The organism is Paenibacillus sp. NPDC057967, assembly GCF_042887015.1.
Classification (GTDB): Bacteria; Bacillota; Bacilli; order Paenibacillales; family Paenibacillaceae; genus Pristimantibacillus.
This window is the reverse complement of record NZ_JBHVQB010000008.1, coordinates 1-113,528: the sequence shown is the minus strand read 5'-3', so window position 1 is coordinate 113,528 and position 113,528 is coordinate 1. Positions and strand designations below refer to the sequence as shown.

Genomic DNA, 113,528 nt, shown 5'->3' with positions numbered 1-113,528 from the left:
CGTGCTGGTACGGGTAGCAGCGGATGCTGCAACGGGGACGCCGGCGGGCGCAGCCAAGACGCTGACATTCACTACGAATCCGCCAGCGCCGGCAGCACCGAATGTAACCGCCGACGATGCGGCTAACGTCATCGTGGGTCTAGACACGACGATGGAGTTTCAGGTTGATGGCGGCAGCTATGTACAGTATGACGGTACCAATGCTCCGAATTTGTCTGGTGACCACACCGTGCTGGTACGGGTTGCAGCAGATGCCGCAACGGGGACGCCGGCAGGCACTGCCAAGACGCTGACGTTTACGATCAATCCGCCAGCGCCGGCAGCACCGAATGTAACCGCCGACGATGCGGCTAACGTCATCATGGGTCTGACCACGACGATGGAGTTTCAGATCGACGGCGGCAGCTATGTGAAGTATGACGGTACCAATGCGCCGAGCTTGTCAGGTAACCACACCGTGCTGGTACGGGTAGCAGCAGATGCTGCGACGGGTACGCCGGCGGGCGCAGCCAAGACGCTGACGTTCACCACGAATCCTCCAGCGCCGACAGCGCCGAATGTAACCGCAGATGATGCGGCTAACGTCATCGTGGGTCTGACCATTACGATGGAGTTTCAGATCGATGGCGGCAGCTATGTGAAGTATGACGGTACCAATGCTCCGAATTTGTCTGGTAACCACACCGTGCTGGTACGGGTAGCAACAGATGCTGCGACGGGGACGCCAGCAGGCGCAGCCAAGACACTGACGTTCACCACGAATCCTCCAGCGCCGGCAGCACCGAATGTAACCGCCGACGATGCGGCTAACGTCATCATGGGTCTGACCACGACGATGGAGTTTCAGATCGACGGCGGCAGCTATGTGAAGTATGACGGTACCAATGCGCCGAACTTGTCCGGTGACCACACCGTGCTGGTACGGGTAGCAGCAGATGCTGCGACGGGGACGCCGGCGGGCGCAGCCAAGACGCTGACGTTCACCACGAATCCTCCAGCGCCGAATGTAACCGCAGATGATGCGGCTAACGTCATCGTGGGTCTGACTACAACGATGGAGTTTCAAATCGACGGCGGCAGCTATGTGAAGTACGACGGTACGAATGCACCGAACTTGTCCGGTGACCACACCGTGCTGGTACGGGTAGCAGCAGATACCGCGACGGGGACGCCCGCAGGCGCAGCCAAGACACTGACGTTTACGACGAATCCGTCAGCACCGGCAGCACCAAACGTAACCGCCAACGATGCAGCTAACGTCATCGTGGGTCTAGACACGACGATGGAGTTTCAGGTTGATGGCGGCAGCTATGTGAAGTATGACGGTACCAATGCGCCAGACTTGTCTGGTAACCACACCGTGCTGGTACGGGTAGCAGCAGATGCTGCGACGGGTACGCCGGCAGGCACTGCCAAGACGCTGACGTTTACGACGAATCCGCCAGTGCCGGCAGCGCCAAACGTAACCGCCAATGATGCGGCTAACATCATCGTAGGTCTAGATACCACGATGGAGTTTCAGGTCGATGGCGGCAGCTACGTAAAGTATGACGGTACGAATGCGCCGAATTTGGCTGGTAACCACACCGTGCTGGTACGGGTAGCAGCAGATACCGCGACGGGGACGCCGGCTGGCGCAGCCACGACGCTGACGTTTACGACGAATCCGCCAGCGCCGGCTGAGCCGAGTGTAACAACAAGCTCAGGGGTAATCGTGCTTATAAATGGCAAGGCGGAAGAAATAGGCTTTGCAACAACAACCACGGTGGATAATAGGCAAGTCACGACCATTACGATTGATCAGAAGAAACTGGAAGCAAGGATCGCAGCGGAAGGCCAAGGAGCCGTGGTGACCCTTACAGTAACCACGAAGGTAGACGTTTTGGTAATCGAGTTAAACGGGCAAATGATCAAAAATATGAAGCATCATCAAGCCGTTCTAGAGATCAAAACAGGAACGACAACCTACACACTCCCTGCCCACCAAATCAACATCGACGCCTTATCTGATCAGGTCGGTAAATCAGTCGCCTTGCAAGATATTAAGGTTAAGATTGAAATTGCAGCCCCAACTGCAGCTATGGTGAACGTGGTCGAGAATGCAGCGCAGAAGGGAAACTTCACTATTGTAGCCCCACCAGTCAGCTTTACAATCAAGGGTACGTACGGAGATCGGACGATTACGATTGAGAATTTCGATGCTTACGTGGAGCGGACGATTGCGATTCCCGACGGGGTGGACCCAAACAGAATAACAACAGGCGTTGTCGTGGACCCGGATGGAACTGTCCGTCATGTACCGACCAAGGTGATAAAGAAAGACGGCAAAAACGTTGCGATTATTAACAGCTTGACGAACAGTACCTATGCGTTAGTGGGGCATCCAATTGAATTTGACGATGTGGTAAACCATTGGTCGAAGACGGCCGTCAATGACATGGGATCGCGAATGGTGATCGACGGTACAGGGAAAGGACAGTTCAGTCCAGACCGTAACATCACTCGTGCCGAGTTTGCAGCAATCCTTGTACGTGGGCTGGGGTTAAAGCTGGAGAGTAGAGATTCAGTATTCACGGATGTGAATTCTTCGGATTGGTTCAACAGCTACATTAACACCGCATATGCCTATAATCTGATTAATGGATATGCCGATGGTTCCTTTGGTCCGAATGACAACATCACGCGTGAACAAGCGATGACGATGATCGCCAAAGCGATGACCATTACAAATCTGAAAGCAGGGCTTCCTGTTCAATCCGTCGAGATAACTCTTCATCCATATGCGGATGTAGCGAAAGATTCGGAATGGGCAATAAGCAGTATGGCCGACAGTGTACTGTCCGGCATTGTGACAGGTAGAACGAGAACGGAACTTGCACCGAAGTCATTTATGACAAGAGCTGAAGTAGCGATGATTATCCAACGTCTGCTTGAGAAATCCAACTTGATTTAATTTCATACTGACAAGGAACTGTTATCCCGCTTTGGCTTGCAAGAGCTAAGCGGGATAACCGTTCTCTAGTGGATGACTAGATCAGAACGAACGTGAACTGAGAGACGGTAACTGATAACCGTCAGATCCGAGATATCGAATTGACCTTCAATGAAGAGACCTAAAAGCATTAACTCTTCTGCCGAACCCATGGTGGAAGGGGTTATTCCTATTCCAATGAAGGCTCAGCAAGGGATATCTGATATCATCACTTTGAGTGTTTCACAATCTCTTTCCCATCTATGAATTAAATAATTTCTGTTTTCCATTAGTGTCGTTCTAATGATCTCTTTTTCCTTAACAGCTAGGTCAAACTGTTCTACTGATATCACTTTGTCATTGTTTGCTGCCAATAGCTCGTCCTCATCTAAAATATAAATTTCATTATTGGGCAGCAGTATTACATCTATATACAGATCATCAAAGTATGGTATTCCTTCATCGGTCAATGAGCTCTCTGCGATGACATCAAAATAATGTTGAATGACTTCACCCTTACTGTTTATTACGGTTGTCAAAATATGATGTCCTTCATCCGGAATATGTTCAAGCCATGTATATTGATCATCGATAATGATGAGCTCATCATTTTGTCCTATCCGAAAGGTTATTGGACTATTTACGTTTTCAAATTGCATCAAGCAAATATGTCCTTTAAAGTCTGATTCCTCTACATATAATTGTGTATATTTATTCGCGGGTTTAATGGACCAATGAGTTAGATCAGCATACTTACGTTTTATTCCTCACTCCGCCCCTTATAACTTCTGCCGAATCGAAGGGCGAATGCCCCAATCGGTAAATATGATCTAATGTGATATCAGCGTCTTCTTATTGTTTCCCAGATTCTTTAACAATGATCTTGTATGGCTTCTTTAAATATCTTAATAGGTTGTTGATAATCAATTGGTTTGTAGATTATAGTATTTAACCACTGCATTTTTTCAATATTGTCCCTAGGACCATCAGAAGAAAAAAGGGCTGCTTCTTTCATTGTTCCTAATACGCTTCTACTGTTAGTTCTTGAAATCAATAATTCAGATCCATCCTTTAAATATAGGTCAATATGGCTCTGTTTGATCCCTTCGCTTTCAAGGTAACTCTTAAGGGTCGATAGAAATTTCTCTTTCAATAACGTTAATTGTGAAGTTCTAATTCCATCGATTAATAGAGATATACGGGTCAAATCATTCATAAATAAAATGTATTTTCGATTGTTTATTTTGCATATATTTACATGCCAACTGAAGAATGAAGGTACGTCATCAATTTCAGTAGGAGTAATCTACATGTCTTTTAACAAGGACTGTGTAAATCTTAAAACGATCAAAATTTGTTCATTCCCTTCTAAGCGCCGAAAATTCATTTATTGACAACCCCATTCACCTTTCCCGTGCATTCCACTATACCACAGCACATAGTTGCTTTTCCCTTTTTAGATGAAGAGCTTTTCTCATACACTAAGTTAAAGAGCCCCGCTTGCTGCAACCTTCTTATTTTGAATGCTAATACCCCTTCTATGTGTCATGAATAATACGAAGTATCCCAGCGTGACAAGGATACAAATTATGATGTCAACAAGGATCAAATTCTGATAACTTCGGAAATAATCAAAGGAAAAACCTCCGATTAATGCACCCGCAATGCCACCGCCCTGGTGAAAGAACAGTAATATCCCGGCATGTTTTCCTTTTCCGTTGGCAAATTCATTGATGACAAGGATTCCCCCCGGCACTGCGCTTAAGTAGGTAATGCCGAACGCTATCGCAAAAACAATAGGTGAACTTCCCAGGTGCATAAAGAGGAAAGCAAAGCCCAGTATACGTATGCCATACAAAATAGACATCATTACTAATTTATTGTATCGGTCCAGAAAATAACCGCAAAGGAGTGAACCCGTAATTTCCATAATGCCAAGTATGCTCATGGATAACGCGATCATGCTTGGAGACACTTCTGCCAGTTGATGTATGGCTACTAAATTCATTTCGACGGAGCCCATATTGACTCCACAGGTGAAAAGCGCAAATGCGACCACAACAAAGATAGGAAGATGAATGAACGTCTTGGAGGATGGAGTTACTGTAAGAGGCATATCAGGCTCTTCAACTTCTATTGCATGATCCGATTGGGGATTCTCCATATCTTTCTGTTGCTGGCTCTTGATTCCCACCCAAATGACAGGCAATGTCACAACAATGCCTAAGGCAAAAGAAGCTATAAAGGCATCCTTCCATGTTAGCCAACCAACGGATACGAAAATTGGCGTAATAATCGCCAACCCTACAGAAGATGCGCTCGCCAACAACGACATTGCTTTAGCCCGGTGATGCCTAAACCATTCTAACATCAATACATAACTCGTCGTTGCCCCAATGCCAGCTAATCCAGAGATAACGCCATATCCAATAAAAAAGACGATAGGATCGTCCCCTAACAAGACAACGCCAGTACCCATAGTACTCAAGATTGCACTTAAAAAAAGCACCTTCTTTGTGCCGTAACGATCGACAAGCCAGCCTCCCAGAAGCGCGCATATAGCTGTTATTAATAAGTTGGTTGACCATGCCATTGAAATAAATCCCCTACTAATAAGTAAATCCTCCGATATTTGCACCTGAAAAAAAGCCATGCTAAATCGGGTCAGGGCGCCAATAAATCCGACAATCCAGAGAGCCCCCAATCCAATCCAAGCATGCCTGGATTCCTTAAACCATGTCGCGCCCACTCTTATCCCCCTGTCACTCAAAAAAAGATACCGATCGGTATCTTTAATATTAACACAGATGCATTCTTTTGCAAGAGTGGAAATTCATTTGTTATACTACGTGTACAAATACAATTAACGTGAGGGGATGACGATGGAGAAAGGCGAAAAAACTCGTGAGTTTATTATCACTAAAGCCGCTGAGCTTTTTAACCAAAAAGGATATTCGGGTTCATCCTTATCCGATATAACAGAGTTGACAGGCATCAAAAAAGGCGGCATCTACCGCCATTTTTCCAGTAAAGACGAAATTGCGTATGAAGCCTTTAGCTATGCCGGCCATGTTGTAGGGGCCCAGCTTGCCCATGCAATCAGTCAACAAGAATCGGCCTCCGGCAAGCTGCTGGCATACCTGCGCGTATACGAGAAAGTAGTGGAAGCGCCGCCCTTCATTGGAGGTTGCCCGCTCCTCAACACAGCTATTGATAGCGACGACAGTCATCCCGGCTTACGTGAAAGAGCCAAGCAAGCGCTAATAGACACGCTGGAATCTCTAAAGAAAATCATTTCCCAAGGCTTGCAAAGCGGCGAATTTAAAGCAGACCTCGATATAGAAGCACTGGCTACCTTCTCCCTTTCCATCATGGAGGGCGGAATTATGATGAGCAAACTCGAAGGCAATAATCGGCATATGCGGATGAATATCAAGAGCTTTGCTGCTTATCTAGAAAATGTGTGCCTCCGTGAGCCTCGTTAGTTCCTTCCTTGATAAGTCCTGCCCTACGCTATGACGGCTGCATTTATTATTAACAATTCGTCCTTGTCCACTCGCCGCTAAATGTACGTTACCAATAACAAAAGCCCTCAGAGTAATGAAGGGCTTTTGAGCAAGCTTCTATTTTGAGAGCAGCATTCTTGTCACAACAAAAATTTTCGACTGCTTATGATACGGTTCAGCTACTTCTCTTGCTCCTTTATCACCTGCTCAATCCCCGACAGAATCAGCTTGAGGCCAAACTCAAACGCCCCATCGGTCCCCATCAGCTCGAACAAGCCATTATTGAACATCCTCCGGAACAAGCCCGCTTCCGCCTCGCTCATGGAGTCCAGAAGGCGGATCATCTCGTCACCCGGAAGCACGCCCTGTTCCTTAAGGATAGTGGACACATTGCGCTGATGCTGATAATCGTCCAGTACAAAGTAGAAGACATAATTCAAAAGCGTAAGAACGGCTTGAAATTTCTGATCCTGCTCAAGAGGCGTCGATTCCACACAGAGCAGCGTACGGTTGGTGAACCGGATATAATCCGGCTCGTGAGGCAGCGTCATCATCATAAGCTGCGTGGAGCAGGGGTATCGGCAAAGCACGCTCCGTACCGTCTCCGCAAGCCCTGCCAGCTGCTCTTTCCAGTCCCCATCAGAGTGGAACTCCTCCAGAATGATTTTCGACACCTGGTTGGCCAGACGCTGGTAGAGATCTTGCTTGCTCTTGAAGTACCAATACAGAGAAGGAGCCTGAATCCCCAGCCGGTCGGCCAATCGTCTCATACTGAATTTCTCTATGCCTTCCTCCCCTAGAAGCTCCCAAGAGGCTTCCAGAATCATGTCCTCCGAAATTTGAGGCTGCTGTTTCTTCATTGATATCCGCCCTTTATCTAACAGTGTAAGATTGTTCTTTACAGGTTCATAACTTCATGATATCATCTAACACTGTAAGGTTCAATCTAACACTGTTAGATAAACAAAATGAAGAAAGAAGTGACCCGCATGGATGCAGAAAACCTTCATTACTTTGAAAAAGCACCGGTCGCAAAAGCCGTAGCTCACTTCGCTGTACCGATGATGTTAGGCACGTCAATGAGTGTCATCTACTCCATCTTGAATGCCTATTTTCTCGGAACGCTCCACAATACTGCCATGTTAACCGCGCTCGCACTAACTTTGCCGTTATTCGCGATTATTATGGCGCTTGGCAACTTGATTGGCATTGGTAGCGGTACATTCATCTCTCGTTTGCTAGGGGAGAAAAAATATGACGATGTCAAACATGTGTCTTCATTCGCATTCTACAGCAGCTTAGTTCTCGGTCTTATCGTGATCGCCGTCGGCCTCCCGTTGATCGATTCAATCGTTCACGGCTTAGGTGCAACGTCTGAATCCTTCGGATTCACGAAGGACTATGTCACGGTTATGCTGTTGGGCTCGCCATTCGTCGTATTATTCTTCACGCTGGAGAATATCGTTCGCTCGGAGGGTGCAGCAATGACGTCGATGATCGGTATGCTTCTCAGCGTTGTCGTGAATATTATACTCGATGCGCTTGTCATCTTCGTCTTCCATTGGAGCGTAATCGGCGTTGCGTCCGCTACGGTCATTTCTAACCTGGTTGCGAGTGTTTTCTACGCCTTCCATATGAGACATAAAAGCCAATTCTTAACCGTCTCCTTCAAATGGTTCAAGGCAACCAAGGACATTCTGGTCAATGTATTCAAAATCGGAGTTCCTGTCTTTGTCATGAGTGTCTTCTTGGGTGCCATGTCGCTCATCCTCAACCATTTCCTTATTGAATATGGGGATCAGGCCGTAGCGGCTTACGGAATTTCATCACGGTTACTGCAATTTCCAGAGTTTATTCTGATGGGCTTATGCGAGGGAGTCGTGCCGTTGATTGCTTTCACTTTTACAGCGAATAAATTACGCATGAAGAATACCATTGGATTTACGATCAAAGCGATTTTGGCATTAGCAGTCGTGTTTGGCATTATCGTCTATTTGGTTTCCGACCACTTGATTGGTTTATTTACAACGGACCCGCAATTAATTGAAATGGGCAGCTACATTCTACATGTGACATTCTTATCCTTGTTCATTACAGGATTGACTACCTTGTTTATCGGGATCTTCCAAGCAACAGGGCAAGGCACTGCCGCATTTGTGATGTCAATTATTCAAGGAATGACCCTGATTCCTGTGTTGTTTATCGCCAATCAGACGAACGGCTTCCACGGGGTGGTCTGGTCGCTCGTCATTGCGGATGCCGTCGCATTCCTTGTTGGCGCCATCATGCTGTATATTTTGCGGAACAAATTGCAGCCTGCAGAATTACTGGCCTAAACTTACTTCAAATAACAAAGAAACGAAGCGAACGTTCAATTCCTTCGAATTCAGATAAACTAAAAACGAAAACCACCAATATCCTTCTGAAAAGGTGCTGGTGGCTTTTCGTTTCACAGAAAATCTTGATGATATACACATACGTTATTTTTACCTGAATTTTTAGCTTTGAATAGTTCTTTATCCGCATAATTGATCATTTGCTCTACGGTATGCTTCTTTGTATTAAGGTTGGCTCCCCCTATACTTACGGTAATAGGAATGGGTATCCCTGGAGCTGAGATTATAGCTGCCTTCTCCACGTTTAATCGAATACTCTCTGCTTTTTGAATACATGGCTCTAATGTTTCATCGGGGATTGCCACCATAAACTCTTCCCCGCCATATCTGCCTACCTTATCCTTTTCACCTATACTAGCTTGAATCAGATCCGCCACACGCTCCAGCACCCGATCTCCTTCCTGGTGCCCGTACACATCATTGATTCTCTTAAAATTATCCACATCAATCATCAGGATACATAGTGCTTTTTCTGCGTTATTGCTTTCTTTAAGTTGCTCGTACATTTGGATTGTTTCTTCGAACAACTCTTTTCGATTAAAGACTTTGGTTAATGCATCATACTTGGATGCATATTCAACCTCCATATACAGCCGGGCATTCTCTAACCCAATCCCCAGATAATTAGACAGAGTCTTTAACGTACTCAAGTCCTTTAAGTTAAAAGAATCTTTCTTATAAGCTTGAGTACTTATCACCCCTATTACCTTATCTTTCATAATAATAGGTACAAATATAAGCGAATAAGGCATTGTCTCTACTACATACTCCTTCTTCTTCCTTACCTTCTCTAAGTATTCCTTGAAATCTTCAAAATAACGGCTATATTCCTTTTCCGTATCCTTAATAAAGATATCCAGCTTATGTTTGACACTATATGCCCAGAAGCTATCCTCTAATATCGACTTAGGCCCTACGACCAAACGTTGTCCCTTTTCGATAGACAACTCATTGTGAAGAATCCCTTCCTCTTCGTTATAAATGCCAATTTGAATAATATCCGCTTGGATCAAATCCTGTATTTCCTTAGCAACAATATTAAAGATACTTTTCTTGTCCAAGTTAGACAGGATATTCTGACCCACACCATTCAAAGCTTCCGTCTGATTATAGAGAAACTTGTAGATCTTCCCCTCTTCCTCTTCTCTTTTTCGATTCAGCATATCCATACTCTCAGCACTGCGAATAGCCTGCATTTGTTTTTCTAATGCCATATGTTTTTCTAAATACGCATAGGCTTGTTCATAATTTCCCAGCCCTTTGAAGCCTTTGCTCATACTCCAATACACTTTATTTAAATTCCTTGTAGATTTAGCCTTTTCTATCCCTTCTTCGACTTGTTGCAGCTTAGCAACAGACTCCTTATATCGGCCTTGTACCAAATCCAGCTCTGCCCAGTACAATAGTGCATCTTGAAGATACAGCTGCGCTCCTCCCGCTTTCGCCATTTCGACACTCTTGACGAAATATTGTTCTGCTGTACCGTAGCACCCTTTGGTCGCATAAATATGAGCCATTTCTTTTAACACATTGGGCACCATTTTGGGAATGTATTCTTCTGCTAGCTCAAGCGCCTTCGTGATGTATACGATTGCCTGATCTGGATCGCCTAAATGGTTGCAACATTCCGCTTGATTCGTGTAACAAGCCACTTTAAACGCATTACTATACACACGAGGTATGTTGACGATCTGGTCTAATAGCTCTTTGGCCTTTTCATACTCATCTATTTCCATATACAGCGCTGCAAGGTTCCCTTTGATTTGCGTGAGTCGCTCATAGTTACCCACTTTTTCGGCAAGCTCTATCCCTTCCATACCATGCTCAATGGCTTGGGAAAGCTTTTGTTGTACCGAATATCCGCTTACAAAAGCACTGCAAGTCGCCAATTGGCCATCGATATTGTTATTTTCTTTGAAAATATAGTACGCCTCTTCATAAAGAGTTGTCGCCGATTTAAAGTCTGTGGAATCAAAGGATAACCAGCCTTTATTATAAAGAATCCATGGGTAAGCACAGGTTAACATATTATGTTCTCTTACAAATTGAGTAGCTGCTTCATAGGCTTCTATTGCGGCTTTAGAATCAGCTCCTCTTAATTTTTCACATATTTTGATGATGTAATTTTCATCATCCTTCAACTTGCCCAGTTCTTTGTTTAACTCCTCCAGCAGCATTTTCATTATTCACCTAGTTTCTCAATTGTAATTCATCTTGAAATCTTAATAGGCAGCTTTACTCATTGGGAGCAGCGAGGAGTTATGAATAATAAGATGGCATTAAATATCATTCATTCACTTAATTCCCTCTATTATAATGAATAATTGGGAAGTGTTGTAGTGTTTTCCTATAGGAGTGAAAGACATTTTTGCCGGGCATCATTGGGGGCTTACAACACAAATAGCGAAAAACATGGGCGAGGACGAACACCACTTTTTACAATGCGGAATATACAAATGAATAGGCATTTATCCCAATCATGCTTATTCTGCTGGGAATCGGAATAGGCACAAAGGAGTGTTTCAAGTTGGCAGTAAAACCATCTCACTATTTCGCCCAGGGCAACACTGCGCGCGGAGCTCATTTCTTGTATACATCCGCATTTAATGGTCTGAACCAGATATTCGTCCTTACTGGGCCTCAAGGTACGGGAAAATCGACGGTCATTCAAAGCTTGGCGGATAACCTGCTGGATAAAGACTTGCATGTGCAATGCTTCCACTCCCCTATCCGTCCCGACGAACTGGATGGCATTGTTGTAACGGAATTGAAGGTTGGTATTGTCGACGGGCGAGTCTGTAAGGGGATTTCGGAAAGCGGGGCCGGGGAAATCGTATCTGTCCAGTTCGAGGAAGCGGTTAATAACAGCATTATTTCACCAGAACACAACATAACGATAGAAGCTCTTAGAGTCAAGCTTGAAAGAGCCTATTCAGAAGCGTATGAAACGTTCGCAGCGGCATTGCGGATTCATGACGAGTGGGAAACGTTTTATATCGATAATATGGATTTCTCAAAGGCTGACCAGATAGCGCAGAATTTGACTCAACAATTATACGACGGTCATGAAAGCGATACGCCCACCGCTTCGCGTCACTTGTTTTTTGGAGCTGCGACTCCAAGGGGGGCGTTCGATTTTATTCAAAGCTTGACCGCTGGGCTGGAAAGACGGATTTTCATCAAAGGAAGGGCGGGTTCTGGCAAATCGACTTTGCTGAAAAAGCTTGCCTCCGCTGCCGAGACGAAAGGAATCGAAGTTCAAGTATTTCATTGCGGCTTTGATCCGAACAGTCTGGATATGCTGATATTCCCGCAGCTTGGAACAGCTATCTTCGACAGTACAGCTCCGCATGAATACTTTCCAGATCGGGACGGGGATGAGATTCTGGATATGTATACCCTGGCTATAGCTCCTGGGACAGACGAAGCTCATGCTGCAGCAATCGCCGATATCAAAGCACGCTATTCGGCAAAAATGAAAGAGGCCACCTCTTATCTGGCGGAAGCCGAAGCCCTCGATTCTCAAATCAAGGCCTACTATGTTGCGGCCACAGATTTTTCGATCGTAGAGAAGCTCCATCTGCAATTACAGTCCGAATTAAATGAACGGATCGGCTCCATTCAGCTTTCAAAATAAAGATACAACCAAAAAGCGTCGGGGCTCAGCCGTCTAAAGCAAGCTGAGCCCCGTATGGGATTGAATCAACAAACGGCGTAAACGATGGCTTTCATCGTCCGAACTATCCATCTTTGTTTGGATTGATATGAATGGAATTGAACCCCCTGAAGATCAAATATACAGCAAGGATCAGCTCACAAAAAGCGATGGGTGCGTTTAAAATAAAGTAGACCGGACTCACTAATTTTATGATATTCAACATCAATAATAATGTAGCCACGAGAGTAAAGGCAGAGCCTATCATCCCCCCTATCGATAACCAGCGTGGAACCAGCCTGATTTGATATAGGCAATAGTAGAGAATCAAGCCGCCAATACTCCAGGGCAATATCATTCCAATATGATTCAGAATGTCTCTGCCTTGTCTGAGCAATTCAGCTATGAGTTCAACATACGATGAGTCGGCTTGGCCTGCAGCTGCAAAATGGTGACTTAACCATAATAAAAGAAGCAGGGACCCTATACCAACAAAAAGAAATCCCGCTCCGATCAACCTGAAACCGAAATAACCCGCCGCCAAACCTTTACTGTATGTCTTAACGATTGGATATAATACAACTGCGATACTGGCATATACTACGGCCATTGCCGCTTGAAAAAAAGTTGCAACTAAAACCTGCGCTTCAATCTCTGACAATTTTTCTAGATAATCCGGTTGTTCCAACGCAGGAACAGAACTAAGGATTCCAAAGACAAAGCTGGATATGAACAGCAGCCCCAGCAAGACCGCCGTTTTTCTGTTTGATTTTATGATGATCACTCCTTTCCTCCAGAATCTTCTCAAAAGAGTGCCTTTGATGATGAGTTTAGTATATTTGCCGCAAAGGATGGCCGTGTAGATACTTAAGTATGTTTTAGGCATTGCTTGAGACCGGAACAGACTGCAGATCAAATCAGCCCGAGCTCTCTGGCACGGGCGATCGCTTCGGTCCGCCTTTTCACCTGCAATTTATCAAAAATGTTGCGATTGTATCCCTTCACTGTACTTAAAGCAAGGAAAAGCCGAAATAGCGGGCACTCCGGCTAATAGCCGAGGGGCTCATTTATCACAAGAGTCCATAAATTCGGATTTCAGTTTTGCAGGGTAAAGTCTCCTTTTGTCGAATAATAGTGAGGATAATGATTAGAAAAGCTTATAATTTCCGAAAAATAGTTTTGCTAATATAAAAAGCAATTGGGGGGTGATTATTTAATGATACAACCGACCGATGAACAGGACTATATTACTCAGTCTAAGCGAAAATGTGTCGAAGCAGGAATGGATCCAAATGAAATTAGAAAACCGAAACGCTCTATGTCAGAGCAAGAATTGCTGGAAAAAAGAAACACGTACAGTGAGATTTTATCCGTTGTTGATTTTTTCTCAAAAAAGATTTTAAACTCGTTAAGCGGAACGCCTGTACTTATTGTCATATCTGATGCAAATGGATATTTGCTGCATATGGTTGGCGATGAAACCATTAAAAATACAATTCAACAATTAGGTATAGAAGTTGGCGCACAATTTACTCAAGAAGATATGGGCACGAATGTGATCAGCTTATCTCTTCAACAAAGTCATCCTGTTCAGCTTGTAGGTTCAAATCATTACCATAAGGTTCTTCATGACACAGCATGCTATGGAGTGGCCTTTCATTATACAGATAACAACGATTTGCTCGGAAGTATATGTATTATGACAGCAACGGAGTTGCATAACCCCTTTTTCTTAACCATGTTGTCTACAGTAGTTGACTCTATTGAGAGAGAGCTATTACTTAGGAAACAGAATAGAAAGCTAAATATGTTAAATCAGATTATGGTTAATAAAAATAGAAATGGCATTATCATTACCAATGCCGATGGTATCATTACTTCAGTAAACGATTTTGTGGTCAACGCCTTCGGCATTCTCAAAGACGCCAACATCATGGATAGAAGTCTGCAGAACCCGGAATGTCTAATAAGTAACCATATGAAACAAGTTATACAAAACAAATCTTGTTTTGATAATGTGCAAATGATTTTAATAACCGTAGATCATCAAAAAGTAGTTTGTTTATTCGACGCTCAACCCATCTATGATGAAACCAGCAGCTTTATTGGTGCATACTCTCAGCTTAGAGATATTACGGAACGTTATTTAAATGAAGAACGGCACAATTATTTGGCCTATCATGATGAATTGACATCCTTGCCAAATAGACGCTCTCTTCATGAAACATTAAATAATCTTATTTCATCCTCTCTAACCTCTGGAGAAAATATTGATCTGGTACTCATGTTCTTGGACTTAGACCACTTTAAAACCATTAATGATGCTTTTGGACATTCCAATGGCGATATTCTGTTAAAGCAAGTTTCCGCTAGGCTGGCACAATTTTTGGGGGACACAGGGAAAGTATTCAGAATGGGCGGAGATGAATTTATTTTCCTATTCCATGGCCTAAGTGAGCGCACAGAGGTCATTCAAACAGGCAAGAAAATTAATGACTTATTCAACACCCCCTTTACCATTAACGGTTCCAAGTTCCATGTAACTTCGAGTATCGGTATAGCCATCTATCCCAATGACGGGACTGACGCTGAAACATTCATGGTATATGCTGATAATGCAATGTATAAGTCGAAATCATTGGGAAGAAATAATTATACCTTATTCGATTCAAATATGAAGTCCCCTTCAAATGAAAAAAATAAATTGTCATTGGAGCTTGCATTAAGAGAGGCTTTGGAAAATAAAGAATTTATGGTGTACTATCAACCGCAGGTTGACTTAATTCATAAGAACATTATTGGCTTGGAAGCCCTTCTAAGATGGAATAGTCCGGAATATGGCATTGTAGCGCCTGATACATTTATACCCATCCTAGAAGAAAACGGATTAATCTCTCAAGTTGGTGAATGGGTATTAAGTGAGGTTTGTGTTCAAAGGAAACGTTGGATTGAAATGGGGTTTCCTAAACTTAGAGTAGCCATTAATCTTTCTTCTCAGCAATTTTTAAAGGATAACTTGGTTGAAGTCATTTCCAAAACTTTAATGGAAACAGGAATGGATCCGAATTATTTGGAGCTGGAAATTACAGAGACGATGACCATGGATGTTGAGCGTGCGATAAACGTTTTAGGTCAATTAAACGCTTTGGGAGTAAGGATTAGCATTGATGATTTCGGGACTGGATACAGCTCCTTGAATTATTTAAAAAAATTCCCTATCCATACTTTAAAAATTGACAAATCCTTTGTCAGAGATATCATGTTAGATCAAAATGATTTAAATATTGTCAGTACCATTATTTCGATGGCACATAATTTAAATTTGGATGTTGTAGCAGAAGGAGTAGAAACAAAAGATCAACTCATGTTTTTACAAACGAAAAAATGCGATGTTGTTCAAGGCTATTATTTTAGCAAGCCTCTTTCTGTCGATGAATTTGAAAAATCGTTTTATCAACTAAACGACGAAATAGAAATCAAATCGTCAAACGGAATAGGTGGTTAACATGAAAAAGATTTCCGAGATATTAGCAGTCCATTTTAAAAAATGGGGGATCAACCACGTATTTGGCATACCAGGAAAGCCAGTCACTCCACTCATTCTTGATCTGCATCATAATGGTATCGAGTTCGTGTTGTCCAAGCATGAGACCGGGGCTGGATTCGAGGCAGCCGGCTATGCATTAATGAATAATAAATTGGCCGTTGCGATTGGAACATCTGGCCCCGGCGGTACGAATCTGTTAACGTCTGCCGGTCAGGCCAAAGCCTCTCATCTTCCTGTTTTATTTATTACCGGACATCCCTCTATCCAAGATTCAGGTAAAGCTTTGGGTCAAGACTCATCGATATTCGGTACAGATCTTGTGAAGATGTTTGAACCTGTGACAAAGTTTAGCGCCAGAGTGGAGAGAGCGGATACGTTTCAGTCTTATTTTCAGCATGCCATAGAAAAAGCCTGCTCAGGAGTGAAAGGCCCGGTTCATCTATCTATAGCTGCAGACGTTTTGGCTGAACCTATAACTGAGTTTGAAATGAACTTGCCGGAGGTTATCCATCCTGTTGCTCCAAACTTGGATAAGTGTGCAGATTTGATAAACCGTCCTGGCAAAAAAGTTATATTTTTAGGCAAAGGCGTGCATTCGAGCAGGGCATATCGAGAAGTGAAAATGTTAGCCGAGATTTTCGATATTCCAGTCATGACCACACCAGGAGGCAAGGGTGTATTTGAGAGTCATCACCATTTATCATTAGGGGCTTTTGGTCTTGGCGGGACTAATGAATCGAGCGCTTACGTCGAATGCGGTATAGATTTGATGATCGTCATTGGAACGAAGCTTTCCGATATGTCCCTTGCCGGTCTGAACGCTTCCAATTTCCCGAAAAACGTCATTCAATTTGATTACGATCAAACGTTTATAGGTAAGTCTATCCCGGCCGAAACCTTGCCCATTGTTGGCGATATTAAAACAAATCTAAATGCATTATTTGATATCCTTCGTTACAAAGAAATAACGAAAATGCCCTTTAATATTCATGATTATAAAGTGACAGAATCCTCTAAGGAAAGCAAATCTCCAATGTCTGCGGTCGAGGCGGTTAAAGTGATGAACGCAGCTTTAGATGAAGATACGATCATTTTTGGCGATGATGGGAGTCATACTTTTTATGCAATAAAATATTATGACATTAAGATGCCCGGCACTTTTTATTTTGATGATGTGTTCGGTACAATGGGACATGCTATCGGATATTCTATTGGAGCTAAGCTTTCCAATCCCAAAGCTAAAATTGTTTGCTTAACCGGGGACGGATGCACGTTTATGCATGGTACGGAGATTTCTACTGCGGTTAACTACGGAGCTCATGTCATATTTGTCGTATTCAATAATGGGAAGATCGATATGGTTGATACGGGAATGACTCTAAACTTGGGAAAAGCTGTGGGAACCGTTTATAAAACGATGTTAGATGTTCATAAGTTTGCAGAATCCATGGGAGCTCTTTCATTCAAATGCTTCGATGCTGAGGAGCTGGAAGATGCGATAGAGAAAGCAAAACTTGCAAATACAGCGGTTGTTATTGAAGCTATGCTTGATCCAACCGAAATTCCACCGACAACGAAGAGGGGATAAATATGAGCAGAAATACAGAGCATTATAACAAGGGAATTGAAGTTCTGAATGAGATGGTTGGAGAACAAGGTTTAAAACCGATAGAAGCATTCCAAAAGTTTTATCCCGATTTCGCAGACTTCCTAGTTTCATTCGGTTATGGAGAAATCTATTCCAGAGAAGCATTGGATTTCAAACAAAGAGAAACCATCACTCTGACAGCGTTAATTTCACAGGGCGCTTTTGAGCAATTGGGCTTTCATATTCATGCAGCGCTCAATGTAGGGATGAGTCCAAAAGAAATCGTTGAACTCGTCATTCATTGTGCCGCTTATGTTGGTTTCCCAAAAGCATGCAGTGCTATGGTACAAGTCATGAATGTATTTGAGCAGAGAGGTATTAAGGAAATTTAATGCCTTGTTTGCATACACGAATTGATCGGGGCAGATTGAGACTGTACGCGACCTAGTACTGTAACCCATTAAACGACGAAGATGGCACTCGCGAATGAGTGCCTTACTTCATTTTGGAGTCGTTGATCGTATTAATTGCCAACATGAACGCATTCAGACGACTCAAGAAGAACAAATAGCCTCTTTCGTGGGGTTCCAATTTACTTGGTACGGAAGACAACTTAAACGAAATCAATTCAAGCGGGCCATCGAGCCTACCTTCAAGTGATCCTCACTCAGGGAAACAAAGAAAAGACGCCGATCCGCTCAGCGTCTTCCTAGGGCATTTCCCTATTTCACTTAATTCTTACCTCCATAGCCCTTATAAGTTGCGTAAACTGAATCTGCATATTGATTGGCCAGAATAGGACGGCCATAAGAATCGGTTGCTCCCGGATACCAATTATCTCCTCCGTTATAGCGTAATAAGCCGTTATAGATGTTGCCGAATCTATTAATTTTCTCGTTTAAAATCAGTGCACCCAAGTACACCTGATCTTGTTCACTGCTGTGATTATAAGCACGGCCAAATGTTGAGCTGAATTGAGATAAATATGCATTACGTGTGTTTGGTTCTACCTGCATCAATCCGTCGCCGGCTGATGGACTACCTGGTAAGCCTGCACCAAAGCTGCTTTCTTTTTTGATAACAGCACTCAACAATAAAGCAAAATCTCCGCCTTTACCAAATTTATTATCTGCATTCATTGTATAAGTCCAAATGTGGCTTGGAACTTCGGACGGCTTTGTTACTGATGGGTTTGGTGAACCCGTATAGATCTTAACTGATGACATTTTGTCATTAACAGTATTGCCAACCCAGGAGGAGCTTGAAGTATAGGTCCATTTTGTTCCGCCAAAATTATCATTTTCATATACTTCAACAGTCCAGCCGCTTGGTACCTTGAGAGAGGACATCCAGTCATTCGGAATTCCTCTTGCGTTCAACTGAGACAGTGTATAATTGCCTACTCCAAGTGTTATTGCTGTTCCACCATAGTTTATATCTGCATAGAAAGTCACTCCGTTTGTGGTTGGTGGTGGTGTAGTTCCGCCGCTGCCACCTTTCTGCCATAAAGCAGGAACATTGGATGGTTCCCAACCTACGAGGGAAGTATGTGCCTGAAGACAGGTATAAGTACTTCCGCTATATGTAACTGTATCATTTACTGCATATGCTGTATTTGGAGCCCATGCTCCTCTAGCGGCTGCATTTACTGGTGAGACCACGTAAAATGTGGATATGATAAATGCAAAAACTAACATAAGGGATAGGGCTTTAAAAGAAAACTTTTTAATAGTCATTTTAAAACCTCCATATTTTATTTAGCTTACCCCGAGACGAGCCATACTTAAAGTGAAGGTTGAACAGAATCGTGCAGTGATATCTTCATTTCTGCAATCAGATTTACTATTAAGCATTCATGGTATATCCCCCCTTTATTTTAGTTTGTTCAAAGAGAAAAGGTTAGTTGTCTGTTATATCTGGAATATAAAATTAGTACTAACTTATTCAACAGATTATTTTTTATTCCCCTTTAAATATCTGCTATTTTTCTATTTGAAACAGCATAGATCCGTTATAATCTTGTTATGCCAGAACTAGAGATGGTATAAAAGAAAATGTCTCTGGGGATGAGCGAGGCGGGTCTATGGAAGCTTGCCGTCTGTAACGGCAGCTTGTGGGCCGCCATCCTTTGTGAATTACGAGTAAGAAGTATTAAGACTGGGATTATAAGGAGTCTGATGAGCATGAGTGATTTAGTTAAATTACCGAAGTCTGCTGTATTTGGAGCTGCAAATGGCGTAATGTTCATGACGTTTTTTGGAGCGCTTTGGGCTTCCATTGGAATTGTAGGTTCACATGAGCTTGGAGCCCCATGGCTGCTTGTTCTTTCGGGTATTGTAACATTAGTCTTACTGATTGGAGCCATTACGCTGTTTGGTAAAGCTCGTAACATGAACCATGCTGTTACACCGGAAGGGAAGGAACATTGGCAAAAAATAAATAAAAAATTTGGTTTGATCTTTGGTCTTGAAGGTGTTGCGATCCTTATAGCAAGTATAATTTGTAACCTGATCAATCATTTTGAACTCTTTTTTCCTATCATGGCTATCATTGTTGGTATTCATTTTTTCCCTTTAGCTCAATTATTCCGCGAAAATTTTTATTATGGTACAGGTGTAGTTCTCTGTATTTTAGGCACTATCACTTTCTTTTTACCCATGAACGCCACGATTGGCAGTGTATCTCTGATTGCGACTTCTACTTTTATCGGTTTTGGGTCAGCCTTGACTCTATGGGCGACGGGTTTGAGAATTTGGGTAACTATACTCAAACAATTGAAATAATTAAAACTTCGCCCTACCTATGGTATGGTTCAGCTTAACGGAGCTATCGGCAAAAACAAAAGGCGGCCTAATGGCCGCCATGCGTTGTGTTTAGCTGAAGTTTGCTGCAATGTAATTCTTTGTCCAGAGGGCTTGATTGTTTCAATACTCCCCTTTAATGACGAAGAACGAACCTCGAATCGTCCCGGCCAGCTTGGACTTCTGTCTTGCGAATTTGAACCCTTTCTCTTCCAGCTCTCGAGGTACTTCCATCCCCTCGGACAGCTTAAACCCTACGGCTCGCTTCTTAGGATCATCCACCGTATACATGACGTTAACCGCCAGACCGTCTTCATAGAAGACGAAGGCCCATTGGATATTTTCGACTTGAAAACGCGCCGTTTCCAGCGGTTTGGCCGCAAACGTAATACCACGTTCTTCTTTTAACACTCGTTCCACATAATCTAGTGTCTTCTGGCTTTCGCCGGCAGGCACGACCGTGAATTCATGCTTGTATTTGTTCATGAAATAGCGGGCTTCATTCGCACGCAAACCAGCTAGCGCTTCTGCTACCGGCGAAGAATCCAGACCGGACGTAGACACGTTTTTAAAATCAACGATAGCGGACATTCTCATTCCTCCTACTGATCTCGTTTACTTCTACTTCTCTACAACCGGAATCCACATTTCGCCATAAACGATGCCGTCCCGCTGCCCCATCTCAACCGTTGCATTGGGCCCGCCGACATAGGCGTAATTATCGGTTGCCGGCAAGGCTTGACCAAACGCAATGCCGGTGAGCATGCTGCTGAGCTCATTGGCCGACTTCCCTTCGCCTTTAACGACGAGGTATTGTCCCTTAGGGAATTGGATCACTCTGTGCTCTTCCGGTACCGATGAATCCGTCATGACGCCGGCGTAATACATCATCTTCTGATTAACCGCTTCATTTATGGCAAAGATGTAGGCGTTCGCAGCGACCGCCTTTAACGTGTCGAGCCTTCCATCCTGCTCCACAGTCTGCCAAAAGTTCTCCTTCTCCTCGTTTATGCCGGCATAGTCCGTGTAATCGCTCTTCAGCTCCGTTCCGATACCAAGCACGATAAAGCTGTCTTTTTCCTCAAAGTTATACGTTGCCATGATTCCAGCTCCTTTTTTGAATGAATATATTGTTTTGTTTAATTACTTGATAGGTCTATCATAACCATAAATCGTGTCAATATCTGCTACCGTTTAGCGTCACAGCCTTTTAAAGTTTGCGGCTTTTCGGACGCAGCCCCCAAGAGACAATGCCAAGCGCGGCATAGAAAAGCGGAAGAATCACATGGAATCCGCCATCGCCGTAATCATGTGCGAACACATGAGATAAGGACGCGCCCGTCATTAGAAAGAAGATACCGCTGTAAGCCCATTCCTTAAGCCTGGGGAAGCCTGGGATTAGGATCGCAATGACTCCAAGCAATTTCCAAGTCCCGAGAAGGTACGTGATATATAACGGGAAACCTATATCCGTGACCAAATCCACATTACCGCCATATCGCATCAATTGCCCGATCCCGCTTAAGGCAATGGAGAATGCGAGAATGATGGTGACGATCCAATAAGCGGCCATCCTTCCGATAGGACGAGCTTCAACCTTTGCGATCTTCTCATTACCAGTAATCGTGCTCATTCCAATTCCTCCTTTGCTCTCGTTTACTTCGGCACAACCGGAATCCACATTTCCCCATTTACAACGCCGTCTCGCCGCCCCATCTCGACTATTGCATTGGGGCCGCCGACATAGGCGAATTTATCGGCTGTCGGCAGCACTTGACCAAAGGCGATGCCGGTAAGCGAGCTGCTGAGCTCATCAGCCGTCTTCCCTTCGCCTTGAATGACGAGGTATTGTCCTTTAGGGAATTGGATCACGCTGTGTTCTTCCGGTACCGATGCCTCTGTCATGACGCCGGCATAATACATCCGCTTGCCGTTTACCAATTCGTTTACAGCAAAGGTGCAGCCGTTCGCAGCGACAGCCTTTAAGGCGTCAAGCCGCCCATCCTGCTCCACAGTCCGCCAGAAGTCTTCCTTCTCCTTGTTCATGCCTGTATAGTCCGTGTACTCGCTCTTCAATTCCGTTCCGATACCTACAACGTTAAAGCCGCCTTTTTCCTCAAGGATATACGTTGCCATCATCCCAGCTCCTTTTTCGATTTGATTATTTGTTTTTCCTCTTGATGGGTTTATAATAACAATTAATCATGTCAAAATATGATACTGTTTAGAGGGCTCCATGAAAAAAGTTGAACGGATTAACATCATCATGCGGTACATTAACAACCGCGCCCATTTTACCATCTCGGAAATTATGCATGAGTTCAACATCTCCCGTTCGACGGCGATTCGAGACATCAGGGAGATTGAAGCGATGGGAATGCCGCTAGTCGCCGAAGTCGGGAGGGACGGGGGCTACTTTGTGATGAGCAATTCCGTCCTGCCTACAGTCCGCTTTACCGATAATGAGATTAAGGCCCTTTTTATCGCCTTCATGGCCACGCGCAATCTGCAGCTCCCTTATCTCAAGAGCCGCCACTCTTTGGCGGAGAAATTGCTCGGTCTCATCTCTCAAAACCAGCAAGATGATCTTGTTCTGTTAAATCAGATTTTGCTCTTCGAAGGTACCAACCCCCACAATCCTGACCTGCTTGATCTATCAGACCTGCCCCATCCGATGTTAGAACAACTCATCCAGATCCTTCTTGAAGATCGCTACTTAGCGGTTTCCGTCGAAGAAGCAAGGGAAATCAAGTCTTATCCCATCTATCTCATGCGCCTGTATCGCGAAAAAAGCGCATGGCAAATTGAAGGTTTCGACCTTCTGGAGGGGAAGAGGCGGATTATACCCGTCGACAATCTCACCGAGGTCAAACCATACCCCGAGAAAAAAAGAATGAGCAAGAAAAAGATTGCAGAACAGCTAGGCAGACAGGAAGAAGACATCAACCTGGTCGTCGAACTTGGTCCCAAGGCGATTGCTCAGTTCAAAAAGTATCATCCTCTAAAAATGACGATTTCATATACGAATCCTTATCAAACTACGGCGATCTTAAAGACGTTCCTCAATGTTCATCATCCGGATGAATTGACCGAGGTAACAAATTGGCTGCTTTTCTTGGGTGCAGATATTAAGGTCAGGGAAATACCTAAGGAGGTTGTAGAGGAATTGCAGGACAGAGTGGAGGTGTTGGGGAACAAGTAATTGGCCATTGTGAAAAAAAGATCGTCCGAAGAGGCAACCTTCATGGACGATCTTTTTAGACATTTCAGTGACAGAATATTCAACTTTCGGCGGAACTTGCGGATAGACGACCCGACGGACGATGTCTTGTTTTTCCAATTCCCTGAGCTGATTCGTCAGTACCTTTTATTAGAATTTTTCAGTGGCCACATCCAGCGATGGGACAGCTCTGGGCTTGATTTTAACTAAACGCTAACGGTTGTTTCGAATACAGTTGTCGTGAGAGGGACATTATTTGAATCTATCAAGGCCTCTGAAGCGAATGTAACCGTAATCGTGTCACCAGGCAGAAGGATTGTTGATGGATCCAGTGTGATGAGGAGTTGTGGCATACCTGGTATCCATTGAACTTGAGTAACCGTTAGATCTGTACTCGAGCCACCACGATTGACAGTAACTGAATCAATAAGAGTGGATGTATTCTCAAGTGTTGTCTCACTCAGTTCGGGTGAATTAAATGTTAATGTTAGTGACGTTACAGGTCCAGCTTGCACCGGCGCAAATGTCACATTTGCATTTTCCGGCTGAGGTTGCTCTAGATTGCCGCTCATTGGGATCGTTGCGAATGCTACCACCTGACCAATAGCATCCGTTGCTGCGAATGCAACATAATACGTTTCACTTCCATAACTGTAATTGCAATATCCTTGAAGCATGTTGCCTGACATAGCACAAGGCATGTATCCGGACATGACCTCACCAACCGTAGGAGTCACAAATGGCGAACTGCTCGTACTGATCATCAACTGGGTAGCTCCCGCTGGCAAAGTGATTATTCCCATGATATTCCCAAAGCCCGGGCCATTAGAGCCGAATGAGAGGTTGCTAATATCCAGCAACGGCGCTTCTTCCGAAGCCGGCGTTGTTGGTGTTGGTGTCGGCGTTGGTGTTGGCGTTGGCGTTGGTGTTGGCGTTGGCGTTGGTGTTGGCGTTGGTGTTGGTGTTGGTGTTGGTGTTGGTGTCGGCGTTGGTGTTGGTGTCGGCGTTGGTGTCGGCGTTGGTGTTGGTGTCGGCGTTGGTGTCGGCGTTGGTGTCGGTGTTGGTGTCGGTGTCGGTGTTGGTGTTGGTGTCGGCGTTGGTGTCGGTCTTGGTGTTGACGGTGGTGTTGGTGTTGGTTGTGGCGGCTCAGTCACAACATTGAATTTCAGTGTGACAGACGACGTAATCACATAAAGAGTGAGAGTGTATTCCTCGAATATACCCTCACTCGGCATTGTGAAAGGTACCGAGAAGGTGCCTGGTTCACCAGTGCGCGCCGTATCTATCGTTCCAATGGAAGCTGGAAGATACGGGAAGAATGTGAGAGAAGCACTAGACAACGGGTTAGACGATGACGGCAATATCAAATAACCATATTGATCATACGCATTGAAGTTCACATGATAATTACGAGACCATTCAGCTTGCGTTACTTCTTGACCGTTCGAGTCACGAAGCAAGCCACTCCATTCTATCTTTGCAACAATTGGCGCATGTCCAACTTTAAAGTTTTTAGAGACAGTGACAGTATCGTTGTTATTTGTACTAGTTAGAGTTATAGGTATCAAATCACCTTGCATTATACTCGTGGTATCCACTACAACAGCCATACGATTGAGGTCAACCTGAGCAGTGACGTTAGTAGTTACGTCTAGTTTGGCAGCTTGAACCGCTTCTCCGAACTGATTAGCAGCCTTAAACGGAATAGCAACCTGCTCCGCGTAAGCAATGGTGTCTGAGCCGTTAGTAAATTCGATCTTAACAATCTTCTCGGCTTCTGCTGTCAAACTTGCAGTAACCTTGTCCACATCCGCAGCATCAAGACCAGACAAAGTAACGGTATACTCCTCTGCAACCAAATTGTCGTCAAAGGTCAAGATAGCGCTCTTCTTATCATCCGACCAAGCGACCGAGTAACTCCCCTTCGAGACAGAAAGCTTCGCCTTCTGTGTGTCGACCGGCTTATTGAAGGTCACGTTGATCTTCTTTGCTCCGACCTGTTTTGCTCCCGTAAGGCTCACTTTCCCAGGTGCAACGTACTGTTGCTTGGCTTCGTATGCGCCTGTAAGGAGCAGATCGCGTGTTGCGTTGGTTTTGCCGCCGAACGTTCCGTCAATACGATTAGGTAATAGTTTTAGTTCCAGCGCCAAGGCCACATAACCCTGTGCCCAGCCGGATACCGTACTATCGTCGCCAGTCTTCGTTTTTGAATCCGCTTCCTTGTCTAGCACTCGAACCAAGAACGTAGCCAACTGCTCTTTGGTCACTTTGCCAGCCGGATTGTATGTGCCCTCGCCATAACCATCCGTAATGCCAGCAGCTTTAATGGCTTCGATGAAAGGCAGCGCATATCCGTTGGCGGCATCATCCGCCAAGACGTCGCTGAAACTGGACGTCTTCAGATCTTTATTGACTTCAATGCCCGTTATCAATGCCGCAACCTTGGCGAACTGCGCGCGGTTCATTTCCTCCTTCAACCCGAACGTCGTATCGCTGATGCCATCGAAAATCCCTGCGCTAATCATAGCGTCAAACTTGGCTTTCGTTGCCGCATCCAGATCCTTTAAGTCCGCAAAGTCAGCAGACGTCCTCGCAGACGCGCTGCCTCCAAAGCCGATGACAGCGCTCAAGCCGAGAAATACAGCTAGCGAAAAACTGATGATTTTTTTTCTCATCGGATTCATCCCTCCTGTTGTGAGTGTCAAAGCCATTTGTTGCACTCTATCACAGTCAGTCTAAACAAAGCCTAAACAATGGGATCGCTTCATCAGGTATTCGTAATGTTCCTATCCGCCACAATCCAGCAGTGTCCCTATTGCGTCCTTGGGCTCAATCCCGAATTCGGTTAACAGCATCACCCTTAGCACTTCGTATTGCTTGATTGCAGAAATACGGTCATCTGCCAAAACGAGCAAGCGAATAAGCTGTTCATGGATATACTCGTTCAGCGGATCATGCCCAAGTGCCTCCCGAAGCAGCTCCGCAGCGACATTATAATGCCCTTCCTTCTTCTCACGGTCATGGAGGCGGAGCAACATCGCGACGTACTCGCTTCCCAGGCGGACTCGCATCGGCTCTGCCCACTCATACGAAGTGCCCGCCAGATAGCCCTGTCCGTAAAATTGAACAAGTTCCCTGGCATAGTCACGCAATGCAATGTCATCGATTTGCGCCTGAGCGGCCAGCAACCGATCCCACTCCTCGATATCAAGGTCCAATCGGGTCATATCGATCCGGTAACCGCCTTCCACATGCTGAACGATACCGTCAAGTCCCATTTGGCTTATAGCTTTTCGCAAATAGTGAGTCGTCGTATTAAACTGGGCCCCTGCCCGGTCAACGGTTACTTCTCCCCACAAACAATTGAGGATTCGATCTCTGCTCACCGTCTCACCGCGATGATGAAGAAGAAAGGCCATCAATTCTTCGGTTTTAGAAGTCCGCCACTTGATCGCAGCGCCGTCCTCTGTCTCTACGCGAAACCGTCCAAAACATCGAATCTTCATTCGTGGAAGTGCGAGATGGACATTGAACGCATCTAGTACAAGACACGCATAACCGGACACATCATTCGATCCCCCATCCTTGTCTCTATACGACCGCACATAAATAGACATCAGCTCCGCCATCGCCGATCCTTCGTCCACGAAGCTACGGATGAACCCCTGCGGCTCCGCAAGACGCAGGGCGGTATCCAACTTCATCAGTGCCTGCTCCGTCCGACCATCAAGATACAACCCCATGCTTTGCAAGATTAGAACTTGAATTCGGTCGCGCAAGCGGTCTTCCTTCGTCAACAGATGATACAGCCGCTCTGCGAGGGATAGCCCCGGTTCGCATTGTCCGCATGCCACAAGCACGCGAACGAGCGTCAGCTGTTCGGGCACTTGATCCAACGTTGCTTCGTCCGAGTGTGACATCCCACATTGCTCCAACCATCGCTGAGCAAACGACATGTCGCCTTGACGCACTGCTAGTCTGGCCTGCTCCGCTTCGACTTTGCGTAAAAATATTTCATAGTCCGGTGAATTGATCTTCAGCTTCAGTTGTTCTAGCAGCGCCATGGCTTCTAGCGAGTTTCCCTTCGCTTGTTGAATTCTCGAAGCCGCCACATCCAGTTGATACATATTTCGAGGAACCGGCGCGAGTCCGTCCGCTCGGTTCATTCGGTTGATCCAAACTTCCGCTTCCTCTAACCGGTTCCACTCGCACAACAGCTTGGCGTATGACGCATACATCGGCGTCGCAAACGGATGATTCACTTGAGCCTGCCAATGACCCGTCATCTTTTCAAAAAACTGTGCCGCGCCATGATAGTCGTTAATGTAGCACAGATGGTCATCAAACTCTTCTACAGAATAATGTCTATTGTTACCGCCTTGAATAAACAAGCTGTGCTCAGGCGCCAGCTTATCACCGCGGATAAAATATTCAGCTGTGCGGGCAAGGTCTTTGGATACATAGGTACCGGAAGCGCAGATATAATAAATTTCTCCCATCGTCGCGCACCATACGTCAGCGTCCATATGATCCTTCATCCCTTCGAAACGGCTCCTTAGCCGCTCCGCTCGATCCAGAATGCCACTAAACTGCCGAACACCAACCATCGCATACAAATAAAAAAGCTCAAGGAATGGCCTACCCGATACGTATGGCTCAGGCACCTTCATCACCCATCGAGCAACGACGACGTTTTTACCGCCAATAAGCAGCTCATTTAGATGACCCTCAATCAGACGGACGGCATCTTCATAATGCCGTCCTGCCAAATAATGCTCTGCCGCTTCTTCGACAAAGCCATTCGTTTCGAGCCATCGCGCGGCACGCCCATTCGCCCGAACCCACAACTCCGGCTCTGTTCGAGCGAGCATCGACTGTAGAAAATCAGACAACAGATGGTGATAACGATACCAGCCCCGTTGATCGTCCAACGGAATAATGAATAGCTGAAGCTGCTCCAACTGCTCCAGCTGTTGCTGGCCTCCCAACCGGCCGGTCACCGCCTCGCACAAGGCGTAATTCATCTGGCTTAACACGGAAGTTTGCAGCAAAAAATCGCGCATCGCCTCTGGCAGATCGCGAATGACTTCCTCTAGCAAATAATCAGATACGAGCTGCTGCCGACCGCTGAATTGGCGGATCATTTCAGCCACATTGCCCCTCCGTTTCAGGGAGATGGCCGCCAGACGCAGACCGCTAATCCAGCCTTCGGTTCGGTTGTGCAGAATATGGAGTTGCTCCGCCGACAGTTTCAATTCCGTCGTATCTTGGAAGAACTCAGACACTTCCTCTAATCGGAACCGCAATTGTTCGATTGTAATCCGCCGCATCTCACCTTTTGCCAACAATCTTGTTGTCGGGAAAGAAAGGTCACTGCGGCTTGCGATATATAAATGAATATGGTCTGGAAGGCATTCAAGCAAATAGCTCATCGACTTCTGGATGGCCGGCATCGTCACCAGGTGATAGTCGTCAAACATGATGACGAGCTCACTTGACAATAGATTCAACTCGTTCAACAGCGCAGTCATTGCCGGCTCCATAGATGCAGAGGACGCAGTAGGCCCTTGAGCTATCAGTGGCCCAACCGTCCGACCAAATCCTTCGACTCGATTCTGGATCGAAGCAATGACCGCGTTCCAGAATGTAATCCAATCGTCGTCCTGCTTGCCGAGCGATACCCATGCAACAGAATTCTCTCTTTGTCTGGCCCATTCGCTTAACGTCGTCGTTTTCCCATAACCGGATGGAGCGAATACGAACATCAGCTTCGCATCCATGCCCTCATCTAGCAGACGAATCAGATCCGGGCGAATAACCAAAGTATGCCGTTCATGAGGAATATGCATCTTCGTTGCAACAATCATTGGGTACCCTCCGGAATTAAGACAGAAAATGAGTAATGAAGTTTAATTTCGACAAAAAGTCGTAAATTCCTACGTCTTGTTGTCAAATGTCTGACTCATTAATATCACCGTTATTCGCCCTACTTATGGTACGGTTCAGCATATCATCTATAAAGCGAAAACATTAACCATTGCCAATCAACCCGAATAACAACAAACGGTTCATCTCAGCCATCTTTTCTTTATAGTTTCCTGATTTTGCCCATGATAACTGAATGGTTCCAATCGCGTTTAACAATTCAAGAACAGTCTCCAGAGATACGGAAGAGTGAATAGCTCCTTCCTTTTTCGCAAGTTCAATAAGCTCTTGAAGCATTTGAATTCTAATTTTATTCGTATTTTCACTATATAGACTCGATAACACATGGTCCTCTACGGCGCCAGGCGAACCAAGCAATTGATAGTCCTGATCGGCGCAAATATCCATGATTTGAATGATTTTATCCTTGAAATCGATGTCTTGGTTCATGATCTCTTCGGCCATTTGAAGGGTATTTTGCATCAAAACGTTCGCGCATTCCTTGACAATCCCTTCTTTGCTTTCGAAATAGTTATATAGCGATACAGATGATACGCCGGACTCAGCGGCAATATCCTTTATGCTGACTTGAACGAATCCTTTTTCTTTAAAAAGCTTTAATGCTGCATGAACAACTGCCTTCTTCTTTTTCTGAGTCCTTATTTCGAATTTATTCATTAAACATTCCTCCATCCCGCATAAATCAATGTAGCACATTTCGAAAGATTTTTAAATTTAATGGTTTTAAATTAAAAAACATTGACGAAACATTCTGATCGAAGATAAAATCAGTTTGAAAGTTTTTTAATATCACTTGCACATATTTAAAAACTTTTTATTTGTGAAACAACCAAAATGGAGGAATATTATGAGGATACTGGTCTATGGAGCAGGTGTATTGGGAAGTTATTTAGCTCACAAATTAGTTCACAATGGAAACGAAGTCACAATGTTAGCCAGAGGGCGGCGCGCGGATGAGTTACAGCAGAACGGTAATGTGATCCGTCATTATTTACAGCTCCGAACAACGGTCGATAAAGTAAACGTGATTCGTGAATTACAGCCGGAGGATGTGTATGATCTTATCTTCGTAGTGATGAAATATCCAGATTTCGAGGCAGTCCTTCCTGCCCTTGCAGCGAATCGAAGTAAACACATTGTTATTATGGGTAATAATGCGAGTCCCATTGAAATGCGGCATTATTTGCAATCCAATAGCCCTGTAGAGAAAAAGGTTGCCTTTGCTTTTCAGACGCTTGCCGGATGGAGAGAGAACGGTCGGGTAAACTGCTTGCGCGGCCCAAAGGTGACCTTGGCTTTCGGTGGCTTAGGGGAGCAACTGGATTGGCAATCGGTCATTGACCAAGCTTTAAAGAACACAAGTTATAATACGATCACCTTTACAAATATGGATGAATGGCTCAAAAGCCACTTCATTATGATTTTGCCTTTGAATCGCATTGCCGTCTCGTATAATGGGAACCTGCGCAAAGCCGCCAAAGACAAAAGGCTGCTTAACTTTGTCATTGACGCAATAGATGAAGGCCATCAAGTGTTGATAAAAAACGGTTACACAATTACGCCTGCGAATCAACATCTATTAGTCAGAAAATATCGCATGCTGTTTTTTACAGTGTTGAAGATTATATTAGCAACCCCCATCGGAAGAATCATACTCAGCGATAAGGCAGTATCTGCCAACGAAATGACTGCGTTGTACCAGGCCTTTTCCGACTTAAAGAAAAGAGCGAACATGGCCACACCAAATTGGGACAAGCTTTACAATTACAACCCTTTGCAATAATAGAATCTTGTCTCTAATCGATAATGGATGTAGCTCTTGTCCTTTGTCCAGAACAAGAGCTACATTCATTACTAGAAATCCGCTTGTTCCCTTATAAGCTTTGTTCGGTCACTCCCGTTACCGGATCGAAGGTCAGCATCTTCGTCCCTATCTTATCGATGAAGAAGCGATCATGACTTACCGTAATAACGGCGCCGGGAAAATGGATTAGAGCTTGCTCCATGACCTGAATACTCATGAGATCCAGATGGTTGGTAGGCTCGTCCAAGATGATAACCGCCGCACCCGATAGAAGACACTTGGCCAGCGCCACCCGAGCCTTCTGTCCGCCGGACAGATTGCCGATCACCTTGCTCAGATCCGCCTCCGAGAATTGCAGCATCGATAGAAATTTGGCCACCTTTTTGCGCGGGGCGTCCAGTCCCAATCCATACGTATTCACCGCGTGGCTAACGGTATCCTTGGGATCAAGCTCCTCCCACATCCGGTTAAAGTAGGCGTAGCTAACGCCCTTCTCCCAGATAACCTCTCCTGACTCCGGCTTCTCCGCCCCGGTAAGCGTCTTGATGAGCGTGGACTTCCCGCTTCCATTCGGCCCCGCGATAACCAAGCGATCTTCTTTCTGAATATCGAAGCTAATGTTTTCGAAGATCTGCCTGCCCTCGTAGGTCTGTCCGATCTTCTTCACTTCGCATAGCTTGTCCGGGAAACGCAGCCTCTCGTAAATATCCGTAATCAGTACGTTAACGGGATGCGGCTCGATCCGCTTCTTGTTATCCGCCAGCTTCCGCGAGAGACGGTCCTTGGAGGCGGATTTCCTGCTCGCGCGGTCATCGATCGCCTCGGACTCCATGAGCAGCAGCTCTTCCTCCCATTCGAACTGACGGTCCAGCTCCTTCTTGCGCATCTTCTTCTTACGGACGTAATCGGTGTAGTTGCCTTCGTATTCCTGAAAATGATAATTCTCGATTTCAATCGTACGCATGACGACCTTGTCGATGAATTGCCGGTCATGCGACACCAGAATCATGGCTCCCTTGAACCGGTACAGCCACTGCTCCAGCCATGCAATGCCTTCCATATCCAAGTAGTTCGTAGGCTCGTCGAGCAGAACGACATCGGGCAGCTCTATTAGTAACTTCGCGAGTGCCGCACGGTTACGCCATCCCCCGGACAACTCATCGATCGGCTGATTGCGAGATCTGTCGTTGAACCCTAGCTTCGTGAGCACTGTGTTAATCTCGACGGACACGTTCCAGCCATCGAGATGATCCATTTGCTCGAATAACTCCGCCTGCCTTGCTAGCAACCTCTCCATTTCGTTATCGTCTGTAACCAAACCCAGCTTATCTCCTACCTCTTGTAGCTCTCGTTCGATAAGGGCAACCTGCTCGAAGCACATTTCCAGTTCTTGCTGAACGGACAAGCTTCCGCTCAATTCCGAGAATTGAGAGAAATATCCGATTTTCAACTGAGGATTTATTTCTACTCTGCCGGAAGTCGGCTCTTCCTTGCCCATGATGAGCTTAAATACTGTCGACTTGCCGGCACCGTTTCGTCCGATCAGGCCGATACGTTCCCCTTGCATAACTCGAAAATAAATATCGCGAAAAATCATGGACTCTTCATACTTCTTCGTGACGTTCTCCAAACGTATTAAGCTCATGGCTATCAAGCCCCTTTATTATGAATCTAGTTGCGATGTCCAAACCTTCTTAATGCTTTTCCATAAACTAATTAAAAAAGGAGATGAGACCGATTAACAATAAGCGTCGCTCTTTGAGCATAAAAGGGAAAGCAAGTAAAAATAAGAATCGTCCTATATGCAAAGATGAAGTAACAATAGGATCGACACACCAAGAGTGTATTGACCGTGCCTATCGTTTTCCCGTATTTTTAAGCACGACAACTCATTTAAACGATAATCAACAACAGTTTCTAAACCGTCTAATTTTTGAGATTGAGAATGCTTTGCTATTTCCGCGTACATTACCTTTAAGCGAAAGCTATCCCGAATCCATTTTAACCGATATTCGTCGGTTAGTTTCATCAAGTTATGGAATGTTGGCAGTAAACCTTCGTCGTTTTAAAATTGAGACCGTCGAGCTCAATGCACAAACCACTCCACCAACAACCCTGCCATCCCCTGCGTTTTGGGAAGGATCCGTTTATTCGCAAGTGGAACCCTCAATGGCTTTTCAATTTGGTCTACCCTTATTATTAGTCAGGGAAGAAGATACTGACCTTAATAATGGAATTTGGGCAGGAGGAATTGCCCCACTCAACCTATTTATAGTTTGGCATTCTGATACTCAAACGGTTGATCAATTCTTTAGCACTCCTGAATGGAGGTCAGCCTTTGCCAATTGGAGCGCGCAAGTAAGAAATGCATTTTATATTCAGACAGAGCCTGCGTTCCAGTACAGATGTGAATAGTAAACCGATACTTTAGCATGATGTCGAAAATATAAAAGTTTTTATTCTACTTGCGGTAACGAAGTTCGCAGCAGGGTCTCCATGTCGGCCATCGGTACGGCCAAACCGGCCTCTATCATTTGGTCTTGATGCTCGACATCGGCAGTGGCGAATACAACGGCGATGGCTTTGCCACGCTTGTTAATGACGGGAGAGCCGCTATTGCCTTTATAGACCGGCGCATCAAGAGCCATGACCGGCGCCTTGTGGCCTTGGATCGGGACCAAGCCGATAATAGCGCCTTCGATGACGATTTGCGTGAAATGAAGCGGATTGCCAATCACGTAGATTTTTTCATCAGGCTCCCACTGCTTGTTGTCTCGCTCGACTTCAATAAACGGCAGCTGTTGATCCCCGATGTCCACCTTCAGTATGGCGATATCCAGATCGGGATCACTGCCCGACAGCTCTGCTTTATAACTCTGACTTTGCTCCGGGAATGTCACTATCATATAGCCGTTATCTTCGATGACGTGATAGTTGGTCACAATGTAGCCGCCGTTAATGTGGAATCCGGTGCCCTTGCCGTTATCCGTGCTGACGGTAACAACCGCTTCTTTATAGCTTTGGATTTCAGCTTGGCTGGATAATTCCTTCGACCCGAACAAGAGGGGGAGCGTCTTCAGGTTGTAGATTTGCGGCCAGAAGGCCAATATATTGACGGCTAGAGCGGCCAGGAGCAGGAATATGATCGTATTTCTGATCCACTTCCGTCGGCTGGCTGATGAACCCCCGTCGTCGTCCTCCTCTTCCGACTCAAAGTCCCACTCCTCGTCTTCATACGGGTGTTCATTCTCATGTTCTTGCTTATCTTCAGAATTAGAGAGAGAATTCTCTTTGTTTCGACTCGGATTATTTTCCATGCGCATCCCTCCGTACTCGCCGTAATCTTTTCCCGTTATTGTATCATCAAACTGCCTATAATTGGGGGGAGATGGCGGCAACGTCCTGCGTCGCATGGAATACATGATTAGTGCAAAGGAGAATTCAAACAAACCACTTCCAGGAATGGAGTGGTTTGTTTGGGTTACTGCGTTGATATTGTTCCACCATCATCATGTTTTATTGCTGACTGGCTTCACTTCGAGGGTTGTCATTTAAAGCAATTTAATCAACTCTTCCAGCTCATCTACCAATCCTTTTGCAAGTTCAAAATCAGTATTTTTTAGAGCCAATTCTATTTTCATTTCAACTGATTTTTTCTTTTGTTCCGCTTCTAAATAATCTTTATCAAAATGACTATCATAAATCATCCCTCTAAACTCTGGCAAAGTCATTTTTCTAATCGTCTTATTGTCAATAATGAAAACATAATCCATTCCATTGACAACAGAATAGAAATCATGAGAAATCATGAGAATCGCACCTTTATACTCTTCAATGGCTTTCTCCAGTGCTAGTTGTGTATAGGTATCTAAATGGCTTGTCGGTTCATCAAGAAGCAATACGTTTGCTTTACTGGCAGAAACCTTAGCCAATTGAAGCAAATTTTTTTCTCCGCCAGATAGAGATCCTATCTTTTGACTAAGGATTTCTCCTTCAAAGCCATAGTTTGAAAGGTACAATCCGATCTCATCGTAAGTTTTAAACCCTGCATCGATAAATTCTTCTAGTATTGTGTTAGCGTCCTTTAGCATTTCACCTTGAGACTGAGATAAATAAGCTATTTGAACATCAGCATTGATTTCAATTGATGGATGATTATTTTTGAAAACATCTCGAAGTAAAGTCGTTTTCCCGGTACCGTTTGCACCGATAATTGCTACTTTATCCGTAGATTTTATCTCAAAATGAACATTGTCTAGCAGCAGTTCATCAAAGCCAACACTATAATTATGGACAGTTACAACAATAGTGTCTTCCATTTCATGGTCCATACCAAAACGGATATTCGGTTGTTTAATTTCAACGAATGGCGCTTTAATTCGACGCGCTTCCAGTCTTTCTTGAAATCTGACTCTAGCTTTTAACGCTCTCCCTCTTGAAGCGTTTGAATTATAAGTTGCGATAACTCTCAGATTGTTGATGATCGTATCGTTTCTCTCCATCTCTTCTTGTTCAGCAACCGCGAGTTCTTGCAGCTCAATTTTTGTCTGAAGCAAAGAGAAGTTATACTCGATATATCGCCCATCAAACTCCTGAATCTCCCTGTTTTCAAGGTGTATCATTTTGTTGAAGCAATGATTCAATAGATATCGGTTGTGCGTAACAACCAGCAGTATGCCTTTGTACGAATTAATAAGTTTTTTAAGCGCATTTAGATTTTCGAAGTCTAGAAACACATCAGGCTCGTCCATAATCAATAAGTCGGGGCGATTAAGCATTTCCTTCATCACTTGAATAAGTTTGAATTCCCCGCCGCTCAGGTCGGCTACCTTACTATCTCTTCGCTTCATAAGGTTTGCTACGTTTAGCTGCTTATGAATGTTACTTTCAAAATCATCCCCGCCAATAGCATCCAATGCGTCTAAAGCGAATTGATACCTTTCCAGTAACGGTTCTAGATCTGTTGAGGTTTCCATTTCCGTGCAAATCGATTGAATTTCATTTTGAAGCTTGATAAATGGTTCTCCTATATATTCAAAGACGGTTATTTCTTTGGTGTTGTCAAGCTCTGGGAACTGACTCACATATCCAATCGTGCAAACGGGGTCCATCTCTAATTTCCCGTCATAAAGATATCTTTCCGGGTCCATCAGTATATCTATTAACGTACTTTTCCCACTGCCGCTTGTCCCGATAAAAGCGCAATGCTGTGCCTCTTCTAACGTAAATGAAATGTTGTTATATAGCTCTTTTTGCGGAAACGAGAAGGATAAGTTATCGACTTTTATCATAGGATTACCTTTCTTTATAACTAGGGCGTGTCTGAGAACTCAGAGGGCAGCAAATTTTGCCGGATTTTCGTTCCATGCAAGGCGCGTTTGTGAAGGCGTACCGGGGGTACGTCAAGCAAACGGAACGCAGCAGGGGGCGAAAAGGCGGTGAAAGGTGCCACTGAACGGGTTTTCAGACACGCCCTAAAATAATGGCTATTGTTAGATGTATGGCAAACCATAGATTTTGAGTTTGCCGCTGTTAGAGTAACACGGTTTACAACCAACTTCAATCCTATTATATTGGGTCCTAGATTAATGGTCTTTGGGCTGTATGCCGTCTTGACCATTTATCGTTATAATGAAGGAACCGATTTATGAGCGGCCAAAGCTCAAGAAAGGAATAACTGCCATCATGACGAAAATGAATTCGAATTCACCGACCGGGCTGAGCGTTGTCCAGTGGCAGGATCTAATCGCCAGCTGCGCCCGGAAAGCGGCGAACACCCCGTACGAAATAAATTATGGCACCGAGGTCCGCTCCATGGTGCGCCCCTTCATGTTGGAGTTCACACCCGAGGAAGCCTGGCTGTTCGAACTGAACGTCGGCCTGTTCTTGCTCCGCAAGCAATCGACCGGTCGCCACCCCGGCTACTTCGCCCAGATGGCGGCATCCGAGACGCTACATGCCATCGAGAGTCAACTCCATAACGACTTGCCGCCGGAGATCGCGGTCAAGCAACAGGGGCGGCTACTGGAGACGGCTGCATATATTCGTGATACGGCAACCGTGAATGCAGGGTCCCCTCCAGCCTATCTGGATATCTACGTGGAGCTGTGGCTGATCCTGGTATCGTCCGCTGCGGACAGTCCCCGTCTCTTCCAGGAGGAGCTAGCGCATTTGGCCGAGGGATCCAGCAAGGAAAATAAGCTCTTCCCGCTCGTCGCTCTCGCCTGGATGCGCTTCTGGCTGGGGGAGGATCAAGAGGCTTGGCGGCAGCTGGATGCTGCAGAGCGTCATGGACTCGAGCCCGGGCAGGTATTTCGTTTCCTGCGCCAGCTGGAGGAGAATGACGAATGGACCCGGCTTGAAGCCTGGCTAAGCCATTGCGTGAACGAGCAAGTTGGGCGCAGCACCGGCAGCCTTAGTGAATATGGTCACTATTGGGATGCCGTCGTCAAGCGACTGCCGGAGGCCGAGGAACGAATGTGGAGCGCGATTGCGAGCCTGCCTCCCTACTGCAGCAGCTTGTACGAGGAGAAACTGATGCACTATGGCCGCTTCCGGCAGTGGATCGACTATCAGCTTAGCCTCGGCAGCGATCCGCTCGACTTTCGAGCGAAGGATCTGCAGCCCATCGAGAAGGAAGCACCGGAGGCGCTGCTGCCTTTTTACCACCAAGGCGTGGAGAAATACGTGTTGTTAAAAAACCGCGACGGCTATAAGCGGGCGGTCAAGCTGCTCAAACGGCTGGCCAAGCTGTACAAGAAGCTGAAGCGTGAGCAGCGGTGGGAGGCGTACATGGAGACATTTGCCAGCCGGTATAGCCGATTGCGGGCCCTCCAGGAAGAGCTGCGGAGGGGAGGACTAATGCCATGACGAAGACGACTGCTTATAACCTGGACACCATCGCGGTTCGAATGGTGCTGACGTCGCATGGCGACGCGTTGTTCTTCGCGGACCCGGATTCTCTGCGGGAGTGGACCGGACCCCAGCTGAAGCATCGCCTGTTCGCCTGGCACGAACCGTCCTTCTATGGCACCGAGCTTGCGCTCGTCAAAGTCGGGGAGCTCGAGGCCGTCGTGCTGCCCGCCGAAGAGGTCATTTCCTTCTTCGCCTCAGGGCCTCTCCTGGCGCATATCGAGTGGAAGTGGGAGGACGATGCCGCGCGCTTGGCCGCATTGGCGCCGCTCTTGGGCGAGTGCCTGGAGAAAGGGCTGTACGCGCCCGACCTTGCGGCTTACCGCAGAGGCTCCCTGCGCTGGAGTTGGGATGCGGCTGCGGTCTGCGCGGCCTTTGGACAGGCGCGCCGCGACGAACTGGACCTGAAGCGCGGCAACTGGAGCGATGAGGCGCGCGCTGGGCTAATGGCGGCCTTCTCGGCGGCTGTAACGAGCCGCTTCTACGGTACGGAGCCGGACGAGGCGGATCTGCGCCGGGAGTTCCCGGCTCTGTTCGCGCGCGAGAACGCGGTGGCCGCTACGGCGGGACTCGACGACGAGACCTGGCTTGTGCAGATCGGCTGGAGGGCGGATGTCGCGCCGTTCCGCCCCCTGCTGCAGCTAATGGAACCGTGGGAGGGCGACGAGCACTCCCGCTGGCGGCTGCGGCTCGTACTGCAGGACAAGAGCGATCCGGCTAAGCTCCGAAGAGTGCGGCTCGGCGACGACGGCTCGGCGGCAGGCAAGTGGCCTGACGCATGGGCGGAAGCTATTCGGAGCCGCTCGGACGGTTGGCTGCAACGGCTGCGGGTTAGCCTTCCGCACGATCTGCTGTCGCGCGGCGAGGACGTGCTCGGCAAGCCGCTTGACGACGAGGCGGCCTGGCGGTTCCTGAATGAGGACAGCCGCCGGCTGCTCGAAGCCGGGTGGCAGGTCCTTCTGCCCGCATGGTGGGAAGCGGCAAGCCGCAAGAAGCCGCGGCTGCGCGCTGCGGTGCAGTCGGAGGACGAATCCAAGAAACGGGGCGGCGGCAAGTCCTTATTCGGTCTGGAAGCGATTATGAGCTTCAACTGGCGCATCTCCATCGGCGACGCCGACCTGAACGAGGAGGAGTTCGACGAGCTGCTCGCGCGAGGGGAGCGTCTCGTGAAGTTCCGAGACCGCTGGATCGTGCTCGACCCGGCGTTGATCGCCCAGATCCGCCGCATGATGGAAGGCATGGACAAGAGCCAGGGATTAAGCTTCCAGGATGTGCTGCAATTGCATCTGCTCTCGCAGGGCCAGACGGACGGCGACGCGGATGGCGGGGCGACGGACGTCAGCGCGGAGACTTTCGGGGCCGATGCCGCCCGCGTCGAGCTCGAAGTCGAGCTTAACGCGCATTTGACCGGACTGTTCGCCAAGATTAATCAGCAGAGTGAATGGCCTCGGCTCGATCCACCCACCGGTCTGCGTGCCGAGCTGCGCAGCTACCAGCAGGACGGGTTCGCCTGGCTGGCTTTTCTCCGCCGCTTCGGGCTCGGAGCCTGTCTCGCCGACGACATGGGCCTCGGCAAGACGGTCCAGTTGATCGCCTACCTGCTGTACGCCAAGGAGCAGGCGGACGATGGGCTCCGACTCCCTTCGCTGATCGTCTGCCCCACGTCGGTACTCGGCAACTGGCAGAAGGAGATTTCCCGATTTGCCCCATCGCTGCAGGTAGCCATGCATTACGGCTCCGGGCGTAAGAGCGGCGACGCGTTCCGGAACGAGGCACGCAGTGTTGACGTCGTGCTGACCTCCTTTGCTACCGCCTCGCTCGACCAGGAAACGCTGGCCGCTTTCCAATGGGGAGCCGTCTGTCTGGACGAAGCACAGAATATCAAAAACGCCGGGACCAGGCAGGCCGCGGCGGTCAAGAGCTTTCCCGCGCTCCATCGCATTGCGCTCACCGGAACGCCGATCGAGAATCGGCTGGCGGAGCTATGGTCGATCTACGATTTTACCGTGCCCACTTACCTCGGTACCGCCAAGGCGTTTCAGGACCGCTTCGCTAACCCGATCGAGCGCGAACAGGACGGGCGTCGCACGGCTGAGCTAAAGCGGCTAGTGAAACCTTTCATGCTGCGGCGCAAAAAGAAGGATCCTGCCATCCAGCTCGACCTGCCGGACAAAAACGAGATAAAGACGTATGTTCCGCTTACCTCCGAGCAAGCTGCCTTGTACGACAATTGCGTCAAGGAGCTTCTCGAGAAGCTGAACAAGCTCGACGGCATCCAACGCAAAGGCGCGATTCTCGGAGCGCTGACACGACTCAAGCAGGCATGTAACCATCCGGCTCTACTGGATGAGGATACGGGAACGGAGCTGGGGGATGGCCCACTACCTACGGAGGCGATCGTCGCCCGCTCCTCCAAGCTCGAGAGGCTGCTGGCGATGGTCAAGGAGTTGCGCGAGGCGGACGAGCGCTGCCTCATCTTCACGCAATATATTGGCATGGGCAAAATGATTCAGGATGTCCTGCAGCGCGAGCTGGGTGAACCTGTGCTGTACTTGAACGGCAGCACGCCGAAGGTGCAGCGGGACCGGATGGTCGAACGGTTCCAGTCGCGCGACCTTCCGGCATCCGAGCAGCCGAACGTATTTATCCTCTCCCTCAAGGCGGGAGGCGTCGGGCTAAATTTGACCGCGGCGAACCACGTCTTCCACTTCGACCGCTGGTGGAACCCGGCCGTCGAGAACCAGGCGACCGACCGCGCCTACCGGATGGGCCAGACGCGCGACGTGCAGGTGCATAAATTCATCTCGCTCGGCACCCTTGAGGAGCGCATCGACGAGATGCTAGAGAACAAGCAGCAGCTAAGTGACAACGTGATCTCCAGCTCGGAGAGCTGGATTACCGAGCTGTCGACGGATGCGCTAAGGGAAATGTTCTCGCTGCGGCGGGACTGGTCGCGCGATTAAGCGGGATTTGGGCAACCACTGCGACACACGAAAACTTTGTTGCGGATGAAGCTTCTGAAATTACCCTCCAAGCAAAAAGGGATCTGAAAGCTTACTTTCAGATCCTTTGTTCAGGGGTAACTAATTATGATTTCGTTTGTTAACTTCAATTGCAATGAACTCCGGCAAATAATTGGGCGTACATCCCTTTGATACCATTTCATCTTTATAAAGACCCGTTTTCTCACCAAGTTTAATACAACGTGCACGATTCTTTTCATCATAAACGCCTATCCAGCCTGCGAGGAAATTCATAGCCCACTGAACTTCCGGTTCTTCCTGCGTAATATTAGCTTCTAATGTAGATAGTAAGTCTGCGGTGTTATCAGGCGGTGTTTGTCCAGTCCATCTCAATCGCGCTTGATAATACCAGAAAGCTCGTCTTTGAAGAGCAGAAGGGCTATTTTCCCATGACTCCTCCATGCAATGGTCTTCTTGTCTTTGGTGAGCTGATTAGCCATTAACCAATCCATTAAGTTATTTCGCTCATCAAAAGGGTGAGTCTGCATATCCTTATCAAGCTCATTTAGCACTTCTTGTGAAAGAAGTTTTTTATCCATAATCAAGATTGCTAATAGTCTGGGCAAAAACTCTTCGGTTGACCAAAGTTCCATAGCTAGTTCGTGATCTTTTTTAATGTCCTTCGCGATTTTTCGTAAGTCGCCTAGCTTAGTTTTACTATTGATCTGTAGTAGAATGTTTTCTGCTTTTGAAGAGCGTTTCATTTCTGTACTTTTATTCTTATTTATTTGACACAACTCCTTTATTAAAGCACTGATTCATAATTTGTCATTTGCGCAATATAGCAATAACTTAATTTCGTTATAAGTCTTATTGCAAACTATTGTACCTTAACAATTGTAAAAGGAGTGATTCGTTTCGCCTTATTTAGGGTACGGTTCAGCGTAACGGGGCTCTCAACGAAATTTGACATCGGTAAAAGTTAAAGCCATCCTTAGCGGATGGCCCATTATAAGTGCATTAGAATTCTATTTATATTGTCTTGTTATATTGAATTCTGATTACTCGGTATATACTCAATCAAGTCAGAGAGCTGACAGTTAAATGTATCGCATAATTTAAACAAGGTCTCCAGCTTTGTTGTTTCAATATTTGTTTCCCTATATAACTTATTAATTGAATTTCGACTTAATCCCGATTTCTCCATTAACTCAGTGATATCATCTATGCGATGCTTGGCCATAAGCTCTCTTATATTGCACTTAATTCTAGTCATCTTATTTCCTCCATATCACTATATTAGCGTTGAGGCCGTATTATCATCAATGGAAAGTGACTAACTGACTTTATAAAGTTAAAAAAAACCTTACCTTTAACTCTACAGGGTTATATAATAACTTTGTAGAGTTAATTTTTTGGAGGTGAACTATATGTCCTATACATTGGATTCATTAGCAGAACCACTTATTAGAGCTCGTTTAAAATTACTCTACAGCGAGCTTCAACAAAACCACGCTGAGTATAAGCAGCTAATATTAGAGAAAGATCAACATTTTAGGTTACTTCAGGGTGCACTCCCCGACCAGTTGCAACATACAGTGTTCCTATATCAAGACGCTCAGTTTTGTCTTCAGTCCATTACTGAGATAAGTATTTACATACAAGGTTTTAAAGATGCGTTGCAACTCATTAGTGAATTACATCATTCAAATATGTAATTGCTACTCAAACATAAAAATTTCTTAAAAAACTTCCGCGTGGCTTGTGGTACACCCACACGGCAGATGCTTAGGTAACACAATGAAAAAGAGGGGGCGCGCGCTCCCCTCTTTAGTTATGCGCTTATTTCCAGAGCCACTGAATGAATAAAAGCAACAACCCCGCTGTTACACTAATTGCCACCCCAACCAGATACTGCTCAATAATATCGCGCATCTTGCCTTTGTTCTTCCTTTTTCTTCTCATACGTGACCTCCATGGAATCATGGGGTACGTACCGAGACTAGGGCAGAACATAATTCAAAATTACCACCCTTGTAGAAATGTATTTTCTACTCTTCTACAATACATATTGACCAAGTTGGTCGTCTCCTTCACTCATAACGAGTGCAATTAGCCAAGCGAATAGCTTGGAATCCTTAAGCCCATTCTCAGGGCATTTAATCGACTCATATTGTATGAGTCATTCCTCCTACTGCACTAGCCTACGGACTTACCCGTAATTTAGTGTAAGGCACCTGCCCTTCTTACATTATATTCCTCACCTTATCTGTTTGCAACAAAGCATTCGCTATACTTATCGGTACTATCCTCGGATTAATCTACTCGCCAAATACACGACTCCAACGGAGCACATGTATCAGTGATGAGGATTAGTCATGTGACCAAAAGAGAGCTTATTATTGATACAGAAGATGCGGTTCGGTGCGCCGCGGCGCATAATCTCCAACCACTTAGCCGATCAACGACCAAGCCTCCATAACAGGCCAGAGACCGTCGAAGTCTTCGGGAGCATGATGAGCAAAAAGCAAGATCGACTCAAAGATGGAACGAACAAATTCATGCCCGGCAAGGTAGCGGCACTGGTGAAATGGAATAACAGGCCATTCCTGGACAAGATGATTGATGACAGTACGCCTGTGAAGGAACTGGTGGCGTGGTGTAATGATAACGGCTTCCCGATCAGTATTCCCACCATGTACTCTTACATCAAGCAGCACCGGGAAGCGATTGTAAATGGACTCACGATGGAACTTCTACACGCGAAGGAAGACCCGTTCAAGAAAGCGTTTGAAGATTCAGCGCGGGATAAGGCAAGAGAAAAGGGCAATACACAGTATAAGGAGAACCGTGCCGAAGAACGCGCCCGGGCCAAAGCCACACTGGAAAAGGAGCTAACCAACCAAGAAAGCCCGAAACGCATCCGACACGATCTAGAGCTACTGGATGAAGTCATTCAGAAGGGCTTCGACACGTTGAGCAAGATGGAAGTGATTAGCCCTGTCACCGCCATCAAGGCAATTGAAATGAAGCACAAGCTCACCAATGGAAGCGCTGGCGGCTATACGCACTACGGACTTGCAGAAATCAAACAGCGTGAGGCTGCGCGGGAACAGGCCATTACAGCAGCGATTCTACAATTTGTCCCGATGGAGCAGCATGACGCTGTGATCGAGCTTATGGATACTGTGACGCGCGAGTATTATGAATCAATCGGCTTGGGTGAGGCGTATATGCAACAAGTAGCAAAAGAGACAATGGAAGATCATGCATGACGAAAAAGAGAACGCCTATGATGGACGTTCTCCCTTGTGTGGCTTAGTGGTGCTTGGTGGAGCGTATGTGGGGCTGTGATGGAGCGGATGGAGCGTACGCTTCGACATCTACCTTTCAATAATTTCAATACTTGGATGATTTCTAATTATTTTTAAAGCCTCATAAAAAGACTGTGCGTCTATAACATTAACGGATAAGTTACCCTTTTTTAATTCTTCTATGCTTTTAAATGTTGCTAGTAGAGGTATCTTACCTCCATTATTTTTAATCATACTGTTTAAATATTCAATTCCTTTTAATACCGTTGGAGCAATTTCATAGACATAATCTTGATAAAGTTGTTTGATAAACATCATTGAAATCTCAACGTGTATATCCAATGAAATTAATTCAGACATATTTCTAATATCTTCCGCGACATGTTTCCATGCCTTAAACTTCATTAATGTTTCTCTTGAAGCGAAGATTCCATTTGGTCCAGATTCACTCTGATGAATTACTGATAAGGGAAAGCCGTAATGTAAAGCATAGTTTCTCATAAGTGCAATAAAACGATAGGAAACGTGGCTATCGTAAAAAATACTGGTTTTTTCTTGAAACTTTTTCATTCGTTCTTTTCCAAAATACTTACTGTTATATTTTTCACCGTAATCAATAAACATTGATACGGCTGCTAAATAATTGATTAGTAATCGATTAGCTTCTAAATATACTACTTTCTCATCTCCTTCCAAATAATCTTTTGCTTTTGATGAATATAATAGAAATTCATTACCGTTTCTAATAAGTAAATTGTTAACGTTATCCATTGCATTTATTTTATGCGCTTCCCCTAAGGAGGTATTGTGACTGTCGTATTCTTCTTTGGTGATATGCTTCTGAATAATAATTTGCTGTCCATGCTCAAGTGCATAATCTCTAAAACCTAATGCATAAATCATAATTCCCCACCAGTTCCTTCTTAGTTTATTCTTTACTAACCCTCTTGTAAGGGAACTTTTTTTGAAATCTAATTGGCGTAGCCAGCTTCCTCGAAAATGCTTCCTGCGGACTAAGGGCATATTCACCGCGTAGATACGCTGTTGTCTATCTGATGCCACCTCATTATCGAAAATACTATCGAATATTCTTTGGTGTACTTAAATAGACCCTATAGTCTTGAATAGATTCATCATAATCAAATCTTTGATGTGCCGGATAATCATTTCCTACAGTTGTAAAAAATTGATTCAGTTCTGTTAATTCAATATAGTACAATTTTTTATTCCTCGTTCTATCAGAGCAAAAGAAAAAACCATCAATTCCTTTTTCTTCACCAGTCGCTATGAGAAATATATAACTGTGTATGATTTGATTATATAGTTGATTTGATTGCAACTTTTCGTCAATCGGATTATCTAAGTCGAAAAGTTCATCAATTCGATGCCAGTTTAGTAATGTTACATTTTTCAGATTTCCGTAGGACTTTACTTTCAATTGAATACTTTTGGTATCTGAAGATAGTTTATAGGCTTCTATAAGTTTCCGTATTGAATACAGAGAAATCATAATATCCTTTTCAAATTCTACAGAAAGTTCTTCTGTAAAAGGGGCAATACGGTACTTTGTATTTATTTTCACTGAGAGTGACAACAAATCATCCTTCCAATATGATGACTCCCAAATCATCAGAAGATTCTCCTTGTCTGTAGAGTTGTTAAGCTTGGGCTGCACAGCGGCGAGTCGAAAATATAGCCTCTCGCAGGGTTATCTACTAAATCGCTTACCCGAAATTATTGCAGACCAAAGTAGTAGCCTGCAGCGTGAACAAAGTGTGATGCAGTACAGAGAATAGGCTTCTTGAATACGCCTTCAAGCACTACTCAATTATTTCATAACTATCTTCTAAATACTTAACAACATCATCTTCTCCTAGTTCTTTTAATTTATTAATAGTGCTATCAGGGTCAAGAAAAAAGCTTGTCTCATATATTGAAAGTCCGATATTGTTTATTGTTACTTCCTTCTTCTTAGTAAGTTCACCGTTGCTTACGCTAATATTGAACAGTAATACAATTTCTTCGAAATACTCCGTAATATTATGTATTAGCATTAACAAATGTCCAAACAATTTATCCGTAACCCACGAATTGTGTATTCCTCCGATGCAAGAGCCCCAAAATGAATTACTGTTCGAATGTACAATTTTACTTAAGTCAGAATATATTTCTCTTGAATTAGAATTGTTATCATTTGCCTTTCTTCTTTCCTTGGGTGTAATCTCTAGATTCCTTTTTATAACCCAATCGTTCACACTCTCAGGATTATTAATGAAATATTTAAGTAGCCAAGACAGTTCTAATGATTGTCTTAGCATAATCAAACTCTCATCCTCTAAACCCATTCTTAGTAATTGATAAGTAGCTATTATATGATTTATTAATCTTGCCGTTATAAAGTGTCGAGCATGTTAGAAATAAGCATCTTCTTCTTTAAACTTTTCCTCATTAAACATTGACAGATAGTCTAGTGCTTGCCAAAATACATCATCTCTATCATCTAAACGATCAAGAAATGCAGATTCCTTTGATTTATTATAAAAGCGTTCTTTTACATTTACCACCAATTCATCCCCCCTGCATATCTATATGTGAATTATCTCTCAACACACTGATCAGGAACAGGGCGAATATATGGCGAGACTCACTTTTTCACTAACCTTTCGCAGTCACTTATGGCACTGTCCCCCCGATTAATATAATCGCCCGATACACTGCTCCAGCAGAGCACATACATGAGCTGGTGCGGATAGATCATGCAGCCGAAGTCTCATCCGCTTGTCGGCGCGGAAGTCGGCAAGCGAGAAAACGATATTCCTTGCAAGATGTACAGTTGATCCCGTTCCATGTATCTAAAAACAAACCGGTTGAATTTACTTCCGCCCCTGCCGGACCGAGGGCGGCCATATCGCCCGATGCGTGAATATGGTGTTAGACGAAGTGTCACACTTCAGTGAAATACTAAAATAAATTGTCTTTCACTTTAGTAAGAGCTAAAGTTAACTCTTGCATTGACTGATACCTTCCTTCAATATTTTCAAGACATCTAAGTATTATTTCAGCAGTTTCTTCATTCATACCCTCAACAGAATGAAGCGCTTCTTTTAGTTTGCTTCCTGCAGGAACATTTCCAGTAATCAGGTGATACCAAACTGCACCTAGAGAATAAATATCAGTTCTTAAATCTATTAGTTTTGGATTACTAATAAGTTCAGGTGCAGTGAAGTGCCCTCCAGCAATGTTGTGTCCTGATCTTGTAAGTCTCGAAGTTAACTCATTCTCGAGGTATATGCCAAGTCCAAAATCAATTACTCTAACCTGCCTTGTTCTTGCAATCATTATGTTACTCGGTCGAATGTCTCTATGAACGATTCCAATCTCATGTGCGTGACTAAGTGCATCTGCTAATTCAATCATAAGATCAATAGATCTATTGATTGGGAACCTCCCATGATCTTTAAGTACTTGATTTAAATTCTTCCCTTCAAATAATTCCATTCTAATAAATGGCTTACTCCCTATAAGACCAACGTCATATACCTTAATTATACTTTGGTGATTTAATCTAAATAGAATTTGTGCTTCTCGGAAAAATCTTTCTAAATTCCGTTCATCCTCATTTGCAAAGATTGGTGAAAAGAACTTAAAAGCAAAATCCATCTTCAATAAATTATGCTTCATTCGTTTTACTTCTCCGAATCCTCCTGACCCTATAACCTCTAATTCAGAATATTCATTTGTCATCGCAGTATTGCCCGCCTCTAATTCATCAAGCAGAGGATTAAAAACCTCCCCCAAATATTGTCTTCGACCAGCATACGAACCCGAAACATCTTTAATATATCCCCAAAATTCATCCAATGACCTATATTGCTTTATAAACTCAGGGAGTTTATTACTTATCTGTCCTGCACTTAACAAAATCTTCCTCAATTTATAATACTCATCATTACTTAACTCTGATGAGTTACCAGTTGCATACGAAACAAGCCCAACTTTAAGTGATTCTATAACTTCAAATAGTGTAGGTTCAGTTTGTTCTATAGTCATTTTTATCTCCTTTGGTTTTTAATAATACATGATATTTCGTCTATCGTTCTTGTATCCACGAACTCGAGAGGCTTAAGCCACGCCAGCGCCGGGCCCAACGGACTTAGCCTCGCAAAAGTCCCTGCTTATCACATCTTGCGAACCCAGGGCGTAGCCCGCAGCGTAGATACAGTGTTATCTGATGCCCTATGACCTCATTGAGATACTATTCAATTGGTTCCAGTACTTTAAATTCTCTAACTTTCTTATAATTCGTTTTAGAACCCACACTAATAACAGCTATCAAACCTTTTTCAGAAAGTGACCGTAACACCATCTTGAGGTTGTTAGGGCTGAATTTTAAATTCTGTTTACTCAATTGAGATGATATGTCCCAAAAAGAAAACTTTTGATCAATTTCTAAATTAAAGTTAATAAAGTTTGCAGCTTCAACTTCTAATGGATCATCAAGTTTATATACTTGCTCTTCTAATAAAGAAAATTGTTGATCTATTATAGGCTTTTGTTGCATTAGAGTTTTTTGAATCTCTTCTGGACTCGCCCCTTCTGAAGCTTGGTAAATTTGATTAATGCTACTTCTAATCGCTTCAATATTCTTATGTATTTCGTCATTTTTAGTACTATGATTTTGAAAAAACATCTCCATTTCCTGTCTTACCAATCCAATAGTCTCTACCTTTTCTGTTATCTTTAGCAAAGTCTGCTGAACAAGAGTATTTTGTTGAGAAGACTCATTAGTTTGAAAATATGCATAGATTATTGCTACAAGTGCTAGTAAGATTGAGGATATGCTTGCCCCTAAAGAAATCTGATTAATTAACTCTTGATTGTCACCTGCTCTCCACATAAAAACAAGGATAATAATTGTGATTAAGTAGAATATTATAAAGCCAAAAATGATGTCTTTCTTTGTGAATTTTTCATTTTTACTTTTTGTGGTTTTTTCTGTTTCCATGTAACTACTCCTTAAAAAATTTCATAGGGCTTCAGATAACGTTCCTGTATTCACAATGCCTGACGATTGCCGGGTATGTCCGGCTGCTTCTGCTTCCCGAAATCACTCTGCCAGACTAAGGGCGTATGCCCCATGAGTGAATATAATGTCGTAATTTCGTTTTGCTACATCTACCAGAAATATACTTACTAAGTTCGTTGCATAAGTGATGAGTCAAATTCCATTCTGTCATGCCTGTTTGAATTTAATCAAAGAAATCATTTTCATTTTCAAAAAAGTATTGAGTGGATGAATAAATTATGTTCTTTATTAGGTTTTCCACTCCTTTCACTCCTTTATGGAATTTCCGTTAACACAGCCTTATATCCGAAAACAATTACCTATTTTTCATCATACCACACCATGGAAAATAGTGGATGGATTTCTAGGCAAGAAGAACTAAAAACCCCTAAAACCAAAGGTCTTAGAGGCTGGAAATCTTACTATTCCACACGTCCCACCAACATTCCAAAGCATTTCCACATGTAAAATTTCGCCGTTACTTGTGGTAGGGTTCCCCCCGATTAATCTTCACCGCCCTATAAACCTGCTCCACCAGCACTAGTCTCATGAGCTGATGCGGCAAAGTCATCCGCCCAAAGCTCAGCTTCTGCTGGGCGCGCTTAAGCACAGAGGGAGCAAGCCCATTGCTCCCTCCAATAACAAAAGCCACGTGGCTGCGCCCATACGTGGCTAACTTATCAAGCTGGTCCGCAAGATCTTCGCTGGACCAGAGCTCCCCATCGAGCGCGAGCGCGATGACGTGGGCGTCCGGCTTCAGCTGCGCCAGAAGCCGCTCCCCCTCACGCTCTCGCACTTGCAATTCCTCCGCCGGACTCATCGTCTCCGGCGCCTTCTCATCGGGCACTTCCGTGAGCGTAAGCTTCACGTAAGGCCCGAGCCGCTTGGCATATTCCGCGATGCCAAGCGTCAAGTACTTCTCCTTCAGCTTCCCGACGGACGCTATCTGAATATGCATATGAGGCCCATCCCTCTACCTATTTTTTGTACGCTAACAGAAGTGGGCAAACGATCTCCCTCACCTTTACAAGCAGCTCGTCTGCTCCATCACTCCAGCTGTTTTCATCTTTCCCGTCACGCTATACCACCAAAAACGCCGCAGCATCCTCACAGAAGTCGCACTTGCGCGGCGGGTCCCAATCCGCGAATTGCGTCTCCTTCAGATCGACCACATCCGGCGCATCCTCGTATTCGTCTACAAAACGTTCCAATGCCTTCTCAATACACGGTTTACATACACAATACATAGCTGATTCGCTTCCTATTCTTCGAGAGTATAAGTGCTTATTCGACTTCTTCCAGCATAGCAGAACAGGCCCTTTTCTGTGAAGAAAACATTTCGTAAGCAAGTGACGTGAAGAAAGCATGTGGTGACACCCGACCACTCCACATGCAGGAAGCTGCACGCAGCACTCATCCCAACACTCCCGCCCCACATCAATCCTGACATATCCACCTTTAGTCTATGTAATCAGGCAAAGCCTATTCTGATTCTGAACAGATGCTTCCCCTTAGAATCGTGCTTAGAATCTTGCACCTAAAAACTCCCCGCTATTTCTTCACATGCGTCTTCGCCGTCGACGGCCGCCAGTTGATCATCTTGATCAGCTGGTCCTGCATGTAAGCAGGCGTATACTGAAAGCCACCTTCGATCCAGTGGAACACAAGGCCCATCAAAGCATGGATGCTATACACCATCATCAGCTCGCGGTTGATGGACTCCGTCTCCTGCTCCAGCTCCTCGCTGGACAGCTTCTTAATCGCGCCGAACATCTTCTCCTTAATAACCGGCAGCACATCGCTGTGGAACAGCGTCGTATACACTGACGCGCGATCATGAATATGCTCGAAGATCTTCACTGAGTTCGCCGTCAGCTCATCAACCCGGAACACATCCAGATCGCCATACGGCGCCCGGAACGATTCGATCAGCTCGTCGATCAGCTCCGAGATGACCTCGTCGAGCAGACCCTCCTTGTTCTCATAGTGGGTGTAGAACGTCCCCCGGTTATAATTGGCCCGCTCCACGATCTCCGTAATCGTGATAGCCGAGAAGCTCTTCTCCGACATGAGAGTCAGAAGCGCATCCCTGAGCGCCACCTTGCTGCGCGCAATACGCCTATCCGCCATTTCTATTTCTTCCTTCCACAAAAAAGTATTCAACACTCAAGCGTGTTTTGTCTGTTAACGTACAAATGAAAGCGTTTTATATATTGTGGCAGTCCGCCTTATTGTATATATTGATCTTAACACCTGTTTGCTATTATACAAGTGTTCAATTCCGCCTCACAGGCGCATAGCCGCAGATCATCATGAACCATACTATTCCTTTAGAGGAGGACACTCACATGAAACTTAATGGCAAAGTGGCCGTCATCACAGGCGCAGCATCCGGCATGGGCAAAGCGACTGCCCTGCTCTTCGCTGCAGAAGGCGCGAAGGTCATCGTATCCGACCTGTCTGCCGATAACGCCGCAATCGTCGTGCAAGAGATTGAAGCGAAGGGCGGCACAGCCATCGCCGTCGCTGCCAACGTAGCCAAAGAAGAAGACGTGCAACAGCTCATCGATACAGCCGTAGACACCTACGGCACGCTCGACATCCTGGTGAATAACGCCGGCATTATGGACAACTTCGTCCCGGCTGCCGATCTGACAGACGAGCTGTGGGAGCGTGTCTTCGCCGTCAATACGACAGGCCCGATGCGCGCGATCCGCAAGGCGCTGCCGATCTTCACCGCGAAGCAAAGCGGCGTCATCGTTAACGTCGCATCCGCTGGCGGCCTGTACGGCTCCAGAGCCGGTGCGGCATATACAGCAGCCAAGCATGCCGTTGTCGGCTTGACTAAGAACGTCGGCTTCCAATACGCCACGCAAGGCATCCGCTGCAACGCGATCGCTCCTGGCGGCGTAGCCACTAACATCAGCACGACGATCAATGCTCCGAACAAGTACGGCATGGAGCAAGCGATGAAGGGCATCGGCATCAACCCGCGCACAGGCGAGCCTGAAGAGATCGCCAAGGTCGCGCTGTTCCTCGCTTCCGACGACTCCAGCTTCGTGAATGGCACAGTCGTCACAGCCGATGCCGGCTGGACAGCCTACTAATCAATTCGTTGCTGCGCTAATGCGGGGATTCATCGCATAGTCCCAGCTCATAACAAAGCCGGAAGGCCCGTCACAAGACGCGCCTTCCGGCTTTTTTCCCTATAACTGTCACTCTTCCTCCGGAGCCTGCTCCTCCAACTTTAGCTTCAGTGACTGAAGCTCGCCGTCCCGGTAGAAGGACACTGTAATGTCTTCGCCAATCTTCTTCTTGCTATATAAGTACTTGCGCAGCTCCATCGTGCTGGTCACCTTATGATCATCAAGCTTCACGATCACGTCGTTGAAGGACAATCCCGCTTTCTTGGACGGACCGACCGCTTCTAACACAATGACGCCCGACAGCACTTCATCCGGCAGCTGGATCGAACCCGAACCGCTTGACTCGCCTTTCTCCGAATCTCCGCCTTCTTCCTCCTCGAACATCTTCTCCATATCCTGCTGCTCCCAATACTGCTCCAGATCCATGGTGTAGACGCCGAGATAAGGACGCGGTACATAGCCCTTGCTAATCAAGCTCTCCACGATCGGCATCGCATTGTTGATCGGAATCGCATAGCCGATGCTCTCCACGCCGAAGTCGGAGATCTTCATACTGTTGATGCCGACTACACGGCCGTTCAGATCGATCAGCGGACCGCCGCTATTGCCTTGGTTGATCGCCGCATCGACCCGGATCACTTCCTGCTCCCAGTCAATGACGCCATTCTGATTCAGCGATACCGGAATCACTTCCTTGATGACGCTGACGACACCCATTGTGATAGATTCGCCCATGCCAAGCGGATTGCCGATTGCCATCACGAACTCCGCAGCGCGCAGCGCGGAAGAGTCGCCAATCTCCGCGACCGTATCGATGCCCTTGGCATCGATCTCCAGCACCGCCAGATCCGTAATCTGATCCATGCCGACGACGCGAGCCTCGCGCACCTCGCCAGTTGTCAGCACTACCTTCACCTTCTCCGCGCTCGCCACCACATGGTAGTTCGTCACGATGAACGCTCTTCCGGCCTTCTTCTCTATAATGACGCCCGAGCCGACGCCTGCTTCGCGCAGGACACCCGAGCCTTCGTCTCCATTCTCCAGCCGCTTGCCGCCAATGCCGAGCCCGAACATCTGCTCATTGATGACGCTGACTACCGCCGGCTTCACCTTGGCTGTCGCCACAATCGTGCGCTCCGAAGGATCGCCTGTTGCCGTCAGATGGACAGGCACCGAGCCGCCGCCCCCGAAGCCGCCGAAGATCCATCCGAACAGGAGTGCCGCAGCTACGGCGCTCGTGAAAGACGAGATGAACGCAACACGCAGATTAGACCACTTGCGCTCAGCACTCCCGCCGAAAGATAACCGATGATCGTCCTGCTGGCTCTTGCGGACGGTTCGCCTGGACACCTTGGTCGAATAAAAATCGTCGTCGAATATGCTCATCGGGAATCTCTCCTCTCTCTCTTTCGAACCTTGCGGGGAATTTCATAATCTAGGAATGTTTTCGGAAGAATGGACTAAAATAATAATAGATTCAAAGCTTGCTGCCCTACATTTTTTTCAAGAGAGACCGCTTATACGCAAATTCCGATATAAAGGAGAGATTCACGATGAAAACAAAGCCGTCCCCAGCATGGGAACACGTACAGCTTGTCGCCAAGCTAGCCGATCTGAAGGAGGAGCATTACCGCACCGTTCTCACGTTAAGCGCCATGCTGGAGCTGTTCATAGAGAAGGGCATCCTTAGCCGAGAAGAGCTGGAGAACAAAGCCGAGGCGCTCGACTCGCAGCTGGAATCGCTTATTTCCGCTTCACTTCGTCCCATGGGGTAGGCTTGTCGTGATACGTCTTGCGCAGAGGAAATTCATCCTGTTTATAAAATATTCCGTGGTTCTCCAATATAGAATTGACCGTTAGCATAGCCAGGTCCATTTGATTGTGGTCCAGGCTGAGATGCGCCAGATAAACGCGCTTCGTCCGGTCTGTCATCAGCTCGATAAGTGCTTCGCCTGCAGCTACGTTGGACAGATGCCCCACGTCACTTAGGATACGGCGTTTAATATTCCATGGATAGCGGCCCATTCGCAGCATCTCGGTATCATGATTGGACTCTAGCACGAGCACATCGGAATCCACGATCTGGCTTCTGACCTTCTCGCTCACATAACCGAGATCCGTCGCGAGGCTCAGCTTCTCCCCATGCTCTACGAAGCAATAACCGACCGGCTCCGCGGCATCATGCGAGATCGGATACGACTGCACGCGCATCGAACCAAAGTCCAGTGCCTCTCCCGTCTCCATAATGACCCGCTTCTCTACCGCGATCGTCCCGATATGGCGTTCCATCGCGCCCCAAGTCGCTTCGTTGGCGTAGATCGGAAGCTCGTATTTGCGCGCGAAAGCGCCGAGTCCCTTAATATGATCGGAATGCTCATGCGTCACGAACAAGGCGTCCAGATCATGTCCGGCAATGCCTCGCTCCCGCATCAGCTCGTCCAGCTTCTTCATGCTAAGGCCCGCGTCTACCAGCACCGTCTTCTCGCTGCTCTGCACGATCGTCGCATTGCCGGTTGAACCGCTGGCCAATACTGTAAATCGAAGTCCCAAAACGTCCAGTCCTCTCCCATTGCCTCTCACGAAGCTACCTACATTGTAACCTCGATTGCGTCCAATTTCCCCTGTTGTTTTCTGGCTATCCGAATGAATGTTAACCATCCGGCAAACAACCTACCATTCTATCAGATGCCTGACTCTATCAATCGACGGAAGAGGAAGAGAAAAGGTCCCCAAACATGAACCTGCCCAGATCCATGATGGTTTCTAGCCAGGCTATCGTGCCGGTCCTACTCTCTCTATACCCTCTGCCGGTCATCTCGCAACATCTACTCTATGAAACTCTTATACAGACAGCAACCGCTGCTCTATCAATCAGTATTACTTAAGCATAACATGGCATCGCGTCGACAGCTATGCCGCCGGCGACTCAGAACCCGCTCCTTCATCTGCGCCTTCCGTCGCAACCTCGCCGCTGATCGCATGGACATAATATACCTTGCCATCCCCCAGCATGACGCGCCAGGTCGGAGCCGATACTTGCTTCTCGGAGTCGAAGATCTGACCATGATAACCAAGCTGAATATCGGCAATCACGGAGCCTTCGTCCAGGTAAGTCTCAATCAAGGACACGACGACCTTCGCCGATCCGATCACTTGCTTCTCTTCGCCGTGGCCAATCGACTCTACACGATCCTGTTGGAAGCCGGTAATTTTCCGGTTGCTTGTATACAGAAGCTCCAGCTTCACATTGAACATCGGGCGCCCGTCGACCATACGATGCATGACGAATACGCCATCCCGGTCACTGTGCAGATCATATTCGTAATCCTCAATATCAGGGATTTGACCGCCCAATGCTTTTACCAGCTCTGCCTTGGTGAATATGAGCGCGCTGTCGACCGGCTTCTCCAGCTTCTTCGGCAGCGACTTATGATCCGATTGAAGCAAATACGTCAGATCACTCAGCTTCGGCGTTCCGGCAGGCAGATTGGCCGTCAGCGAGATGCGCTTCTGCCCCATCAGCTGCACCTTATCCGGGGGCAGCTCCGCAGAGTTCACGTTGGCGTTCAACTGCTCGCTGATATCCACCCACAGCTGATAGCCGAGAAGGACATTCAGCATGAGGAACGATATGATCAATACGCTTTTTGCCCTGCTCCAATCCACTTGCCTTCACCTCCTCTATCCTTATGATCTGGCCCGCATTAATTCCGGCGCATCCTGCTCCTCCGTATCCAGAGCATTGTCCTCCGGAGCCTCTGCCAGCTCTTCATCCCCAGCTTCGCCCGATTCATCTGGCGGCAACTCGGCTTCACCCGTCTCGACGGATTCTTCATTATTCCCCGTCTCTCTTGGCGGCAGCACAGCAGAGCCAGTCCCCGCCCCGTTGCCCGGAGAGGGGCTTGGTCCCGTTCCTGCGCTCGCTTGTCCTTCCGACCCGCCAGACCCTTCAGCATGATCAATCTGGTTGTGATTCGTATTCGCATTCGCAGTGCCATCCCCTGTATGCGACTCAGGAGGCTGTTCCCCCTCTGTCGCTTCCAGTAGAGTGATCTCTGAACCATCGGCCAGCTTCACGACCCAGACAGGGATGAATTGCAGCCGGTTCTCCTCCAACAGAACAGCTTTCAGCGCCGGGAACAATGCCGTTACCTCGCCGCGCCGCGGATAACGCTCCAGCGTCTCTTCCAGCCTGGTGCCGCCCTGCAGCCAGCGCGGCTTGCGCAACTCCGCCTGTGAACTGAGCGTAATAAGCGACCGCGCATATTCCGTCACGACACCTTGCTGCAGCGTCAGCCGGATATGTCCGTACCGGAACGCCAGGTTGTCGATGACTGGGTATTGATCGATATATTGTCTGAACGTCACATATTTCTTCTCTTGCTCCGGTGTCGAGCTCATCAGCCGATGCGTGCCGTCCCAGCCGCCATGCTGGTTGATAAAGTCAACCGACGCATAGACGTTCTCGCTAATCGGCGTATCGCTGCTGATTGTGGCCGCCGGATTCGTATAGTTGATCCACATGCCGTCCTGCTCGACCTTAAGTCCTCTCTTCCCGTCTGTGAAGATTTGCGAGCCGCTGCGATCCTCGAAGGAACGCGTCGTGCTGGAATCGAAGGGCAGACTGCGCTGCATCTGATCCGGTGAATACGTCTCGTACGGGTAGATCAGCTCCGTCGCCATAATCGGCTCGACCGGAATATAGAGCCCGTCAGCCGTCATGCGGTATTGAGGCAGATAAGCGCCAAATCCGACATAATCCTGCACGTCTCTCACGGTCAGATCGGCTCTGACCGACTCATAGACGACATGCTCCTCGCTGCTGAAGAAGAACGTGCGGATCTCTTCTGTATCCGTCGTCTTGAAGATCCAGATCTTGTCGATCTTATCCCGGAGGAACAAGACATCGCCCTCCATCTTCAGCAGCTTCTGCAGCAGCTCGACCGAGATGCCGTCCGGGAAGCGGAGCTCGATGCCGATGGAGTCCTTACGCACCTCATCCCAATTCAGAATGCTTGCCGAGCTTCGCTGGAAGCCCTTGAACTCCCTGCCGACAATCCGCTGGTTCAGAATCATCTCATAGAACTGTGTGCCTGGATAGATAACCGTATGCTTGTCTTCACCCATATGGATAATCAGTTCCTCCGGGAAGATGACGCTCTCCACGCTCGTCGTCTTGCCCAGCGGCTCCGCATTGACGTAATCCTGATCGCTTCTTACCGTTGCACCCAGCCCCGGCATGCTATAGGCCAGCAAATAACTTTGCAGGAGGCTAAGCACGACGAGAACAATCAGGGTAGCCGTCTTCGCTTTCTCCATCATTCTGTCTCGCCCCCTTCCTGCAAGAGCGGCAGCGTGAACGATACCGTCGTGCCTTCATTCAGCTCGGAAGCCAGCGAGATTGTACCACCATGCGCCTTTACGATTTCCCGGGCAATCGATAGCCCGAGGCCCGTGCCGCCCATATTGCGGGAGCGCGCCTTGTCTACACGATAGAAGCGATCGAAGATACGCGTCAGATCCTTCTTCGGAATGCCAATACCCGTATCCTTCACGCTGATTTCCAGCAAGCCGTTATCCTCCAGCTTGCGCGCGGCAATCTGGATGGCCCCTCCATCAAGCGTATATTTGATCGCATTGGAGATGAGGTTGTCCAGCACTTGGTCGATCTGGTCCCGGTCGAGCCAAGCCTTTTTCAGTCCGCGCTCGACATACACATTCGCCGTAATCGACTTCTGACGCAGCTGGAAGGAGAAGCGGTCCGCCACCTCATCCAGCATCTCATGAATATTCGTCTGTCTCCGTCTAAGCGGAGCCTGATTGGAATCCAGTCTGGACAGATGCAGCAGGTCCGTCACGAGCCGGATCATCCGCTCTGTCTCGTTGCTAATAACGCCGACGAACCGCTCGGATAGCTCACGCTCCTCCAAGGCTCCGTCGCCCAGCGCCTCCGCATAGCTCTTGATCGTCGTCAGCGGCGTCCGCAGCTCATGCGATACGTTCGCGACGAACTGACGGCGCGACTGCTCCAGCTTCTCTTGCTCCGTGACATCCTGCAAGACGGCAATCGTGCCCGTAATGCCCTTGTCTCTCCGATGAATCGGTGTAACCGTCAGCTTCAAGAGACTGTCATCATGGCCCTCCGCCTCCGCGTGGTCGCGGTTAATGAGCAAGGTGCGCCCGCGTCCCGACTGCAGCTCCGCCAGCTTCTCCGGCGAGAGCCCCAGCAGATCAGCCAGTTCCACGCCCTGGAACGTCTCCACATCAAGCAGCTCCAGCGCGCGGCGATTCCAGACGATAATCCGCCCCCGCTCATCGGCAGCAACCACCCCGTCACTCATATTGGAGAGAACCGACACCAGCTTCTCATTCTCCTCTTCATTCGCCGAGAGCGCTTCCTTCAAGCGAATCGTCATATCGTTAAAAGCCATACTGAGCCGCCCGATCTCGTCATCCCCAAGCACAGGCGCCTTCAGATCGAATCTCCCGTCGGCGACTGCTTCCGCCTGCCGTGTAAGGCCTTGAATCGGATTCGTAATGGTATGGGCGAGCAGAATGCCGAGCACGCCTGTCAGACCAAGCGCAATCAGCGTACCAGAGAAGAAGATTTGATTGACCCGGTTCACCGTCTCGTACAGCTCCGTCATTGACGCCACAACATAGACAGCCCCGACGACCTTATCGTTGTACGTCACAGGCAGCGCAATCATCTTCTTGCGCGTATTGTCCTCATCGATAATCTCTTCTTCATTATCAGGAATGTTCTGCAGCGCGCGGCTGACCGCGAGCGACTTGTTCTTCTGCCCGATATACGACTGATGAACCTGCAGCGAGGTCGCGACAACCTTGCCGTTCGCATCCAGCACCTGAACCTCGGCGCCGCTAATGCTGAACAAGTTGCGGACAACCAGATTGAGGTCCTCCGTCGTATTGTCGGTCGAATCGCCCTCAGACTCCATATTCGGCAGCAGGCTTGGTGCCGCGAACTTGGACAGAATATCGGCCTGCTCCTTCAAGTTGTTCGTGAAGCTCGTAATAAGTGAATTCTTGACCGTGCTTATAAAATAAACGCCGATAAGCTGCATCGCGACGAGAATGAGCAGCAGGTAGATGATAACTAGCTTGACCTGGATCGTGCGGAAGAAGCTCCGCGCCTTCATCCGTAACCGAAGCCTCCCGACTTCGCGTTGCGCATCATGTAGCCTAAGCCGCGTCGGGTCATAATATACTCCGGACGGCTAGGGTCGTCTTCGATCTTCTCCCGCAGACGACGGATCGTCACGTCCACTGTCCGCACATCGCCGAAGTATTCGAAGCCCCATACCGCTTGCAGCAGATGCTCGCGCGTCATCACCTTGCCGCTGTTGCGCGCCATATAATAGACGAGCTCGAACTCCCGGTGTGTGAGGTCCAACGGCTCGCCATTCTTGTACACCACATACATATCTGTATCAATGAACAGATTGAACAGCTTCAGGCCGGATTGTTCCGACTGGCTGTCCGCAGCGTCTTCCGAGGCTTGTCCGCTCTTGTTCTGACGGCGAAGATGCGCCTTCACCCGCGCCAGCAGCTCCCGCGTGCTGAACGGCTTCGTCACATAATCGTCCGCGCCCAGCTCCAGGCCGAGCACCTTATCAATCTCCGTATCCTTCGCCGTGAGCATAATGATCGGCATGTGCAGCTTCGTGCGCACCTCGCGGCACACATCCATGCCATCCTTTACAGGCAGCATAAGGTCAAGCAGGATGAGATCCGGCTGCTCCTCGAATGCGAGACGCACCGCTTCTCCGCCATCGAAGGCACAGATGACCTGATGGCCTTCCTTCTCCAAATTAAACTTTATGATATCCGCTATCGGCTGCTCGTCATCGACCACTAATATTTTTCCGTGCATCGTTACACCGCCTGTCGCTAGTCCTTTGTTATGTCTCTATTCTAACATACCGGGGCGCAGCCTACACAATCAAACTTCCGATTGCACCGGCAACCACGCGCCCATAATTTGGATTGTATTTTTCAGCAGAAATTACGATTTTTGAAGCAACTATAAAGCGAGTTCATGCGTTTATCTAATATCAAATTAAAAAAAAGCACAGCCCGGACCTAATGTCCAAGCCATGCTTCTTTGCCATTGTTATGCCATGCTTAAAAGATATATTATAAGTACTTCATCGGATTCTGAGGTACGCCATTCTTGTGAATCTCGAAGTGCAGATGCGTGCCAGTGGAGTTGCCTGTATTGCCCATCACGCCAATCTGGTCGCCCTTCTGTACTTTCTCGCCCTTCTTGACGTTGTAAGAGTTAAGATGTCCGTACAGCGTCTTGAAGCCGTTCTGATGGTTAACAATAATAGTCTTGCCTGTGCCTGTTCTCGAACCGACATATTCCACGACGCCGGAGTCAGAAGCCAGGATACGCTTATTGCCGATAAAGTCGATGCCGGAATGCAGACGGCCCCAACGCTGGCCATACGTGCTCGTAATGCGGTAGTTCTTCACCGGGATGGAGAACTTGCCTGTCCCTTCGCCGAGTACAACCATCGTGCCTTTCTCCACAATCTCCGAGATTGGCTCTACAATCACTTCTTTATTCATCAATTCTTCAGTTAAGACGTAACCGTTCAGCTTCACAATTTCATACGTCAGACGCTGCGTGCCTTCGACACCTTGTCTGATTACCTTCGATTGGCCCACTCTGATCTTATCGTTCTTCTGAACTTCGACAGGAGCTACAATCTTCTCCAGTTCAACTACACTCTCGACCGTACGGACGGTTAGCTCCGGCTGAAGCACCGTTAGATCAAGCTCATCGCCGACGGTAATGCGGTCATCCTCAATCCATGGATTGTTCTCATAGATGACTTGAGGGGAAATATCAAACTTCTGTGCGATACAACCTATGCAGTCGCCTGCTTGAACGACATATTTGGTAGGCTTCGTGCTGCCGTCGATAATCTTCTTGTAAATCTCTTCTCCCTGGGCAATTTCCGTAGGGCTGATATCGACACTTGCTACTTGAACTTCCTCAACGAATGATACTTCTGTTACCACTTTGCCCGGCTCCGTATGCTCCTTGGCATCTTCCGTCTCCGACGCCTCGACCTTGCCATCCTTATTGTAGGAAAGTGTCGTGACCGTCTTCGCACCTTTAGCCGCCGCGGCGAGCTCTGGAGCGAACTTGCTCTGAACGCGCTTCAAGATACTGTCCGCTGTCGCCTGATCCTTCACGACGCCGATGACCTTGCCGTCAATCTTCACTTCAACGCCAACTGCATGGGATGTGAACATACTCTCCAGCTTAGCAAGCGTCGCATCGGTCTCCGGGACCGCTTTAAAGGCACTATCGCTTTCGTATGTAATATCACCTGAATCCAGCACCATCGTAACATCGGGATTCGCTTGCTGTACTTTTATCGCTGCAGCGTCGACCAATTGGTCAACTGCGCCAGGGGTCTCTACTGTTCCTACTGCTTCGCCATTCATATATACATGATAGAATTGGAATGTATTGCGTTCTACGTATTGCGTATATTGCTGATAGCCGATAATGCCGGCAACCGTGAGCAGTACTGCCGCCCCGCCGATGATTTGTGTCGACTTCTTCCGCCAAAGTGGGGTAGATACGATCACGTCAGCCGCTTGTTGCTCGGTCTTACCTATCAAGTCTTGCGAGTTCGTACGTCGAAAGTACTGAGTAGTTCGTTCCCATACCTTCTTCATGCGACTCATGTCCCTGAAACCGGTCATGATAGTCTCCTTTTCGCACTTCTGCTGAGAGATTTGCGAGTTCCAAACAGAAAAAAGACGAATTTTCCTGTCGGATCACTCGCCTAATACTTTATCACAGCCTTTACAATAGGGGCAACCTTTGCCATGGTAACGTAATATTAATATTTTTTCAGAATCTCCATCATATGCTCGTATTCCGACGTGTCGAGATGCTGTGCCATAATCTGTTGAACGCTAGTCAGCTCCTGCTCCGTAAGTCCTCCTTCCATATATTCAGAGATTTCCAGCCAGGACTCTGGAGGCAGCTTCGTCATTAATAATTCGAACAATAGCGACTTATCCTCTTCGCTCATCTCACCCTTGGCCGACTCGATATCGTCGGTCGTCACCGCCGTCTCCGCGCCATCGATTTCGCTCTCGGCTCCAGTTTGACCCGTTCCTTCCTGTACACCATCTAACGGATCGCTGCCTTGACTGCTCCCCGCACCAGGCTCCTCCTCGATCCCGCCAAACACTTCCTTCGCATCCGGCTCCTGCCCGTTATTCGCGCTGCCGCTCTCTTGCTCCGGTTCTATGTCAGAAGCTAATAGGGGATCACTGCCCCACAGCTTGCCCCATACGCCGGACATCGCCATAGGCGGCACCTCGACGGGCAATTCGAACTGCTTCAGCACCGATTCGACATAGCTGGTCACAATATAGCCCGTTGTCCAAATCGACAGAAAGCTGAGGATCAACCCCGCCGCCACGATCTTGCCGATCCACGCCAAACTCTTCCATACCATTCTCCCTCAACTCCTATCCGTTATCTATCATTATGGTCAAGGATCAAGAGAGGCATTCCTACTCAGGCTGCGCCAGGCAAAAAAATAGCGCCCCGGATCGCTCCGAAGCGCTTGATTGTCATATTCTATTCGTAGATGGGACGAACCGGATTCGTCTGCTCACGGTTGCGGCCTACCGAGAAGATGGCAATTGGAATGCCTGTCAGCTCGGATACGCGGTTTAAGTAGTTCAGTGTGTTCTGCGGAAGGTCTTCCAGCTTCTTCGCGCCGGAGATATCCTCCGACCAGCCTGGATATTCCTCATATACCGCTTCGCATTCCGACAGCATCTTCAGGCTTGCCGGATAATGCTCGATGATCTCGCCGCGGTACTTGTAGCCTGTGCAGATCTTCACGGTGTCCAGACCTGTCAGAACGTCCAGCGAGTTCAACGACAGACCTGTAATGCCGCTTACGCGGCGTGCGTGACGGACAACAACCGTATCGAACCAGCCTACACGGCGCGGACGTCCCGTTACGGTGCCGTACTCATGGCCTTTGTCACGGATGATTTGGCCGATTTCGTTATCTTGCTCTGTCGGGAACGGGCCGTCGCCTACGCGAGTTGTGTAAGCCTTCGCCACGCCGATCACTTGTTGAATCTTGGATGGACCTACGCCAGAACCGATGCAGACGCCGCCTGCAGATGGGTTGGAGGACGTAACGAACGGATATGTGCCTTGGTCGATATCCAGCATAACGCCTTGCGCCCCTTCGAATAATACTTTCTTGCCAGCGTCGATGGCGTCGTTCAGTATGACAGACGTGTCCGTGACGTATGGACGCAGAATCTCTGCGTAGCCCAGATAATCGCTCACGATCTTGTCTACGTCCAGCGGCTCGCCGCCATACACTTGCTGGATCAGGTTGTTCTTCTCTGCCATAACGCTGCGTACGCGGGACTCGAACTCCTCTGCGTCCATCAGGTCGCTGATGCGGATGCCGTTGCGTGCGGCTTTGTCCATATAGCAAGGGCCGATGCCTTTGCGCGTTGTGCCGATTTTGTTATCGCCTTTGCGGTCTTCTTCCAATGCATCAAGTACCAGGTGATACGGCATGATAACATGCGCGCGATCACTGATCTTCAGATTGGCTGTCGAAAAACCATTGTCATGAATATAGTTAATTTCGTCGATCAGCGCTTCCGGATTAATAACCATACCGTTGCCGATGACGCAAGTTTTATCATGGTTAAAGATGCCCGATGGAATCATCGTCAGCTTATATTTTTTGTTATCGATGAGAATGGTGTGTCCGGCGTTGTTTCCTCCTTGGTAACGAGCAACAACGTCAGCTCCCTCTGCTAGGAAGTCGGTGATTTTGCCTTTCCCTTCGTCTCCCCACTGCGTACCGACTACAACTACCGTAGACATAATCATACCCCCGTCCGATGTTTTCGAACATCGAAAATTACCGTCCCTGTAGCTCCTTTAACGCGGCGCTCGCCAGAAGACAGCATTATTAGTGTAGCAGTCTCACCTTCAGAAGTCAAACGAAAAACGAACAATTGCACAGTCGCCCATGCAATTGTTCGGATATTAAGAGGCTTGTGACGGATCCTGATGGGTTCGGTCCAAGCTTACGAATTTATTGTAGTTTTTGAGGAAGACCAGCTCTACCGTGCCTACTGGCCCGTTACGCTGCTTGGCGATAATAATCTCGATGATATTCTTTTTCTCCGATTCCTTGTCATAGTAGTCGTCCCGGTACAGGAACGATACGATGTCGGCATCTTGCTCAATCGAGCCGGATTCCCTAAGGTCGGACATCATCGGACGCTTGTCCTGACGCTGCTCGACGCCCCGGCTAAGCTGCGACAGCGCGATGACGGGAACTTCCAGCTCACGCGCAATCTGCTTCAGCGTACGGGAAATCTCGGATACTTCCTGCTGGCGGTTCTCGCCTGCCTTGCCGCGTCCTTGAATGAGCTGCAAGTAGTCAATCAGAATCATGCCGAGTCCGCGTTCCTTCTTCAGTCTGCGGCACTTCGCGCGAATGTCGGCGACAGTGATGCCCGGCGTATCATCGATGAAGATTTGCGCTTCTGACAAGGCGCCGATCGCCATCGTCAGCTTCTCCCAGTCATCACCTTCCAGGTTACCTGTACGCATCCGCGTCGCGTCGACGTTGGCCTCGGCACAGATCATCCGCTGTACGAGCTGAGCCGCTGACATCTCCAAGGAGAAGATGGCGACGGTCTCCTTGGCTCTGACGCCCACGTTCTGGGCAATATTCAGCGCGAAGGCGGTTTTGCCGACGGAAGGACGCGCCGCGACGATAATAAGGTCGCTTCGCTGGAAGCCTGCCGTCATCCGGTCGAGATCGACGAAGCCCGACGGAATGCCCGACGTGCCGCCTTTGTTGGCATATAGAAACTCGACCTTCTCGAATACTTCCATCAATACGTCTCGGATGGAGATAAAGCCGCTGCTGGAACGCCGGTTGGAGATTTCGAGAATTTTCTTCTCCGCGTCGCTCAGCAGGACGCCGACATCCTCAGCGTTGGCATAACCATCGGTGACGATATTGGTTGCGGTACGGATGAGGCGCCGCAGCATCGATTTCTCTTCGACGATCTGGGCGTAATAATCGACGTTCGCCGCGGTTGGTACGGCATTGGCGAGCTTCGCCAAGTAGCTAACGCCGCCGATCTCCTCCAGCAGCCCTTGATCCTGGAGATGCGCCGTAAGCGTCACCAGATCGACCGGTTGGCTGCTCTCGCCCAGCTCAATCATGGCTTCGTATATTCTTTGATGTCCGCTGCTATAGAAATCCTCGCTCCGAATCCGCTCCATCGCCGTAATTAATGCTTCCGGCTGCAGCAGAATCGCACCGATGACCGCTTGCTCCGCTTCCATGTTTTGCGGCGGAACCCGGTCGAACATCGGCTCCATACTCATCGTGCGCCTCTCCTTTCATTTATATACATAGCTATAATAAGTTCAAAACCATTTTGCTGCGCCGCTAACGCTGCGAGAGGGGATTATTCCTCCGATCGCTGTTGTAGACGGATTCTCTCATTCCCCTAAACCGCACTGCGGTTAGAATCCGTCTACAAAGGCGAACACTTCGTTTCTCCGGAACAATCCCCTCTCTCCGCGCCCCATGCGCAGAGCTTCTTATGAATTCAAGCCACTCATAACGATGGCTTTCCATTTTAATTTAACGAGGCTTACTCCTCAGCCGTCTGAACGTTCAGCTTCGCTTTCACGTCAGGATGCAGCTTAACTGGAACCTGAGTAACACCCAGCGTACGAATCGGCTCATCCAGCTCGATTTTGCGCTTGTCGATTTTGACGCCTTTGGCTGCCAATGCTTCGGCGATCTGCTTGCTGGTAATAGCGCCGAACAAGCGGCCGCCTTCTCCGGCCTTCGCCTTGACGACAATGGTCATCTCTTCCAGACGCTTGCCCAGTTCTTGCGCGTCTTCCTTTTCCTTCTGCTTGCGCTTCTCTTCGGAAGCCGTCTGAACCTCAAGCGTCTTCAGGTTGCCGTCCGAAGCCAGCTTCGCCAGACCTTTCGGCAGCAAGAAGTTGCGTACATAGCCCTCCGACAGATCCTTGACTTGGCCCTTTTTACCTTGGCCTTTCACGTCTTGCAAGAAGATTACTTTCATTCGAATAACCCCTCTTCCGATTCGATTTGTTCGAGTACGGCCTTCAGCCTGGCCGCTACCTCACTGACAGTCCCTTCAAGCTGGGCTGCCGCATTGGTCAGATGGCCGCCGCCGCCCATCCGCTCCATGACGACCTGTACATTCATGCCGCCAAGCGAGCGTGCGCTAATACCGATTAATCCGTCCGGCCTCTCTCCGATGACGAAGGAAGCCAGGATGTCGGTCATATTCAGCAGCGTGTCGGCCGATTGCGCAATCAATAATTGCGAGTTTACCTTACCGCCTTCGACTACTGCGAAAGCGACATGGTCATACAACACCTGCGCATGCTTGATAATCTCCGCTTTGTTCACATAACCTTCGAGATCCTCCTGCAGCATGCGCTGAATCATCATCGTATCCGCGCCGTTGCGGCGCAGGAAGGATGCCGCTTCGAACGTTCTGGCTCCCGTACGAAGCGAGAAGCTCTTCGTGTCGACCGTAATGCCCGCGAGCAGCGATGTCGCCTCGCGAATATCGAGCACGACCCGGTCGTGAATATATTGAAGCAGCTCGGTGACCAGCTCGCATGTGGAGGAAGCATACGGCTCCATGTAGACCAGAATCGCGTTGGAGATAAACTCCTCGCCGCGGCGATGATGGTCGATCACAACAATGCGGTCGGTCTGCGCCAGCAGCTTGGGCTCCTTCACCATGGAAGCCTTATGCGTATCAACCACAATCGCCAGCGACTGCGGCGTCATTAGCGCCATCGCTTGCTCCGGTGATACGAACCGCTTCGACAGCTTCTCATCCTCACGGATCAGCTCCATCATCTTGTCGATGGAGGAATTAACGCCCTCCAGCACGATATAAGCTTCCTTGCCGAAGAGCTGAGCCGCCTTCAGCACGCCGATCGCCGCGCCGACCGCGTCCATGTCTGGAAGCTTGTGGCCCATAATGACCACATTATGACTCTCGCGAATCAGGTCGCGCAGCGCATGGGCAACCACCCTCGCTCTGACGCGCGTCCGCTTCTCAACCGCGTTCGACTTGCCGCCGTAGAACGACTGGCGGCTGCCGACTTTGACCGCCGCCTGATCGCCGCCGCGTCCCAGCGCAATATCAAGGCTCATATGCGCCCATTGGCCAAGCTCGACGATCTGCTCCGCGCCTGCGGCAAAGCCGATGCTGAGCGTGACCGGAATCTTCTGCTCGCCAGTCATCTCGCGCACTTCATCCAGAATGACAAAGCGGGAATGCTCCAGCTGGCGAAGCGTCTTCTGATCCGTGATCAGAATGAAGCGGTCGGAGGTGACCCGCTTGAGATAGATCTTATACTTCTGCGCCCATTCCGTAATCTCGGTCGTGACCTTGGAGAGCAACGTCCCACGCTGATGATCATCCAGTCCCTGCGTCACTTCCTCCAGATTATCAATCATGACGACGCCAATCGACAGCTTCTCGTCCTCATACTTGCGGCCGAGCTGCCAAAGATCCGTAATGTTCTTCACATAGAGAATACGTTCCTTGGGCCGAAAGATCAGCTGGTACATATGTGTACCAACCGCCGCCTCGACCGTACCCTCGCGGTCCTTCGCATGCTGAAGCGTCGGGAACAGCTCCGTCAGCTGCACGCCGATCAAGGACTCCTTCTCCATCAGCTGCGAGATGTACGGATTATGCCACTCTACCGTGCGTTCCTCATTATATAAAATAATGCCGAACGGCAACTCGTTGATCACGTCGTTGCCGCCTTTCTTCACCCGGTACGAGAGCGTGCCGAGGTACGTCTTCAAGTCCTTGCGGAACGCCCGTTCCGCAAAAAACGTGTAGACCGCTATTCCGATTGTCACGATAAAAGCGGCCAGGCCGACGAGCCACTGGAACCAGGCCAGCACAGCAGACATGAGCAGCATGGCGCCAAGCGCCGCCACATGATGCATACCGTGCCATCTGTTAATTAGAAACTTTGGCATTTCCCATTCGCTCCCGTGCTATTGTTGTTTGGTAAACGACTTCCGGATCGGAAAGGCGGTATCCAGGACGCCAATCAAGCTAAGCGGCGGCAAGAGCAGCACTGGTATGGCGATTAGGATCGGAACAACCTTGTTCCATTTCCTCTCATGTGCGATAAAGAAGAAGAAGCCAATCGCTTGAATCGCGAATACATACCCAAGCAATGGCACCAGATTCATCAGCGCTACTGCGAGGAATGAATCATCGCCCGGCTTAATGAACAGGTCAATCACATAAGCGATCAGATAATAAATAACCAGGACGCGTGGCAAACGCCAGTCCTTCGCCTGCGGGAATGCCGGTACTTCCAGTCCGCTGCGAATCACGGCTCTGCGCGATACATAATGCGAGAATACCGTGTACGCAAACGCCAAGACGATAAAGGTCAGCGGAATCATATGAATGACCCTTTGGATCAGCATATCGATAAACTCTGAATTCCAACCCGGCGCCAGCAAATTCTGGTCCTGCATCGAATCGAATGTCGTGCGTATTGTGTGGCTCATCTCGTTAAGCAGCGAAATATCAAATATCATCTGGAACAACATCAGCTCCAGCATCAACAAAGCCAGAATGACGATCGTGCCCGTCCGTATGACTTTAGCCGCGGCGGCCCCGTTTCTGTACAGATGACCCATGACAATTGCCGGCACGAGGAAGAACAAGCCGATAATGAGAACGGCAGGTCCGGCGATTAATCCCGCAAGCAGCCATACCGGTATTAAGTGTAACAGGAACGCTCCTCTGGACAGCGTCGTATAGAGCACCACATACGGAACCATCATAAGCAGCAGCGCCGGTAAATTCAGCAAAGGCACTGCCAGCAGCAGCAATAGCAGGAACGCCGCTCCGCTCCACAGCAAGGGTTTCAACCCAGTCTTCATCCGTTCACCTCTTAAGCCATTTCTAAGTTCTCCTGTCTAGAAGACATTCATCCTTCATTATAGCACAAAAGCCAGTTCGCACGCATAGATGAGTCCGCCTTATGGCTGGGTATTCCGGTAATAAAGGGAAGGGACTCCCCCGCAGGATCATTCAGATCCGTTGGGACAGTCCCTTCTGGCAATAATCAATAATTTCGCTTCTGCGTACAATTCCGATAAAATGGTCGCGATCGTCTACAACCGGCACAAAGTTCTGCACCTTGGCAAGCGAGATCAGATCGTCCATATTGGCATCAATATTCACCGTCTTATTGTTAATCCGCAGCGGTACGTCGATCAGCTTCACCTTATACGAGCTGTCGAACGTCAGATCCGGGCGGTTCTTCATGAACCACAGCAGATCTCCTTCTGTTACTGTGCCGATATATCCGCCATCTTCATTAATGATGGGAACGGCAGAATAGCGGTGATATTCCATGCGCTCCAGCGCCTGTCTGAGCGTCGCGTCATGCGGCAGACATACGACCTCATGCTTAGGCAGCAGGAAAAAGGCAATATTCATCCTTCCATTCACTCCGTTTCATGCACCGACGACGCACTGGAGAGCACCTCTACCTCTTTCTTGCTGTCTTCATCTTTCGGAGGAAGAATCAAGCTGCCCGCTTTCGTGTCGGCGTTCAACCAGTTTTTGATCATGAGCTGAACACTAGCAAGGTCTTCTTCATTCGCAAAATAGTACCAAGGCCCTCCGGCCTCCAGCCTGTGGCCTTCACCCAGAATAGTCTGGCTGTACATATTACGGTTCTTTGATTGCACCATGCTTTGAGCCAAGTCAACCAGCTTGCTCGGCTGCATATCCGTACTGAAGTTCTCGCCCATGATGTCCAGAAGCTCAGGAATCTTGCTCCATTGCTTCATTGCGGACGCCTTCTCTATCATAGCATGAAGGAACTGCTGATGTCTCTCTGTACGGCTCATATCGCCGCCGGCATCCTCACGGTAACGCACGAAATTCAGCGCATCGTTGCCGTTGTACAGGTCTTGCCCGCCTTTGATCGTAAATTTCTCATGGTACGGGTCCTTGTTCACGATGTCTTCTTCGATCGGAAGCGCAATGCCGCCCAGCGCGTCGATTGCGGCACGGAAGCCTTCAAAGTTAATAGAAGCATAGTAGTTGACCGGCGCATCCAGGAACTTCTCGACCGTATCCATCGACATACCCGCTCCGCCGAAGGCAAACGAGTGATTAATCTTGTCTTCGCGATCCCTGCCGACAATCTCCACATACATATCGCGAGGAATCGACACCAGCAGTATATTGCCGTCGCTTGGACGGACGACGGTATAGATCATCGTATCCGACCGTCCAATCTCCTTGCCGCGCTGGTCTACGCCTAGCAGCAGCACCGAGAACGGGTCCTGCTTCGTCTTGTCGACATTGACCGGCTTCGGCTCGCGCCCTTCGATCGGCTTGTACGTGTTCTCCAGCCGCTTCTCGACCTCGCCCTGCAGGAACCAGTCGAAGCCCATCATAGCAAGCGCGCCGCGGTTAAAGTAGGCCAGCGATAAAATGACGAGAGCGACTGCACTAATGATATAGGCCCGTTTATATTTCTTCATATCCTACCATTCTCTCCATTCCGATATCTCTTTTTGTCGATTTAGTTGTGATATACCCCTTTTCATTTTAGACGAAGCAAAGCCCAAGCAGGTTACAAACCCGTTACAATTCATTCGTTCCAATATTGCCAAAGTTTTGCTATAGTAGAGAGGTCTATTGCTAGTCCACACGGCATATATTGTATCTAACGATGATGATCAGAAAGGGATGAACTTATCTCCATGCAGCCCATTCAAGTCAATCCAGACCCGTCGTCGACCGGACTGGACCCGAAGGTAGCGGGATTGCTCTGTTATTTGGCCGGATTTATTACAGGCATTATCTTTCTGGCAATTGAAAAGCAGAGCCGCTTCGTCAAATTTCACGCCATGCAGTCTACAGCTGTCTTTGTCGTCCTGATAGCCGTCAACCTGGTCCTAGGCGCTATTCCGATTATCGGCTGGCTTGTCTCCCTTATTCTGACTCCGCTCACCTTCATTCTCTGGATCGCGCTCATGCTGCTCGCGCTGCAAGGCAAGCAGTTCAAGCTGCCGTATATCGGTGAATGGTCGGAGCAGCAGATCGGCAAGTTCTAAGATAAGACACTGATGATGATCAGCCTACAATAAGAAGAGAAACCCGCCATGATGACGGGTTTCTCTTCTCTTCTTTTCTTCTATATATAGTGTCTATGCCCTTGTACTGCCTCCTGCTTGCACTAATCTTACAGGCTTCCGCTCTTCCCGCTGCCCTTCTGCTTCCTCTTCGCATCCGCCGCCTTCAGATCATCCTGTACGCTGCCCTTCCATAACGACACGCCTGAACGATAGGCCGCGCGCCCATTCAGATGCCCGGCTACCGGGGAAGTGATGAATACGAAGACAATGCCCAGCAGCAGCTTGATGCTGATATGGTTCTCGAATAGCCAGAAATACAGGAATCCGCCAAACAAAATAAGGAGCACGCCCATCGTCGCACTTTTCGTCGCCGCATGGGATCGCAGATACACATCCGGTAGCCGGATCAGACCGAAGACGCTGATGACGCAGACGATCGCTCCAAGCAGAATGAGTATGCCGAGCAGCCACTCACCGATCATCACCAGACTCAAGGACTACACCCCTCTCTATATATCTTGCGAATGCTGTCGTACCGATGAACGTCAGAATGCCGAGCAGCAGAATGATATCGAAGTAGGCTGTCGTTCGCAGCAGCATGCTAAGCACGGCAATCGTGGCAAGCAGCAAAATCCCGATCGTGTCGAGCGCCGCGATCCGGTCCGGAATGGACGGCCCCTTGAGCAGACGGTATAGCGCGCCGAGAATGGCTAGCGACAACAAGATAAGAGCAGTAATCAGCAATCCATCCATCATACGCGCGTCACCTCCATAATCGCTCTCTCGAACGTATTTTTGATCTGGTGCTTCAACTGCTCCGCATCCTCGATATCCATCGCATGAATATATAGCGTCTCCCCGTCTCCCGCTACATCCAGCGTAAGCGTGCCGGGCGTCAGACAGATCAAGCAGGACAACAACGTAATCTCCCAATTCGATTGCAGCTCCGTCTTCATTGCGAAGATACCAGGCCGAATCGATAGCCTGGGCTTCAAGATAAGCAGCAATACGGCATAGCTCGATATGAACAGCTCTTTTATAAATAGGACGAACAGCTTAACTACAGCCCAAGCCCGCTTCAGTATAATCATCTCATCTACTCCTTTAGCACCGCGTCAATATAGATAGCGGGCTGCACCAGAGTCTGGCCCGCTTCCGACACGAAGCCGAACACCCACTCCGCGCCGAGTCCCATCGCAATGACAAGTACGAACAGACCCGCCCCAGACAAGAGCTTAATCCGGTAATCCGACGCCATTCCCGGCGTAGTCTCAACGCTAACAGTCCGTTCTTCTCCCCAAAACGCCGCCATAAAGATGCGGATCAAGGAGTACAGCACGACGAAGCTGGATGCGACGGATAATGCCGCAAGCAGATAGTGCTCCGCCGCGAAGCCGCCGCGTATAATCATCATCTTGCCTGCGAAGCCGCTAAACGGCGGAATGCCGGCAATCGCCAGCGCCGTGACGAAGAACATCCAGCCCAGATATGGATGGCGCTTGATCAGTCCGCCCATCTCCGCCAGCTGCTTCGTCCCGGCCGCAGCGATAATCATGCCGCCAAGTAGGAAGAGCAGCGCTTTGCCGATCATATCATGGATCAAATAAAACACCGCCCCGTCCAGCGCATCTCGATTGGCCGAGACAAGACCGAATGCGATAAAGCCTACACTGATGACCACGTTGTAATTCAGAATGCGCGGAATGTCCTTGTAGGCCATCGCCCCGATCGCGCCCAGCACCATCGTCGCCCCCGCCATCCAGCCAATCCAGCTATGCGTAACGGACGGATCATGATAGAAAATCAGCGTGAAGGTACGCAGCAGCGCATACAGTCCGACCTTAGTGAGCAGCGCTGCGAAGATCGTGCGAATCGCCGCAGGCGGAGCACCATAGGAGCCTGGCAGCCAGAAGAACAGGAACAATCCAGCCTTCAGCGCGAACACAATCATGAACAGCACAGCGATGACATTCAGAATGCCGCCTTGTCCCGCTTCAGCAACCCGAACGGACAGATCGGCCATGTTCAGCGCTCCCGTGACACCATAGAGATAAGCGACCGCCGCTACGAATAAGGCCGAGGATATAATGTTCACCAGCATATATTTCAGCGATTCTCTTAATTGAAGCTTCGTGCCACCATGCACGATTAGTGCATAGGAGGAGATTAACATCACCTCGAAGCAGACGAACAAGTTGAAGATATCCCCTGTCAGGAATGAGCCGGTCACACCAACAAGCAGAAATTGAAACAACGGGTAATAAAAATGCCGCTCGCGCTCCTCCCCGATGCTTCGGAAGGAGTACAACAAGCAGAACAGCCCGATAATTGCTGTCGTCAGCACAAGCAGCGCAGCCAGCATGTCCGCGACAAAGATAATGCCGTACGGCGGAACCCATCCGCTCATATATAACGTCTGAATACCGTCGGTCTTCACTTGATAGAGGATATAAGCGGCGACAGCGATATTCACCAGGCCGCTTATTCCGCTAATCCAGCGCTGTATGGCGATGCGCCCTTTCAAGAAGACAAGGATGACTGCCGTCAGTAACGGAATGATAAGCGGGAGAACTAACGTATTATTCATTCTGCTCCCCCCTTAGCTGCTCCATATCGTCAGTCCCGAGCTTCCGGTACGCTTTGTATGCCAACACAATGAAGAATGATGTCACGCCGAAGCTAATGACGATTGAAGTCAGAATGAGCGCCTGCGGCAGCGGATCTACGTAAGCTTCTGCCTTCTCGCCGAGCAGCGGAGCCGCCCCTGTCTTCAGACGCGACATTGTCAGCAGCAGCAGATGAACGCCATGCGTCAGGAAGGATGTGCCCAGAATGATTCGCAGCAGGCTTTTGGACAGAATCAGATAGACGCCTACCGTGAACAACACGCCAATCGTCAAGGACATATACAGTTCCATCTATTGATCCCTCCCAATGGTGAAGATAATCGTCATGGCGACCCCGATAACCGTCAGATAGACGCCCAGATCGAACAACGTCGCCGTAGCCAGCTCCAGCTCACCAATAATCGGCACATCGAAGTAACCGAAGGCATGGCTGAGAAACGGAGCATCAAAGACGAAGGAGCCAATGCCCGTCAGCAAGGCAATTAGAATGCCTAACGCAGTCAGCCTCTGGAAGTTCAGCGGCATCAAGCGGTCTACCGACTTGATCCCGAACGACATGCCCATTAGCAGCAGCGCCGCGGATGCCATCAACGCCCCGATAAATCCGCCGCCTGGATGATTATGCCCCATGTAGAACATGTACAGGGAGAAGCCAAGGATAATGACGATCGCCAGCTTCGCTATCGTCTTTAGAATCATATCGTTGCTCTTGTACCCGTCAAGCGGCAGAACCGTTCCGGACTGGCCCGAAGCGCCCTCTTCTATCCCATCCTCCTTAAGCTTGAGCTTGATCAGCGCATAGATGCCGAAGGACGCAATGCCTAGAACGACAATCTCCAGCATCGTATCAAAGCCCCGGAAGTCCACGAGAATGACATTGACGACATTTTTGCCGCCTGCGAGCTTATAACTATTTTCCAGGAAATAATGGGAGATAGATTCGAACGGCCTCGTCCCGCTTGCGCTCAGGGCAACCAGCGTCATCGTCACGCCTACTCCCAGCGCAATGACGAAGTTCCCCAGCTTGAATCGAAGCGAGACCAGCTCCTTCTTCAGCTTCGGCAAGTGATAGAAGCATAGCAGGAACAGGGCGACCGAGACGGTCTCCACGCTGAGCTGGGTCAACGCCAGATCCGGCGCACGGAAGATCACGAAGAACAACGAGACCAGATAACCGACAGCCCCTGTCAAAATAATCGCCATCAACCGCGAGTTCACGAACAATACAGCGATGGACGCGATAACGAGCGCAAGCATGATCGCCGCCTCGTAGAAGCTCATAGCTGCAAAGCTAGTCGTGTCCAGCTTAATGGCATCCTGCGAGAATAACGTAAGGCCAAGCGCCACAATCAGGAAGACGAAGATATACATCATATAATGACGGAGCGACCCTGTCATATATACTCTCGTGATGGCATGGGAGACGCGGTCCATCATACGCAGACCGCCATCATAGCTTTTATTCAAGGTTGCCTTGGCGAATAACGGCTGATTCAGCACGGCTGTCCGCTTATGCAGCAGGAAAAGGATAATCCCCAATGCCGCTACTCCAGCCGTCATGTAGAGCTCTGTCGTGAATCCATGCCACAGGCTGATCGACACCATGAACTGCTCGCCGGGAGCCAGCAGCCCCGGATGTATAGCCGCCATGGCCGGCTCAATCAGCGCGTAGGACGCCAGATTCGGGAATAGCCCGAATACAATCGCGAGCGCAGCCAGCACCACCGGCGACAGCAGCAGGCCGAGCGGCGCTTCATGCGGCTTTTTCTCCAGCTTGTCGAACTGGGCCTTGCCTCCGAATGTACGGAAGACTAGCAGCATGCTGTAGACGAATGTGAAGATGCTGGCAACCCACGCGATCACCGGGAACAGCGTACCCCATACGTCCATGCCATACAGATCCATGCTGCGAATATTCAGTACAGCTGTGAAGAACATTTCCTTACTAAGGAAGCCGTTGAACGGCGGGATGCCAGCCATGGAGAACGAGCCGATCATCGCAATCGTGAAGGTGATCGGCATGACCGACATCAATCCGCCTAGCTTGCGGATATCCCGGACTCCCGTCTCATGATCGACGATACCGACCACCATGAACAGCGCGCCCTTGAATATTGCGTGATTCAGCAAGTGAAAGACCGCGGCCATCGTCGCTTTGCTGAAGAACTCGGCTTGCGGTGTCCCTGTATAGAGGGCAGCTGCCGAGCCAAGACCGAACAAGCTCATGACCAGTCCCAGTTGGCTGATGGTCGAGAAGGCGAGCATGGACTTCAGATCGACTTGCTTCAGCGCGCGGAACGAGCCGTAGAACAGCGTCAGCAGGCCAAGCCCTGACACCAGCCATAGCCATAATGCCTCTCCCGCGAAGATCGGACTCATACGCGCAACCAGATAGATGCCCGCCTTCACCATCGTTGCCGAGTGCAGATAGGCGCTGACCGGTGTCGGCGCTTCCATCGCATCCGGCAGCCAGATATGGAATGGGAACTGCGCCGACTTCGTGAACGCCCCGAGCAGAATGAGCAGCATCGCCGGGATGAACAGATCATGCTCCGCAATCGCAGCGGCACCACCGATCAGCTCCCGGATGCTGAACGTGCCTGCCATCACATAGAGCAACAGGAAGCCCGCGAACATCGCCAGGCCGCCGAAGACGGTAATGACAAGCGACTTCATCGCCCCGTATCTCGACTTCTCGCGCTCATGCCAGAAGGCGATTAACAGGAAAGACGAGATGCTCGTCAGCTCCCAGAAGCCATACAGCACCATCAGGTTGTCCGACAGCACCAGCCCGAGCATCGCTCCCATGAACAACATGAGACTGACGTAGAAGCGGACGAGCTTCTCCTTGTTTTTATCCAGATAATAGATTGAATACAGCAGCACCAGTGAGCCGATCCCCGTAATGAGGAGCGTGAACAGCAGCGCCAGCCCATCGGCATAGACATGCACATTTACACCTAGAGAGGGCATCCAGGCGATCGTGCCCTCCTGGAATCCCTTTTCCCGAATGACCGGGATAAGACTCAGCATGTAGACGAATAACGACGCTGGAACCGGCAGCATCAGCCATCCCACATGGACGCGCGGAAATAGCTTATGCAGAATAGGCGCGCCAATAGCGAATAGAAAAGGCAAAATAATGGCGAGATGAAGAATAACCAAGCTGCGACCTCCTATATAAGTGTCCATAATTCAACAACAGTATTGCCCACCGAATGGTAAACCAAGCCATATCGCCCGGTTTCATCATCATTTGGAACGCATAACCCAAAAAAAACGCAAAAAGAGCCCGCTGTTGGCAGGCTCCTCCTCTTGAATCCATATGAATGCTTTTACGCGCAAAATGTAAGTCAATTATAGCCCCGGGCATCCGGGTTGTCAAAAGAAATTGCCCTGAATTCAGAATGAAGGTGCGACCATAAGGGGATTACTCATAAGTAAAGGAGTGAGTCAAATCCCGTGATTAGGTCCAAAATAATAATATGTTCCCTTGTAGCCCTGTCATTAATCGGAGCAAGCGCCATCGCTCACCGTCAGCTCAAGGCCGAGCGCGAGTCCTATGCCATGCGCGTTCCCCTTCCGGAAGAAAGCTACCGAATCTATCAGGATGAAGGCATGTATGGAGACAGCGCAATCTACACGCCCTATTATCCGCGAGAATACATTCGCATCGTAAAGAGAACGCCGCGTCAATAGGCCGAAATAGCCTTTGACAAAAGGAATGTTGTCTCCTATCATGTAACACATCAAGCTAAATTACCAGCATTATGCTCCGGCTTGAACCCACTATTGCCAGGATGTGATTCATGATGAAGAAACAATTTTTGGTCATTGGCCTCGGACGCTTCGGCTCCAGCCTGACACGCACGCTGATCGAGAACGGGCATGAGGTGCTGGCGGTCGATAAGAATGAGCAGCTTGTGCAGGAGATGGCGTCGATTGCGACCCATGCGCTCCAGGCCGACTGTACAGATGAGTCCGTGCTGCGCGAGCTTGGCGCAAGCAACTTTACGCATGCCATCGTGGCCATCGGCGACGACCTGCAGGCGAGCATTCTGACCACGCTGCTGCTGAAGGATCTGAAGGTGCCGAAGGTAACGGCCAAAGCCCGCAATGAAATGCACGGCAACGTGCTCAACAAGATCGGCGCGGATTATGTGATCTATCCTGAGCGGGATATGGGTGTTCGGCTGGGCAATCAGCTCAGCTCTGACAACCTGATCGATTATATCGAGTTGTCGCCGGAATATAATCTGTCCGAGATCCTGGCCCCTCCTGCCATGAACGGCCTCTCGCTAAAGGATCTGAATATCCGCGCGCGTTACGGCTGCACCATTATGGCGATCAAGACAGGGCAGAACATCAACGTGTCGCCGAAAGCCGAGGATGCGATTCATACCGGAGATATTCTTCTCATTATAGGCAGTTACGATGATATAAGAGATTTGGAGAGCGATTATGGACGCCCTTAGAACGAGGCGCAATGAACAGAGCTTTGCCGAGCGAACCATCAATCGGCTCAAGAACAACATTAGCCCGCCTCAACTGATAACGATTGTGTTTTTCTTCTTAATCTGCATCGGTACTGTGTTGCTAAGCATGCCGTTCTCCTCCAGTACGGGACATTCCGTCGGTTTCTTGAACGCCATGTTCACAGCGGTGTCCGCCGTCTGCGTGAACGGTCTCGTCGTGCTCGATACCGGCTCCGCCTTCTCGGTAGCTGGACAAGTCATCATTATGATTCTGATCCAGATTGGCGGTATCGGCTTCATGACCTTGGGCGTTATGGTCGCGATCCTGTTAGGCAAAAAAATCGGCCTAAAGCAACGTCTCATTATCCAGCACTCCACCCAGTCCACCTCTGCGCAAGGCTTGGTGAGGCTGTCGCTGTACATGGTTCTTATCGTATTCTTATTCGAATCGATTGCGACGCTGATTCTGACGCTGCGCTGGGAGGGTGAGATGGGGCTTGGCAATGCTGCCTACTACGCATTGTTCCATTCCATATCCGCCTTTAACAACGCAGGCTTCGCCCTTTGGTCGGACGGACTTAGCCAGCATGTCGGCGATCCGATTGTGAACTTCATCATTATTACCTTGTTCGTAGTCGGCGGACTTGGCTATATCGTCGTCGTTGACATTGTCCGCAAGCGCTCCTGGCGCAAGCTGTCGCTCCATTCCAAGATCGTCATTCTGGCTACGGCGATCCTGTCCGTAACCGGCTTCCTGCTTCTGTTCCTGCTGGAGAGCTGGAATAGCGCAACCTACGGGGATCTGACGGTCAGCGAACGGATTATGGCGTCCATCTTCCAAAGCTTCACGCCAAGGAGCGCCGGGTTCAACACGGTCGATATCGGAAGCATGCTGGCCGTGTCGCAGTTCCTGCTGATTATCTTCATGTTCATTGGAGCGGCTTCTGGCGGTACCGGCGGCGGCATCAAGATTAACACCGTTGTCGTCCTGCTGCTGGCTACGTTCAATACGTTCCGCGGAGGCGGACAAATCCATGCATTCGAGCGCAAAATCTCGCAAGACTCTGTCATGCGAGCGTTAGCCGTCGTTATAAGCTCGCTTGCCTGCGTCCTGCTCGTCACGCTGGTGCTGACGATTACCGAGGACATGCTGGAGGACCACTTCCTGGAGGTGCTCTTCGAGGCAACCTCGGCCTTCAGTACAACCGGCCTCTCTATGGGGCTTACAGGCGACTTATCCGACATCGGCAAAGTCATTGTCTCTATTACCATGTTCATCGGTCGGCTTGGTCCGCTTACACTGGCCTTTGCCTTATCGCAGAAGAAACAAACCTCCAAGATCGGATACCCGGAGGATCATATCCTTATTGGTTAATTGGGGATACACGAAGAAGGCCCGCAGCGGGTGTCGCTGCGGGCCTTCTTTTGTTCTGTAGAACCTATACCATTAATGTCCTGATGTGGTGGTTAGTCCAATCTTGTCCACCAACCGGCGGCTTTCCTCATTTAAGCCTAGAATGTCTACCGACTTGCCAAGCTGCTCATACTTGCCAACTACCTTGGATATCGCCGTGACGGCTGAATGGTCCCAGACATGCGAGGCCGAGAAGTCGATGGCAATTCGATCGGGATCACCCTGCGGATCGAACAGATCAGTGAAGTGACTCATTGTTCCGAAGAACATTTGGCCGCGAATCCGGTACACCTTGCGTCCGCCCGCTTCCAGCTCAGAGACCGCTTGTATCCGTGCAATCTTCCAGCCAAAGATTAGCGCGCTCATAATCACCCCGACCAGCACCCCTCTCGCCAGATCATGCGTATACACGACGACAGCAACTGTCGTCGCCATAACCAGCGTATCGGCCACCGGTATGCGCTTCATATTCACAATGGACCGCCAATCGAAGGTGCCAATAGATACCATAATCATGACCCCTACCAAAGCAGGCATCGGAATAACCCGTACGACATCCCCCAATACCATAATGAGGAATAGCAGTACCAAGCCAGCGGTCAGCGTTGACAACCGGCCTCTACCGCCGGACTTCACATTAATAACAGACTGACCGATCATGGCGCAGCCGGCCATGCCTCCGAAGAAGCCTGTCACCGTATTAGCGATCCCTTGACCGCGTACTTCCTTATTCTTGTCGCTTTTCGTATTCGTCGCTTCATCCAGTATGGTGGCAGTCATGAGGGACTCCAGAAGCCCGACGATTGCCAGCGTCAGCGAGACAGGAAAAATAATAGCGAGTGTATCCCAATTGAGCAAAATATCCGGTACATGGAAGAGCGGCAGCGAACGCGTAATCTCCCCCATATCTCCTACCGTATTCGCTTGAATGCCACCGAACACCGTTACCCCTGTCATCACAATAATGGCAACAAGTGCTGAGGGTACGGCCTTCGTGATGCGGGGCAGGCCATAGATAATCAGCAGTGTCCCTGCAACCAACGCATACATAACCCATGTCGCCCCTTCAAACTGGACGAGCTGCGTCATAAAGATTAGAATCGCCAGCGCATTCACAAAGCCGGTCACGACAGACTGCGGCACAAAGGTAATGAAGCGCCCCAGCTTAAGCGAGCCGATAATAAACTGAAGGATGCCTGTCAGAATCGTTGCGGCATACAGATACTCCAGCCCGTGATCAGCAACCAGCGTCACCATGAGGACGGCCATCGCTCCTGTAGCGGCTGATATCATCCCCGGACGTCCTCCTACGAGCGAGATGATAACTGCAATACAGAATGAAGCATGCAGTCCTACCATGGGATCGACACCGGCAATAATCGAGAATGCGATAGCCTCCGGAATCAATGCCAGCGCTACCGTAATCCCTGCCAGAACATCGCCTCGGATGTTGAAAAACCAGGTGTTTTTCAGTTTTGACAGTAAAATAAAAAATCCTCCTCTATGCTGTATGTAGGTGACCTTCCACTCTCAAAAAGGTCGGGGCCGATGATCAACGTTTTTTATTATACATAGAGTTGTCCTGTCGTTCATCCTATTTTTTAGCGATGTAAGCGTATTAATAATTGCATTTCTTATCTATTCTCAGTAATGCTCCGCTTTTCATTTCTCTTCGTCTGTCCGAACAATTGGGTCCCTCTTCTTACTAGCCGATCCCCTTATTAAAGCTACCTTCCGCACAAAGCAAAAAGAGCCCTCCGAAGAGGACCCTTCCTTTATGCTGATACAGACTATTCAGTCGTGTATGGCAGCAATGCGATTTGACGGGAACGTTTAATTGCAACAGTCAGCAAACGTTGGTATTTCGCGCTTGTGCCAGTTACACGACGTGGCAAAATTTTGCCGCGCTCGCTAATAAACTTTTTCAGCAAATCAGTGTCTTTATAGTCAATGTGAGAAATTTTGTTTACAGTGAAGTAACAAACTTTACGACGTTTGTTACGTCCGCCTTTACGGCCGCCGAATTTGCGTTCTGGACGCTCATCGCCGCCTTCTCTTTGCTTGAAGCCCATGATACATCCTCCTTATCGTCAATAGTTAGAATGGTAAATCATCTTCGGAAATGTCAATCGGGCGTCCGTCATCCTTGAACGGATCATTGTCGTTCCGTGATTGATTCGAACGGTTGCCGCTATTCCCACCGCTATAAGAAGAGTTGTTGCCTCCTCCACTATAGCCGCCCGTATTACCGCCACCACCGCTATTCCCGCCGCCGCTTTCCTCACGCGGAGCTCCACCTTCGCGGCTCGACTCCAAGAACCGGACGTTGTCTGCAATAACTTCCGTTACATACACACGCTTGCCCTCATTGTTCTCGTAGTTCCGCACTTGAATGCGTCCCTCTACAGCCGTCAGACGGCCTTTACGCAAGTAATTGGCACAGGTCTCCGCAAGCTGGCGCCACGTCACGACCGGAATGAAATCCGCCTCGCGCTCTCCTTGACCCGACGTGAACGGTCGGTCTACGGCTAGCGTGAATTGCGTCACTGCTACTCCGGCTGGCGTGTAACGGAGCTCTGGGTCCCTCGTCAATCTGCCAATCAATATTACACGGTTCAACATGTCATGACCTCCCCATTGAACAAATTCCTGTGGAAAACTAAGCTACGTCTCTGACGATCAACGTACGGATAACTTCATCCGTAATCTTCATGATACGGTCAAGCTCATTGACAACTTCAGTTGTTGCGTTGAAGTGTACCAGAACAAAGTAACCATCACGAATCTTGTTGATCTCATACGCAAGACGGCGTTTGCCGATTACGTCTGTTTTCGTAACCTCTCCACCGTTGGAGATGATGCCATTGAACTTATCAACGAAAGCTTGAACGTTCTCTTGCTCTACGTTTGGACTAATGATGTACATCACTTCATATTTGCGCATATTGTTTCACCTCCCTTTTGGACTAACGGCCCCGCAATGCGGAGCAAGGAACGAGCCCCTAGGCTCGCATCTCTATACTATATCAAATTCTACCTCCAATGACAAGGCATGCTCCCCACCGAATTCTGTCAGACATGCCCGCCTGCGATCTGGCTCATACTAAATCATGGACGATGCTGCTCTGCAAATGCTCTGCCACAGCAGTCAGCTGGTTCTACATTTCATCTGGAGGTGCTGATATGGGCGAATTTACGATGTTTAACCAAGGCGACCGGGCTCCGAATAACGGTACGTACATTGAGGCGGGCGTTAATTCCTTCCACATGGGCATTGAGAACCCGAAGAAAGTTAAGCTTCACAAGGGAGAACAATTCCCCGAGAACACGAATCACGAACGCAAATGGATTCGGATGCCAAAATAATTTTTAAGCCCTCATGTATGAAACATTCGTAAACGGGCATTCTAAGTTTCGACGGTGTAAGAGAGGTGTGGTTCCATTGGACCAACTGGTGCAAGGTAATCAAGCGTATTCTTTTTCATTCACTTCAGCATAGAAGCGAGGGGTTGTGCTAAAGACCACGGTCTGTAACACACACACATTTCGAGCCTATAAGTAAGCGAACGCTTCTGCGTAGCTTAGTTATACGTGCTCATGAGGATTCATGAAGCGCTTGCTGATTAACTCCGATGAGGAATGTTGATCTCCAACGTTTCAAGCTAATAAGAGTTTGGAAATAATATTCGCAACCAATCCAACTCACCGTCAGAAAGAGGGCCCGCAAGGGTCCTCTTTTCTTGCTGTTTTTTTAACTTTTAAAGGCAACCATGAGAATCCGCTTAATTTTATTAAATTTTGGATTTTCATGAAACTAAATGGATGTTTTGAACGTCTGATCAATTATTAGTTATATTTACTTCATTTTCCGGATAGAGGGGATGGGATTTCATGAAGTAAAAATAGCCCATGAAAATTTTGTTAATAATTTTATGAAGGTTGGTGCCATTGAAAATGAAACGAATTTTCAAAACTGTATTGCTTGCCTCCATGATTCTCATTTTTGCAAACACAAATATTTCTGCGTATGTATTATACCCTCATGGATACCATTCACCAAGTATGACTTTCAAAAATGTGAATTTAAATTCCCTTTACTCCACAGCGCTTATCAATGCTGCAGCAAGCTGGATGGTTGGTACCCCAGCTTCTGTTTTTTTACAACAAGATAGTTCATCAACTAATACTATTGTTGCTGGTAATTACGGCCAAAGCTGGTATGGATATTACCAACCTTACACACTTAATTCATCTGGTGAAGCAACTAGATTTGAAATTCGCATTAATGGTGATCGAATCGCAGAAGATTTATTAAATGGAGTAACTATTGTTAACACTCCTCAAAGCGCATTCGCTCACGAATTTGGTCATGCACTTCACTTGGATGATTTATCATCTGGTTCTGCTATTATGAACAATAATAGAAATAGAGAATATTATTTTAAGCCTACTAAAGATGACATTGATGGAGTTAAGGCATACTGGTAATAGAACCGAAAGGTGGTAATTATTAATGCTGATGAATTCAACCCTCACATTTAAAAAAATCACTTTGCTTCTACTCTTAATAACGCTATTATCTATGACAGCCTGCAGTTCTAGTGAACCACAGCGAATAATTAGTCATGCTGACTATAAGGTTTATACTACTGTTAATGAAGCTGTAAGAGATGCAGATATTATTGTCGTAGCAAAAGTAAAATCCGTTCAAGCTCCGCAGGAATGGAATATCAATCTTGATAAAACTGAGCCGCCATTAAATGTTGTGCACACGTTATCAGAGCTTGAAGTAATTAATACTGTGAAAGGCCCCCCTCCTGGTTCAAACATTACAATAAAACAATCAGGCGGCAAGTACAAAGGAGTAATTTATGAGGAATCAGGTAGCGGTGATTTCGTAAGACTAGGAAAAGAATATCTACTCTTTCTTAACAGCTATGATGACCGTTCTCCAGGTGAGCCATATACGCTCATAAACCCTACTCAAGGAATCATTGATATAGAAGGTGCACAAATGAGTTTTTCATCCGAAAGCACCAATTATTTGAAAAGAATTGCAACTGACACCACGGATATGATTATGGAGTTAAAACGAATTGATTCCACATTACCTCGCAGAAATACAGAAGTAGACCAGAAACTATTAGATCAACTAAGAAATAAATGAGTTCAAGGATTTTTCAATCGAATGAAGATTAATTTTGGCCCGAAAGGGCCTTTTTATTTTGCTTACTTCACTTCTCTCGGTAAAAACATGCTTTTGCGCCTCATTTTTCACACGTACTTAACCTTTTATGATTTCTCCCCTAACTCCGTAGAAACAACATACTAAAATAGTATTTAACATAACGAAAAAACCCCCTACGCATTATTGACGTAGAAGGATCGAATCAGTTAGGCCTAACGTAACCAGCTAGCGCACTAACGTATGTATTGACGGTATGCTTTCGTATCACATATCGTACTGGAACCGCATAACAGCGGGCTTTTACGGGTTATGGCGGAGAAGGTGGGATTCGAACCCACGCACGCTTTGACACGCCTAGCTGATTTCGAGTCAGCCCCCTTGGGCCTCTTGGGTACCTCTCCGCATGTAATAAATAATATATCACACAACTTGTCTCTCCGCAAGCACCTTTTTCATGACTTTAAACAAAGATTCCACGTGGAACAAATCGCCTGTTATGCCTCACTCTGTCCCTCTTCACTAGCCTTCGAGCGAAGTACTTTCTTCATGTTTTTCTCGAACTTCATTCTTGGAATGAGGACGCTATGCTTGCACCCTACGCACTTGATCCGGATATCCATGCCCATACGGATAATCTCCATCTCATTCGTGCCGCAAGGATGCTGCTTCTTCATCTGAACAATATCCCCAAGCTCAAAATGCTTCCGATCCATCCTTACCCCTCCTCATACGTTCTCTGATATGTCACCATGCGCGGATACGGCACTTCTATGCCGTTGCGGTCCAGTGCGTCCTTAATGGCCTTATTCATCGTCCTGGCCACCATATGATGCGTGTTTGGCCTGCACTCCGCTGTCACCCGTATCGTAACCGAGGTAGCGGACATCAGCTGCACACCGAGCACCTCAGGCTGCTTCACCAGGTTCTCATGCTCCATTTGCTTCATCGTGTCAGATATAATACTCATCGCCTTGTCCACCTGCGCCTCATAAGCGACCAACACATCCACCACAGCAAGCGTATTATTGACCGAGAAATTGGTTACTTCGTTGATCATGCCGTTCGGAATCATATGTACTTCGCCCGTCCAGCTTAATATCTTCGTCGTACGCAAGCCGATAACCTCTACCGTGCCTTTGAATGTTCCGGTCTGGATGACGTCACCAACCGCGAACTGGTCCTCCAGAATAATGAAGAATCCCGTCAGTATATCCTTCACCAAACTTTGTGCGCCGAAACCGATCGCAATACCGACTACGCCTGCACCCGCCAGCAGCGGCCCCAAGTTAATGCCTACCTCTGACAGCATCAGCAACATGCCGATAAAATACATAATATACGTCACGACATTTTTAACAAGCTTGCCTACCGTCGTCATACGCCGCGCCTGACTTGTCGAATGTTTGTTTGCGCGCTCCAGCACAATCCGGTCCAGCGATTTATGTACGAGCCATATAATTAGCTTGCTGATTATAATAATAAGCGCGATACGAATCGCGGTGACACCGAGATTTTCCCATGTATTATGGTCAGTGAGCGTATCCAGCAAGCTGTGATACCAGTTATTCATCGTTCATCATCTCCATACATCCGTAATGGACGCCCTGCTATAGCTCTAGCTGTTCATACCCTGCTTCAATCGGTTTGAAGATGCCTCTTATTTCAACCCGTTCCTGATCCATAACCTCTTTCACCCGGTCCAAATCTTCTTCAGGGAAGTGTATCGATAACGCGCAGCCTGCCGTTATTTCCTTCGGAGTCGGACATATATCAATCTCGATCTCCGCATATTCAAGCAGCATCTCTGCGCGAAGCGCTTGCTGTGTGGAATCAAATGCGATCAGCATATGGACACCCCTTCCCTTCTTTATCCTGAATTCTCTTGCCTCGCGACGTATAAAATGGTTGTCCCATCCATATACTAGTATCATATAAGCCATATTGGGAGGGATTCTATGAAACTACCATTTATGAAGGATGCCCCGTTTAAGGTGCCCTACACGACTGCAAATATCGTTGGCATGCTGGTGAATCGTCTTTCTGGTTTCTTGGAAGGTCTCCCTTCGAATCGACCAATTGTCATTGTCTGCATTGGCACCGACCGTTCTACCGGCGATGCGCTTGGACCGCTCATCGGCACCTCGCTATTGAAGTACCGCAGTCCGAACTTCCATCTCTACGGCACGCTTGAGGATCCCGTCCATGCGATGAATCTGGAAGATACGCTTATCGATATCAACCGCAAGTTCGACAAACCATTTGTTATTGGCATTGATGCCTGTCTTGGCCAGGTTGCAAGCGTCGGCTGCATCCAGATCGGCGAAGGTCCTGTTCGTCCGGGCGCCGGTGTGAACAAAGACCTGCCTCCCGTCGGAGACATTCACGTGACCGGCATCGTGAACGTAGGGGGATTTATGGAATATTTCGTCTTGCAAAATACCAGGCTTCATCTCGTCATGAGAATGTCGGATGTGATCGCAACCAGTCTATTCACAGCGATCGCCAACCATATGCATATCTCTTCCTCTGTCTGTGATCAGACGGCCGCAGCGGATCTCACTTAAGCCGCAGATGCTTACTTGGCCTCCTGCATCGCCTTGCGCTCTTCCGGCGTCAGCGGATAGGGGGACTCGCCCTTCTCTACCGGCTTCGCATACACATATGTGCTGTCACGGCCATGCAGTCCAGAGAATACCGCTCCATCCTTCTCTTCATTCACTATGGCAATGGAAAAGCTCAAATCGCTGCCTCCATCGGAAAATGCATTGTACCGATGTATGCCGAGCTTCGTCTTCATCTGAGGCAGTGCTGTTTGAACACTTCTTAGCTCGTTTTGCAGACGATCAACCTGCTCACGCTGCTCATCCAACTCGTTTTTCAAATCAACGATAACTTCTTCAATATTCGTAACACCCGTTTCCCCCATCACAGCCAAATACTGTTTGCGGAGCTTTTTCAGTTTCGACCCCAGCCCCAATACCCTTATGAACAACAATATTACGATAAATGCCAGTACCACTGTTATGATAAATATCGGGTCCAAATACCACTCGTCCATGATTCATCCCATCCCCTATATCCCGTATTGCTCTGTAACTTCCTTAATCGCATGTAAGAACGTTTCTACTTCATCCGGCGTTGTATATATCCCTACACTTGCTCTGATTGCTCCCGTGGCAGATGTGCCAGCCGTCGCATGCGCCATCGGCGTACAATGGAACCCCGCTCTTACGGCAATGTTATAGTGCTGATCCAAAATAAAGGACAATTCTGAAGGATCAATACCCTCCACATTGAATGCCACAATGCCTGTTCTCTCTTCCCCGATCCCAGGCCCTAGCACCTGCACCGGATCAAGGCCATTCAGACCCTCCAGAAGCCGCTGTGACAGCGCCCATTCCTTGGCATGAATAGATGCGACCGTTTCCTTCAGGATGTGTCTGACGCCCATCTGAAGACCCGCCAGCCCTGGCGTATTCTGCGTGCCAGCTTCATAGCGATCCGGCCTTACATGCGGCTGATGCAGAGCTTCAGACTGGCTGCCTGTCCCTCCATGCAACAGGGGTTCAATGTCCATATTCGGAGAGATATACAACCCGCCTGTACCTTGCGGCCCTAGCAATCCTTTATGTCCTGGAAATGCCAGCATATCGATCCCCATCGCCTCAACGTCGATTGGCAATATACCTGCACTCTGAGCTGCATCAACAAGCAGCTTGATCCCATGCTTGCGCGCCAACTCCCCAACATCAGCTACTGGCATAATGGTTCCGAGCAGATTGGAGCTATGATTCAATATAATTAATGTGGTGTGGGGTCTAATGGCAGACTCCACATCTTCCACCTTTAGTTTGCCCGTCAAGTCCGACTCGATGTAACTAACTTCAATCCCGATCGTCTGTTCCAAATAATATAGCGGCCTTCTTACCGAGTTATGTTCAATTGTTGTCGCGATGACATGATCGCCCGGTTTTAGCCAACCCTTGATCGCCATATTAAGTGCCATCGTTGTATTAGAAGCAAATGCAATATCATTTGGATTTTTAATATGAAACAGCTTGGCCAATTGTTTTCTTGTCTCAAATAATATTCGACTCGCCCGAACAGCCATCGCATGGCTGCCTCTTCCGGGATTGGCGGCATCATGGAGCGTCGCTTGCACGACCGCTTCTGTCACTTCCGGCGGCTTCGGCCATGATGTTGCCGCTTGGTCCAGATAAATGAATGGTTGTCCTTCTCGGTTCATCCGAACGCTCCTTCCCCCATTGAAATGACAATGGCATATCTTAGTTTAATCCTTCAATCGAAAGATTACAACTTGGATATGCCATTGTTCCTTTCATTCTGTCGAATGATTATTTAATTAAGCCATACGCTGCAGCAGCTCAAGCAATCTCTCCAGATCTTGCTTGTTGTAGTATTGAATTTCGATTTTCCCTTTATCCTTTTGTTGCTTAATCTTCACCGTTGTTTTGAATTGCTCTCGCAGGTTTTCCTCTAGCGATTCAATGTACGGATCTCTTTTCTTTTGCTTCTGCGTCTTCTGCTGAGGAGTTTGCTTAGAATCCAGTTTTTGTATCGCATCCTCCAGCTCACGTACGCTCCATTCAGAGTTTATCGTCAACTCCACCAATTCCTTCTGAACTGGCTGCTCCTTAATACCGGCTAATGCTCTTGCATGTCCCATCGAAATTGTTCCACGTGAAACATAATCTTTGATTTCTGCCGGGAGTGACAATAAACGAACGAAGTTCGCAATGTGAGAACGGGACTTCCCTACCTTCAAACTTAACTCTTCCTGAGTCAGATTGAACTTGTCCATTAAGGCTTGATACGCTACCGCAATTTCCAAAGCATTCAGATCTTCACGCTGTAGATTCTCGATCAAAGCAATTTCCATCACTTGCTGATCGGAGAATGAACGAACTACAGCTGGAATCGTAGTGTTGCCACAATACTGCGATGCACGGAATCTCCGCTCGCCCGCAATAATCTCGTAACCCTTCAGAACGGTCCGTACAATAATGGGTTGGATAACACCATGTTGCTTGATCGATTCAGCCAATTCCTTAATTGAATCCTCGTCGAACGTTTTGCGCGGCTGATACGGATTCGCACGCAGCTGACTAATCGGCACTTCAATGATTTTATCATCATCATTCACGGATAGCGATGGGATTAATGCATCAAGCCCTCTACCTAGCCGCTTGCTCATACATGATCACTTCCTTCGCAAGTTCAAGATAAACTTCTGCACCTTTTGATCTCGGATCGTATGTGATGATTGCTTGTCCATGAGACGGCGCCTCGCTCAGACGCACATTACGAGGAATAATCGTCTGATACACCTTTTGCTGGAAGTATTTCTTCACTTCTTCAATGACTTGTATGCCAAGATTTGTTCTTGCATCCAGCATCGTCAGAAGCACACCTTCAATTTGCAATGTCGTATTCAAATGCTTTTGAACAAGCCGCACTGTATTCAACAGCTGGCTTAAGCCCTCAAGCGCGTAATATTCACATTGGATAGGAATAAGAACAGAATCTGCAGCGGTTAACGAGTTAATCGTCAGAATACCTAAGGAAGGAGGGCAATCAATCAGAACATAGTCGAATTGACTCTTTACCATATGAAGCGACTTCTTCAATCTCAATTCTCTAGAGATCGTAGGCACCAATTCAATTTCTGCACCAGCTAGCTGGATTGTTGCGGGTATGACGGTGAGTCCCGGCACGCTGGTTTCAACCATTGCATCCTTCGGATGTACGTCATCAATTAATACGTCATAGATACAATTCGGCACATCCGCTTTATTAATGCCTAGTCCGCTTGTTGTATTACCTTGGGGATCAATATCCACCAATAGCACCTTCTTGCCAAGCGAAGCGAGGCAGGCTGCCAAGTTAACAGACGTTGTCGTCTTACCGACACCGCCCTTCTGATTTGCAATTGCAATAATTTTCGACACTTCTAACTCACCTCATGAGTGAAACTTTTGTACAAATGGCATCGCCGCCCTCAATTGAAGGCGGCTAATAGTTGTCTAAAGGATAATAAATATTGGGAAAATAACTTATCTTTTCGGAATTTGAATGGTAATCTCGTAATGATCTTCGTGATCCTTTTCATTGGTCTTAATTTGCAATCCAGACCCTGAGACCATCTCGATCGATTGCCTGATCGTATTGAGCGCCAGGCGTACATCCTTCGTGAACGAGATTCGCTTCGTTTTCTTAGCCTTGGCCGATTCCTTCAAGAAGGCAATGCGCACTTCGGTTTGTTTTACATTGAGATCCTTTGCCAAAACCTCTTCCAATACTTTAAGCTGAAGCTCTTCCGTATCGAGTGACAATAGCGCCCTAGCATGCCGTTCCGTAATTTTCCGTTCCATTAACGTGATCTTAATCGTCTCTGGCAGAGCTAACAACCGAAGCTTGTTTGCAATGGTCGATTGACTCTTCCCTAGACGCTGTGCCAAGCTTTCCTGCGTCAATTGATGCAGCTCAATCAGCTTCTGATAAGCTACCGCTTCCTCAATAGCCGTTAACCCCTCGCGCTGCAAATTCTCAATTAGTGCGATAGAAGCCGTCTGGGAATCATTAAACTCGCGAACGATAGCCGGAATTGTATCGAACCCCAGCTTTGTCACTGCACGCCAACGTCTCTCCCCAGCAATGATCTCATAACGATTATTGCGGATACGAACAACGATAGGCTGTATGACGCCATGTGTCTTAATAGTCTGACACAATTCATCAATCCGCTCATCATCAAATACCGTACGAGGTTGAAACGGACTCGTATCGATATCACCAATCGGTATTTGACGCACTTCTTCTTGCCCCGTACGCTGCTCGGATAAACCGAACAATCGAGAAAGTTGTTCTTTCATATCGATGACTACCACCCGACCCTGTAATAAATCCTAAGCTTTTAACGTTTGACGCATGATAATAGCGTTCATTCCATCAATACGCACCTTATATCTTTACAAGCTTAGACTACTTTCGAGGAGAAACTTTAAAGTTCTAATTGAACGAAATTTTCGATAATCATTAAATTCGACTCGCTTCGATTGATCTCCTGCTTGACAAAGGAAATGATTGCAGAAAATACTAAGCAATCACCTATAAATTCTGATATTTCGTCACAAATCTAAAAAGATTTCGATTATAATCATACGAAATAGTCTTCTTGTCGTTCCATACGGACAGAAGTAATGTTCCACGTGAAACATTACCGTTTATAGAAGAGGCTGCTTCAAAGGTGTTCCCGCTTTTCGCGGATACTTTTTAGGCGTAACGTCCTTCTTTTCTACCAGCACGATATGGCGCTCTGATTGTTCATTAGGCAAGCTGAAAGCATGCTGAGACAATAGCCTTCCCTTCAACTCTTTTAGGCTAAAAGAAGCCTCCCTCACCTCTTCATCTGATTGAGCGCCCTTCATCGCAGCAAATATTCCGCCTTTCTTCACAAAAGGCAAGCAGAACTCATTCAGTACGTTCAACCTTGCTACCGCCCTTGCCGTTACCAGGTCATATTGATCCCGATGTTCCGGAAGTCTGGCTATATCTTCTGCCCTGCCATGAACGCAATCTACACCCGATAGCTCTAATTGCTCGCTTAATGCTTTCAAGAAGCCTATTCGCTTATTGAGTGAATCTACGATCAATACGTTCAGATGAGGGAAACAGATTTTGAGAGGGATACTAGGGAATCCAGCGCCTGAACCAATATCGGCCAGTCGCTGCACTTTATTCACATCCGTATAAAAAGCCAGGGACACGGAATCGTAGAAATGCTTCTCATAGACAGCATCCCGCTCCGTTATACCTGTCAGATTCATTCGTTCATTCCAATCTACCAGCATCGTGTAATAAAGTTCGAACTGTTGGAGCTGCTGCCCGGAGAGAGGAATGCCTCTCTCCTTCAGCAATTGCGTGAACCACTCTGTTGTTTTATCCATTGCTTATCCTCTTGCCGCCGTGACGCGATTATAGTGCTCCAGGTAGATGAGCAAGATGGAGATATCCGCAGGTGTAACGCCTGCAATACGCGAAGCCTGGCCGATCGACAATGGACGAATAACAATTAGCTTTTGTTTGGCCTCATTAGCCAGGCCATTCACATCATTATAATCAATGTCATCCGGAATCCGCTTTTTCTCCATTTTGTTCAATCGTTCGACTTGATGCAGCTGTTTTTCGATATATCCGGCGTATTTAATTTGAATTTCGACTTGCTCCTTCATTTCATCCGTCAAATCATAAGGCGAAGGCGATACACTTGCCAGATGGTCATAAGTAACCTCTGGTCTTCTCAGCAGTGAAAGGATATCTCCACCCTGCGTAAGCGGCGCGGAACCGGCCGACTCCAGCATCTCTGCCACATCATCCGGCTTAATCCGAGTATTGCTCAGACGCTCCACCTCTTGCTCTACCAGCTCCTTCTTACGCAAAAACTGATTGTAGCGTTCTTCCTTAATCAGTCCGATCTCAAACCCGAGCGGAGTGAGACGCAGATCCGCATTATCATGACGGAGCAGCAGACGGTATTCAGCGCGTGAAGTCAGCAATCGGTATGGATCATTCGTTCCTTTTGTCACAAGATCATCAATCATAACGCCAATATAGCCCTGGGAACGTCCGATAATAATCGGCTCTTTCCCCTGCACTTTGCGAGCCGCATTGATGCCCGCCATGACGCCTTGTCCTGCCGCTTCCTCATAACCCGAGGTGCCATTGATTTGTCCAGCTGTGAATAAGCTATCGATCTTCTTTGTCTCCAGCGACGGCCAAAGCTGAGTGGGGATAACGGCGTCATATTCAATCGCATAGCCATTGCGCATCATCTCAACTTTTTCCAATCCTGGAATAGAACGTAAAATATCTAACTGTACATCCTCCGGCATGCTTGTGGATAACCCTTGAACATAATATTCCGACGTATGCTTCCCTTCCGGCTCCAGGAAGATCTGATGCTTCGGCTTGTCGGCGAAGCGGACGATCTTATCCTCAATGGATGGGCAGTAACGCGGTCCTGTGCCTTCGATAGCACCCGTGAACATCGGTGCGCGATGCAGATTGTCGTTAATGATCTGATGCGTCTTCTCCGACGTATACGTCAGCCAGCAAGGCAGCTGTTCGTTATCGGATGATTCCGTCTCATACGAGAAAAACTTCGGCTTCTCATCGCCCGGTTGAATCTCCGTCTTCGAGAAGTCGATTGTATCCTTATGCACACGCGGAGGAGTACCCGTCTTGAAACGAATGAGCTCCAGACCATGCTCCTTCAAGCTGGCCGACAGGCGCAGTGAAGGCTGCTGGTTGTTCGGTCCGCTCTCGTACATCAACTCACCCATAATGATCTTGCCGCGCAGATAAGTACCTGTTGTCACTACGATCGCCTTAGCACGGTAGATAGCACCTGTCTTCGTTACGATGCCTACGCACTTGCCGTCCTCGACAATCAGTTCCTCCGCCATCCCTTGGCGGAGCGTCAGTCCAGGCGTCTCCTCGATCGTCTTCTTCATCAGATGCTGATACGAAAACTTATCGGCTTGAGCGCGCAGTGCATGAACTGCAGGCCCTTTGCCTGTATTCAGCATGCGCATCTGGATAAACGTCTTATCGATATTGCGTCCCATCTCGCCGCCCAGCGCATCAATCTCCCGCACGACATGGCCTTTAGCCGGACCGCCAATAGATGGATTACAAGGCATGAACGCCACCATATCCAAATTAATCGTCAGAAGCAGCGTCTCGCAGCCCATCCGGGCCGATGCGAGGGCTGATTCACAGCCGGCATGGCCGGCGCCAATGACGATCACATCATATTCTCCCGCTACATATCTCATTATCGATCACCCTACTTTCCAAGACAGAACTGTGAAAATATTTGGTCAATCAACGAATCGCCCGCTTCATCGCCCAGAATCTCGCCGAGCGACTCCCAAGCCTGGCGCGCATCTATTTGAATCACATCAATCGGTATACCGACATGCGTAGCCTCAATCGCATCGACCAGCGATTGCTTCGCTCGCTTCAGCAGCGCAATATGCCGGACATTGCTTACATAGGTCAGATCATTTGCTTCCAGCTGTCCCTCGAAGAACATCTCGCTAATCGTGGCTTCGAGAATGTCGAGCCCCTTCTCCTGCAGCACCGACATTCGAACAATAGCTTCCGGTGACACGTATTGCTCTACCTCACCAAGGTCCAGGTGCCCGGGAAGATCCATCTTATTAATAATAACGATGACTGAACGGTCCTTTAGCTGCTCCAGCAGCTGACGGTCGTCATCGCCCAACGCTTCATTATAATTCAGAACGAACAGAATGAGATCTGCTCCCTGCAACGCATCGCGGGAACGCTCGACTCCAATCCTCTCTACGACATCGCTTGTCTCGCGAATGCCTGCGGTGTCCAGCAGCCTTAGTGGAATCCCGTTCAGTGTAACAAATTGCTCGATCACATCACGCGTCGTCCCCGGAATATCCGTGACGATTGCCTTATTCTCCTGCGTCAGCACATTCATAAGCGAAGACTTCCCGACATTCGGCCGTCCGACAATCGCCGTCATAATGCCCTCACGCAATATTTTGCCTTCGTTTGCCGTTTTTAGCAGCTTATCGATCTCCGTAATGGCGAGCTCGCATTGCTCCCGGATATAGGCGCTCGTCATAGCCTCGACATCATGCTCCGGATAATCAATATTTACCTCAATATGTGCTAGCAGCTCAATGACCGTCTGCCGCAGCGCTTTGATCCGCTTGGACAGAACGCCTTCTGCTTGCTTGCGTGCCACGGAGAAAGCGCGATCCGACTTGGAACGAATGAGGTCAATAACCGCCTCAGCCTGCATCAGATCGATTCTGCCGTTCAAGAAAGCACGCTTCGTGAATTCCCCCGGCTCCGCCGTCCGATAACCGTCCAGCTGCAGCACAACGTCTAGCACCTTCTTCACCGCAATAACGCCGCCATGCGCGTTAATCTCTACAACATCCTCCGCTGTGAAGGAGCGTGGTCCCTTCATCACGGTAACGAGTACTTCCTCCACTTGCTCGCCGGAGGCTGGATCTATGATATGTCCGTAATGCACCGTATGCGAATCGGCGTCCTTTAGACTTATTTTCGACCGAAAAATCGTATCCGTCCCGCTAATCGCTTGCGGTCCGCTTATACGTATAATCGCTATACCGCCTTCTCCGACTGCTGTGGAGATGGCCGCAATTGTATCTTGAATCATGTTGAATCAGCACCTCTCAGAATCAGGCCTAAATTGATTACCTTAGTCAAACTTCTATTCCGAATGGAAAAACAGCAATGACCTTGGGAAGCCATTGCTGCATATCGAGTATAAGTATAGAAAGAGTTCATCCTACTTCAGCGCAATGACGACTCTCCGGTTCGGCTCGTCGCCCTTGCTGAATGTTCTCACCTTGGGGTGATTCTGAAGCTGGGAATGAATAACCTTGCGTTCGAGCGGCGTCATCGGCTCCAGCACAACTTCTTTCCTTGTGCGAATGACGCGTCCCGCCAGACGATCGGAGAGCTCCTCCAACGTCTTGCGGCGACGCTCGCGAAAATCCTCTGCATCGAGAACGATACGAAGATGACTGTTCGAAAAACGATTAGCCACAATATTCACCAAGTACTGCAAAGCGTCTAACGTACCGCCGCGACGTCCGATCAGCATCCCGAGCTCGCCTTCGCCCGATACGGACAGCTGCATGCCGTCCTTCGTCTGCTTACGATCGATACGGACCGACAGTCCCATTGTTCTTGCTACATCAAGTAGAAATTTCTCGGCTTCCTCCAAGGCATCCGGTATAAGCTCAAGCTCCACCTTCGCCTCTTTGACGCCAATCAATCCGAACAGCCCTTTGGAGGGCTGCTCCAGCACAACAATCTTCACGCGATCTTCCGTAACTTGCAATTGTGTTAATCCATAACGCACAGCATCGTCTATCGTCTTGCCCGATGCAACGATTTTCTTCATTTCGCAAGGACCTCCTTCTTACCCTTGTCTGATGAACGTACGTACAGGAAGTAGTTTTGAACAATTGTATAGATGTTACTGAATACCCAGTACAACGGAAGCGCCGCAGGGAACGACATCGACATCACGAAGATCAACACAGGGAAGATCGTCAGAATGATCGACATGCCCGGCATTTGCTGCGTTTGTGTTTTTTGCATCATCTTCGACTGGATGAATGTCGTCGCAGCCGCCAAGATCGGCAAGAAGTACCACGGGCTTGGCTCACCAAGCACGAAGCCGAAAATATCGTCCGTACGAATGTCCTTGTTCCAATAAATCGCGTTATAAAGCGCGATGAAGACCGGCATCTGAACAATCAGCGGCAAACAGCCCGCCATCGGATTCACTTGATGCGTCTGGAACAGCTTCATTGTCTCTTCTTGCTGCTTCTGCGGGTTGTCCTTATATTTCTTCTTGATCTCCGCCATCTGCGGCTGGAGCGCTTGCATAGCCTTGGAGCTGCGGAATTGCTTAATCGTCAGCGGCAGGATTGCCGTACGGACGATAATCGTGAGCAACAGGATCGCAAGCACATACGAACCGCCTAACCATCCGGCGAACGAATCAAGCGTGATCGCAAAGTAATAAACAACGTTTTTCTCCCAGAAGTTACCCTTAAGTAGGTCCTCCGTCTCCATGGTATGGTCTGCGGGCACGCAACCTGCGAGCAATCCCATCAGCATGACCAAACCAAGCACTAGAAGCCATTTTCGCTTAGAATTCCGAAACAACATGTAATCTCCTCTCTGAGAGCTATCCGCATAGTTCTATTCCAAGATAGACTATACCATAATTTATAGCACAAATAAACAAGCTGGGCGCTTGTCCCGCGGCTTGATGATCATTTCAGCAAACCGGCCTTCTTCAGTACATGGATGACGCTCTTCTCCATCTCTTTCATCGACAACGTCGTCGCCGGTTTCCTTACGATTAATATAAGGTCCGTATGCGGCTGTACGCGACCCTCCAGATGACGAACAATTTCCTTCAACATGCGGCGCATGCGGTTACGCATGACGGCATTGCCAATCTTCTTGCTGGCAGATACGCCAAGCCGGAACGGGTCCGCCACCCGCTGCCTCGACCAATAGACGACGAACTGTGAGTTAGCGAATGACTTGCCGCCCCTGTAAATTCGGTTGAAATCCTCGCGGTTGCGAAGACGCAATGACCTGCGCATGACTGCCCGTCACCGATCCCTTCCTCATCATCTCATTATCTCCAAGAATACACTTATCTAAATGTAAGCAAAAAAAAAGACCACCTTTACGTGGTCTTCTGCTTACGCGCTCAGTACTTTTCTGCCTTTTTGACGACGAGCCGCCAAAACTTTACGACCGTTCTTCGTGCTCATCCGTTTGCGGAAGCCATGCACTTTCGCACGTTTGCTTACATTCGGTTTAAATGTAGGTCTCATTATGCTGCACCTCCTATATTACATGTGAATTCGAAAACGGCATACGCCGCCCCTGTTTTAAAAATCACTTTTATAATTAAACCACGCTGACGCCCAAAAGTCAATGTCTCCTCCCTTATGCAGCCGTTGGCAAATCATGTGACTGATTCGGCATGTGGATAATTGTCCACAGGCGTTTATTCTGGCAGTAACTAATAACATGTGGATAGAAAAACACCAATAAAAACGAACTTTGTCGAAATCTTAACAAGATATAAACAATATCTAGTGTTGTAGATAACTCTTATACACAAGTTATTGACGATGTGGATAATATCCTCAAATTCGTTGAAATATAAGGCGTCATTTGCTATGATGGATATGTTTTCGTTGTGGATGAGCGTACTTTACCCTCGAATTTATCAACAACCTGTGGATAACATTGTGAACAAGTTTATCCCCTATTTATAACTCGATTTTTACAATCCGTCATAATGTGGATGATTTCGTTAGTAACAATAGCTATTCGACATATTTCCGCTTACCTGCGCCACCCGCGCGATTGATGATAAGGAGTGACAGTCTGTGGACAGCCATACCTACGATTTATGGCAACAAGTATTGTCAATCATCCAGACGAAGTTAAGCAAGCCAAGCTTTGACACCTGGTTTAAGGAAACCAAAGCTTCTTTCGTCGATGATTCCGTACTTGAGATAACGGCGCCAACTACTTTTGCCGCAGAATGGCTCGAAGGACGCTATACCAAGCTCATTCGATCGACCCTGTACGAGTTTTTGGGCAAGCAAGTCGATGTGAAATTTTCGATCGGCGAACCGAAAGCAACGGAACAGAGCGTCGTTATGCAGCCCAAGCAGCCCAAACCGGTTGTCGTTGCAGAAGAGACGCATTCCCATATGCTTAACCCGAAATACACCTTCGACACCTTTGTCGTCGGCGCGAACAATCGCTTCGCCCACGCGGCATCGCTGGCTGTAGCCGAAGCGCCGGCCAAAGTGTACAACCCTCTCTTCCTATATGGAGGCGTAGGTCTTGGCAAGACGCACCTTATGCATGCGATCGGGCATTATATTATGGACCATAATCCCAATACACGGGTTCTTTATATCTCTTCCGAGAAATTCACGAATGAATTTATCAATGCCATCCGCGATAATCACGGCGAGAGCTTCCGAACCAAGTACCGCAACATTGACGTCCTGCTGATTGACGATATTCAGTTCCTGGCCGGCAAGGAGCAGACGCAAGAGGAGTTTTTCCATACCTTCAATGCGCTCCACGAGGAACGCAAGCATATCGTCATCTCGAGCGACCGTCCGCCGAAGGAAATCCCGACACTGGAAGACCGGCTGCGCTCCCGCTTCGAATGGGGACTGATTACCGACATACAGCCGCCGGATCTGGAGACGCGCATCGCGATTTTGCGCAAGAAGGCCAAAGCCGAGAACCTTGACATACCGAATGAAGCGATGAACTATATCGCCAGTCAAATCAATACGAATATCCGCGAGCTGGAAGGCGCTCTCATCCGGGTTGTCGCCTATTCCTCGCTTATCAACGCCGATATTACGTCGCATCTCGCTGCGGAGGCGCTGAAGGATATTATTCCTTCGGGACGACCGCGAATGATTACGATTGGGGACATTCAGGCCAAGGTCGGCGAGTTCTACGGACTTCGCCTGGAGGAATTCAAAGCGCGCAAACGGACCAAAGCCGTCGCGTATCCAAGACAGATTGCCATGTACTTGTCCAGGGAGCTTACAGACTTCTCTCTTCCGAAGATCGGAGAAGCATTCGGAGGCCGCGATCATACGACCGTCATACATGCTCATGAGAAAATAACACAGCAGCTGAAGGTGGATCAGGAACTCTTCAAAATCCTTCAGAATCTGACTGAGAAAATAAAAAACCAAATGTGAACAACTAATCAAGCCTATGCACACGCTATGCACATGTGGATAGGCTTGATTTATCGCTATTTTATGGGGTTATCCACATATTCAGGGCCCCTACTACTACTTCTACTAATAAATCTTTAAATAATATCATCAAAAATAAGCTGAAACGGGTGACGAAATGAAACTAACGATTTCCAAAAACGAGCTGAACGATGCCATACAACAAGTAGCGAAAGCAGCGTCCTCTCGTCCCGCTATTCCGATTCTCGGAGGCATTAAGATCGACGTTAACCACCAATTCGTAACACTGACTGCCAGTGATACTGATATATCTATTCAAAGCTTCATCACGGTAGAACAAGAAGACACAATCGTTGCACAAGTCGAAAAGCCGGGAAGCGTCGTGCTTCCAGCCAAGTTTTTTGTCGAAATCGTTAAGAAGCTCCCTTCCGACCAAGTCGTTATCGAAGTAGGACCAAGCTTCCAGACCATCATTCGTTCGGGATCTACGGAAATCCAAATGGTCGGCCTGGACCCGGAGGAATTCCCGATTCTGCCATCCGTTGAACAAGATGAGTTTCTGCAAGTTCCTGGTGATCTGGTTAAATCGATGATCAGGCAGACGATTCTGGCCGCTTCTACAAGCGAACAGACCCCCATTCTGACTGGCGTATTGTGGAACCTGCATGAGGGACAATTGAAGTTTATAGCGACAGACCGCCATCGTCTGGCTAGCCGCACAACGAAGGTGGATGCCGACGGAGCGCTCCAATTCAGCAATGTCGTCATCTCGGCGAAGACGCTTGGCGAGCTCTCCAGACTGATTCCAGATCAGAACACGCTTGTGGATATCGTCGTTGCCGATAACCAAGTGCTTTTCAAAGTGGATAATATTTTGTTCTACACGCGCATCCTGGACGGCACTTATCCGGATACATCCAAGATTATTCCGCAAGTATTCGAGACAGAACTCGTCCTGGATACCAAAAATGTCATGGACGCCATCGACCGCGCCTATCTGATGTCACGCGAAGAGAAAACGAATATCGTACGTCTGGCTACGCTGGAAGACGGCATGATTGAGATTTCCTCCAGCTCTACCGAGCTAGGCCGGGTAACGGAGCAGCTAGAGGCAAAGAGCATGTCAGGTGAGCCGCTGCGCATCGCCTTCAACTCCAAATATATGCTCGATGTGCTGAAGGTTATTGACAGTGAGCAGCTGTTCATCGGCTTCACGGGTGCCATGAGACCGATTATTATTAAGCCGATGGATCATGACTATAGCATGTATGTCATTCTGCCATATCGCACGACGAATTAACGTCGTCCGAAGGCTACGAGAGGAACGAGCAATCGCATGAAAGAAGTCGAAATTCGTACGGAATATATCGCGCTGGGACAATTCCTCAAGCTGGCGGACTGTATATCCACAGGTGGACAAGCGAAATTTTTTCTTCAGGAAGCAGTTGTCCACATTAACGGAGAGCCGGATAACCGGCGCGGCAGAAAGCTCTATGCAGGCGACCGTGTGGAAGTCGAAGGCTGCGGTGAATTTGTGGTTGTAGCCGGCAAGTGAAACGCGGAGGAACCGGGAGGCTCGGAGAGTGTTCTTAAACAGCATTGAATTGCAGAACTACCGCAACTATCGCGAGCTGACGCTCGCAACGCCGAATAAAGTGAATGTCTTTTTAGGGCCGAATGCGCAAGGGAAGACGAACTTGCTGGAAGCGATATTCGCGCTGGCACTGTCCAAGTCTCATCGAACGTCGAAGGACAAGGAACTGATTGGCTGGCAAGGGGATACAGCAAGAATCGCGGGAGAGGTCAGCAAGCGGTACGGCAACGTAACGCTTGACCTGACCTATTCTTCTCAAGGCAAGAAAGCAAAAATTAACGGATTGGAGCAGCGCAAGCTGAGCAACTTTATCGGCTCGGTCAATGTGGTGATGTTTGCTCCGGAAGATCTGGAGATTGTGAAGGGCGCGCCGGGCGTACGCAGAAGATTTCTCGACATGGAGATCGGACAGGTACAGCCCGGTTATTTGCATACGCTGACGCAATACGGCAAAGTGCTTCAGCAGCGCAACAACTACCTCAAGACCGCTACGCCCGGCAGCGTGAACAATGCTATGCTGGACGTATGGAATATGCAGCTCGCCGAGTTCGGTGTTAAAATCATGAAAAAAAGGAAACACTTTATTCATAAATTGGAAACGTTCGCGGAACAGATCCATGCAGGGATTACAGGCGGCATGGAGAAGCTCACGATCCAGTATCGCCCGTCCTTCGATGCGGATGCGCTGCAAGATGAATCTGTTTTATTTGATCAATTTATGATAAAGTTAACACAGGTGAAAGATCAGGAGATTCGGAGAGGGGTTACGCTCGCGGGACCGCATCGCGACGACCTCGCCTTCTTCATCAACGGCAAGGAAGCACAAATATTCGGATCCCAGGGACAGCAGCGCACGACGGCGCTGTCGCTGAAGCTCGCGGAGATCGAGCTGATCAACGAGGAAATCGGCGAATATCCGCTGCTGCTGCTAGACGATGTCTTGTCGGAGCTTGACCAGAATCGGCAGACGCAGCTGATAGAAACCTTTCAGAGCAAAGTACAGACATTTATTACGACAACCGGCCTGGAGAGCGTCAATATGGCGAAACTCCAAGATGCCGGTATCTATCATGTGCGTGAAGGCAACGTGACGGTCTAATAGTCCGTGTTCAAAAAGTTCGGTTTTCAGCATATGAGCTTATGCTTCCGATGATGCGTTTTTTCAAAACGCTGCAGAAGATGGGATGAGGCTAGGAAATGAGGAGCGGAGCGTAGTGGAGCTACGTGAGCACCGAAAGTTCCGGCCGAATGCCATATTCGATGTCGAGTAGGCTTCCTGGTCGGCTTCGTGATCAAAAGTGGACTTTTTGAACAACCTCTAATGACTCGGGCGAATAAGGAGAAGTGAACCGGAAATGTATATTCATTTGGGCGGTGAGAAAATTATCCGCGCGGCCGAGCTGGTGGCAATATTCGATATTTCCATCGAGCAATCTTCCAAGCTGTCTAAGCAATTCGTCGCGGGCGCGCGCAAGCGCAAGGACGTGGAGACGATCGGCGAAGAAGAGCCGAAGTCCATTGTCGTCACGCAGAAGAAAATATATTATTCGCCGATATCATCCTCAACGCTCAAGAAGCGAGCACATCATTTTGCGGCGAATGGATAACGAACAGGAAGAGCAGTTGAGAGGAGCAGTGAACTTGCATGTCTTTGGAACAGCATACGTATGACGAGAGTCAGATACAGGTCCTGGAAGGATTAGAGGCGGTACGCAAACGTCCCGGAATGTATATCGGCTCCACCAGCGGGAAAGGCCTTCACCATCTGGTATGGGAGGTCGTCGATAACAGTATCGACGAAGCGCTGGCCGGCCATTGCACCAAGATCGATGTTATCGTTCACGAGAATAACAGCATTACCGTCATAGATAACGGCCGGGGCATCCCGGTCGGCATGAATACGAAGCTGCAGAAGTCGACGCTGGAGGTCGTTATGACTGTTCTTCACGCGGGCGGCAAGTTCGGCGGCGAAGGCTATAAAGTATCCGGCGGTCTGCATGGCGTCGGCGTATCCGTCGTGAACGCGCTATCGGAGCATGTTAACGTGCAAGTCAGCCGCGACGGCAAGATTTATCAGCAAGAATACCGCAGGGGCATTCCGCAATATGATGTCAAAACCGTAGGCGACACGGATACGACAGGAACACGAACAACGTTTCTGCCGGACACCGAAATCTTTACCGAGACGACGGTCTATGAATACGAGATTCTGCAAAACCGGATTCGCGAGCTGGCATTCCTGAACAAGGGCATTGAGATCACGCTGACGGACGAGCGTACAGATGTGTCCAATTCGTTCAAGTATGACGGCGGACTTAACGAGTTCGTCTTGTTCCTGAACCGGAACCGTGAAGCACTGCATGAGACGCCGATCTATGTAGAAGGCTCGAAGGATCATATTCAGGTTGAGGTTGCCCTGCAATACAACGACAGCTATAGCGAGAATATCTATTCCTTCGCGAACAATATCAACACGCATGAAGGCGGAACGCATGAGTCTGGCTTCAAGAGCGCGCTGACGCGTATTATTAACGATTACGCCCGCAAGTCCAACTTGATCAAAGACAATGATTCCAACTTCTCCGGAGATGACGTGCGTGAAGGGCTTACGGCGATTATTTCCGTGAAGATTCCTGAGCCGCAGTTCGAAGGCCAGACGAAGACGAAGCTTGGCAATAGCGAAGTTCGCGGCATCGTGGAATCGTTCTTCGCCGAGAAGTTCCAGGAATTCCTGGAAGAGAATCCGGGCGTATCCCGTCGGATCGTCGAGAAGGGCCTTCAAGCGGCTCGCGCTCGTGAAGCAGCGCGCAAAGCGCGTGAGCTGACACGCCGCAAGAGTGCGCTGGAAGTAGGATCGCTGCCAGGCAAGCTGGCTGACTGTTCGTCCAAGGACGCATCGATCAGTGAGCTGTACATTGTCGAAGGCGACTCCGCTGGCGGCTCCGCGAAGCAAGGCCGCGATCGCCACTTCCAAGCGATCCTGCCGCTGCGGGGCAAAATCCTGAACGTCGAGAAAGCGCGTCTGGACCGTATTCTTGGCAATGCCGAGATCCGCGCGATCATTACGGCGCTTGGCACAGGCATCAGTGACGACTTCGATATCGCGAAGGCTCGTTACCACAAGATTATTATTATGACGGATGCCGACGTCGATGGTGCACATATTCGTACGCTGCTGCTGACGTTCTTCTACCGCTACATGCGTCAGATTATCGAAGCAGGCTTCGTCTATATCGCACAACCGCCGCTCTTCAAGATCGAGCGCAACAAGGTTGTCCGCTATGCATTGACGGAGAAGGAAAGAGATGTCGTACTCGCAGAATTCGGAGAAGGCGTCAAAGTGAACATTCAGCGCTACAAGGGACTAGGCGAGATGGATGCAGTCCAGCTATGGGAGACGACGATGGATCCGGAGAGCCGGTCCATGCTGCAAGTGTCGATCCAGGATGCGATCGAAGCCGATACGATCTTCGATACGCTTATGGGCGACAACGTCGAGCCGCGCCGCGAGTTCATTCAGAAATATGCGAAGTATGTAACCAACTTGGATTTCTAACCACATAAGAATTTATAAGTTTCGGGTGAACGAAACGTAAAATTCTTATTGGCGATAAAACCTACCTATGCTTCCGAAGCAAGTTTGCTTTGCAAACTTTCAGGTCGCTCATCTTCGAAAGGCCTCGATAGAGGTTTTCTCATCATAGCGAAAGAGCAGCTTCTAGGAGCTGCTCTTTTTTTGTGCGATTGGGAAGTATCCCCGCTTGTATGCTTGTGTGAAGTCAAGTAGACACGAGGCGTGATGTGGAAGAATGTAGTTTCGCGTGGCTAAGGCTGAACGGAGTGCAGCATGGCTATCGGCTGGACCGTTTGCCCTTAATTCCGCCGTAGGCCAGCGAATACTTGCGGACTTTCCGGTAGACGCTTTTGTCGGCTAATATCTTGTAAATATAGGGATGTGGCTTCGTATTCACTTCTAGCACCCAGGGATGCATCTTCGTGTCGATTGCGACGTCGGCCCCCAGCTCCTTCAGATTTGGGTAGGCGGTGCTGAGCTGGCGGCCGATCGCCGTGCCGAGCTTCTTCAGCCGGCTGCTGTATGCGCTAATCTCGGAGGCGGACAGATGCTCCGACATGAGTTTCTCGAAGGTCATCATCGTTCCGCCGCTATGGTAATTCGTAACCACGTTGTGCGGAGCTGACAGGCGTCCGAGAATGGCCGTTGTCTCCCATTTGTTCTGCAAGTTCTTCTGCACCATGACACGGATATCGAAGCGCCGCTTCTGATGCTTCAGCAGATAGACGCCCTTTTGTATTAGGTAGCCCTTCTTGCCCGTGTAGCGCTGCAAGCCTTCGTAGAGTCCGTCGAACGTAGCGACAGTGCGGGCGTCCTTCTGAATCTGGTAACGGTAGCCCTCGGATGTTTTCTCTACGCGGATGACACCTTTGCCGAAGGTTCCACTGTCTGGTTTGACATAGACCATCTCATACTCTTCCAGCATGGAGCGAAGCGTCTCGCGGTTGAATCGTTTCGTGAGCGGAACGTATTGGCGCAGGTCGCTGGATCTGTTCAGAACCTTTGTTTTCGCCCATTTGCTCCTAACGCGCTGAATCGCCAATGTCATATCACCTCTTCTTCTCAAAAATAGTGAGTTTGAAACAACAATCGCCAGGTGTTCAGTCCTGAATCTATGAGCAATATTTCTTGGTCTCAGCTGGCTTGGCACAAGACAGACACTGGAATGAATGGTATAATAAAAGTTGGGTCTGTTTACTTTATGACGTTTTTTTTGAGATGGAGAGTGAAAGTTGGCCTATTTTTTGCCGATTCTTCATGTAAGGGACAGATAACCAGAAACATAGCCCAAGTTAGGTTTATATGTACTGCTTTTGAGAAAGTAATATAATGGGTTCCTATTTGGGCAATCATATAGATCACGTCAGGGAGGTAAAGCATGGCGGAAGAACAACGAATGTCAGTGACAGACCGCGATATCGGTACGGAGATGCGAGATTCCTTTATGGACTATGCGATGAGTATCATCGTTAGCCGCGCGTTGCCTGATGTAAGGGACGGGCTTAAGCCGGTGCATCGGCGTATTCTGTTTGCAATGTCTGAACTGGGCATGTCACCGGACAAGCCTCACAAGAAGTCGGCGAGAATCGTAGGCGAGGTTATCGGCAAGTATCATCCTCATGGCGATTCGGCAGTCTATGAATCCATGGTCAGGATGGCGCAGGACTTCTCCATGCGCTATATGCTCGTTGACGGACATGGCAACTTTGGTTCGATCGACGGTGATATGGCGGCAGCCATGCGTTATACGGAAGCACGCTTATCCAAGATGGCGATGGAGCTTCTTCGCGATATTAACAAAGAAACCATTGATTTTGCGCCGAACTATGACGGCGAGGAGCATGAGCCAGTGGTTCTGCCTTCGAGGTTCCCGAACCTGCTGGTCAACGGCGTTACCGGCATTGCCGTAGGTATGGCGACCAATATACCGCCACATAATTTGAACGAAGTCATTGACGGCACGCAGGCGCTTATCCGCAATCCGGATATTACGCCACTCGAGCTGATGGAATATGTGAAGGGACCAGACTTCCCGACGGCAGCTTTCGTTATGGGACACAGCGGCATTCGCCAGGCTTACCTGACGGGTCGCGGCTCCGTAACGATGCGCGCACGCGCAACGATCGAGGAAGACGGCGGCAAGGCGCGTATTATTGTGCATGAGCTTCCTTACCAGGTCATTAAGGCCCGGTTGGTGGAGAAGATTGCCGAACTGGTACGCGAGAAGAAAATTGAAGGCATTACGGATCTTCGCGATGAGTCGGATCGCAATGGCATGCGTGTCGTGATCGAGCTTCGCCGCGATGTGAACCCGAGTGTCGTGCTGAACAATCTGTACAAGCAGACACAGCTGCAATCTAACTTCGGCATTAACATGCTGGCGCTGGTGAACGGCGAGCCGAAGACGCTGAACTTGCGCGATATGCTGTATCATTACTTGCAGCATCAGATCGAAGTTATCCGTCGTCGTACGGAATACGATCTGAAGAAAGCAGAAGCTCGCGCTCATATTCTGGAAGGCTTGCGCATTGCGCTTGACCATCTAGATGAGGTCATTGCGCTCATTCGTGGGTCTCAGACAGCAGATGAAGCTCGCGAAGGCTTGATCAATCGCTTCTCGCTTACGCATGAACAAGCGCAAGCGATTCTGGATATGCGCCTGCAGCGCCTAACAGGCCTCGAGCGCGACAAGATCGAAGCGGAATACGCCGAGCTGATGAGGAAGATCGCAGAATACAAAGCGATTCTTGCTGACGAGCAGCTTGTGCTTGATATTATTAGCACGGAGCTTAACGAGATTAAGGAGAGATTCGGAGACGAGCGCCGTACTGAGATTACGGCAAGCGACGAAGAAATTCTCGACGAGGATCTCATCCCGCGCGAGGATGTCATTATCTCGATTACGCACTCCGGCTATATCAAGCGTCTGCCAGTTACGACTTACCGCAGCCAGAAGCGCGGCGGTAAGGGCGTAGTCGGCATGGATACGAAGGAGCATGACTTCGTCGAGCATCTCTTCGTCTCCAACACGCATCACTTCTTGCTCTTCTTCACGAACAAGGGCAAGGTGTATAAGCTGAAGGCATACGAGATTCCAGACCTGAGCCGTACGGCAAGAGGAACGCCGATTATCAATCTGATTCAGATTGAGCAGGGTGAGACGGTCAACGCGGTTATCCCGGTACAAGCCTTCGACTCCGACCAATATCTGTTCTTCGCGACCAGACAAGGTGTCGTGAAGAAGACTCCGCTTGATGATTACGTCAATATCCGCAAGGTCGGCCTCATCGCCATCTCCTTGCGCGAAGATGACGATCTGATCGGAGTGAAGCTGACGGACGGCAACCAGGAGATTATTATGGGTACGGCTCAAGGCATGTCGATCCGGTTCTCCGAGCAGGATGTCCGCTCCATGGGACGTTCCGCTACAGGCGTGAAGGGTATCGGTCTTGATGATGACGACACGGTTATCGATATGGACGTTGTCGTCATGGACAAGGACGTGCTGATCGTAACCTCCAAAGGTTACGGCAAGCGTACGCCGATCGGCGAGTACCGGATTCAGAATCGTGGCGGCAAAGGCATCAAGACGCTGAACGTAACAGATAAGAACGGACCCATCGTCTCACTGAAAGTTGTAGAGAACGATGAGGACTTAATGATCATGACCGCGCTTGGCACGCTTATTCGGACCAGCATGGAGGGAATCTCCACGATGGGTCGCAATACGCAAGGCGTCCGCTTGATCCATACGCGCGAGGATGATACGGTTGCGACCGTAACGCGTGTCGCCCGCAGCGAAGTGAATGATGGTGAATCGGAAGAAGACGGACTGGAAGAAGGCGCAGAGGGCGCTGAAGGCATTGAAGGTGCAGAAGGCCCTACTGTCTCCGAATAAATGGATAGATCCAGCACATAGGGGGAGGGGACTTCCGTGGGAACAGTAGCAGTTGCGCAACTTAAGCTAGGCGACAAGATCGGAGAAGATGTCCTCACCCCGCTTGGGAGCGTTTTGTTTCAGAAGGGTAAGGTCATCACATCGAAGGAGATCGACATCCTGCAGGCTTTTCTCGTAACTAGCGTTACGGTCGTGAACAGCTTCAGCGAATCGAAGGCCGGCGATGAGAAGGCGGAAGAGAAAGAGAGCGCGGGGACAAAGGGGCAGCCGCCGGCTACCCCTCTGCAGCGCGAATACGAGAAGATGATCGATGTGCTCCGACATGTATTCAACTCTTACATTACGGGACAAGGCATGCCGATCATGGATATTCGTATGCAGTTGGAGCGACTGCTTCAGCATATTGCGGATTACAAGATTCTTACGTTCGTGCCTAGGACGTTCCAGGAACGAGATTATTTGCTTCATAATAGCGTCACATCAGCCATGACGTCCTATCTGATTGCACAATGGGTTGGACAGCCTCAGAAGGAATGGATGCAAGTTGCCTTGGCCGGCCTTCTGAAGGATATTGGCAACGTGCGCATTGACCGAAGCATCTTGACCAAGCCGAATTCACTCACGCCGGATGAGAAGGAAGAGATGAAGCGTCATACCGTGCTCGGCTACCAGCTGCTTAAGAATGTTGCGGCATTGAATGAAGGCGTAAAACTTGCGGCGCTGCAGCATCATGAGAAGGTAGACGGCACAGGCTATCCGCTCGGCATCGATTCCAGCAAGATTCATCCCTATGCCAAGATTGTGAGCATTGCGGATATCTTCCACGCGATGACGCTGAATAAGTCGTATCGCAAAGCGGCGTCACCTTACCTGGTGCTGGAGCAAATTCAAAGCGATGCCTTTGGAAAGCTGGATGCTGGTTATGTCAGAACGTTCGTCGAGAGAGTCACGCAATTCCATAACGGTACGGTTGTTCGTCTTAGCGATGATCGGATCGGGGAGATCGTATTCTCAGAACGGACGCATCCGACGCGGCCATGGGTATCCATCAATGGCGTCATCGAGAATTTAACGGTTGCACGGCATCTTCATATCAAAGAAGTTGTGAAGTAATCGACATATGCATCATCAACAGCAAGCCTATCGATCGTTCCGATGACACGGGAAGAGAGAGGGGCTTGCTCTTTTTTTTGCGCGGAAGTGTAACGAAAGGTTGCGGAGCGTCGACTAACTAAGGGAAGGGGGACAGCGATGAAGCAGATTGAGCAGTTATATCGAGAATATAAGCAAGATGTGTATCATTATTTGCTGTCCCTGACGAACAATCCTTCACTTGCGGATGACCTGTTGTCCGAAACCTTTATTAGCGCGATAAAGTCGATTCATCGTTTCAAAGGGCAATCTTCTCTGAAAACATGGCTATGCTCCATTGCCAGACACAAATGGCTGGATCATCTGAAGAGACAGAAAGTCAGCGTCGAATATAATGATCTGCTTCAACTGTATGTGGCGACAAGCATAGAGGGCCGCATGATAACGGCAGAGCTTGCCGAATATGTGCTTGTTTTGCTGCAGGAGAAAGAGGAGAGAACCCGTGCTGTTATCGAAATGCGAATTGAAGGATACAGCTATGCGGAGATTGCGGAGCGACACGGTATATCGGAGAGCTCGGCACGAGTCATTGATTTTCGTACGAAAAAATGGCTGAAGGATCGCCTTGCAAAGGAGGATTGGCTATGAAGGTAACGCCAGATGTGATCAGGGACCTTATTCCCTTGGTAAAGGACGGAGTCGCGAGCAGCGATTCAGTCGCATTGGTCGACCACTATATGAAGCATGATCCAGACATACGCGAGGAATATGACAGTTACGGTGGCATTCTGCCGGAGCGGGATGATTCCAAGGATCAACGTATCGTTGCAGGAATCAAACGGGGAGTTGTCATGACTCAGCTCTTCATTTTGCTGGTAGGGGCAACGATCGGCATTGCGATGACGGGATCCTTCGGCATGTTCTACAACCTGGTCATTATGCCTTTCGTGGGCGCACTAGCTGTATTCAGTATGAAGCGGGCGTGGAGTTTGGCTATGCCTTTGATCGTATTTGCAGGTGCTTATGTTTATCAATTCATGAGCAGCGTGTTCAGCGGAGGCTGGAACCCCATTGTGTGGGGCACTAGCCTGCCCTATAGCAGCATATATGCTTTGCTGACAGCCGTCGGGGTTCTGATTGGATTACTGCTGCAATTTGCATTTCAGAAAGGGAGTCGATGAGGATGAAAGTTACTCGTAAGAAGGTATTGCAGATCGTTGCAGGGATGATCGCTTTTTCGCTGATAGGATTTATTTTGTATATGGCCAATGGATTTGTAGGCAATCCGATCTCGGCTTCCATCGCCAAGTCAGCGATTAAGCAGTATATGGAGACGCAATATCCCGAGATGGAATACGAGTTTGTAACGAAAGTAGGATATAACTTTAAGGATGGTTCCTATATTGGGCGTGTTCAATCGCTCACGAGTGAAGATACACGCTTTTATGTCGAATACCATGGCAAGAATGATATTAGAGATGATTATAGCTTCACTGTGCTGGAGTATCGCCAGACCATGGATCGGCTGTCCAAGGAATTTGCGGATGTTCTGCAAAAGGAATTATCGGATCAGATTGGCACTCCGATTCGGCGTGTATTTGTCATGTACCAGTATGATGAAGTCAGCGATTACGAGCGGCTGCTTAGTCTTGATATGAAACTCGACCCTCAGCTGCCTATTCCGCTGCACATTAATATAAGCCTGGATACAGACCACACGGATTTGGCGGAAGCAGCGGAGTGGATCAGGAAATCGCATGAATGGGCGAAAGCGCAAGGGTATCCCGTTAAGCAGTATGCAATGGATGTAGAGTTCGAAAATAAGCTAATGAACATCTACGGTGTAAGAGATACACAAATCGATAGCGGAGAGTTATTGCCTATATTGAAGAAAGCAAAGGCGAATAGAGAATATGACAGAGTTATTGTAACGGTTAAAGGGGAAGAAAAGAACTGATAATAACGGTTTAATAGGGGATTTATACGGTGTTTGAAAAAGAAATTAAAAAAGATGAAAAAAACACTTGCAATCGTATGGGCATACATGATATATTATCTAAGTCGCCGCTGAGACATACGGCAGACACGCACTAAACGAAAGACAAATGATTGTTCTTTGAAAACTGAACAACGAGCGAAACTGCCCGATACAATCGCAAGATTGAATCGATATCGAAGTTTCCTTAA

The 113,528-nt window shown here is 48.3% G+C and carries 104 protein-coding genes, 1 tRNA gene and 4 pseudogenes; 36 read left to right on the top strand and 73 right to left on the bottom strand.

Annotation, left to right across the window (positions count from 1 at the left end):
- Positions 1 to 2,953, top strand: a 2,953-nt coding sequence (locus tag ACFVSO_RS20865; protein ID WP_387477117.1) for a DUF4073 domain-containing protein, incomplete at its 5' end; no start/stop codon positions are given.
- Positions 2,954 to 3,177: 224 nt separating this feature from the next.
- Here the strand turns inward: ACFVSO_RS20865 and ACFVSO_RS20860 are convergent.
- From ACFVSO_RS20860 to ACFVSO_RS20850, 3 genes are all read right to left on the bottom strand, one after another.
- Positions 3,178 to 3,630 (bottom strand): DUF402 domain-containing protein, encoded by a 453-nt coding sequence (locus ACFVSO_RS20860; RefSeq protein ID WP_387477604.1) that lies wholly within the window; start codon positions 3,628 to 3,630, stop codon positions 3,178 to 3,180.
- Positions 3,631 to 3,842: 212 nt separating this feature from the next.
- Complete coding sequence (locus tag ACFVSO_RS20855) at positions 3,843 to 4,262, bottom strand: DUF6933 domain-containing protein (RefSeq protein ID WP_387477602.1); 420 nt, start codon at positions 4,260 to 4,262, stop codon at positions 3,843 to 3,845.
- A gap of 195 nt (positions 4,263 to 4,457) precedes the next feature.
- Positions 4,458 to 5,720 carry an MFS transporter gene (locus ACFVSO_RS20850; protein WP_387477115.1) on the bottom strand — a complete coding sequence of 421 codons (1,263 nt, stop codon included), beginning with the start codon at positions 5,718 to 5,720 and terminating at the stop codon, positions 4,458 to 4,460.
- A 133-nt stretch (positions 5,721 to 5,853) separates the two neighbouring features.
- Here ACFVSO_RS20850 and ACFVSO_RS20845 point away from each other — a divergent pair, with 133 nt between their 5' ends.
- Positions 5,854 to 6,456, top strand: coding sequence for a TetR/AcrR family transcriptional regulator (locus ACFVSO_RS20845; RefSeq protein WP_387477113.1), 603 nt, complete (start codon positions 5,854 to 5,856; stop codon positions 6,454 to 6,456).
- 200 nt (positions 6,457 to 6,656) lie between these two features.
- Here ACFVSO_RS20845 and ACFVSO_RS20840 read toward each other — a convergent pair whose 3' ends face one another.
- A complete protein-coding gene (locus ACFVSO_RS20840) occupies positions 6,657 to 7,337 on the bottom strand; it encodes a TetR/AcrR family transcriptional regulator (RefSeq protein ID WP_387477111.1) in 681 nt (226 codons plus the stop codon).
- A 129-nt stretch (positions 7,338 to 7,466) separates the two neighbouring features.
- Here ACFVSO_RS20840 and ACFVSO_RS20835 point away from each other — a divergent pair, with 129 nt between their 5' ends.
- Positions 7,467 to 8,813 (top strand): MATE family efflux transporter, encoded by a 1,347-nt coding sequence (locus ACFVSO_RS20835; RefSeq protein WP_387477108.1) that lies wholly within the window; start codon positions 7,467 to 7,469, stop codon positions 8,811 to 8,813.
- 113 nt (positions 8,814 to 8,926) lie between these two features.
- Here ACFVSO_RS20835 and ACFVSO_RS20830 read toward each other — a convergent pair whose 3' ends face one another.
- Positions 8,927 to 11,050: a diguanylate cyclase gene (locus ACFVSO_RS20830; protein ID WP_387477106.1), complete on the bottom strand. Its 2,124-nt coding sequence runs from the start codon at positions 11,048 to 11,050 to the stop codon at positions 8,927 to 8,929.
- Between the two features lie 350 nt (positions 11,051 to 11,400).
- On the opposite strand from ACFVSO_RS20830, the gene ACFVSO_RS20825 reads away from it, so the two are divergent.
- Positions 11,401 to 12,510 (top strand): PRK06851 family protein, encoded by a 1,110-nt coding sequence (locus ACFVSO_RS20825; protein WP_387477104.1) that lies wholly within the window; start codon positions 11,401 to 11,403, stop codon positions 12,508 to 12,510.
- A gap of 103 nt (positions 12,511 to 12,613) precedes the next feature.
- On the opposite strand, the gene ACFVSO_RS20820 is transcribed toward ACFVSO_RS20825, so the two are convergent.
- Together ACFVSO_RS20820 and ACFVSO_RS20815 are read right to left on the bottom strand one after the other, a co-directional pair.
- Positions 12,614 to 13,312, bottom strand: a complete 699-nt coding sequence (locus tag ACFVSO_RS20820) for a DUF4386 domain-containing protein (protein WP_387477102.1) — start codon at positions 13,310 to 13,312, stop codon at positions 12,614 to 12,616.
- A gap of 128 nt (positions 13,313 to 13,440) precedes the next feature.
- Positions 13,441 to 13,557 (bottom strand): annotated as a pseudogene (locus ACFVSO_RS20815) (helix-turn-helix transcriptional regulator); the annotation flags it as partial.
- Between the two features lie 187 nt (positions 13,558 to 13,744).
- Between ACFVSO_RS20815 and ACFVSO_RS20810 the strand changes: the two are divergent.
- Genes ACFVSO_RS20810 through ACFVSO_RS20800 form a run of 3 tightly spaced genes read left to right on the top strand, consistent with a single transcriptional unit; the run spans position 13,745 to position 18,055 of the window.
- Entirely contained in the window at positions 13,745 to 16,033 is a 2,289-nt protein-coding gene (locus ACFVSO_RS20810; RefSeq protein WP_387477100.1) for an EAL domain-containing protein, read from the top strand.
- Between the two features lies 1 nt (position 16,034).
- The gene (locus tag ACFVSO_RS20805) at positions 16,035 to 17,663 is read left to right on the top strand and encodes a thiamine pyrophosphate-binding protein (RefSeq protein ID WP_387477098.1); all 1,629 of its coding nucleotides are present in this window, start codon (positions 16,035 to 16,037) and stop codon (positions 17,661 to 17,663) included.
- Positions 17,664 to 17,665: 2 nt separating this feature from the next.
- Positions 17,666 to 18,055, top strand: coding sequence for a carboxymuconolactone decarboxylase family protein (locus ACFVSO_RS20800; RefSeq protein WP_387477096.1), 390 nt, complete (start codon positions 17,666 to 17,668; stop codon positions 18,053 to 18,055).
- Between the two features lie 339 nt (positions 18,056 to 18,394).
- Here ACFVSO_RS20800 and ACFVSO_RS20795 read toward each other — a convergent pair whose 3' ends face one another.
- Positions 18,395 to 19,399, bottom strand: a complete 1,005-nt coding sequence (locus ACFVSO_RS20795; protein ID WP_387477094.1) for a carbohydrate-binding protein — start codon at positions 19,397 to 19,399, stop codon at positions 18,395 to 18,397.
- 447 nt (positions 19,400 to 19,846) lie between these two features.
- Between ACFVSO_RS20795 and ACFVSO_RS20790 the strand changes: the two genes are divergently transcribed.
- Entirely contained in the window at positions 19,847 to 20,446 is a 600-nt protein-coding gene (locus ACFVSO_RS20790; protein ID WP_387477092.1) for a DUF7010 family protein, read from the top strand.
- Between the two features lie 141 nt (positions 20,447 to 20,587).
- On the opposite strand, the gene ACFVSO_RS20785 is transcribed toward ACFVSO_RS20790, so the two are convergent.
- From ACFVSO_RS20785 to ACFVSO_RS20770, 4 genes are all read right to left on the bottom strand, one after another.
- Positions 20,588 to 21,055, bottom strand: a complete 468-nt coding sequence (locus ACFVSO_RS20785; RefSeq protein ID WP_387477090.1) for a phage tail protein — start codon at positions 21,053 to 21,055, stop codon at positions 20,588 to 20,590.
- A gap of 30 nt (positions 21,056 to 21,085) precedes the next feature.
- Positions 21,086 to 21,565, bottom strand: a complete 480-nt coding sequence (locus tag ACFVSO_RS20780) for a GyrI-like domain-containing protein (protein WP_387477088.1) — start codon at positions 21,563 to 21,565, stop codon at positions 21,086 to 21,088.
- Positions 21,566 to 21,674: 109 nt separating this feature from the next.
- Positions 21,675 to 22,097 (bottom strand): DoxX family protein, encoded by a 423-nt coding sequence (locus ACFVSO_RS20775; RefSeq protein ID WP_387477086.1) that lies wholly within the window; start codon positions 22,095 to 22,097, stop codon positions 21,675 to 21,677.
- Between the two features lie 23 nt (positions 22,098 to 22,120).
- The gene (locus ACFVSO_RS20770; protein ID WP_387477599.1) at positions 22,121 to 22,600 is read right to left on the bottom strand and encodes a GyrI-like domain-containing protein; all 480 of its coding nucleotides are present in this window, start codon (positions 22,598 to 22,600) and stop codon (positions 22,121 to 22,123) included.
- A 100-nt stretch (positions 22,601 to 22,700) separates the two neighbouring features.
- Between ACFVSO_RS20770 and ACFVSO_RS20765 the strand changes: the two genes are divergently transcribed.
- Positions 22,701 to 23,666, top strand: coding sequence for a helix-turn-helix transcriptional regulator (locus tag ACFVSO_RS20765; RefSeq protein WP_387477084.1), 966 nt, complete (start codon positions 22,701 to 22,703; stop codon positions 23,664 to 23,666).
- 48 nt (positions 23,667 to 23,714) lie between these two features.
- Here the strand turns inward: ACFVSO_RS20765 and ACFVSO_RS20760 are convergent.
- The 4 genes and pseudogenes from ACFVSO_RS20760 to ACFVSO_RS20745 all read right to left on the bottom strand — a co-directional run.
- A pseudogene (locus ACFVSO_RS20760) lies at positions 23,715 to 23,831 on the bottom strand (winged helix-turn-helix transcriptional regulator); the annotation flags it as partial.
- 59 nt (positions 23,832 to 23,890) lie between these two features.
- Positions 23,891 to 26,359, bottom strand: coding sequence for an S-layer homology domain-containing protein (locus ACFVSO_RS20755; protein WP_387477082.1), 2,469 nt, complete (start codon positions 26,357 to 26,359; stop codon positions 23,891 to 23,893).
- Positions 26,360 to 26,470: 111 nt separating this feature from the next.
- The gene (locus ACFVSO_RS20750; RefSeq protein WP_387477080.1) at positions 26,471 to 29,551 is read right to left on the bottom strand and encodes an AfsR/SARP family transcriptional regulator; all 3,081 of its coding nucleotides are present in this window, start codon (positions 29,549 to 29,551) and stop codon (positions 26,471 to 26,473) included.
- Between the two features lie 163 nt (positions 29,552 to 29,714).
- Positions 29,715 to 30,287, bottom strand: a complete 573-nt coding sequence (locus tag ACFVSO_RS20745) for a TetR/AcrR family transcriptional regulator (RefSeq protein ID WP_387477078.1) — start codon at positions 30,285 to 30,287, stop codon at positions 29,715 to 29,717.
- A gap of 190 nt (positions 30,288 to 30,477) precedes the next feature.
- Here ACFVSO_RS20745 and ACFVSO_RS20740 point away from each other — a divergent pair, with 190 nt between their 5' ends.
- On the top strand, positions 30,478 to 31,413 hold the full coding sequence (locus ACFVSO_RS20740; protein WP_387477076.1) for a ketopantoate reductase family protein: 936 nt from the start codon (positions 30,478 to 30,480) through the stop codon (positions 31,411 to 31,413).
- 91 nt (positions 31,414 to 31,504) lie between these two features.
- On the opposite strand, the gene ACFVSO_RS20735 is transcribed toward ACFVSO_RS20740, so the two are convergent.
- Complete coding sequence (locus ACFVSO_RS20735; RefSeq protein ID WP_387477074.1) at positions 31,505 to 33,079, bottom strand: ABC-F family ATP-binding cassette domain-containing protein; 1,575 nt, start codon at positions 33,077 to 33,079, stop codon at positions 31,505 to 31,507.
- An 83-nt stretch (positions 33,080 to 33,162) separates the two neighbouring features.
- Here ACFVSO_RS20735 and ACFVSO_RS20730 point away from each other — a divergent pair, with 83 nt between their 5' ends.
- Complete coding sequence (locus ACFVSO_RS20730) at positions 33,163 to 33,849, top strand: hypothetical protein (protein ID WP_387477072.1); 687 nt, start codon at positions 33,163 to 33,165, stop codon at positions 33,847 to 33,849.
- 41 nt (positions 33,850 to 33,890) lie between these two features.
- Here the strand turns inward: ACFVSO_RS20730 and ACFVSO_RS20725 are convergent, their stop codons facing one another.
- Both ACFVSO_RS20725 and ACFVSO_RS20720 read right to left on the bottom strand, forming a co-directional pair.
- A complete protein-coding gene (locus tag ACFVSO_RS20725) occupies positions 33,891 to 34,751 on the bottom strand; it encodes a S1 family peptidase (protein WP_387477070.1) in 861 nt (286 codons plus the stop codon).
- 234 nt (positions 34,752 to 34,985) lie between these two features.
- Positions 34,986 to 36,725 carry an ABC-F family ATP-binding cassette domain-containing protein gene (locus ACFVSO_RS20720; RefSeq protein ID WP_387477068.1) on the bottom strand — a complete coding sequence of 580 codons (1,740 nt, stop codon included), beginning with the start codon at positions 36,723 to 36,725 and terminating at the stop codon, positions 34,986 to 34,988.
- 394 nt (positions 36,726 to 37,119) lie between these two features.
- Between ACFVSO_RS20720 and ACFVSO_RS20715 the strand changes: the two genes are divergently transcribed.
- On the top strand, positions 37,120 to 38,304 hold the full coding sequence (locus ACFVSO_RS20715) for a hypothetical protein (RefSeq protein WP_387477066.1): 1,185 nt from the start codon (positions 37,120 to 37,122) through the stop codon (positions 38,302 to 38,304).
- Positions 38,301 to 41,309, top strand: a complete 3,009-nt coding sequence (locus tag ACFVSO_RS20710; protein WP_387477064.1) for a DEAD/DEAH box helicase — start codon at positions 38,301 to 38,303, stop codon at positions 41,307 to 41,309. Before ACFVSO_RS20715 ends, ACFVSO_RS20710 begins: the two co-directional genes overlap by 4 nt.
- A 120-nt stretch (positions 41,310 to 41,429) precedes the next feature.
- Here ACFVSO_RS20710 and ACFVSO_RS20705 read toward each other — a convergent pair.
- Together ACFVSO_RS20705 and ACFVSO_RS20700 are read right to left on the bottom strand one after the other, a co-directional pair.
- Positions 41,430 to 42,097: pseudogene (locus tag ACFVSO_RS20705) on the bottom strand (DNA alkylation repair protein).
- Positions 42,098 to 42,354: 257 nt separating this feature from the next.
- A complete protein-coding gene (locus tag ACFVSO_RS20700; RefSeq protein ID WP_387477062.1) occupies positions 42,355 to 42,585 on the bottom strand; it encodes a helix-turn-helix domain-containing protein in 231 nt (76 codons plus the stop codon).
- Positions 42,586 to 42,739: 154 nt separating this feature from the next.
- Between ACFVSO_RS20700 and ACFVSO_RS20695 the strand changes: the two genes are divergently transcribed.
- A complete protein-coding gene (locus tag ACFVSO_RS20695; protein ID WP_387477060.1) occupies positions 42,740 to 43,027 on the top strand; it encodes a hypothetical protein in 288 nt (95 codons plus the stop codon).
- Between the two features lie 124 nt (positions 43,028 to 43,151).
- Here the strand turns inward: ACFVSO_RS20695 and ACFVSO_RS20690 are convergent, their stop codons facing one another.
- Complete coding sequence (locus ACFVSO_RS20690) at positions 43,152 to 43,274, bottom strand: hypothetical protein (protein WP_387477058.1); 123 nt, start codon at positions 43,272 to 43,274, stop codon at positions 43,152 to 43,154.
- Positions 43,275 to 43,822: 548 nt separating this feature from the next.
- On the opposite strand from ACFVSO_RS20690, the gene ACFVSO_RS20685 reads away from it, so the two are divergent.
- Positions 43,823 to 44,584, top strand: a complete 762-nt coding sequence (locus ACFVSO_RS20685; RefSeq protein ID WP_387477056.1) for a hypothetical protein — start codon at positions 43,823 to 43,825, stop codon at positions 44,582 to 44,584.
- A 108-nt stretch (positions 44,585 to 44,692) separates the two neighbouring features.
- On the opposite strand, the gene ACFVSO_RS20680 is transcribed toward ACFVSO_RS20685, so the two are convergent.
- The 9 genes from ACFVSO_RS20680 to ACFVSO_RS20640 all read right to left on the bottom strand — a co-directional run bounded on the left by ACFVSO_RS20680 (position 44,693) and on the right by ACFVSO_RS20640 (position 51,818).
- A complete protein-coding gene (locus ACFVSO_RS20680; RefSeq protein WP_387477054.1) occupies positions 44,693 to 45,526 on the bottom strand; it encodes a hypothetical protein in 834 nt (277 codons plus the stop codon).
- A 175-nt stretch (positions 45,527 to 45,701) separates the two neighbouring features.
- Entirely contained in the window at positions 45,702 to 46,253 is a 552-nt protein-coding gene (locus tag ACFVSO_RS20675) for a hypothetical protein (protein WP_387477052.1), read from the bottom strand.
- 190 nt (positions 46,254 to 46,443) lie between these two features.
- On the bottom strand, positions 46,444 to 46,941 hold the full coding sequence (locus ACFVSO_RS20670) for a hypothetical protein (RefSeq protein ID WP_387477050.1): 498 nt from the start codon (positions 46,939 to 46,941) through the stop codon (positions 46,444 to 46,446).
- A gap of 93 nt (positions 46,942 to 47,034) precedes the next feature.
- On the bottom strand, positions 47,035 to 47,187 hold the full coding sequence (locus ACFVSO_RS20665) for a hypothetical protein (RefSeq protein ID WP_387477048.1): 153 nt from the start codon (positions 47,185 to 47,187) through the stop codon (positions 47,035 to 47,037).
- A 397-nt stretch (positions 47,188 to 47,584) separates the two neighbouring features.
- Complete coding sequence (locus ACFVSO_RS20660; protein WP_387477046.1) at positions 47,585 to 48,673, bottom strand: serine/threonine-protein kinase; 1,089 nt, start codon at positions 48,671 to 48,673, stop codon at positions 47,585 to 47,587.
- Positions 48,674 to 48,878: 205 nt separating this feature from the next.
- Entirely contained in the window at positions 48,879 to 49,628 is a 750-nt protein-coding gene (locus ACFVSO_RS20655; protein ID WP_387477044.1) for a hypothetical protein, read from the bottom strand.
- A 538-nt stretch (positions 49,629 to 50,166) separates the two neighbouring features.
- Positions 50,167 to 50,646, bottom strand: a complete 480-nt coding sequence (gene rlmH, locus ACFVSO_RS20650) for a 23S rRNA (pseudouridine(1915)-N(3))-methyltransferase RlmH (RefSeq protein ID WP_116048373.1) — start codon at positions 50,644 to 50,646, stop codon at positions 50,167 to 50,169.
- Positions 50,647 to 50,767: 121 nt separating this feature from the next.
- Positions 50,768 to 50,935, bottom strand: coding sequence for a CxxH/CxxC protein (locus ACFVSO_RS20645; protein WP_119803563.1), 168 nt, complete (start codon positions 50,933 to 50,935; stop codon positions 50,768 to 50,770).
- Positions 50,936 to 51,239: 304 nt separating this feature from the next.
- Positions 51,240 to 51,818: a TetR/AcrR family transcriptional regulator gene (locus ACFVSO_RS20640; protein ID WP_387477041.1), complete on the bottom strand. Its 579-nt coding sequence runs from the start codon at positions 51,816 to 51,818 to the stop codon at positions 51,240 to 51,242.
- Positions 51,819 to 52,036: 218 nt separating this feature from the next.
- Here ACFVSO_RS20640 and ACFVSO_RS20635 point away from each other — a divergent pair, with 218 nt between their 5' ends.
- Positions 52,037 to 52,795: an SDR family oxidoreductase gene (locus tag ACFVSO_RS20635; RefSeq protein ID WP_387477039.1), complete on the top strand. Its 759-nt coding sequence runs from the start codon at positions 52,037 to 52,039 to the stop codon at positions 52,793 to 52,795.
- A 108-nt stretch (positions 52,796 to 52,903) separates the two neighbouring features.
- On the opposite strand, the gene ACFVSO_RS20630 is transcribed toward ACFVSO_RS20635, so the two are convergent.
- Positions 52,904 to 54,220, bottom strand: a complete 1,317-nt coding sequence (locus ACFVSO_RS20630; protein WP_387477037.1) for a S1C family serine protease — start codon at positions 54,218 to 54,220, stop codon at positions 52,904 to 52,906.
- A gap of 167 nt (positions 54,221 to 54,387) precedes the next feature.
- Between ACFVSO_RS20630 and ACFVSO_RS20625 the strand changes: the two genes are divergently transcribed.
- A complete protein-coding gene (locus ACFVSO_RS20625) occupies positions 54,388 to 54,609 on the top strand; it encodes a hypothetical protein (protein ID WP_387477035.1) in 222 nt (73 codons plus the stop codon).
- Here the strand turns inward: ACFVSO_RS20625 and ACFVSO_RS20620 are convergent.
- From ACFVSO_RS20620 to ACFVSO_RS20555, 14 genes are all read right to left on the bottom strand, one after another.
- Positions 54,578 to 55,384, bottom strand: coding sequence for an MBL fold metallo-hydrolase (locus ACFVSO_RS20620; RefSeq protein WP_387477597.1), 807 nt, complete (start codon positions 55,382 to 55,384; stop codon positions 54,578 to 54,580). The two genes, ACFVSO_RS20625 and ACFVSO_RS20620, sit on opposite strands and share 32 nt — an antisense overlap.
- A 360-nt stretch (positions 55,385 to 55,744) precedes the next feature.
- A complete protein-coding gene (gene yycI, locus ACFVSO_RS20615; RefSeq protein WP_387477033.1) occupies positions 55,745 to 56,500 on the bottom strand; it encodes a two-component system regulatory protein YycI in 756 nt (251 codons plus the stop codon).
- A gap of 21 nt (positions 56,501 to 56,521) precedes the next feature.
- The gene (locus ACFVSO_RS20610; RefSeq protein WP_387477031.1) at positions 56,522 to 58,156 is read right to left on the bottom strand and encodes a two-component system activity regulator YycH; all 1,635 of its coding nucleotides are present in this window, start codon (positions 58,154 to 58,156) and stop codon (positions 56,522 to 56,524) included.
- Positions 58,153 to 59,994 (bottom strand): cell wall metabolism sensor histidine kinase WalK, encoded by a 1,842-nt coding sequence (gene walK, locus ACFVSO_RS20605; RefSeq protein ID WP_387477029.1) that lies wholly within the window; start codon positions 59,992 to 59,994, stop codon positions 58,153 to 58,155. Before walK ends, ACFVSO_RS20610 begins: the two co-directional genes overlap by 4 nt.
- The gene (gene yycF / locus ACFVSO_RS20600) at positions 59,991 to 60,728 is read right to left on the bottom strand and encodes a response regulator YycF (protein WP_387477027.1); all 738 of its coding nucleotides are present in this window, start codon (positions 60,726 to 60,728) and stop codon (positions 59,991 to 59,993) included. The genes walK and yycF overlap by 4 nt, the downstream gene beginning before the upstream one ends.
- Positions 60,729 to 60,991: 263 nt before the next feature.
- On the bottom strand, positions 60,992 to 62,581 hold the full coding sequence (locus ACFVSO_RS20595; protein WP_387477025.1) for a peptidoglycan DD-metalloendopeptidase family protein: 1,590 nt from the start codon (positions 62,579 to 62,581) through the stop codon (positions 60,992 to 60,994).
- Between the two features lie 140 nt (positions 62,582 to 62,721).
- A complete protein-coding gene (locus ACFVSO_RS20590; RefSeq protein ID WP_387477023.1) occupies positions 62,722 to 63,348 on the bottom strand; it encodes an ICP22 family protein in 627 nt (208 codons plus the stop codon).
- A gap of 125 nt (positions 63,349 to 63,473) precedes the next feature.
- Entirely contained in the window at positions 63,474 to 64,760 is a 1,287-nt protein-coding gene (locus tag ACFVSO_RS20585; protein WP_387477021.1) for an adenylosuccinate synthase, read from the bottom strand.
- Between the two features lie 165 nt (positions 64,761 to 64,925).
- On the bottom strand, positions 64,926 to 66,287 hold the full coding sequence (gene dnaB, locus ACFVSO_RS20580; protein WP_116048394.1) for a replicative DNA helicase: 1,362 nt from the start codon (positions 66,285 to 66,287) through the stop codon (positions 64,926 to 64,928).
- 272 nt (positions 66,288 to 66,559) lie between these two features.
- Positions 66,560 to 67,003 carry a 50S ribosomal protein L9 gene (gene rplI / locus ACFVSO_RS20575; RefSeq protein WP_387477018.1) on the bottom strand — a complete coding sequence of 148 codons (444 nt, stop codon included), beginning with the start codon at positions 67,001 to 67,003 and terminating at the stop codon, positions 66,560 to 66,562.
- Positions 67,000 to 68,961 (bottom strand): DHH family phosphoesterase, encoded by a 1,962-nt coding sequence (locus ACFVSO_RS20570; protein ID WP_387477016.1) that lies wholly within the window; start codon positions 68,959 to 68,961, stop codon positions 67,000 to 67,002. Before ACFVSO_RS20570 ends, rplI begins: the two co-directional genes overlap by 4 nt.
- An 18-nt stretch (positions 68,962 to 68,979) precedes the next feature.
- Positions 68,980 to 69,885, bottom strand: coding sequence for a DUF2232 domain-containing protein (locus ACFVSO_RS20565; protein ID WP_387477014.1), 906 nt, complete (start codon positions 69,883 to 69,885; stop codon positions 68,980 to 68,982).
- 151 nt (positions 69,886 to 70,036) lie between these two features.
- Positions 70,037 to 70,447 carry a CBS domain-containing protein gene (locus tag ACFVSO_RS20560; protein ID WP_119803595.1) on the bottom strand — a complete coding sequence of 137 codons (411 nt, stop codon included), beginning with the start codon at positions 70,445 to 70,447 and terminating at the stop codon, positions 70,037 to 70,039.
- An 8-nt stretch (positions 70,448 to 70,455) separates the two neighbouring features.
- Positions 70,456 to 71,505: an LCP family protein gene (locus ACFVSO_RS20555; RefSeq protein ID WP_387477011.1), complete on the bottom strand. Its 1,050-nt coding sequence runs from the start codon at positions 71,503 to 71,505 to the stop codon at positions 70,456 to 70,458.
- Positions 71,506 to 71,727: 222 nt separating this feature from the next.
- On the opposite strand from ACFVSO_RS20555, the gene ACFVSO_RS20550 reads away from it, so the two are divergent.
- A complete protein-coding gene (locus ACFVSO_RS20550) occupies positions 71,728 to 72,081 on the top strand; it encodes a DUF4870 domain-containing protein (protein ID WP_387477009.1) in 354 nt (117 codons plus the stop codon).
- Positions 72,082 to 72,209: 128 nt separating this feature from the next.
- Here ACFVSO_RS20550 and mnhG read toward each other — a convergent pair whose 3' ends face one another.
- From mnhG to ACFVSO_RS20520, 6 genes and pseudogenes are all read right to left on the bottom strand, one after another.
- Complete coding sequence (mnhG, locus tag ACFVSO_RS20545; protein WP_387477594.1) at positions 72,210 to 72,590, bottom strand: monovalent cation/H(+) antiporter subunit G; 381 nt, start codon at positions 72,588 to 72,590, stop codon at positions 72,210 to 72,212.
- A complete protein-coding gene (locus ACFVSO_RS20540; protein ID WP_387477007.1) occupies positions 72,574 to 72,858 on the bottom strand; it encodes a Na(+)/H(+) antiporter subunit F1 in 285 nt (94 codons plus the stop codon). The genes mnhG and ACFVSO_RS20540 overlap by 17 nt, the downstream gene beginning before the upstream one ends.
- A pseudogene (locus ACFVSO_RS20535) lies at positions 72,855 to 73,184 on the bottom strand (Na+/H+ antiporter subunit E); the annotation flags it as partial. The pseudogene ACFVSO_RS20535 and the gene ACFVSO_RS20540, both read right to left, overlap by 4 nt.
- Positions 73,185 to 73,198: 14 nt before the next feature.
- Positions 73,199 to 74,689: a Na+/H+ antiporter subunit D gene (locus ACFVSO_RS20530; RefSeq protein ID WP_387477006.1), complete on the bottom strand. Its 1,491-nt coding sequence runs from the start codon at positions 74,687 to 74,689 to the stop codon at positions 73,199 to 73,201.
- Positions 74,682 to 75,020, bottom strand: a complete 339-nt coding sequence (locus ACFVSO_RS20525) for a Na(+)/H(+) antiporter subunit C (RefSeq protein ID WP_387477004.1) — start codon at positions 75,018 to 75,020, stop codon at positions 74,682 to 74,684. Before ACFVSO_RS20525 ends, ACFVSO_RS20530 begins: the two co-directional genes overlap by 8 nt.
- On the bottom strand, positions 75,021 to 77,894 hold the full coding sequence (locus ACFVSO_RS20520; protein WP_387477002.1) for a Na+/H+ antiporter subunit A: 2,874 nt from the start codon (positions 77,892 to 77,894) through the stop codon (positions 75,021 to 75,023).
- A gap of 297 nt (positions 77,895 to 78,191) precedes the next feature.
- Here ACFVSO_RS20520 and ACFVSO_RS20515 point away from each other — a divergent pair, with 297 nt between their 5' ends.
- The 3 genes from ACFVSO_RS20515 to ACFVSO_RS20505 all read left to right on the top strand — a co-directional run bounded on the left by ACFVSO_RS20515 (position 78,192) and on the right by ACFVSO_RS20505 (position 80,579).
- Positions 78,192 to 78,428, top strand: a complete 237-nt coding sequence (locus ACFVSO_RS20515; RefSeq protein ID WP_387477000.1) for a hypothetical protein — start codon at positions 78,192 to 78,194, stop codon at positions 78,426 to 78,428.
- A 110-nt stretch (positions 78,429 to 78,538) separates the two neighbouring features.
- On the top strand, positions 78,539 to 79,204 hold the full coding sequence (locus tag ACFVSO_RS20510) for a potassium channel family protein (protein WP_387476998.1): 666 nt from the start codon (positions 78,539 to 78,541) through the stop codon (positions 79,202 to 79,204).
- Positions 79,191 to 80,579, top strand: a complete 1,389-nt coding sequence (locus tag ACFVSO_RS20505) for a TrkH family potassium uptake protein (RefSeq protein ID WP_387476996.1) — start codon at positions 79,191 to 79,193, stop codon at positions 80,577 to 80,579. Before ACFVSO_RS20510 ends, ACFVSO_RS20505 begins: the two co-directional genes overlap by 14 nt.
- Before the next feature lie 72 nt (positions 80,580 to 80,651).
- On the opposite strand, the gene ACFVSO_RS20500 is transcribed toward ACFVSO_RS20505, so the two are convergent.
- The 4 genes from ACFVSO_RS20500 to rpsF all read right to left on the bottom strand — a co-directional run bounded on the left by ACFVSO_RS20500 (position 80,652) and on the right by rpsF (position 83,562).
- A complete protein-coding gene (locus ACFVSO_RS20500; RefSeq protein ID WP_387477591.1) occupies positions 80,652 to 82,106 on the bottom strand; it encodes a SulP family inorganic anion transporter in 1,455 nt (484 codons plus the stop codon).
- Between the two features lie 302 nt (positions 82,107 to 82,408).
- Positions 82,409 to 82,690, bottom strand: a complete 282-nt coding sequence (gene rpsR / locus ACFVSO_RS20495; protein WP_116048423.1) for a 30S ribosomal protein S18 — start codon at positions 82,688 to 82,690, stop codon at positions 82,409 to 82,411.
- 25 nt (positions 82,691 to 82,715) lie between these two features.
- Positions 82,716 to 83,240: a single-stranded DNA-binding protein gene (gene ssb / locus ACFVSO_RS20490; protein WP_387476993.1), complete on the bottom strand. Its 525-nt coding sequence runs from the start codon at positions 83,238 to 83,240 to the stop codon at positions 82,716 to 82,718.
- A 37-nt stretch (positions 83,241 to 83,277) separates the two neighbouring features.
- Positions 83,278 to 83,562, bottom strand: coding sequence for a 30S ribosomal protein S6 (gene rpsF, locus ACFVSO_RS20485; RefSeq protein ID WP_387476991.1), 285 nt, complete (start codon positions 83,560 to 83,562; stop codon positions 83,278 to 83,280).
- A 239-nt stretch (positions 83,563 to 83,801) separates the two neighbouring features.
- Between rpsF and ACFVSO_RS20480 the strand changes: the two genes are divergently transcribed.
- From ACFVSO_RS20480 to ACFVSO_RS20470, 3 genes are all read left to right on the top strand, one after another.
- The gene (locus ACFVSO_RS20480) at positions 83,802 to 83,984 is read left to right on the top strand and encodes a YjzC family protein (protein ID WP_387476989.1); all 183 of its coding nucleotides are present in this window, start codon (positions 83,802 to 83,804) and stop codon (positions 83,982 to 83,984) included.
- A 582-nt stretch (positions 83,985 to 84,566) separates the two neighbouring features.
- On the top strand, positions 84,567 to 85,106 hold the full coding sequence (locus ACFVSO_RS20475) for a zinc metalloprotease (protein WP_387476987.1): 540 nt from the start codon (positions 84,567 to 84,569) through the stop codon (positions 85,104 to 85,106).
- 25 nt (positions 85,107 to 85,131) lie between these two features.
- A complete protein-coding gene (locus tag ACFVSO_RS20470) occupies positions 85,132 to 85,785 on the top strand; it encodes a hypothetical protein (RefSeq protein WP_387476985.1) in 654 nt (217 codons plus the stop codon).
- A 331-nt stretch (positions 85,786 to 86,116) separates the two neighbouring features.
- On the opposite strand, the gene ACFVSO_RS20465 is transcribed toward ACFVSO_RS20470, so the two are convergent.
- The 4 genes from ACFVSO_RS20465 to ACFVSO_RS20450 form a co-directional block, all read right to left on the bottom strand.
- Positions 86,117 to 86,207: transfer RNA gene (locus ACFVSO_RS20465), tRNA-Ser, on the bottom strand.
- Between the two features lie 93 nt (positions 86,208 to 86,300).
- Positions 86,301 to 86,519 carry a DUF951 domain-containing protein gene (locus tag ACFVSO_RS20460; RefSeq protein WP_387476983.1) on the bottom strand — a complete coding sequence of 73 codons (219 nt, stop codon included), beginning with the start codon at positions 86,517 to 86,519 and terminating at the stop codon, positions 86,301 to 86,303.
- 2 nt (positions 86,520 to 86,521) lie between these two features.
- Positions 86,522 to 87,376, bottom strand: coding sequence for a mechanosensitive ion channel family protein (locus tag ACFVSO_RS20455; RefSeq protein ID WP_387476981.1), 855 nt, complete (start codon positions 87,374 to 87,376; stop codon positions 86,522 to 86,524).
- A gap of 37 nt (positions 87,377 to 87,413) precedes the next feature.
- Positions 87,414 to 87,653, bottom strand: a complete 240-nt coding sequence (locus ACFVSO_RS20450; protein WP_387476979.1) for a putative Se/S carrier protein — start codon at positions 87,651 to 87,653, stop codon at positions 87,414 to 87,416.
- A gap of 108 nt (positions 87,654 to 87,761) precedes the next feature.
- Here ACFVSO_RS20450 and yyaC point away from each other — a divergent pair, with 108 nt between their 5' ends.
- Positions 87,762 to 88,370, top strand: coding sequence for a spore protease YyaC (gene yyaC / locus ACFVSO_RS20445; protein ID WP_387476977.1), 609 nt, complete (start codon positions 87,762 to 87,764; stop codon positions 88,368 to 88,370).
- 11 nt (positions 88,371 to 88,381) lie between these two features.
- Here the strand turns inward: yyaC and ACFVSO_RS20440 are convergent, their stop codons facing one another.
- The 12 genes from ACFVSO_RS20440 to rpmH form a co-directional block, all read right to left on the bottom strand.
- Positions 88,382 to 88,864 (bottom strand): DUF4446 family protein, encoded by a 483-nt coding sequence (locus ACFVSO_RS20440; protein WP_387476975.1) that lies wholly within the window; start codon positions 88,862 to 88,864, stop codon positions 88,382 to 88,384.
- A 15-nt stretch (positions 88,865 to 88,879) separates the two neighbouring features.
- Positions 88,880 to 90,052: an aminotransferase class V-fold PLP-dependent enzyme gene (locus ACFVSO_RS20435; RefSeq protein WP_387476973.1), complete on the bottom strand. Its 1,173-nt coding sequence runs from the start codon at positions 90,050 to 90,052 to the stop codon at positions 88,880 to 88,882.
- A gap of 117 nt (positions 90,053 to 90,169) precedes the next feature.
- Positions 90,170 to 91,021 (bottom strand): ParB/RepB/Spo0J family partition protein, encoded by an 852-nt coding sequence (locus ACFVSO_RS20430; protein ID WP_387476971.1) that lies wholly within the window; start codon positions 91,019 to 91,021, stop codon positions 90,170 to 90,172.
- A complete protein-coding gene (locus ACFVSO_RS20425) occupies positions 91,002 to 91,775 on the bottom strand; it encodes a ParA family protein (protein ID WP_387476969.1) in 774 nt (257 codons plus the stop codon). The genes ACFVSO_RS20430 and ACFVSO_RS20425 overlap by 20 nt, the downstream gene beginning before the upstream one ends.
- 105 nt (positions 91,776 to 91,880) lie before the next feature.
- Entirely contained in the window at positions 91,881 to 92,699 is an 819-nt protein-coding gene (gene noc / locus ACFVSO_RS20420; protein ID WP_387476967.1) for a nucleoid occlusion protein, read from the bottom strand.
- 351 nt (positions 92,700 to 93,050) lie between these two features.
- On the bottom strand, positions 93,051 to 93,773 hold the full coding sequence (gene rsmG, locus ACFVSO_RS20415; RefSeq protein WP_387476965.1) for a 16S rRNA (guanine(527)-N(7))-methyltransferase RsmG: 723 nt from the start codon (positions 93,771 to 93,773) through the stop codon (positions 93,051 to 93,053).
- A gap of 3 nt (positions 93,774 to 93,776) precedes the next feature.
- Positions 93,777 to 95,663 (bottom strand): tRNA uridine-5-carboxymethylaminomethyl(34) synthesis enzyme MnmG, encoded by a 1,887-nt coding sequence (gene mnmG, locus ACFVSO_RS20410; protein WP_387476963.1) that lies wholly within the window; start codon positions 95,661 to 95,663, stop codon positions 93,777 to 93,779.
- An 11-nt stretch (positions 95,664 to 95,674) separates the two neighbouring features.
- Positions 95,675 to 97,054, bottom strand: a complete 1,380-nt coding sequence (mnmE, locus tag ACFVSO_RS20405; RefSeq protein WP_387476960.1) for a tRNA uridine-5-carboxymethylaminomethyl(34) synthesis GTPase MnmE — start codon at positions 97,052 to 97,054, stop codon at positions 95,675 to 95,677.
- A gap of 132 nt (positions 97,055 to 97,186) precedes the next feature.
- Positions 97,187 to 97,807, bottom strand: coding sequence for an RNA-binding cell elongation regulator Jag/EloR (gene jag, locus ACFVSO_RS20400; RefSeq protein WP_387476958.1), 621 nt, complete (start codon positions 97,805 to 97,807; stop codon positions 97,187 to 97,189).
- The gene (locus tag ACFVSO_RS20395) at positions 97,804 to 98,583 is read right to left on the bottom strand and encodes a YidC/Oxa1 family membrane protein insertase (protein ID WP_119803657.1); all 780 of its coding nucleotides are present in this window, start codon (positions 98,581 to 98,583) and stop codon (positions 97,804 to 97,806) included. Before ACFVSO_RS20395 ends, jag begins: the two co-directional genes overlap by 4 nt.
- 107 nt (positions 98,584 to 98,690) lie before the next feature.
- The gene (gene rnpA, locus ACFVSO_RS20390; RefSeq protein WP_387476956.1) at positions 98,691 to 99,029 is read right to left on the bottom strand and encodes a ribonuclease P protein component; all 339 of its coding nucleotides are present in this window, start codon (positions 99,027 to 99,029) and stop codon (positions 98,691 to 98,693) included.
- A 102-nt stretch (positions 99,030 to 99,131) separates the two neighbouring features.
- Positions 99,132 to 99,266: a 50S ribosomal protein L34 gene (gene rpmH / locus ACFVSO_RS20385; protein ID WP_087572533.1), complete on the bottom strand. Its 135-nt coding sequence runs from the start codon at positions 99,264 to 99,266 to the stop codon at positions 99,132 to 99,134.
- A gap of 564 nt (positions 99,267 to 99,830) precedes the next feature.
- Here rpmH and dnaA point away from each other — a divergent pair.
- The 6 genes from dnaA (at position 99,831) to gyrB (ending at position 106,333) form a co-directional block, all read left to right on the top strand.
- A complete protein-coding gene (gene dnaA / locus ACFVSO_RS20380; RefSeq protein ID WP_387476953.1) occupies positions 99,831 to 101,183 on the top strand; it encodes a chromosomal replication initiator protein DnaA in 1,353 nt (450 codons plus the stop codon).
- Between the two features lie 157 nt (positions 101,184 to 101,340).
- On the top strand, positions 101,341 to 102,483 hold the full coding sequence (gene dnaN, locus ACFVSO_RS20375; RefSeq protein WP_387476951.1) for a DNA polymerase III subunit beta: 1,143 nt from the start codon (positions 101,341 to 101,343) through the stop codon (positions 102,481 to 102,483).
- A gap of 36 nt (positions 102,484 to 102,519) precedes the next feature.
- On the top strand, positions 102,520 to 102,738 hold the full coding sequence (gene yaaA, locus ACFVSO_RS20370; RefSeq protein ID WP_387476949.1) for a S4 domain-containing protein YaaA: 219 nt from the start codon (positions 102,520 to 102,522) through the stop codon (positions 102,736 to 102,738).
- Between the two features lie 28 nt (positions 102,739 to 102,766).
- Positions 102,767 to 103,876, top strand: coding sequence for a DNA replication/repair protein RecF (gene recF, locus ACFVSO_RS20365; protein WP_387476947.1), 1,110 nt, complete (start codon positions 102,767 to 102,769; stop codon positions 103,874 to 103,876).
- A gap of 256 nt (positions 103,877 to 104,132) precedes the next feature.
- Positions 104,133 to 104,384, top strand: coding sequence for an extracellular matrix regulator RemB (gene remB, locus ACFVSO_RS20360; RefSeq protein ID WP_119803669.1), 252 nt, complete (start codon positions 104,133 to 104,135; stop codon positions 104,382 to 104,384).
- 38 nt (positions 104,385 to 104,422) lie between these two features.
- Positions 104,423 to 106,333 carry a DNA topoisomerase (ATP-hydrolyzing) subunit B gene (gyrB, locus tag ACFVSO_RS20355; protein ID WP_387476944.1) on the top strand — a complete coding sequence of 637 codons (1,911 nt, stop codon included), beginning with the start codon at positions 104,423 to 104,425 and terminating at the stop codon, positions 106,331 to 106,333.
- Between the two features lie 295 nt (positions 106,334 to 106,628).
- Here gyrB and ACFVSO_RS20350 read toward each other — a convergent pair whose 3' ends face one another.
- Positions 106,629 to 107,399, bottom strand: coding sequence for a YheC/YheD family protein (locus ACFVSO_RS20350; protein WP_387476942.1), 771 nt, complete (start codon positions 107,397 to 107,399; stop codon positions 106,629 to 106,631).
- Between the two features lie 330 nt (positions 107,400 to 107,729).
- Between ACFVSO_RS20350 and gyrA the strand changes: the two genes are divergently transcribed.
- The 5 genes from gyrA to ACFVSO_RS20325 all read left to right on the top strand — a co-directional run bounded on the left by gyrA (position 107,730) and on the right by ACFVSO_RS20325 (position 113,298).
- Positions 107,730 to 110,249 (top strand): DNA gyrase subunit A, encoded by a 2,520-nt coding sequence (gyrA, locus tag ACFVSO_RS20345; protein ID WP_387476940.1) that lies wholly within the window; start codon positions 107,730 to 107,732, stop codon positions 110,247 to 110,249.
- A 36-nt stretch (positions 110,250 to 110,285) separates the two neighbouring features.
- Positions 110,286 to 111,362 (top strand): HD-GYP domain-containing protein, encoded by a 1,077-nt coding sequence (locus ACFVSO_RS20340; protein WP_387476938.1) that lies wholly within the window; start codon positions 110,286 to 110,288, stop codon positions 111,360 to 111,362.
- Between the two features lie 138 nt (positions 111,363 to 111,500).
- On the top strand, positions 111,501 to 111,989 hold the full coding sequence (locus tag ACFVSO_RS20335; RefSeq protein WP_387476936.1) for an RNA polymerase sigma factor: 489 nt from the start codon (positions 111,501 to 111,503) through the stop codon (positions 111,987 to 111,989).
- Complete coding sequence (locus ACFVSO_RS20330) at positions 111,986 to 112,522, top strand: hypothetical protein (protein WP_387476934.1); 537 nt, start codon at positions 111,986 to 111,988, stop codon at positions 112,520 to 112,522. Before ACFVSO_RS20335 ends, ACFVSO_RS20330 begins: the two co-directional genes overlap by 4 nt.
- A gap of 2 nt (positions 112,523 to 112,524) precedes the next feature.
- On the top strand, positions 112,525 to 113,298 hold the full coding sequence (locus ACFVSO_RS20325) for a YfjL-like protein (RefSeq protein ID WP_387476932.1): 774 nt from the start codon (positions 112,525 to 112,527) through the stop codon (positions 113,296 to 113,298).
- Positions 113,299 to 113,528 lie beyond the last annotated feature (230 nt).

Coding starts and splice junctions, on each gene's coding strand:
- ACFVSO_RS20860 (WP_387477604.1), bottom strand. CDS start 3,630: ATGCAATTTGAAAACGTAAATAGTCCAATAACCTTTCGGATAGGACAA.
- ACFVSO_RS20845 (WP_387477113.1), top strand. CDS start 5,854: ATGGAGAAAGGCGAAAAAACTCGTGAGTTTATTATCACTAAAGCCGCT.
- ACFVSO_RS20840 (WP_387477111.1), bottom strand. CDS start 7,337: ATGAAGAAACAGCAGCCTCAAATTTCGGAGGACATGATTCTGGAAGCC.
- ACFVSO_RS20835 (WP_387477108.1), top strand. CDS start 7,467: ATGGATGCAGAAAACCTTCATTACTTTGAAAAAGCACCGGTCGCAAAA.
- ACFVSO_RS20830 (WP_387477106.1), bottom strand. CDS start 11,050: ATGCTGCTGGAGGAGTTAAACAAAGAACTGGGCAAGTTGAAGGATGAT.
- ACFVSO_RS20810 (WP_387477100.1), top strand. CDS start 13,745: ATGATACAACCGACCGATGAACAGGACTATATTACTCAGTCTAAGCGA.
- ACFVSO_RS20805 (WP_387477098.1), top strand. CDS start 16,035: ATGAAAAAGATTTCCGAGATATTAGCAGTCCATTTTAAAAAATGGGGG.
- ACFVSO_RS20800 (WP_387477096.1), top strand. CDS start 17,666: ATGAGCAGAAATACAGAGCATTATAACAAGGGAATTGAAGTTCTGAAT.
- ACFVSO_RS20795 (WP_387477094.1), bottom strand. CDS start 19,399: ATGACTATTAAAAAGTTTTCTTTTAAAGCCCTATCCCTTATGTTAGTT.
- ACFVSO_RS20790 (WP_387477092.1), top strand. CDS start 19,847: ATGAGTGATTTAGTTAAATTACCGAAGTCTGCTGTATTTGGAGCTGCA.
- ACFVSO_RS20785 (WP_387477090.1), bottom strand. CDS start 21,055: ATGTCCGCTATCGTTGATTTTAAAAACGTGTCTACGTCCGGTCTGGAT.
- ACFVSO_RS20780 (WP_387477088.1), bottom strand. CDS start 21,565: ATGGCAACGTATAACTTTGAGGAAAAAGACAGCTTTATCGTGCTTGGT.
- ACFVSO_RS20775 (WP_387477086.1), bottom strand. CDS start 22,097: ATGAGCACGATTACTGGTAATGAGAAGATCGCAAAGGTTGAAGCTCGT.
- ACFVSO_RS20770 (WP_387477599.1), bottom strand. CDS start 22,600: ATGGCAACGTATATCCTTGAGGAAAAAGGCGGCTTTAACGTTGTAGGT.
- ACFVSO_RS20765 (WP_387477084.1), top strand. CDS start 22,701: ATGAAAAAAGTTGAACGGATTAACATCATCATGCGGTACATTAACAAC.
- ACFVSO_RS20755 (WP_387477082.1), bottom strand. CDS start 26,359: ATGAGAAAAAAAATCATCAGTTTTTCGCTAGCTGTATTTCTCGGCTTG.
- ACFVSO_RS20750 (WP_387477080.1), bottom strand. CDS start 29,551: ATGATTGTTGCAACGAAGATGCATATTCCTCATGAACGGCATACTTTG.
- ACFVSO_RS20745 (WP_387477078.1), bottom strand. CDS start 30,287: ATGAATAAATTCGAAATAAGGACTCAGAAAAAGAAGAAGGCAGTTGTT.
- ACFVSO_RS20740 (WP_387477076.1), top strand. CDS start 30,478: ATGAGGATACTGGTCTATGGAGCAGGTGTATTGGGAAGTTATTTAGCT.
- ACFVSO_RS20735 (WP_387477074.1), bottom strand. CDS start 33,079: ATGAGCTTAATACGTTTGGAGAACGTCACGAAGAAGTATGAAGAGTCC.
- ACFVSO_RS20730 (WP_387477072.1), top strand. CDS start 33,163: ATGAGACCGATTAACAATAAGCGTCGCTCTTTGAGCATAAAAGGGAAA.
- ACFVSO_RS20725 (WP_387477070.1), bottom strand. CDS start 34,751: ATGGAAAATAATCCGAGTCGAAACAAAGAGAATTCTCTCTCTAATTCT.
- ACFVSO_RS20720 (WP_387477068.1), bottom strand. CDS start 36,725: ATGATAAAAGTCGATAACTTATCCTTCTCGTTTCCGCAAAAAGAGCTA.
- ACFVSO_RS20715 (WP_387477066.1), top strand. CDS start 37,120: ATGACGAAAATGAATTCGAATTCACCGACCGGGCTGAGCGTTGTCCAG.
- ACFVSO_RS20710 (WP_387477064.1), top strand. CDS start 38,301: ATGACGAAGACGACTGCTTATAACCTGGACACCATCGCGGTTCGAATG.
- ACFVSO_RS20700 (WP_387477062.1), bottom strand. CDS start 42,585: ATGACTAGAATTAAGTGCAATATAAGAGAGCTTATGGCCAAGCATCGC.
- ACFVSO_RS20695 (WP_387477060.1), top strand. CDS start 42,740: ATGTCCTATACATTGGATTCATTAGCAGAACCACTTATTAGAGCTCGT.
- ACFVSO_RS20690 (WP_387477058.1), bottom strand. CDS start 43,274: ATGAGAAGAAAAAGGAAGAACAAAGGCAAGATGCGCGATATTATTGAG.
- ACFVSO_RS20685 (WP_387477056.1), top strand. CDS start 43,823: ATGATGAGCAAAAAGCAAGATCGACTCAAAGATGGAACGAACAAATTC.
- ACFVSO_RS20680 (WP_387477054.1), bottom strand. CDS start 45,526: ATGATTTATGCATTAGGTTTTAGAGATTATGCACTTGAGCATGGACAG.
- ACFVSO_RS20675 (WP_387477052.1), bottom strand. CDS start 46,253: ATGATTTGGGAGTCATCATATTGGAAGGATGATTTGTTGTCACTCTCA.
- ACFVSO_RS20670 (WP_387477050.1), bottom strand. CDS start 46,941: ATGCTAAGACAATCATTAGAACTGTCTTGGCTACTTAAATATTTCATT.
- ACFVSO_RS20660 (WP_387477046.1), bottom strand. CDS start 48,673: ATGACTATAGAACAAACTGAACCTACACTATTTGAAGTTATAGAATCA.
- ACFVSO_RS20655 (WP_387477044.1), bottom strand. CDS start 49,628: ATGGAAACAGAAAAAACCACAAAAAGTAAAAATGAAAAATTCACAAAG.
- rlmH (WP_116048373.1), bottom strand. CDS start 50,646: ATGCATATTCAGATAGCGTCCGTCGGGAAGCTGAAGGAGAAGTACTTG.
- ACFVSO_RS20645 (WP_119803563.1), bottom strand. CDS start 50,935: ATGTATTGTGTATGTAAACCGTGTATTGAGAAGGCATTGGAACGTTTT.
- ACFVSO_RS20640 (WP_387477041.1), bottom strand. CDS start 51,818: ATGGCGGATAGGCGTATTGCGCGCAGCAAGGTGGCGCTCAGGGATGCG.
- ACFVSO_RS20635 (WP_387477039.1), top strand. CDS start 52,037: ATGAAACTTAATGGCAAAGTGGCCGTCATCACAGGCGCAGCATCCGGC.
- ACFVSO_RS20630 (WP_387477037.1), bottom strand. CDS start 54,220: ATGAGCATATTCGACGACGATTTTTATTCGACCAAGGTGTCCAGGCGA.
- ACFVSO_RS20625 (WP_387477035.1), top strand. CDS start 54,388: ATGAAAACAAAGCCGTCCCCAGCATGGGAACACGTACAGCTTGTCGCC.
- ACFVSO_RS20610 (WP_387477031.1), bottom strand. CDS start 58,156: ATGATGGAGAAAGCGAAGACGGCTACCCTGATTGTTCTCGTCGTGCTT.
- walK (WP_387477029.1), bottom strand. CDS start 59,994: ATGAAGGCGCGGAGCTTCTTCCGCACGATCCAGGTCAAGCTAGTTATC.
- yycF (WP_387477027.1), bottom strand. CDS start 60,728: ATGCACGGAAAAATATTAGTGGTCGATGACGAGCAGCCGATAGCGGAT.
- ACFVSO_RS20595 (WP_387477025.1), bottom strand. CDS start 62,581: ATGACCGGTTTCAGGGACATGAGTCGCATGAAGAAGGTATGGGAACGA.
- ACFVSO_RS20590 (WP_387477023.1), bottom strand. CDS start 63,348: ATGGTATGGAAGAGTTTGGCGTGGATCGGCAAGATCGTGGCGGCGGGG.
- ACFVSO_RS20585 (WP_387477021.1), bottom strand. CDS start 64,760: ATGTCTACGGTAGTTGTAGTCGGTACGCAGTGGGGAGACGAAGGGAAA.
- dnaB (WP_116048394.1), bottom strand. CDS start 66,287: ATGAGTATGGAGCCGATGTTCGACCGGGTTCCGCCGCAAAACATGGAA.
- rplI (WP_387477018.1), bottom strand. CDS start 67,003: ATGAAAGTAATCTTCTTGCAAGACGTGAAAGGCCAAGGTAAAAAGGGC.
- ACFVSO_RS20570 (WP_387477016.1), bottom strand. CDS start 68,961: ATGCCAAAGTTTCTAATTAACAGATGGCACGGTATGCATCATGTGGCG.
- ACFVSO_RS20565 (WP_387477014.1), bottom strand. CDS start 69,885: ATGAAGACTGGGTTGAAACCCTTGCTGTGGAGCGGAGCGGCGTTCCTG.
- ACFVSO_RS20560 (WP_119803595.1), bottom strand. CDS start 70,447: ATGAATATTGCCTTTTTCCTGCTGCCTAAGCATGAGGTCGTATGTCTG.
- ACFVSO_RS20555 (WP_387477011.1), bottom strand. CDS start 71,505: ATGAAGAAATATAAACGGGCCTATATCATTAGTGCAGTCGCTCTCGTC.
- ACFVSO_RS20550 (WP_387477009.1), top strand. CDS start 71,728: ATGCAGCCCATTCAAGTCAATCCAGACCCGTCGTCGACCGGACTGGAC.
- ACFVSO_RS20540 (WP_387477007.1), bottom strand. CDS start 72,858: ATGATGGATGGATTGCTGATTACTGCTCTTATCTTGTTGTCGCTAGCC.
- ACFVSO_RS20530 (WP_387477006.1), bottom strand. CDS start 74,689: ATGAATAATACGTTAGTTCTCCCGCTTATCATTCCGTTACTGACGGCA.
- ACFVSO_RS20525 (WP_387477004.1), bottom strand. CDS start 75,020: ATGGAACTGTATATGTCCTTGACGATTGGCGTGTTGTTCACGGTAGGC.
- ACFVSO_RS20510 (WP_387476998.1), top strand. CDS start 78,539: ATGATGAAGAAACAATTTTTGGTCATTGGCCTCGGACGCTTCGGCTCC.
- ACFVSO_RS20505 (WP_387476996.1), top strand. CDS start 79,191: ATGGACGCCCTTAGAACGAGGCGCAATGAACAGAGCTTTGCCGAGCGA.
- rpsR (WP_116048423.1), bottom strand. CDS start 82,690: ATGGGCTTCAAGCAAAGAGAAGGCGGCGATGAGCGTCCAGAACGCAAA.
- ssb (WP_387476993.1), bottom strand. CDS start 83,240: ATGTTGAACCGTGTAATATTGATTGGCAGATTGACGAGGGACCCAGAG.
- rpsF (WP_387476991.1), bottom strand. CDS start 83,562: ATGCGCAAATATGAAGTGATGTACATCATTAGTCCAAACGTAGAGCAA.
- ACFVSO_RS20480 (WP_387476989.1), top strand. CDS start 83,802: ATGGGCGAATTTACGATGTTTAACCAAGGCGACCGGGCTCCGAATAAC.
- ACFVSO_RS20470 (WP_387476985.1), top strand. CDS start 85,132: ATGCTGATGAATTCAACCCTCACATTTAAAAAAATCACTTTGCTTCTA.
- ACFVSO_RS20460 (WP_387476983.1), bottom strand. CDS start 86,519: ATGGATCGGAAGCATTTTGAGCTTGGGGATATTGTTCAGATGAAGAAG.
- ACFVSO_RS20455 (WP_387476981.1), bottom strand. CDS start 87,376: ATGAATAACTGGTATCACAGCTTGCTGGATACGCTCACTGACCATAAT.
- ACFVSO_RS20450 (WP_387476979.1), bottom strand. CDS start 87,653: ATGCTGATCGCATTTGATTCCACACAGCAAGCGCTTCGCGCAGAGATG.
- yyaC (WP_387476977.1), top strand. CDS start 87,762: ATGAAACTACCATTTATGAAGGATGCCCCGTTTAAGGTGCCCTACACG.
- ACFVSO_RS20440 (WP_387476975.1), bottom strand. CDS start 88,864: ATGGACGAGTGGTATTTGGACCCGATATTTATCATAACAGTGGTACTG.
- ACFVSO_RS20435 (WP_387476973.1), bottom strand. CDS start 90,052: ATGAACCGAGAAGGACAACCATTCATTTATCTGGACCAAGCGGCAACA.
- ACFVSO_RS20430 (WP_387476971.1), bottom strand. CDS start 91,021: ATGAGCAAGCGGCTAGGTAGAGGGCTTGATGCATTAATCCCATCGCTA.
- noc (WP_387476967.1), bottom strand. CDS start 92,699: ATGAAAGAACAACTTTCTCGATTGTTCGGTTTATCCGAGCAGCGTACG.
- rsmG (WP_387476965.1), bottom strand. CDS start 93,773: ATGGATAAAACAACAGAGTGGTTCACGCAATTGCTGAAGGAGAGAGGC.
- mnmG (WP_387476963.1), bottom strand. CDS start 95,663: ATGAGATATGTAGCGGGAGAATATGATGTGATCGTCATTGGCGCCGGC.
- mnmE (WP_387476960.1), bottom strand. CDS start 97,054: ATGATTCAAGATACAATTGCGGCCATCTCCACAGCAGTCGGAGAAGGC.
- jag (WP_387476958.1), bottom strand. CDS start 97,807: ATGAAGAAAATCGTTGCATCGGGCAAGACGATAGACGATGCTGTGCGT.
- ACFVSO_RS20395 (WP_119803657.1), bottom strand. CDS start 98,583: ATGTTGTTTCGGAATTCTAAGCGAAAATGGCTTCTAGTGCTTGGTTTG.
- rnpA (WP_387476956.1), bottom strand. CDS start 99,029: ATGCGCAGGTCATTGCGTCTTCGCAACCGCGAGGATTTCAACCGAATT.
- rpmH (WP_087572533.1), bottom strand. CDS start 99,266: ATGAGACCTACATTTAAACCGAATGTAAGCAAACGTGCGAAAGTGCAT.
- dnaN (WP_387476951.1), top strand. CDS start 101,341: ATGAAACTAACGATTTCCAAAAACGAGCTGAACGATGCCATACAACAA.
- yaaA (WP_387476949.1), top strand. CDS start 102,520: ATGAAAGAAGTCGAAATTCGTACGGAATATATCGCGCTGGGACAATTC.
- remB (WP_119803669.1), top strand. CDS start 104,133: ATGTATATTCATTTGGGCGGTGAGAAAATTATCCGCGCGGCCGAGCTG.
- gyrB (WP_387476944.1), top strand. CDS start 104,423: ATGTCTTTGGAACAGCATACGTATGACGAGAGTCAGATACAGGTCCTG.
- ACFVSO_RS20350 (WP_387476942.1), bottom strand. CDS start 107,399: ATGACATTGGCGATTCAGCGCGTTAGGAGCAAATGGGCGAAAACAAAG.
- gyrA (WP_387476940.1), top strand. CDS start 107,730: ATGGCGGAAGAACAACGAATGTCAGTGACAGACCGCGATATCGGTACG.
- ACFVSO_RS20335 (WP_387476936.1), top strand. CDS start 111,501: ATGAAGCAGATTGAGCAGTTATATCGAGAATATAAGCAAGATGTGTAT.
- ACFVSO_RS20330 (WP_387476934.1), top strand. CDS start 111,986: ATGAAGGTAACGCCAGATGTGATCAGGGACCTTATTCCCTTGGTAAAG.
- ACFVSO_RS20325 (WP_387476932.1), top strand. CDS start 112,525: ATGAAAGTTACTCGTAAGAAGGTATTGCAGATCGTTGCAGGGATGATC.